We start from the raw sequence: 115,343 nt of genomic DNA on the forward strand, positions 1-115,343 counted from the left end.
TAGTACTTCTCGATGCCGCCCACCATGAGCAGCTGCTTGAACAGCTGCGGCGACTGCGGCAGCGCGTACCAGCTGCCGGGGTGCAGACGGGCCGGAACCAGGAAGTCGCGGGCGCCCTCCGGGGTGGAACGGGTCAGCGTCGGGGTCTCGACCTCGAGGAAGTCGCGCTCGTGCAGCACGTCGCGGACCGCCTTGTACACCTGCGAGCGCAGACGCATCGCGGCGGCCGGCTCGGGACGGCGCAGGTCGAGGTAGCGATGCTTGAGGCGCACCTCCTCGCCGACGGGGTCGCCGCCCTCGAGGCCGGTCGAGACCTGGAACGGCAGCGGAGCCGACTCGTTCAGCACCTTGACATCGGTGGCCACGACCTCGATCTCGCCCGAGGGCAGGTTCGGGTTCGCGTTGCCCTCCGGGCGCTGCGACACCTGACCGGTGACCTTCAGCACGAACTCGCTGCGCAGCGGGTGCGCGATCTCCTCGTCGCGGATGACGACCTGCGCGATGCCCGAGGCATCCCGCAGATCGATGAATGCGACTCCTCCGTGATCACGACGACGATCGACCCAACCCGTGAGGGTGACGGTCTGACCGATGTGCTCGGCTCGCAGTGAGCCTGCCGTGTGTGTGCGAAGCACGGAGAATTCCTCCTGATAGGGGACGGGATATCAGCCCAGTTTACGTGGCCGGTCTGGATAGACTCGCCCCATGATCCACGCAGCCGATGTGACCGACGCCGTCGACAGCCTTTGGGGCAGCCTGTTCGGCGGAGCCACCGGGTTCGTCATGCTCGCCGTCTACGTGCTCGTCGTCGTCGGGCTGTGGAAGGTCTTCACGAAGGCCGGGTACCCGGGCATCCTCGCGATCATCCCGATCGTGAACACGATCTTCATCGTGAAGATCGCCGGATTCTCGGGGTGGATGACGCTGCTCTACCTGATCCCGATCGTCAACATCGTCTTCGCGATCATCGTGGCGATCAAGCTCGGCGCCAACTTCGGCAAGGGCGGCGCCTTCTCGTTCTTCCTGCTCTGGCTGTTCCCCTTCATCGGGTACCTCATCCTCGGTTTCGGCGGGGCGAAGTACAGCAGGGCCTGAGCAGTGCCGGCATCCCGACTGCACCTCGTCCGTCACGGCGAGGTGTACAACCCCGACCATGTGCTCTACGGCAGGCTGCCGGACTACCACCTCAGCGAGGCGGGGCGCGGGATGGCGCAGGCCGCCGCCGACCATGTCGCAGCCCTCGGCCGCCCGGTGACCGCCTTGCGCTGCTCGCCGCTGGAGCGCACACAGGAATCGGCCGCGCCGTTCGCGGCGGCCTTCGGACTGACCCCCGTGCTCGAAGAGCGCATCATCGAGCCCTGGAACTTCTTCGAGGGCAGGCGGATGCGCAAGGCGCTGCGCAACCCGCTGAACTGGTGGCAGCTGCGCAACCCGAACACGCCCAGCTGGGGCGAGCCCTACGAGTCGATCGCCGATCGCATGGTCGCCGCGATGGACGACGCGTGGGATGCCGCGGACGAGGGCGATGTCGTCTTCGTGTCGCACCAGGCGCCGATCTGGATCACGCACCGACGCGTCGCCGGGCTGAAGCTGCGTCACGACCCGCGCACCCGGCGCTGCGCGCTGTCCAGCGTGACGAGCTTCGAGCGCCACGGCGACGTGTGGCGCGAAGTGGACTACGCCGAGCCCGCGGCCGCGGGGATCGACCTCGGGGCGGTCTGAGAGCCCGAGGCGAGCGCTCGGTGCGTCATCCGGCCAACAGGGACTGCACGACTCCGACCGCGGCGAACTGACCGGCCGCAGCCGGGGCGACGGCGCGGCTCCGTCAAACGTCTAGCGAGCTCTCGCGAGACTCAAGGCCCTGAGCACGTAGGTCCACCGGTGTGTGGCTGGCATGGATATGACTACGCGAGATGACATGGCCAGCCATACGCCGAACGGTGTCCTTTAAACGTGTAGGACCGGGGATTCACGGCCCCGTTGCGGGAAGCTCGGGGCTCTTCGACGCGAGAATCGCGATCTGAGTTCGGTCCCGGAGTCCAAGCTTGCGCAGCACGCTCGAAACTTGATTCTTGATCGTTCCTTCTGAGGTGAAGAGAAATAGCCCGATCTCTCGGTTCGAGTGACCCAGCGCGATGAGGCGCACGACCTGGCGCTCCCGGTCGGTGAGGCGATCCCATTCAACGGCGGGACCAGGTGTCTGGCCAAGAGGGTTTCCGGCGAGGTAGCGCTCGATGAGTCTCTCGATCGGTACGCTCCCCAACACTTTCTTCCCTGCGTGGACTCTGATTATGGCGTCGACGACTTCTCCCGGGTCGGCATCCTTGAGCAGATAGCCGTCAACGCCGGCGCGGATTGCTCCGAAAAGGTACTCGTCCGCATCAAATGTGGTCAGCACAATCGTCCTCAAATGTTGGTGTGCGGCTCTAAGCTGGGTCACCAACTCAATGCCATCCATTCGTGGCATCTTTGCGTCAATCAGGACGACATCAGGGTTTGTTCGCCCGATCGTCTCGAGTCCATCCACTCCGTCTTGGGCTTCACCGACAACCTCGATGTCGTTCTCGATCGCCAGCATCGTACGGAGCCCATGTCGGAAGAGGTGTTGGTCGTCGATGATTACCACTCGAATCGGCTGCGTGATACCGCTCATGGCATCGGGACCGGCAGTCGGAGCAGCACGATGTAGCCAGTCTTGTCGCCATTGACGTCGATCTCCGGCCTCGCAAGGAATTCGCCGCCAGCACTATCTGCGCGTTGTTCGAGCGATTTCAGACCAAACCCGGAGGCAGCTTCCAAAAGCCCAGTTCGACCATCATCGTGGGCCACAAGTTCCACCGCATCATCCAGAAAGGTGAGCACGAAATTGATGTGCTTCGCACCGGAGTGCTTGAGGGTGTTGGTGAGCGACTCCTGGATCGTTCGATATAGAACGAGTTGTGCCCCAGTGTCCAACTCGCGCTCCTCGCCGACGACTTCGAAAGACACCTCAATGCCAAGGCCGGCTATCGATCTGGCGAAGTTCTCGAGCAACTCGCTAGTGAGTCCTCCAGTCGGGACCATCGGATGGAGCACTCGGACCCACCTCCGGACATCGGCGAGGGCCTCCGCAGCGATTCCCTTCGCGTTCTTCACCTCGTCCCAGGCTAGCTGTTCGGAGCGATCGCGGAGTCGCTCGGCGTTCTCAAGGTCGATCTTGATGATCGTGAGAAGGTGTCCAAGGGAGTCGTGCATGTCGCGAGCAATCCTCGCCCGCTCTTCAGCGGCGGCAAGAGACTTCACTTTGGTGCTGAGGTGGAGGGCTTCGGCTCGTCTGACCCGAGCTTCGTTGACCGCGTACGCCATCGCTGTCACGAAGAGTCCCACGCCAACGATGTTGAAGCCGACTCGGATACCTGACTCGATCGACCCCCCGAACACGACAACGGAACTGGTCGCGACAAGCACTGTGGTGACCAGGACGGCTGCCAAGGCGCTGCGTACGCCGAAGACGAACGCAATGTTGGCGAATGCGAGCCAAGGCAATAGAAAGTGCTCCCCATTCGAACCCGTGAGCCCCAGAGCAAATGCAGATACGAGGAAGATTGGTGAGAGAAGTTTCCTGGGCGTAGGCGCGGATCTGTCCCAGGGGAGCAGGAACCAGAGCACGACAACAACTACGATGTTGGCGCCGTAGCTAGCGACTGCTGTGACTGAACCAGCTTGTATTGCCTCCAAGGTCAGGAAGCCAAGAACCTGAACTAAGGCGACCCAGAAGGCGGCGGACAGCAACGTTGGCCGTCGAGTGTCCTGACCCGCCATCTTCAAGCCCCTCACGCTCACCGTGCCCTGGACAGTGTAGACCGGCCCTGTTCGCGGACGCGCGCCCAGTTGCGCAAGACGTCGATTCAGTGCCTTTGGTCATCGACGGAATGACTTTAGTGTGATGCGCCTCCTTGCGCGGAACGGAATGGTGATGTGAGGTCGCCGCGATCGCAACCGTCGGGGGCGAACTCAGAACGTTGAGACCAGCGGGGAGCACAAGAGTGGACAAGTGGGAGTACACGGCATTCTGTTCTACGGCGTCTGCGTTTTACACTGACCGCTCCTCAACAACGAAGCGAAAGCGTTTCAGCGAGATCGTGGCTCCATCGGATTGGCAGGTTATCTCTACGGATGCCTGGGAGACTTGGATCGCGCCGGGGGCTCCCGTGAGGACTCATGGGTGGAAGATTCATGTTGGAACGACTACCGGAAACATGTCCAGAACGCTGGATGCTGTGGTCGCGGCATGTGTCGATGAACACACGACGTTCAAGTTCGTTCCGACGATCCACGAGTACGTCAATCGGAACTCCAAGGGCGCTGATCGGAGTGGCAGCGGGAAGTTCGCCACCATCTACCCGACTGATGACCGTCAACTGACCCGACTTGCGCGGCGCCTTGCACGGGTGCTTGACGGGCTCCCGAGCCCGTACATCCTTAGCGACGTCAGGTTCCGACGCGGGCCGGTCTACTTCCGTTACGGGGGTTTCATCAAGATCACTGTGCGAGACGAATCCGGCGGGGACATCGCGTCAATACCCGACCGACTTGGTGTGCTGAAGCCGGACGAGCGCAGCCCGCAGTTTGTCCTCCCGGTGGATGGCCGACGTGCTCCCCGTGTCGTTCGCGACGCGATCGCGCAGTACGAACTCACGGAGGAAACGCCCCTCGATGAGTATGACGGTTTGACCCCGTTACACTTCTCCAACAGTGGCGGCGTCTATGAAGCGCATCGCGACGGGATAGCTGCTTCCACGACAACCCTGTTGAAGGAGGCACGGCCTCACGCGGGACTCGATCGCCGAGGGCGTGACGCCGTGGAACGTCTCAAGATCGAGGCTGACGCCCTCCGCCTCCTCGAGGGAACTGGGTTGACGCCCCGTGTGCTCAACCAGTTCAAGGCCTGGGAGCACGAATTCTTGGAGACGGAGTTTCTGCCCGGGATTTCCTCAAGAGAGTGGGCGACCACGAACTACCCCTTTGCTGTCGGTGGCGAACGCCCAATCACTCATCAGCGATACCTCGACGCCGCGATCCACGTGATTCGAAACATGGTCAACGCGATGGAAGTCATTCACCAGCGCGGGATCGCGATCGGTGACGTGCACCCGGGCAACATCCTCGTCGACGATGACCTCAATGTGCGCTTCATCGACCTCGAGGACAGCCGAGGGCTCGACGACGACGTAGCGGCTTCGATGTACGCGATTGGATATGCGCCACCTGTGGGGTTCACGCCAAGGCAATCCGACTGGTTCGCGCTTTCTCGCACTGCGGCATCGTTGTTCGACATCTCAGGTGCCTTGGAGATCCTGGCCCCGGCACACTGGGAAACCATGATGACCCGGATTCGCGGGAATTTCGGAGCCGAAGCTGTTGAGCTGATACAGGCCATCACCTCCAGGTTTCCGAGGATGAATCCGGAGACTCAGCTCGACTTCCGTCCCAACGTGTCGGTTGTACCGTTCTCGAGCGAATCATCTCCCGGACAACCCCTCGGCGCCTCGCTCCTCGCCGGCATCAGGAAGGCAAGACGATCGGTTCTCGGGGTCGTGTACCCAGGCGACCCTACGATTTTCAGTGGATCTGGTCGATGGAACACGCTGACGGGTATCGCCGGTGTTCGTCTGGCCCGACGCTATGGGGATCTAGCGGCGGAACCTTCAGACACTGCTTTCTTGCGTGCACTTGTGGAAAGTGGAGCGACGAGCCCCCACCTTGGGCTCTTCAGTGGTGAGGCGGGTCTCCTGACGCACTTTGAGAGCTCTGAGGACACCCACGACCTCGCGGATCGAGTTCGGCAGCATCTAACCCAGAGCTTTCGACAAGAGCGCAGAAGCGATCTGTGTGACGGGCTCGCCGGAATCGGGCTGGGGTTACTGGGGCATGGCTTGACCAGCCGCCGCGATGACGCGGTAGAAGTGGCGCACGAGATCGGTGAGCTACTGGCCGCTCGTTTGGTGCGCAGCCGAGCCCAGTGGGCTATCGATGTCCTCACCGAACGGCCTGGTCTGTTCCACGGGCACTCCGGCGTTGCCATCCTGTTCATAGCCCTCGCGCGGAGCGGGATCGGGACACCTGACTCCTACTTGGTTGCGGCATACGAGTGCATCTCAAGGGACCTCGAGCACGTTTCTCCCTACATGGACGGGATGCTCGGTGTGAAGGACGGTAATCGGCTGCTCCCGTATCTCGCATGGGGGAGTTCAGGCATCCTCGTCGCGATCGAGCTCCTCCGCCGCTCGCCCGAATACCAGGACGCATTCGAGGACTACAGGCCGGGCCTCGTCCGAGCATGCTCCAGCGACACTTACGCGTACTCTGGCTTGCTTTTCGGTCGCGCTGGGCAGATAGCTGCTCTTTCGGTCTCGCTCGACCCGGCTAATGCCGCCGAAGCCAGCCGCCAAATCGCGTTGCTCCCCGATGAGCTGCTCACCTGGGAGCATGAGGTTTTCGCAGCGGGTGAGAACTATCTGCGCCTTTCCACAGATTATCGCTCAGGCAACGCCGGAGTTGTCTTGGCTCTAGTCGCGGCAGCTGGGGCTCCATTTGCCTGGATGCCTCTTTCCGACCCGGATGAGATGTTCCAAATCGTGGCGCACTCCGGGGGTCGCGCCACCCTTGTCGGAGGGAGGTGAAATGATGCGTACTGTTCTCAACCTGCAGAGCCGTGCCGGTGTGCAGACGAGCTCCACTCGCGGAAGCAACTGGAGCTGGGCCGGCTGCTCCGCGGAGAGCACCATCAGCGCCTGGGACTGCCACTGATATCCATCGGTTGCCGCCGGGACGAGCGTTACCCGGCGGCAACCACCCCAGTTCAACGGAGGGAGCCAGACTTGGTTGAATACGTCGTGACCAGCAAAGGCCTAGAGGTGAGCTTCCCGCTGCCGGGGGCAAGTGAGGACGTCCCCGTGCTGCGCGGGGTGTCTCTCTCCGTCTCAGCAGGCGAGATGGTGGCCATCGTCGGCCCGTCTGGGGCGGGTAAATCGACACTGCTTTACGCGTTGGCGAGCCTCCTCACTTCGACTCGAGGTTCGGTGTCGTTCCAGGGTCAAGAGCTCGGTGCCCTATCGGCGGGGCAACTCGCACGTCTCCGCCGAGACAAGATGGGTTTCATATTCCAGTCGTACAACCTGCTCCCATACCTCACTGCCTTGGAAAACGTGGCTGTGCCGCTGAATCTGCGGCATAGGCGGGGGGCAGCTTCGACCGCGGCGGAGGTATTGTCGGACATTGGACTTGCTGATCATCTCCATCACCTGCCCACTCAGCTCTCGGGCGGTCAACAGCAGCGCGTTGCGATCGCGCGCGTCCTGGCATGCGGACCGGAGGTTGTCTTCGCTGACGAACCGACGGGCGCGCTCGACACTGGCGCCGGCGACACGGTAATGACGCTCCTTCGCCGACAAACCGATCTGGGCGGCGGGTGCGTTCTCGTCACGCACGATCCGGACCGCGCAAGTGCGGCCGACCGAGTAGTAGTCCTTCGTGACGGGGTCGTTCTTCAAGAGCTGGAGCAGCCTGATCGTGGCGCCATCGCTGATGCCATGTCGGGCCGCCCGGGGGGAACGAAGCTGACGGGAAATCATTCGAACGACTCGGAAGCGTGACGATGCTCCGGGCCGCACTCAAAGACCTCCTCTTCCACCGTTCGGTGTGGATCGGCCTCGCGGTGGCGGCGCTGATCTCGGCAGCCGCCGTCTCCTTGTCGCTCTACCTTGGTGACTCATTGAACGCCACACCTGGTGCGGAGTCGCTTACATCATTCGTCGGGCTGCCGCTGGTCATGTCGATGATCGCGGTCGCGCTCGTGGTTCGCTCCATTGCCGGTCTTTCTGCCAAGGCTCTCCAGAAGAACTTGGCACTGTGGCGGATCATCGGGCTGGCAGTTTCGCCGCTGAGGATTCTGCTCCTGGCGCAGATCATCATCGTCACTGTGCTCTTCGCTGCGATCGGCTCCGTGGTCGGCGTCGCACTGTGCCCCCCGTATGTACGAGTCGTCTGGCTTCAATCGGGTGCGAGCGGCGAACCTGTTGTCGTTGCACAGCTGGGAAGCGCAGTCCTCGCCGTTGTGCTCGTGACCTGCGCCGCGATCATTGGGGCTGCGTCGGCCGTAGTCCGGTCAACCCAAGGCTCCTTGGTGGCACGTCTGCGTGACCTTGACGAGCCGTCTCCATCGCGAGGCACGCTCATACGTTGGCTTCTGCTGGGGGCAGGAGCCATCGTGGTGTCACTGATCGTGAACGGAATGATGAGCGTGCAGAGCCTGTCCATCCTCCCGATCCTCGGAATGTTCGTCGGCTTCCCTCTCATCATCGCCTTCGCGGTCACCGCCTCAACAGTGTTCCCGCAGCTCATTCGATTGATAACTGCGGCGGTACCCATCCGTGAGAGCGCGGTGTGGCTGCTCGCTCGCCGCTCAGCGATCTCGCGGACCACGACCGATACGTCGGCCGTCCTGTCCGTGTTTGTCGCGGCCGCAATCGTTGGGACTCTCTTTGGAGGACTGCTCAGCTACGATGCCGCGCTGACCCATGCGACAAAGATCGAGAGCGGCGGTATCAACAATCTTTCGATACTGTCGGTGGTCGGTCCGCCGCTCATCGTGGCTGTGGCAGGATCCTCCGTTGCGATTTTCATGTCCGATGTGGATCGCCACAAGGATGTCGTGTCGGCCCGTTTGATCGGCACGTCACGGGCTCAGCTTCTGGCGGTCAGCTTCTGGGAAGCGCTGATCTATGTCGTCGTGGCGATCGGAACAGGTGTGACGGTGTCGCTCATAGTCGGGCTTGCGACCGCACTCGCCGCTCAGCGACAAGGGGTGCAGATCCCGCTCCAGATCGGATGGGCGCAGCTTGCCCTGGTCGCCGGCATCTCGATGGTCGTGGTGTTCGCGTCAACGGCGATACCTACTGCAGTGTCTGCACGGGGGAAGTCGCTCATCACGATGAATCGAGAAGGGTAGCCGCCTGATGTGGGCCGACGCCTTTCGACTACTCTTCCGCAAACGCGGGCTGGTCGTTGTCGTGCTTTCGCTGAGCATTGCGAAAACAGCGGTCGCCCTGACTCAGCCATTCCTCGCACAGGGCATCGTTTCCAAGATCCAAGCGGAACATTCATTGGAGCTACTCCCGTTTCTGCTTGTGGCGGCGTTGCTGCTCACAACGGTTCTCGGGGCGGCGGAGTCGTATGTCCTTCAGCGCGCCGGCGAGGACATCGTGTGCCAGATACGCGATCAGATTTCCATGGCGACGCTGAATCTCCCCTTCGCGGTCTTGGACAGGCGACGCAGAGGTGATCTTGTCTCGCTCGTTGGTACCGACCTCACTCAGCTCCGAAACATGGTGGTCGATGGTCCGCTTCGAGCGGTCGGCGACTCCCTGATGCTTATCGGCGTCGTGGTCTGCATGGCGGTCGTCGATTGGAGACTCTTCGGGGTCTCGCTGATCGCCATACTGTGCAGCCTCGCCGCTATTGCGCTCCTTTCTCGCACCATTCGATCTGCGAGTCTTCGCTATCAGGCCGCGATCGGAGGGCTGACATCCGATTTCCTCCGAGTCCTCGGAGGGCTCCGGACGATTCGTGCCGCCGGCGCCACAAAACGTGAGCTCACCCGCATCGGAGATCGGTCGAACGATGTCCGGCAGGCTGGGTATGCGATGGCTCGCGTGCAAGCCATCGTAACTCCGCTGAGCGGGCTCGTGATACAGGTGGCGCTGCTCGTCGTGCTAGCGATCGGGGGCATTGGAGTGGCGACCAACAGCATGACGATCTCGGCGCTTGTGGCCTTCTTGATGCTTCTCATGATGACGTTCTCACCAGTTGGTCAGTTGATGACGTCGATCGCGAACCTCAGCAAGTCCGTAGGAATCCTCGACAGGATCGGCCAGCTCTTGGGGAAGAACGCCCACACGATCCTTCCCGGTAGTCCGCTACATGACGGAGCGTCCGCCCCAGACCCCGGAGCCAAGCGAACTGCACTCGATCCGGCATCGGACCCCGCTGTAGAGTTCCGCAGGGTCTCCTTCAGCCATCTCGTTGAGGACGGACTTGGAGGGGAGGCTCGTAGCTCGACAGGTTTGCATGACGTGTCGTTCTCTGTGCCGCGCGGTAGTTTCACGGGGGTCGTCGGGCCATCGGGGGCTGGCAAGTCCACGATTCTTGACCTCATCGAGGGCTTCTACGAAGTTGAGGCAGGCACGATTACGGTGCTTGGCTCAGCGCGGTTGGACCGTAATGCGGACGAACTCCGCCGCCACATTGCGTACGTGGAACAGAGCGCGCCGATCTTTCACGGCAGCGTTCGCGACAATCTTCGCATCGCCAACCCGCAGGTCACTGATGCAGAATGCCTGACTGCGCTAGATCTCGTGCGGCTGACCGGAGCGCTATCAGGCGCAGCCTCTCCACTCGATGTCGAGGTCGGTGAGGAAGGCCTGATGCTAAGCGGCGGGGAGCAGCAACGGCTCGCGTTTGCGAGAGTCCTCGTTTCAGATGCGTCCCTTGTTCTCCTGGACGAGGCCACTTCCAACCTGGATGCGATCAATGAGGCCAACCTTCACGGCATACTTCGCACTCGTCTTGCGACGAAGACACTGATGGTAGTCGCTCATCGCATCGCGTCGATCATGGACGCGGATCAGGTCATCGTCGTCGACGAGGGCATGGTTACTGACATCGGTGATCACTCGAGCTTGATCCGTTCGAGTGCTCGATACCAAGCTCTGTGCATGGAACAAGGTCTTCTCCGCGATCATCAACGCGCAACCTAAGGGAGTATTTCGACCCCCAAGACCACGTAGAACCAATTGATGAAGAGGCTCTCACTAGGAGGAGGCGCCCCGCGAGCGAACCGACGGCTCGACGCTGCTAGAGGGAAGCACGGTCTAGGCCCAATAGGCAGGTCTTCGGCGATTGCTCATCTGCGTCATCGGCGCCGAGTCTGTCTCGCCTGTGAGCAGCAGCCTCACCGGGCGTGACGCCTGTGAACTGCAGCCTGATGGGGCGGGCCGAGCCGCCTCAGAGTGAGACGTCGAGCTCTGCTTGAACCACGACCGGGACGTGATGTCGCAGCCGTGGGTCGAGGTTGTTGTCGAGTATCGACGTTCTTTGCTTCTCCACGCGACACGTGTCCAATTGCAGGGTGGCGGACACGACAATTAGATGCGGGCGAACGTCGTCGGGGCATGTGCCTAGAGGGGCCAGCCAGTGTTGCGTCGTCTCGAACATTCGCTGTGCGGTTGACCCGGCCAGTTCCGGGCTCACCCATACGTCGAGTACTCGACGGGGACCTGGACTACCGATGCGCAGACGCCACGAGACTGGTCGGTGCCCCAACAGATGTTCCAAAGCCGTCGTTGTCAACACTGCCGGTGGATCGAATCGTGAGACATCTGGTTCGTCGACGTCGCGGTCGATCTCGATGCGATCGTAGTTTCGAGGTTGTCGACGGTGCGGACCCATCAGGAGGCGCCGGTGCAGCCATCGTTCGTAGTCGAGGAGCACACGCTCCGCCTGAGCTACCGTGTCGAACATCAGCTTTCCCCATCCGCCCTCACGGACGCGCAAGGGCATCTCGTCCCTCGCCGATCGTCGACGCGCGTCATCGAGATCGAGAGCGACGTGCCACAGGGAACGAGCCTGAAACTCATCGCTACGCGACGCGACAAGAGCTTGACGGTAGACCGCTTTCAACGTTGCGGACAGTCGCTTCGTGCGGAGATACTCGAGAGCGCCTGACTCATAGGGTCGCCTCACGTACCGTTCCAATTCGCTCAGCGCGTCGCGGAGAAAGGTCGTGTAAATCATCGAACGGATAGCGCGACGATCGACGAGACGTCGCTGGACGTATCCGCCGAAGAACGCAATCGTCCCACCGAGCAGTGCCCCGAAAACCACCGGGGTAATCGCTTCAATCGTCATGCGGACGACCGTACTCGCGGGATCCGACGTCACGGGCTTGTGGTCTGCCGAGCGGGTGACGGGCGGCGGACTTAGCTCAGTCGTCTGGATTGCACGATCTCGACGAAGAGAGACGCGGCACCTCGCCCGACCTCTGTGTAGGCACTCGTGAGTTGAATGCCCAATGGAACCGGGTGCTCACGCAGGCCATACGTCCGTACGCCCCCGGCCACTTCTCAGCCCAAAAGAGAGCATGGTGGGCGCCGACAATCGCATCACGCTGCGGCGCTCCGCTCGAACTCACGCGATGGTGCTCATCGGCCTCGTGGGGGTCGTTCCGCGACGGCTATCTTTGTACTGGCATGACCCAGCATGTGCGCGTCATCGCTCTCGGAGATCTGGCGCCTTCTTCTTTCCGGAGAGACTGTGCTCCCCAGTTGACGCCTCATAGACACGAGCGCAGATCTGCAATTATCGAAAGGTCCGGGGGGATCATGTGGAACTGGTGGACGGCGAAGAAGGCGTCAAGAATTGTGCAGGGCGTGGGTTCAGATTCTGCGAGCGAGCGCGTAAGCGCTGGAGAAGTGGAAACGGAGTACTCCGCATACGTGTCGCGGATTCGCAAGGCCATCATGCGCAGCGTGTGGATTGCTGTCACCGGGATCGCGATGATCTACCTCGTCGCATGGTTGTCGCAGCTCAGCGCAGAGGCGCGGTCTTTGAATGGCGATCCGGCGGGAGGATCGTTCTTCCTCGCACCGTTGCCGGCCACGATGATGCTGGCGGGATTCAGCTTGCTGGCAGCGGTCGCAATCGGGCTCCAACTCGCGGTACGCACTCCGTCGACAGCGGAGTCAGTGCCAGCGACAGCTATTGCTCGGCGACGTTTCCTGTGTGAGTTCGCGCGGATCATCGTTGTGGCATCCTTCGCCTTGGCCGCCTACACCGCTGTTCCGGCAGTCGTGGCGGCACTAGATGTCTTCGATCTGCTGCGACTTTTCGGCCCGACGATCTGCGCTACTTTGGTGGCGCTGATCGCGGCAGATGCGGGCGTGGCCGCCGACCCGGACTTTGCGCCGGTGGAGATCAGCCGAGTGTCGCGAGCTCGATACGCTGCGCTTCTGCTGGCGGGCATGCGAACGGTTGGCCGCGTAGGAACGGATCTTCCGCGCAAGTCGATTGCCTTACAGGCGGTTGTCCTGTTCGCGGTACCGACCGCGCTCGGCCTCGCGTCATCAATTGCAATCGACAACGCAACGCCATGGCAGCGCGCGCTACTGGTAGTGCTCGCGGTCGTCACTGCTGTGGTGGTGTATGCGGTCTCTGTTCGGCTGTATCTCGGCGTCGTGACTCGGGACTGGACAGGCGTCGCGTTCATCATTTGCGCGACAGCGGTGTTCGGTGTGCTCGGGTGGTCGATGATCGCCAGCGCCATGCTGAATCGCAGTTCGGACGCTCGCACGTTGGCGCCGGTCGCCGAGACGCTGCTGTGGGCTGTGGTGTACCTCGCCGTGCCGGCTTTCCTCGCAGCGTGGGCGCTCGCATCCGATCGTGATGAGCGACCTCGGCTTCTCGGTATCCTGGTCGGCTGGACGCTGACGAGGCGCTTCCGGAAGCGCCATGAGGGCATCGAGCAGTCGAATCGTCCCGAGCTGAATCGTCTGGCCGCGATAGCGCCATGGATCAGCCCGCTTGTTCCCTTTGGCCTGTTGCTTGCAATCATTGCGAAACAACAGATTCGGCGCGCTGAGAGGCCGCCGGCACGCGCACCCCAACGGGGGAGAAGCCAGGCGAACGCTGCGATCATCCTCACGGTGCTGTTCGTCGTAGTTTTCATCGCCGGGTTGATCGTCATCGCCGCGATGGACCTCCCGGAGTGGAACACTTTCGTTTGGGGAAACTGAGCCGACATGACACGGAGAGGAGGCGAGTGACGGATAAGGCATTGAACGGGCGCTACGGGGCGGAGAACAGCGGTCAATTGGGGACGGATATCCTGCTGGTCTCGCCGGAATGAGTTTGAGGTTCCCCAATGTCTTCTCCCGCTTGCAGGTTCCCCGATTCGTTCCCGTGATTACCGACCTTCTACATTCACGGGTATTAGCCGGCGAACGATGACGTTCGAATGAATGCGGTGAGGAGGAAGGTTGCTCAAGATGGAGCAAGGACGCAGGAAGGCGTTAGCGGTTAGCCGTCACCGTCACGGACTTCTGCAAGTGCGGTACATGTTGCCACGGAGGTGTTGCGGTGGACCGAATACTGGAGTCGCTCGGTCTAATCCAAGTTGAGGATCTCCAGGCGAAGCCATTGGCTTCCAGCGCTTGTCGCGATCCCGCTCACGTGGTCGGTCATCTCCTCCTCATCGACTCCGATTCATGCGTCGAGTCTCCGCCGATGCACGGGGCGGACGGCTTTGGCGACACCAAGTCTGTCTCTGCGGCAAAGGCGAGGTTGTCTCCTCGGTCGAGTTTGATGCGTGCGGGATGGAGACGATTGCGACTACTGCCAGCCGGGGAAATCCCATGGCCAAGGCACGCCGAAGACCACCACTGCAAGACCCGAGCCGAGCGCGAAGAGCGCTGCGACGGCGAGGAGCATCGAAACGCTCAGGCACCACGAAGCGGAACGTGCTGCCGATGATTCCCAGGATCTCAAGCCGCCTGTTGTCCCGATCTTCGCCGCGGTCGGCCAGCCGAAGGAAGCGAACATCGCGAGGGCGAGAGAGACAACTGTGAGGAGCGCGCCGATGCCCAGGAGCCAGGCCACATTGAACTTCTCTTGGGCGCTGAGGACCTGGATTGTCTCTGGCCCGATAGCTACGGGGACGACGAGCGCGAGAAAACTGCCAAGACCCACGCCATTGCGCCAGTTCGTTGCGGCTTGCCTAATGATCGGGAGTTGCTTACGTGCAATGACAGCAAGGTCTTCTGCTTCATTGATCTCGACTTGGGTCGCTGGCCTACCTCCGCCTGCTTTCCACTTGGTCATTTTACTCCAGTGGCAACCCAAGAGCGCCCGCAGCCGACCTCGCCGGCCGGGCGTCCGTCATGACGCTCAGTGCAGCTGCACCTCACGGTCACGTCTATCGATCTGCGGGAAATACCCTGCCCAGTAGGCGCATCAGGGCTTGCGGGGAGAAGGCGAAGGGGCTTCTCGATCAGGACCTTGCCTCGGCAGTAAGGACAATGACCTGCTATCCGCGCTGTTTTTGTGAGTTTTCCGATGATCGCGAACGCATTGCTGTCAAGAATGTCCTGATCGCACGAATCCGCGGTTGCTTCACCGTCTGCCCAGCCTAGATCTCGATGCTTCTTGGTCATCGGTCGGAACTTCCACGGGTTCGGGCGCGGTCGCGCAGGCGTGCCTGAGCTTCGGCGTACAGGTCGATGTCGAGACGGTCATGATCCCGAATCTCGACAGCAACCGCGAACGCCTGTTCTTTATACTGGTTCTTCTGAGGTCTCGTCCAGCGACTGTGCTCGTGTGTAATCACCACGAAGTAGTCGTCGTCGTTCGGATCCCACCCACCGTTAGCGCTGTAGAAGCTACGTCGCATCAGCGTGTCGCTCAGAAAGGTTGTCTTGGGTGGCACCAAGGCACGTCCACCAATCGGATCAAAGAAGACCTGGCTCGGATCCTCGTCGCGCTCTTTCCTTGTGGGTTGCTTGGCGAATGCGGCCTGGATTGCGGGCAGATCCTCTCGTTGGACGAAGGTGAACTCCATGTTCCCCGCGATATAGTCCTTGCGGCTCCGGCGGACGGGCGGATCGAATGCGAGTGCAATGGAAATCTCCCGGGCAGAGTGGCCGCGAGCGAACAGTTCTGGAATCGGGATTTCGAGAACAGCGTGGCTGTTGGTCGCCATTGTTCCCTCGAACGTGAAGATAACTCGTGTCCCGGAGCTTTCGAGCACGTCAGCGCCTGATGGCACACCGTAGGTTGATGAGAGGAAAGAGGGCTTCGGGTCGTTCTTTCGATGTTTGCGCGCGCCGCTGAGGGCAAGGAGGGCGCGGAGGAGGTTGGCGCTTGCGTCGGGGTAGCGGGAGGCGATCTTCGCGAGCTCATGGGCAACCCGTGGGGCTGCGAGGCTCGTCCCGGTCGCGGACCCGAATAGTCGCCCGTTCACTGGAGGGATCAACGTCGTCACGGCAAGTTCGGCCGCGTCAGTGACGAGATTCTCTGTTGCTGTGTCGATTGCCCAGTTCCCGCCGTTCGCCGCGAACTCCGGCTTCTGGCGACCTGCGGCCCTGGATCCTCGAACGGGGCCGGAACGGGCGTACGGAGCGTGTGAGCCTGCCTTCGCGACTGCTATCGCATGAGGATTGCGTGCTCGATCCACGGCATCGTCTTCGGCGATTGCCGTGGTTGTGACCGACAACGCTGCTGTGCCGGGAGCTGCAACCCGTGAGGTGTCGTCGACGAGGAAGTCGGGGTACCTCCTCAGGTCACTTACATGAGTGTGCTCGATGTTGCCGGCGCTCGTAACGATCACCATTCCGTATTCTCGAGCCTTTGCATCAATGAGCGCTGAGAGGTCTGAGGTGAGCGGGCCGGAGTCGGCATACGACTCGCCCAAGGCGAGCACGACGATGCGTACCTGGTGCTCGGCCAGCCAGTCCAGCGCTGCCGCGAACTGTGCGGAAGGATCACCGTGCACTTGGGTCTCGAGACGCTCATTCGCCTGAGCAACTCGTGCGACATACAGCGGGAAGGGCTGACCATCGAACTCCGAGTCGAGCAGGTCACGGACATCGCCCCAGGCCGCAACGCTGGCGACTTCGGTGCCGTGGCGCGTGTGATCACCCAACGTCACATCGTCTGGAAAAGACCGCTGCTCGATGATGACGTTGTGAAGCCACGGGTTCGCATCAACGACCAGATCGTCAATAATGCCAATTGCCTCGCCTTCGGGCAAAAGCACATCCGATGGCATCACAAGCTTTTGTAGTGTCTCTTGCGTGACCCGAACTGCGAGAGGGCCACGAAGCTTTTCGACGAGCTGGTGCTCAGCGAGATCCTCGATCGCAATAGAGTCGACGACTGCGTGGACTTTAAGCCTGTCCGGGTCCCTACTGTCGTGCGCGAGCGTGCGAACGAGCGGGTTTCGCTCTGAATGCATGTCGAGTAGATCGACAATCCTGGCGACGCGCGCTGTGCCCCGCGATACGTCGGAACTCCGTTCCAAGGAGGTAGGCCACACGGAGATGTCTATCTCCACAAGCTCATCGCCCTCGGGGAAACGCAGGCCAGGGGCAAGTCGATCATCTCTGCCGTAGAGGTCGATCCCGTCAACCTTCGCTAGCTCGTCCTTCAGCGTCTTCGTAATGTCATCGAGTGAATCGTCGGGCTTCGAATACCGGCCGATGAGCTTGACGAGGGCGGACCTCGCATCTTGATCCGTCAACGCGAAATAGCGCTTGTCGTCTGTGACCGCAAGCGGAACCAGTCCAAGACCTTTGAACGCGGTATTGTCGAACGGCTGCGTTCCGGTGAACTTCAACACGATCTCACCGACGCTCGACTCGGACTCTTCTGCGTCTACAAGATCCCCGTTCGCATCCAGCGCGGGGAAGACCCTGGAGGATTCTAGACCTTCAAGGATCCCGCGAAGGGTAGTGGCCCTTAGTCCGCGATTCGGGCGGGGTGCGTCGGGATCATAGTTGCTGTTGACACGCTTGCTGTTCATCGCGTCGAGATGCGTGAGCTTGAGGTGATCGGCCACGGACCAACCATATCGATCGCCTTGACCCAACCAGCGGAATTCGGGCTATGTGTCGGTTAGCCCCAAGGGCGGCTTGTGACCTCATTGGCCGCGAACTCTAGGTCAGCCGCAACGATCTGAGATCTGTCATCAAGGAGCGCGTGTCTCTTTGCGGAATCCGCAAAGAATTCCGTCGCTGCATGGGGGAGACCGGCAAGCCGCGCTACGTACGGTGCTGCATGCTCCCAGCCGTTCCCGAGCAGACGGCGGGTGAGCAGCTCAGACACCTGACGTTCTGTGGGTAGGCCAAGTTCGACGATCGAATCGAACCGGCGCCACATCGCTGGATCGAGGATTTGCGAATGATTGGTCGCCGCGACGATCAAGGACGGACCGGAATACGCATCGATCTGCTGCAGTACAGCGTTGACGACTCGCCGGAGCTCCCCATGATCAGCGGCATCTTCGCGCATCTTGCCGAGGCTGTCGAACTCGTCGAGGAACAGGACGTACGCGCCGGTGGACACGAAGGTGAACAGGTTCGACAGATTCGTGGCCGTCTCGCCGAGGTAGCTGGAGATGAGACCTTCGACCCGTGCCGTCACGAGTGGACGATTGAGTTCGTGCGCGATTGCGGCAGCCGCAGAGGTCTTGCCGCATCCTGGAGGCCCCGAAAGGAGGATCCGATTGCGCCTGGGGAGACCCGCCCGATCCAGTTCTGGCCAGTGGCGAACTTCCTTGACGATCCGGTCCAGGCTGTCGCGCACGTTTTCGGCGAGGACGAGATCCGACAAATAGCGGTCCGACTGCGACACGCGTGCGAGTGGGAGTGAGCTGTCCCGATCGATGGGCGGTTCCGGCATCGGGGTAACGTCGTGCGATCCAACCCCAGCATTGGCGGCAAGTACGGTGCGAAGCTCGCGTGCAAGTACCGTGTGCCGCTTGGCCTCTTCCTCTTGGATGATCGCCTGGGCTGCGCGGCGGAACTTCAAGTCGTCACGCTCGCCGTATGCGGCGATCATGTCGCGAAGGTGCCTGCCAGCCATGGCGCAAGCGTAGCACACTCGATATTCCGGGTTCGTCAAAAATTTGATAGCTTCATGCGTATGGCCGGTCGCGCTCCCAGATCGCAGTTTCCTCTGCAAGAACGCTCAAGATTGATGAGCGAGGCCCTTCGACATCATCGCAGGGATGTGCTAAAAATTTCACGTTCTGAGCTGGCGCGGAGGTCGGGTATTTCGGCCTCGAGCATTCAAGCGATCGAGGATGGGCGTACGGTCGACCCTGGGTTGTTCACCGTCGCGCGTCTCGCTGTCACGATGCACCTCGATCTGAGTGCCGTGATGCGAACGTTGGAAGGGCCCTTGAAGGTGGCCCCGCTCCATCGGCTGGACGAAGCGTGAGGAGAGCGCTTTGCTTCTGCATGAGTTCGGAGTGTTGTACGTGACTTAGACGTCAACGTTGCGACCAGCCCATGATCGAGTGGCCGCGCTGGAATGGCCGACTGGGAGACTAGCGGTGTGAACCTCGAAGACTTGCTCCGCGTGATGGACCGTGCTGCGGCGAATCTGGCCAAGCTTCAAGCGATCTGGGATCGCGCTGAGCCGATGATTCCTACGGGGCCGCAAAGGGGGACAACTCGAGAGTACGAGGACCTACGTCGCGTGTGGGGAACGCTCGTGGCGGGGCTGCCTCCTATCGATGGATACACCGTGACCGAGCAACTTCCCGACATTGATGTAGCTGGGCAGACCTTCATGCAGTACTGGGAACTGAGTGAACCGGCATTCGGATTGCGGAACGAGCTCGAGAAGCCGGGGCGCGAGATCGACGAGTACCGCTTCAGGCTAGGGCGGGCGCGCCGCATGGCGATTCATGATCGACTGGATTTTCTGATCTCAACGGTCAGCACGACTCTTGCCCAGATCGTGGAGACGACTGGCGAGGATTCGGGAGAACGCATCGACAATGCCGGAACGCGCGTAGTCGAAGCATCAATCGCAGAGGTAGAGCGACTTCTCGGTGACACGATCGATCGGAAGGGCAGGTGGAGCGACCTACATCGACACCTTCGCTTCAGCCAGCCGCACGATTGGCGAGACGTCGCCGAGCTGGACTGGCCATCTGTTCGATCGGACATCGAAGCGGCAAGCCTTTCGGAATCTGACCCGCTGCCAGTGCCGAACATTGATCTTGGCGTTGCCGCATCCGCGAAGCCCGCTGGCGGCGCGAGCGTTGGGATCGAATGGAGTCTTCTGGATGACGATGGCTTTGAGCGGCTTCTTTTCGATCTCTTCGGTGGATTCTCTAGCTACCAGAACGTTGACTGGCTAATGAAGACCCGTGCCCCTGATCGGGGGCGGGATCTGGCGGCCGAACGGGTCTTGAGGGACGAGGGCGGAACGACTCGAACGGAGCGCGTGATCGTTCAGGCGAAGCATTGGACAGCACGCTCGGTGGCACCAACCGACATCTTGACTTCGCTGGCAACACTTCCTATATGGGAGCCGCCCGTGATACGGGTCCTGATCATCGCTACGAGCGGAAGGTTTACAGCTGATGCTGTCACCATCGTGGAGCGGCACAACGATGCAGGGAAGCTGCCGTTCATCGAACTCTGGGCAGAAAGTAGACTCGAGACGCTGCTCTCGCAGCGACCGGATCTGATCGCGAGCTATCGGCTCCGCGAGTGAGCTCAATGCTCGGCGTCCTGAGCACGCAGACTGCCGAACGACGATGCGTCACTACGCTGGCGCGCCGTTCGGGACACCGACGGCGGTGACCATACTTGACGACGTTCTCGGGGGGAGGACGCGCACGCCTCTGACTTCTCGGCTGAGCTCAGCTCAGCCGAGAGGCAGAGAGTTGACGACGGTGATCCAAAGACGGCGTCATCCACTTGGCGCGATATCGGCTCAATCCCGTTTCGGGAGGTTTACCTCCGTCGGCGACTCGCCGTGTTCGAATTGCGCGGCACGCGCAGATGCAATGGCGTTGAGCACGCCTAGACCGAATGACTTTCTCGCGGCGCGCTCTGTTCTCATGTGGACGCCGAAGTGCTGGGCTCCCGTGTCTTCGCAGAGTTCCGTCTGTTGGAACCAGTACTCGTCTGCGATCTGATAACGCTTGGGCGTGTAGTCGTCGAAGAACACAGCCCGGAAGGATCCTTCGTCCAGTCCGGGGGCGACACAGTTGAAGAGCCTGAGAGCGGGGATTCCGGAGAGCAGGATTACCGGACTGCCCGTCTGATCGGCGAGTCCGCGGGCCAGGCGAACGTGTTCGCCTTCGAACATATCCACGTCGTCGCCTTTGACCTCGACGAAAGTGCTCTCATCGTTTGGATGGAGCAGTTTGAAATCGGGCAAGTAGGGCGTACCGTGAATGACGTACCCCTCAGGTTCATAGTCCCAACGAAGCTTGAGTACATCGAAGAACACTGCCCAACGTGCTTCCAGTCGTGACCGAAAACGGTAGCCCTTATAGTGGGTTTGGATTGATCGTGAGCCGTTCATGCGGGTCCGCCTTCCTTGAATCCTCGCCTGGTGATGACTCGGCGCTCAGGGCCAGGGTAAAGCATTCCCGAGGGGGTCCTCGCGAATCGGCACTAGCCGACAACACGCGAGTCGCCGGGACTTAGGGGTGGCCACACATCAGGGCGTGTGTTTCCATATGACCTTCGTCCGATCGATGCTTCGAGCAGATCGGAGTGCTGCTCGATGACGGAAGCGCAGGGCGGCATCAGGTGCTCCAGGCGCACCTCGACGATCTCGACCGCCGGATGGATGAGATGCGGCGCTCGCGCGAGATGACCGAGCACGCGATGAGATGCCGCTCTCACGACGTCGCCACCTGCCCGCGTTTCCGGGCAGGTGTGGCGGACGTGCTGGCCCAGTTCGAGGCGCCGTACCTTACAGAGCGTGCATAGGGTTCACGCGTACGATTCCCAGCGTGTCCCGCCGTGTACGTTCCCTGATCGCTGCCGCGCTCGCCGCGGTATTCGCCATCGGATTGAGTGCCTGCACGGCCAATGACCCCGCCGCCGACGAGTTCGGCAAGGGCGACACCGTCTACAGCTCGAATGACGTGCGCGTCGCCGAGATCAAGCCCGCCGACCGCGGTGCCGCGATCGAGTTCGCAGGCACCACCGAGGGCGGCAAGAAGTTCGACAGCGCCGACACACTCGGCGACGTGACAGTGGTGAACTTCTGGTATTCGTCCTGCGGTCCGTGCCGCCTCGAGGCGAAGGACCTCGAGAAGGTCTGGCAGAAGCATCAGGACGACGGCGTCGCGTTCGTGGGTATCAACATCTACGACCAGGCCGACACCGCGAAGGCCTTCGCCGACAAGTTCGGCATCACCTACCCGAGCATCATGGATGCCGACAGCGGCAAGGCCAAGCTCGCCTTCGCCAAGGTGACGCCGATCCAGGCGCCGCCGGTGACCCTCGTCCTGGACCGACAGGGTCGTGTCGCGGCACGCATCATCGGGCCGATCGACGGCCCCTCGGTGCTCTCTACCCTGATCCAGGACGCGCTCGCGGAGAAGGCGTGAATCCCGTAGACGTCATCGGATCCGGCGCGCTCTGGCTCGCCGTCCCGCTCGCGATGCTGGCGGGACTGGTGTCGTTCCTCTCGCCGTGCGTGCTGCCGCTGGTGCCCGGGTACCTGGGGTTCATCGGGGGAGCGGTGGGCACGAACTCCCCGGGTCCTGAGCGAGCGAAGCGAGACGAAGGGCGCTCAGGAACCGGAAGTGCGAAGGGCCGGCTGCTGCTCGGCGTGCTGCTGTTCATCGCCGGCTTCACCGTCGTCTTCGTGTGCATGACCGTGCTGTTCGGCACGGCAGGCATGTTCCTGCTCGAGTGGATGCCGCTGATCACCCGCATCCTCGGCGTGGTGATCATCGCGATGGGCCTGGTCTTCCTCGGGTTCTTCGGCTTCGCGCAGCGCGAGATGCGGATGCACGTGAGCTCGGCGACGGGCCTGATCGGCGCGCCGCTGCTGGGCGTCGCGCTCGGCCTCGGCTGGGCGCCCTGCCTCGGCCCGACGCTCGCCGCGATCTCGGCACTGTCTGTGAACGTCGGAACGCCGGGGCGCGCGGCATTGCTCGGCGTGGCCTACTCGCTGGGCCTCGGCATCCCGTTCCTGCTCATCGCGCTCGGCTTCGGCTGGGCGACCAGGACCGTCGGCTTCCTGCGTCGTCACGTGCGCACCATCAACATCGTCGGAGGCGTGCTGCTCATCGTGCTCGGAGTTCTCATGGTGACCGGGGTCTGGACCCAGATCATGTCTCGCGTGACGGTGGTGATGGGCAGTGTCGTCCTCCCGATCTGACGTGAAGGACGAGAAGGACGGCACCTCGGCCGCGACCGACCCGCTGCGCCCTTCCGACCACATCGACTCCGCCGGCGACGCCGGCGACGGAGACATCAACCAGCCCAAGCTCGGCTTCACCGGCTGGATGCGGTGGGGCTGGCGCCAGGTGACGTCCATGCGCGTCGCGATCATCCTGCTGCTCGTCCTCGCCATCGCGGCGATCCCGGGTTCGATCTTCCCGCAGCGCTCCGCCGACCCGAACGGCGTGATCAAGTGGAAGGCCGACAACCCCGACCTGTTCCCCGTGCTGGACAAGCTCAGCCTGTTCGACGTGTACTCCTCGCCGTGGTTCTCGGCGATCTACCTGCTGCTGTTCCTGTCGCTCATCGGCTGCATCATCCCGCGCATCAAACATCACCTGAAGGCGCTGCGCGCGCTGCCGCCGCGCACGCCGGCGCGGCTGTCGCGACTGGACGACCATCTCGAGACTGTCCGCGAGAGCGCGGACGCCGATGCGGATGCCGGTCGTGCGATCGACGTCGCTGAGAAGCAGCTGAAGGCGCTCGGCTATCGGGTGTCGCGCTACGATCGCGGTCCGGTGCGCTCGGTCTCGGCCGAGCGCGGCTACCTGCGCGAGACCGGCAACCTGCTGTTCCACATCTCGCTGGTGGGCGTCCTGGTCGCGGTGGGCGTGGGTGGCGGACTCGCCTACACCGGCCAGAAGGTCGTGATCGAGGGTCGCAACTTCGTCAACATCCTCACCGACTACGACTCGATCAACCGCGGTCGCTTCGTCAGCGACGACGCGCTCGCGCCGTACCGGATGAAGCTGGACTCCTTCGACATCAAGTACCAGCCCCCCGGCGCCGCCGGCGCGGGGCAGGCGGGCGACTTCGCCGCGAACGTCACGGTCACCGAGGCCGACGACTCCCAGCACAAGGGCGTCGTCAAGGTGAACCATCCGCTCGCCATCGGAGCGGACAAGGTGTACCTGCTCGGAAACGGCTACGCCCCGAGCATCACGGTGCGCAACGCGAAGGGCGACGTCGTCACCAGCGGTCCCGTCGCGTTCCTGCCGCAGGACAACAACATGACTTCGCTCGGCGTGCTGAAGGTGCCGGACGGGATGCCGGAGCAGATGGCGCTGACCGGATTCTTCTACCCGACGGCGGGCAAACTCTCCACCGGCGCGTTCACCTCGGCCTACCCCGACCTGTACGGCCCGATGCTGACCCTCGACGTCTACGTCGGTGACCTCGGCATCGACGACGGCACCCCGCAGTCGGTGTACGTGCTCGACACCAACCCGATGACCAAGCTCACCGGTCGCGGAACCGACGTGAAGTCGATCCAGCTCGAGCCTGGCAAGACCGCGGAGCTGCCGAACGGCATGGGCTCCGTCACCTTCGAGGACGAGTCGCCGAAGGGAGCGAAGGACTTCACCCAGTCGCTGAAGCGCTACGTCTCGCTGCAGATCCACCACGACGAGTCGGCGGTGTGGGTGCTGGTCTTCGCCGTGCTGGCGCTGGTGAGCCTCGCACTCGCACTGTTCGTTCCGCGCCGTCGGATGTGGGTGAAGGCGACCCCCGGTGACGGCACCGTGACGCTGGAGTACGCTGGCCTCGCCCGAGGCGAGGACCCCACTCTGGCCGCGGCAGTCGACGATCTCGCCCGTGGACATGAGCGGCTGCTCGACGGCTCCGCACCCCGGAAATCCCCCACCGCTCCTAAGGAGAGCTGACATGGCCGATCTGGAATCCCTCTCCGTCGTGCTGATGTGGACGGCGATCGCGATCTACGCGCTCGCGTTCCTCGCCTACGCGTTCGACCTCGCCAGCCGTTCCGCGAAGACGGCTGATGCGAAGCTCGAGACCGCGAAGGCGAAGCAGCTCGTCACGGCCGGCGGCGGAACCGTGGCGGTTGCCGGAGGCGCCGAGTCCGCGGCATCCGGAACCGGCGAGGCGAAGCCGCGCTATGTGATGGCGCGGATCGGCACGTCGCTGACCGTGCTCGCCTGGCTGTTCCATCTGGGCGCGACCGTGACCCGCGGCATCGCCGACGGGCACGTGCCGTGGTCGAACCTCTACGAGTTCGCGATGGTCGGCACGTTGCTGATCGTCGGGGTCTACCTGATCGTGCTCACGCGACTCGACGTGCGGTACCTCGGATCGTTCATCATCGGTCTCGTGGTGGTGCTGCTCGGACTCACCTCGACGAGCTTCTACGTCGCGATCACGCCGCTGGCCGAGCCCCTCAAGAGCGCCTGGCTCGTCATCCACGTGTTCGTCGCGTCGCTGTCGACGGCGCTGTTCGCCCTGGCGTTCGCCCTGTCGGTGATGCAGCTGCTGCAGATGCGACGCGAGCGGCTGATCGTGGAGGGCGCTGAGAAGACCGGTCCCGGCTTCCTGCGCACGATCCCCGACTCGACTCGCCTGGAGAGTCTGGCATACCGCTTCACCGTGGTCGGCTTCATCGCCTGGACGTTCACGCTGATGGCCGGCGCGATCTGGGCTCAGGACGCCTGGGGCCGGTTCTGGGGCTTCGACGTCAAGGAGACCTGGACGTTCATCATCTGGGTGCTCTACGCCGGCTACATTCACGCCCGTGCCACTCGCGGATGGCGCGGATCGCGGTCGGCCTGGCTGTCGATCGTCGGCTTCGCGGCGGTGCTCTTCAACTTCACGATCGTGAACGTGTTCTTCAAGGGGCTGCACTCCTACTCCGGACTGAGCTGAGCTCCTGCATCCGACGTCATGGCGCCACTATGCTGGCGCCATGATCCGGTTCCTCATCAACGTCCTCATCTCGCTGGTCACGGCGGCTCTCGGTCTGCTGGTCTGCATGTGGACGCTGCCCGGCTTCTCGATCGACTGGCCGGGCTTCCTCATAGCCGTGCTCGTCTTCACGATTGCGCAGGCGATCCTCGGACCGTTCATCTTCAACGTCGCCCGTCAGCACGCCAGCGCACTGCTGGGAGGCATCGGGCTCGTCTCGACGTTCGTCGCGCTGCTGATCGCGTCCTTCTTCCCGAGCGGCATCGTCCTCAGCGGTATCGGCACCTGGGTGCTCGCGACTCTGATCGTGTGGATCATCACCGCGCTGGGCACGTGGCTGCTGCCGCTGCTGTTCTTCAAGAAGAAGGTCGAGCAGGGCCGGAGCTGATCCCCGGCGCACACTGCGCGACGCGCGGGGGTCGTGATTGATTGCCAGGAGCACCGCGGCCCGTCAATATGGGGGAAGACCATAGCGGAACGTCGGAGACCGCGGGTCCGGACGAAGGAGCCCCGGGTGAGTGCAGCATCGGATCTGGCGCCGCAGGCGCCCCAGAAGGGTTTCCTCAACTGGATCGAGAAGGTCGGCAACAAGGTGCCGGACCCGACGATCATGTTCCTGTACCTGATCGGGTTCATCGCGGTGCTGTCCGCGATCCTGAGCTGGGTGGGCGTATCGGTGACCGACGAGGTGGCCACGCCCGTCGCCACCGATCAGATCGGGCAGCTGAATGACCAGTTCGGCTCGCACTGGGTGATCTGGGACACCGCGACGGGTGAGCCCGCCGACGTACCCGAGTACGTCGTCGAGACGCGCACCTTCGCGGTGCAGAACCTGCTGTCCATCGAGGGCATCCGGTTCTTCTTCACCTCCTTCGTAGACAACTTCGCCGGGTTCAGCGTCGTCGCGACGGTGCTGATCGCGATGGCCGGTGTCGGCGTGGCCGAGCACGCGGGCCTGATGGGCGCGCTGATCCGCCGGGTCGTGAAGGTCGCTCCGCGCCGCTGGCTGGCGGCGATCCTGCTGTTCGTCGGCGTGCTGTCCTCGGTGGCCACGGATGCGGGCTACCTCATCCTGGTGCCGCTCGCGGCAGCCGCGTTCCTCACTGTCGGGCGGCATCCGCTCGCGGGCTTGGCCGGGGCGTTCGCCGCGGTGGGGGCGGCGTTCGGCGCGAACCTCATCATCACGCCGAGCGACAGCATGCTCACCGAGATCACCAACGGCGTGCTCACCGCCGCAGGGATGGCGCCGATCCAGGTCACGCACAACCTGTACTTCGGCATCGTCTCGACGTTCCTGCTCACCTTCGTCGCGCTGTTCGTGACGATGTTCGTCACCGAGAAGCGACTGGGTGCCTACGATCGTGCCGAGATGACCATCGTCGACGACTCGGCGGATGTCGACCACGACGCCGAGGCGCGCGGACTGAAGTTCTCCGGCTGGGCGCTGCTGGGCTTCGTGCTCGTGATCCTCGCGCTGACCCTGCCGCCCGGGGCGCCGCTGCGGGCGCCGTCCGACGGTGACATCACCGGCACGTCGCCGTTCATGGCGAGCCTGGTGTTCATCATCTCGCTGGCATTCCTGGTGTGCGGCGTCGCCTACGGCGCCGGCGCGAAGACGCTGAAGGGCGGCTCGGCGACCGTCGCCGCGATCGCGAAGACGTTCGCCAGCCTGGGCGGCTTGCTGGTGATGTTCCTGATGATCGCCCAGTTCATCGCCCTGTTCAACTGGACCAACCTGCCCACCGTCGCCGCGATCTCCGCCGCCGAGGCGCTGCAGCACGCCAGCGTGCCCGCGATCGTGCTGCTGATCGCCTTCATCCTGGTGATCCTGATCCTGGACTTCATCCTGCCGGGGCTGGTGCCGAAGTGGGTGATCTTCGCGCCGGTGTTCATCCCGATCTTCGCCTCGCTCGACGTCGCCCCGCAGACGCTGCTGGCGGCGTACCGCGTGGGCGATTCGCCAGTCAACGTGCTGACGCCCCTGATGGTGTACCTGCCGTTCATGGTCACCGTCGCGCAGCGGTACAAGAAGGATGCCGGCATCGGCACGATCATCGCGCTGATGATCCCGTACGCGCTGTGGATGCTGCTGGCCTGGGCTGCGCTGTACGTGGTCTGGTTCCTCACCGGTATCCCGTGGGGTCCGGGCTCGCCGGTGCAGATCGGATGACCGGCGCCGTTTTCCCGTCGTTCTCGACAACCAAGGAGAAGTCATGACTCGCAGTCCGAACAAGCTCATCCCCGCCGACTTCGCGACGGTGCCGGGATTGGACGCCCTGGATGCCGCCGAAGTGCGGGTGGGACCGGCAGACGGCGACGTGGGAGCGGTCGGCTTCGGCGTGTACACCGACGGCGAGGTGCCGGCCGGGCTCGGTTTCAGCCGCGAAGCGCTCGAGGCGGCCGGGTTCGACGCGAAGGCCGGCGCGACTCTCGTGCTGCCGCAGCCGGACAGGCCCGACCTGGTCGCCGTCGGACTCGGCGCGGCATCCGATTCCTCTCCCGCCGTGCTGCGCGATGCCGCGGCGGCGTTCCTGCGTGCCGCGGCACGGCACGGCCGACTGGCGCTGCAGCTCGACCTTGGCGCCGCGGACCGGGCCTCCGCTCTGACGGCGCTCGCCGAGGGCGCGCTGCTCGCGCGGTACCGGTACACGGTGCTGATCGGCGATTCGAAGCACGTGCCGCTGGAGTCGCTGACGCTGGATGCCGGTGCGGGCGACGGCGCCACGGATGCTGCCGCGGTCGCCGCGGCGCGCGTCACCGCGCGTGCGGCGATCGTCGCGCGCGATCTGGCGAACACGCCTCCCGGGCATCTGACCGCGACCGACATGGCCGAGATCGCGGCAGTGCTGGGGGAGCGGTTCGGGTTCGAGGTGACCTCCTACGACAAGGCCGGGCTGATCGAGCTCGGCTGCGGCGGCCTGCTCGGTGTGAACCAGGGCTCGGTCGAGGAGCCGCGGATGGTCGTGCTGCACTACAGGCCGGAAGGTGAGGCGAGCGGGAAACTCGGCCTGATCGGCAAGGGCATCATGTACGACTCGGGCGGCATCAGCCTGAAGCCGAGCGACCCGATGCACCTGCTGATGAAGATGGACATGGGCGGCGCAGCCGCGGTGCTCGGCGCGTTCACCGGTCTGCGCGACGCCCGCGCGACGTCCGAGGTGTTCGGCTGGCTGATGTGCACCGACAACATGCCCTCGGCCACCGCGTACAAGCTCGGCGACGTGCTCACCGCGCGCGGCGGGACGACGATCGAGGTGAAGAACACCGACGCCGAGGGGCGCATCGCGATGAGCGACGCCTTCGCCCTCGCGAACGAGCAGGACGTCGACGCGATCATCGACATCGCGACGTTGACCGGCGCGGCTCTGGTCTCGCTCGGCGGGCACGTCGCGGCGCTGCTCGGCAATGACGACCGGGTGGTCGAGCTGCTCCGCGGGTCGTCTGAGACCACCGATGAGAAGATCTGGCAGATGCCGCTGGAGCGCAAGTACCGGGCTCAGCTCGACAGCAACATCGCCGACATCTCGAACCTGGGCGGCCCCTACGGCGGCGCGATCACCGCCGCGCTGTTCCTGGACCACTTCACCGGCGGCACCCCGTGGGGGCACCTCGACATCGCCGGCACGATGCAGGTCGAGAAGGACGACTCCTGGCGCACGCAGGGCGCGACCGGCTTCGGCGCCCGCCTGCTGCTCGACCTGGCGAAGGACTTCACCGCGCCCGCCTGATCTGACCTCCTCCTTGCTCCGGTCTCACCGGTTGCGGGTGCTTCTCCGAGACACCCACAACCAGTGAGACCGGAACTGCTTTGGGGCTGGTCCTCCCTCAGTTCCGGTCTCAACGGATGTGGGTGCCTGGCAGATGGGACTCGCAACGGTTGAGACCGAAGCGGTTCAGGGAGTGCCGAGGGGAAAGACTTCGCGGTGCTCGGTGGCGTCGAAGTACGTCACGAACTCGACCTCCGCCATGGTTTCGGAGGCAGGGGAGTCGTACTCGCGGCGCATGTCGTCCGCAAGAGCGCTCCATGCCTCGGGCGTGAGCGTCTTCGCGTAGACGGTCGACAGGTGGAACGTCCAGTCGTCGAGACCGAGCTCGCCGATCCGGCGCAGATCGGTGCGGTCGAGTGCCTCGGTGAGCGACGCGTAGGCGTGCAGCAGGCCGGGCGTGCGCGCGAGTCGTGCGATCACGATCTGCCAGGGGGCGGGGAACGAGTCGACGGCGTCGAAGACCAGCTCGATCGGTTGCTGCTGCGCGGCCCATTCGCGCACCACGTCGCGCACAGCATCGATGCGCTCCGGTTCGTACAGTCCGCGCAGTGTGACGTGCGCCGCGCCGGGAAAGCGCACGGTGTCGCCGAGGCGCCGCCGTGCGCCATCCTGCACCCTGTCGAACTCGTGCATCACTGCGCCGGCGGGGCGCAGCACGATGTACTGCTGCCCGTCCAGGTCGCGGAGCTGCTCGGGGTCGGTCATGAAGTCGCGCGCCATCCGACGACGCTACCGCTGTTGCCGGGCCGCCCCGCGTCCCATGGCACCTGGATCGACTCCGCTCCGGTCTCAACGCTTGTGGGGGCTTGGCAGATGGCACCCACAAGGGGTGAGACCGGAGCTGAGGAGGGGTTAGGCCGAGGCGGTGGCGAGCACGGCCTTCGTGGAGGTCGTGCGGCGCAGCGTGACCGAGAGCGTCGTCGCGAGGAGGGAGAGCACGCCCCAGACGATCAGTCCTGCGACCGCCGTGCCGCTCGCGTCGATCAGGCCGCTCAGCGCGGGTGCGGTCGGCATGGCCGCACCGACGGATGCCAGCCAGCCGGGCACGGTGGACACAAGGCCGGTCGCCACGGCGAGAACGCCCACCAGCACGCCGATCCAGCGTCCGATCCCGCCGAACAGGGCGATCAGCGCCTGGTTCACCGCCGCGAACGAGATGCCCGCGAGCACGGCGATGCCAGCGAACGACCACCAGCGCGCGGCATCGTAGTCCGCCACGAACTGCACGATCAGCGAGACCAGCAGACCCTGCGCGGCGCCGACCAGCGCGGCGGGCCAGAAACCGCGCAGCGCCAGCATGATCGACGAGCGTCGTGAGGTGAGCACGCGCTCGGGCATCGCCCGCATCACGACGAACGAGGCCAGGGAACCGAACCACAGCACAAGGGCGACCAGCAGCGGGATGGCAGTCGCGCCGAACAGGCTCGAGGTCGCGACATTCGCCTTGACCGGGTTCGCGACGACGGAGGCGAGCGAGGTCGACTCCTTCTTGCTGAACGACGGCAGCGAGGACGCCGCGGTGTGCAGTCCGTCCGCGAGGTCGCTCGTGCCGCCGGCGAGCTGATCAAGGCCCGTGCCGAGCTTGGTGGTGCCGTCGGCGAGCTGCGTCGCACCGTCGCCGAGAGCGGTGGCGCCGGTCGCGAGGCCATCGTTGCCGGTGGCGATCTTGGACGCACCGGAGGAGAGGTCGCGAGCGCCGCCGGCTGACTGGTCGATGCCGCCGGCGATCTTGCCGAGGCCGGACGCGAGAGTGGTCGCACCGGATCCGGCGTCCTTGAGCTGCTTCGCGAGCGCGGTCTGTGTCTTGGTGAGCCCCTTCACGACACCCTTCGCGTAACCCGCGGCGGTGCCTGCGTCGACAGCCGCCGTCTTCGCCGAACCTGCCGCCGTTCCGGCATCGGTTGCTGCCTTGGCGAGGTCCTTGCAGAACGTGGAATCGGCAGGAGTGCACTGCCCGGCGAGCCCGCCGAGGGTCTGCGCGAGACCGCCGACCTGCTGAGCCGTCGTCGCGCTTGACTCCGCGGCCGTCCCGGCTTTCGCGACGACGGCGTCGGCCGCTCCGACGAGTGCGCTCACGTCGCCCTTCGGATCGGAGATCGCGGCGGCTCCGCTGGTCAGCCCGGCGCCCAGTTGGCTGACGCCTGCCTCGATCTTTCGCGTGCTGTCCGCAATCGTGTCCAGCCCGCTTCCGAGCTGGCTGGCGCCTGCCGCGACCTGCCCTGCTCCGTCGCCGAGTTGGGATGCGCCGGAGCTCAGCTGGTTCGCACCGTCGGCGAGCTTCGTGGCTCCGTCCGGCAGCTTGGCGGCGCCGTTCGCGGCATCCTGCACGCCGGAGGCCAGCTTGTCGGCGCCGTCGGCCGCCTCGCCGATCTTCGAGCCGAGGGTGTCGAAGCTGATCAGCACGTTGCTCAGCGTCGCCTCGGAGAGCATCGAGCTCATCGACGACGCCGCGACCGAGGAGATCTGGCTGGTGATGAGGTCGTCCGCGACGCGGGCGTCCTGCGGAGTGGTCACCTGGATCTGCGCCTGCTGCGCAGAGCCGCCGCCGTCGGCGATCGCCTGCCCTCCGGAGGTGGCGTTCTTCGAGAAGTCCTTCGGGATGGTCACGACCGCCTGGTAGGTGCCATCGCTGAGCCCGTCGGCGGCGTCGTCTTTGTTCGAGATGACCCAGGTGAGGTTGGAGTCCACCTCGTCGGATCCCTCGACCAGGCCGGATGCCAGTTCCCGACCGAGCGGCGTGTACTGGTCGCCCACCGTGACCGGCTCGTCGAGGTTGACGATCGCCGCAGTCATCCGGTCGAGGTTCTGCGTCGGGTTCTGCAGTGCGGCGACGAGCAGACCGCCGATGACGACGGGCAGCAGCAGCACGCCGACGATGGTCAGCCAGGTGATCGGCCGACGGGAGCGGGCGCGTTCGATGAGGGTCATGCGGTCACCTCGGTGGTCTCAGATGCGGATGCGTCTTTCCGAGCCTCCGGGCTGTCGACGACACCCCGGTCTGCGGAAGTCAGCACGGCGGGGTCTCGGCGCGAAGGCGGGGTCTCGACGGGCGTTGCGGGCTCGCGCAGGTCGACGACCGATGCGCCGTCGCGGCCGGCATCGGTCAGCAGCGCCTTTGCGACGTAGGAGTCGGCGGCCGTCGCGAACACGGCGGCGTCGGCATCGCGAAGGGCGGCCGCCACCTGATCGCGGTCGGCGCCGGAGAGTCGGTCGATCCCGTCGATGACGACGAGTTCGCTTCCGCCGCGCAGGGCGGCGGCCAGCTCGCGAGGGGCGGATGCCGCGGCGTCGACGATCACGCAGCCGACGCTCCTGCGCACCCAGGCGGCGCGCCCGGGAAGCAGGTGCCCGGCGACGCGCAGGCGTCCGGCATCCGGCTTGACGCGTCCGGCGACCGCGAGTGCGAGGGCGCGCAACTCACGGGCGTCCGCGCCTGTGGCCACCAGAGCGCCGCCGGGCGCGAGGCGCAGCGTGACGCCCTCGACGGCGGGGGTGCCGACGCCGAGTCCGTCTGCGGCCACGACGCTGTCGTCACCGGGCCAGGCGGCCAGATCGCGCTCGCGCTCGACGGCCTCACCCTCGATGTCGACGTGCGGCAGCACACGCTCCATCCAGCGCGGGATGCGCCAGGCGCGGTCGCCCAGGATCGCCATCAGCGCGGGGATCAGGGTCATGCGCACCAGGAAGGCGTCGATGGCGATACCGGCGGCGAGGCCCAGGGCGATCGGCTTGAGCGAGGAGTCGCCCTCGGGCACGAACGCGACGAACACGGCGAACATGATCAGTGCGGCGGCGGTCACCACCTTGGCCGAGCCGGTGAATCCGGTGCGGACGGCGCGGATCGCGGCATCCCGTGCGGTGGTGGCGTCCTTGGGGCCGTTCGGACGGCGGATGGCCGGGTCGTGCACGTAGTCCTCACGCATGCGCGAGACGAGGAACACCTGGTAGTCCATGGCGAGGCCGAACAACACGCCCATCAGCACGATCGGCATGAACGAGATGATCGGGCCGGTGCGTGCGACGTGCAGCAGATCGGCGAACCAGCCCCACTCGAACACCGCCGCGACGACGCCGAAGGCGGCGACGATCGACAGCAGGTATCCCAGCGCGGCGGTGATCGGCACCCAGATCGAGCGGAACACGATGGCCAGCAGGATGAGCGACAGGCCGATCACGAAGATGCCGAACGGCAGCAGCGCGGCGCCGAGCTGGTCGGAGATGTCGATCGCGACCGCGGTGAATCCGGTGACCCTCAGGTCGATGCCGTACTTGTCCAGCCATTCGTCGTGGTGCGAGCGCAGTTCACGCACGAGGTCGGCGGTCTTCGGGTCATCCGGCGCCGTGGTCGGCACGATCTGCACGATGCCGGTGTCGGCGGTCTCGTTCGGGGTGGCCAGCGGCACCGTGGCGACGCCGGGGAGTCCTGCGACCTCGTCGCCGAGGTCCTGCATGAGGTTCAGCGGATCCTTCGACGTGACGATGGTTCCGGTGAGGATCAGCGGGCCGTTGAAGCCGGGCCCGAAGTGCTCGGCGGTGAGGTCGTAGTTCACACGCGCCTCTGAGCCCTGCGGCAGCTGGCCGGCGTTCGGCAGCGCGAGGTTCAGACTCAGCGCGGGCACCGCGACGATGCCCAGTCCCAGCACGACGGCGATCGACACGACCACCGGATGCTTGGTCACGCCGCCCACCCAGCGCTGGCTGAAGGAGCGCCGTCCTTCGTCTCGCTTCGCTCGCTCAGGATCCGGTACTTCGGTCCCTGAGCGAGCGGAGCGAGACGAAGGGGCCTTCTTCGGCCGCCCGGCGACCCGCCCCTTCATGAAGCCGAGGAGGGCGGGCGTGAGTGTCACGGCGATCGCGACGGCGATCGCGACGGCCACGGACGCCGCGATGCCCATGGTCGTCAGGAACGGGATGCCGGCGAAGCCGAGCCCGATCAGGGCGATGAGCACGGTGACGCCGGCGAACACGACGGCGGAGCCGGCGGTGCCCACGGAGCGGGCGGCGGACTCCTCCGGATCGACGCCCGCTCTGACCTGATCCTGGTGTCGCGCGACGATGAACAGGGAGTAGTCGATGCCGACCGCAAGTCCCAGCATGAGCGCCAGCAGCGGCGTGGTCGACGAGACGGTCGCGAAGGCGGTGGCGGCGAAGATGCCGGCCATCGAGATTCCCACCCCGAGGAGCGCGGTGACCAGCGGGAGGCCGGCGACCACGAACGACCGGAACGTGACGATCAGCACGAGCAGCGCGATGATCAGGCCGACCGCCTCGGTGAGCGTGACGGTGGGGATGGACATGGCGAACAGGTCGCCGCCGAGTGCGGTCTCGGAGCCCTTCGGCAGCTCGTCGCCGAGGTCGCTCACGACCCCCTCCAGCTCGGCCTTGGCCTCGGGCGTGACGTCGGTGGACTGGCCTTCGAACTGCAGTCGGACGATGGCGGCGCTGTCGTCGTCACTGATCATGCCGTCGATGTTCTCGTCGTAGGGCGAGGTGACGGCGAGGACGCCGTCGACCTTCTCGAGCTCGGAGACCGTGTTCTCGATGTCGGCCTTGTACGGGGCGTCCGTGACCTTGTCGCCGTCCGCTGCGACCACGATGAACTGCGCGTTCGTGCCGCTGACCTGGGGGAAGGTGCGGGAGAGCTGCTCGAGGCCCGCCTGTGACTCGGTGCCGGGGATCGAGAACGTGTTGTCGGTGCCTGCGCCGAGCACGAGGGCGCCGCCGCCGGCGATGCCGAGCACCAGCAGCCATGACACGAGCACGCGCCAGGGGTGGCGGAACGACCAGCGTCCGAGCGAGGACAGCAGAGTGGACACGGGGCCTCCCCAGGCGGTTGGATGCATTCGTGCACTCGATACAGACGTGTATTGAGTACGTCAATGCATCGTATTCCCAGATGTTCGTGAGAGCCTGTGTGTCAGGTGTGAAAGGAAGGTGCAGTCCGTGACGACGATCGCGACCCGCAGCCGCGAGAACACGCGCGCCCGTCTTCTCGAGGCGGCGGCGCAGGTGTTCGCCGAGGTCGGCCTCGAAGGGGCGACGGTCGAAGTGGTGTGCGACCGCGCCGGGTTCACCCGTGGCGCGTTCTACTCGAACTTCGCCTCGAAGGACGAACTGTTCCTCACGCTGGCAGCCTCTGTCGGCGAGGCCCGCGTGAACGCCGTGCGCGAGCGCGTGCAGCAGATGACCGATTCTGGGGCGCTGGCGCTCGACGACCCGGTGTCACTGGTGCAGCAGGTGATGGACTCGGCCGGTGACGACCGGCTCGGGGTCATGCTCATGAGCGAGATCCGGATCCGCGCGCTCCGCGACGCGGAGTTCGGTGCGGCCTACCTGGCGGGGGAGCGCGAGATGGTCGCGGGCATCGCCCGCATCATCACCGACATCGTCGACCAGGAGTGCCTGAACCTGCGCACGGATGCCGAGGAGACTGCGCGTCTGCTCATGATCGTGTGGGAGGGCATGACCGTTCGCGGCGCGATGGGCGGTGCCGACGACGAGCAGCTCCGTCAGACCGGCAGCGCCGAGCTCGGCCGCCTGGTGTCGCTGCTGTTGGCGCAGCCCTGACATGCGGATGCGGGTGAGGCGGCACGCCCCACCCGCATCCGACCCTGCGGTCAGCGCTTGCCGGCGCTCACCGTTCCACCGACGTTGCCGTGCACGTCCGTCGAGCGTGCCTCGACGAAGTGCGGTCCGGGTCGGGTCGACACGGTCACGCTCTCGCCCGCCGCGACGGTCGCCCAGGCGCCGCCGTCGACGCGCATCTCGACGGTGCCGATTGCACTGAACCCGTCCTTCGCCGTGATGACGGCGGTCAGCGGGTTCTTACCCGTGGCCACGCCGTTCGACCGCGACAGGTCGATCCGCGTCACCGGGCCGACCGTGTCGACGCCGAGCTCCGCGTAGCCGGAGACCTGCGTCTTGCCGACCGCGGCGCGGTATTCGAGCAGACGCCGACCCTCGCCACTCACCTCGACATCGCCGGATGCCGGTACGGCGAACCAGTCTCCGCCGTCGAGGCGGTACTCGAGGCCGGATGCCGGGCCGTCACTGCCCAGCGCGGCGATGTGCACCGGCACCGCTGCGCCGAAGACACCGTCCGCGTCGGACGTCGCCGTGGTGGTGGCGAGGATCTCGGCCGTGGCGCCGGCCGGGCGCGGGATCGTCACGTCGATGATGGACAGATACGGGCTCATGTTCTTGCCCGTGACCAGCACCCGCACGTATCGGGCACTGACCGCGTCGAAGCTCACCGAGTCCGCACGGCTCTTGCCGGTCGCGGCGGGCATGCCCGAGCGCTCGGCGACGGTGCGCCAGGTCGTGCCGTCGTCGCCCACCTGCACGGAGTACGCGCTGGCGGCGGCTGCCTCCCAGAGGATGTCGATCCGGTCGAGGTTCTGCTTCGCGCCCAGGTCGATCGCCAGCCACGGCTGCGCGACGTACGACGCCGACCACCGGGTGGCGGGGTTGCCGTCGATCGCGTCCGCGGCGGGGGTGCCTGCGGCCTCATCGCCGGATGAGGTCGCCGTGGCACCGGCGGTGAGCGGCGTCGGACCGTAGACGCGAAGCGCCCAGGCGGAGATGGCGTCGCCGCCGCTCTCGATGCCGGTCAGGGCGACGTAGCGGGCCTTCGTGCCGCGCAGGTCGACGGCGCCGGCACCGCCGGTCGCCTCGTCGGCGACCTGCCAGAACCGCCCGTCGACCGAGGTCGCCACGCGGAAGGATGCCGGCGCCGTTCCTGCCCAGTCGACCTCGAGGCGTCCCACAGACTGCGCCTCGCCCAGGTCGACGCGCAGGTCGGCGGTCTTGGCGGAGGTCGTCCAGCGCGTGAGGCTTCGGCCGTCCGTGAGGAAGGCGGGATCGCTGCCTTCGTCCGTCGAGCTCGCGTTGGCCTTCACCCCGAAGGACAGCTCGCCCGGCGCAGCGGCGCCGGTCTGCTCGATCACGCCCAGGTCGGGCCCGCGCCCGATGCGCGACACGTCGGAGGTGAAGTCCGCGTAGGAGCGGGACGGGTTCTTCGCCGTCCAGGTCTTCTGCGCGATCACCGGGAACGAGTCGCGGATGAGCCCGTGCACGTCGAGCTCGGTGTAGTCGCGGTCGACGAGGTCGTTCCACACCGCGAACATGGCGCCCTCAGGGCCGCCGGCGGGGACGGTGTCCTGCGAGGAGAGCCGGTTGGGCTGCCAAGAGGCGTAGAGGCTCGCGTTGTTCAGGCCGCTGCCGTGGTAGTAGTCGGCGAACGGCACGACGTACAGCGTGCCGTCGTTGGTGTTGATGTAGCGGTAGCCGTCGGCCTCGGCCGCCTTCATCCCGTACCAGCCGTCGTTCCAGGTGTTGATGATGACGTCACGGTCATAGCCGTCCGCGTTGCCGTTCATCACGGTCATGCTGCCCCAGGCGCGGGGCTGCTTTCCGAGGCCGCGGACGTGCTCGGCCATCGCGTTGAAGAAGTCTCGGTACTGGGTCGCGTACTGGCGCGGGTACTCGTCGGCGCCGTAGTGCAGGTCGGGGCCCTCGAACCACGGGGCGAACTCGTCGAAGACGCTCTTGATCACCTCGGTGGTCGCGGGCTTCGTGAGGTCGAGGTGATCGGAGTCGCCGCCGTTGAGCCCGAGCTCGGGCTTCCACTTGATGAACGCGAGGGAGTGCGCGGGGACGTCGATCTCGGGGATGATCTGCACCTGATGCGCGGCCGCGGTGTCCTCGAAGGATTTCCAGTCCGTGCGGGTGTACGCGCCGTCGTCCGAGGCGAGTCCCGCGAAAGCGGGGTTGTCGGATTTCAGCCGGAAGCCCGCGTAGCCGTCCTGCCAGCCGGTCGACGGCCGTGCGATCTGGTTGTCGTTGAGGTGGATCTGGAAGTTGTTGAGCTTGTACCAGCTCATCATCGAGATGTAGTCGCGCACGAAGTCCGCTGTGAAGAAGCGCCGGCCGACGTCGAGAGTGAAGCCGCGCACCGCGTAGTCCGGCCAGTCCGCCGACTCGCCGCGCGGCAGAGTGCTCCGGCTGTCGGTTCCGGCGAGGATCTGCAGGACGGAGCGGGTGCCGTAGAAGACGCCGGTCGTGCTGGGCGCCGTGATCTCCACTCGATCCGCGATCGCGAGGTCGTAGCCCTCCTTCGTGAAGCGCTCGCCGCCATCCGCGTTCGTCACGGCTGCGTCCAGGTCGAGCACGATGTCGCCGGCGCGGGCCCCGGAGGTCACGACATCGGGGGCCATCCCGGTGACGTCGTCGAGGTCTCCGGCGAACTGCGCGGCGACGTCGGCGAGCTCGGGGCCGGCCACGATGCGTGTGGTGGAGCTGAGCTTGAGCGCTCCGGACCCGCCGGTCCAGGTCTTCAGCGCCGGCACCACAGCGGGTGCCGGATTGGCGTCGGCCGCGACGGTGGCGGTCGCCGCGGAGGCTGTAGTCGGGGCGATCAGGGCTGTAGCTGCGAGGGAGACGGCGAGTGCGAGCCCAGCGGGGCCCGTGACCGTCCTACGTCGTTGTAGGGGCATGATCTTCCTGTTCATTGTTTGTTAGCTATACAAACGAAACTGGTTCGATCGATACCGTACGGGAGCGCAAGTGGCCCGTCAATGATTCTTGATGATTGTTTTACTGATCGGCAAGCAGAGAGTGGCATCGCTGCAGTCGCGCTAGCCACCAATCCCGGCGCTCCGCAGGCGCCGCCAGACGCTCCAGCGCAGCGGCGTCCGGCACGACGCGCGCGGCGCTGACCGAGCCGGCAACAGGGCGGGCATCCGCGACGTCGTCGGCGAACAGCGACGCGGTGCCGAGTCCGCAGTCGTAGTCCAGCGTCGGCAGCGCGGCCGCCAGCGCAGCACCCTGCGCGAGCCCGACGGCGGTGTCGAGCGCGCTCGACACGACGGCCGGCAGCCCGGCATCCGCCACGATCTGCAGCGCGCGCCGGATGCCGCCCAGCGGCTGCGCCTTGATGATGATCAGGTCTGCTGCCTTCGCCTGAGCGACCGCGAGCGGATCGCTCGCCTTGCGGACGCTCTCGTCGGCGGCGATCGGGATGCCCATGTACTTCACGCGCCGTCGCAGCTCGGCCAGCTCGTCGACGGTGGCGCAGGGCTGCTCGGCGTACTCCAGGTCGTAGGCGGCCAGGGCATGCAGGGCGTGCTCGGCCTCGTCGACGTTCCAGCCGGCGTTCGCGTCGATGCGGATGCGGCCCTCCGGCCCCATCGCCTCGCGCACCGCGCGCACGCGGGCGACGTCGTCCGCGAGGCTCTGGCCGCGCTCGGCGACCTTGACCTTGGCCGTGCGGCATCCGTCGAAGCGGGCCAGCACTTCGGCGACGCGGGTCGCCTCGATCGCGGGGATCGTCGCGTTCACGGGGATGCGGTCGCGCAGCGGCGCGGGCTGCTCGTTCCAGGCGAAGTCGATCGAGGCGGCGAGCCAGGTCGCTGCCTCGGCGTCGTCGTACTCGACGAAGGGGGAGAACTCCGCCCAGCCCTGCGGGCCCTCGAAGAGCAGGGCCTCGCGCACATCCACCCCGCGGAACCGGGTGTGCATCGGCAGGGCGACAACGCGGGCGGTGGAGAGGATGTCGGCGAGCGGCGGCTGCATGCGTCCATCATGCCGCGCCGGACGTCCTTCGTCTCGCTGCGCTCGCTCAGGAGCCGGGGGCTCGCTGCGCTCGCGCATGAGCCGGGGGTCTCGCTGCGCTCGCTCAGGAGCCGGGGTCTCGCTGCGAGCGCTCAGCCGCCTGGTGTCAGATCCGCTTCTGAAGCTCGGCCATGCGGGCGGTGGGCACGAAGCCCAGCCGGGTGTTCACGGCGAGCATGTGCGTGTTCGACTCCGCGTTGAACGTGTAGATGCGTGGGGTGTGCGGTGAGTCGCGCTGCAGCATCCGCAGGTTCGCGAGCTTCACCCGCATCCCCAGTCGGTGCCCGCGGTCCTCGCGGCGCACCAGCGTGCCCCACTGATACGCGTTGCCGTCGTCGCCGGAGACGACGATCTGGGTGTAGGCGGCGACTCCGCCGTCCGGGGCGAGCGCGACCGTGCCGAACGAGGTGCGATTCTGCCTCGCGATCAGCCTCTCATCGGCGCGGAAGTCGGCGACGTCCGCGGATGCCGCCTCGATGTCGAGGTCGCCCATGGGGGCCTCGGTGTCGAGCAGGGCGTCGAGCGCGGACCACTCCGCGACGAACTCCTCGGGGACCGGGCCGTGCCACGAACGCAGCTCATAGCCGTCGGATGCCGGAGTCTCGGCGAGCAGCTCGTCGATCAGGGCCTCCGGCACCGGAAGCTCCAGTCGGTTCTGCAGGTCGCCGATCGCAATCTCGAAGCCGTGCCGCCGCGCGAACTCGCGGTTCGGCTGCCCGGCGCCGTCGGCGGGAGCGGATGCGGGCCACAGGATGTCCGCCCGCATCGTCGTGCGTCCGGCCTCGATCGCGTCTGCCTCGACGCGCGCGAGCAGCGCGGTGCCGATGCCCTGCCGCCGGTGCTGCGGTGGGATGTTCACTCCGATGCCGGCGGAGTGCAGGTTGTCCTTGAGCGAGCGGGTGAGCGAGCCCGATCCGACGACGGCACCGTCCTGGGCGGCGATGTAGGCGCGCGTCTCGGAGGTGCCCGTGCGCTCCTGCAGCTCAGCGCGCCGCTCCTCCCTCGACCACACCAGCGCATGCTCGCCCATGTCGGCGCGGCGGGCCTCCGCGTACGCGTCCCACCAGGCGTCCACGGCGTCGTCGTCGAACGGGTCGACGGTCACGATCTCCAGCATCCCCCCATCCTGCCCGCGCTGATGCGCACGATATCGGGGTCTTGACAATAGTGTGCGTCGCACAATATAGTGATCGACATGAACGACAGCGAGTTCGACACCCATCTGCAGGAACTGCGGCGCGGCACGATCGTGCTCGCCAGCCTGCAGCTGCTGCGCGAGCCGGGGTACGGCTACGGTCTGCTCGAGCAGCTCGCTGAGGCCGGGTTCCCGACCGACGCGAACACGCTCTACCCCCTGCTGCGCCGTCTCGAGAAGCAGGGCTATCTCGACAGCGAGTGGAACACCGAAGAGGCGCGTCCGCGCAAGTTCTACCGCACCTCGGCGTCGGGCATCCGCCTCGCCGACACCCTCACTCAGGAGGTCGCGGTCATCGCTGCGGCCACGGCCGCCCTCATCGAAGGGGAGGACTGATCATGACCACCACCGCTTCCTACGCCGAGCGCTACGTCAGCGCCGTCGCCCGCGCCCTGCCCACAGCGGCGCGCCCCGAGATCCTCGCGGAGGTCGAGGCCTCGATCGCCGAGCAGGTCGAGCCCCGTGTCGAGCAGGGCGAAGCGCGCGACGAGGCTGAGCGGGCAGTCGTCGCCGAGCTCGGCGAGCCGATCGCCTACGCGGCATCCCTCATCGACCGTCCGATGTGGCTGATCGGGCCCCGCTACTACGCGGCGTGGCTGCGACTGCTCCGCCTGCTGCTGTGGACGGTGCCGGCCGTCGCGACCGCCGGGGTCGTGATCGGACAGGTCGTCGCCGAGGCGTCGATCGGCGAGATCTTCGGCCAGGGCATCGCGACCCTGCTCAGCGTGATCGTGCACGTGAGCTTCTGGACCACCCTGGTCTTCTTCGTGCTCGAGCGCACTGGATCCACCGGAGACACCATCCTGGAGTGGAACCCCGACCAGCTGCCGCAGCCGAGCAGTGATACGGCGGCTCGCGGCGACCTGATCGGGTCGCTCGTCATGCTCGGCATCTTCGCCGGTGCGCTGCTCTGGGACCACTTCCGCGGCTTCGTGCCCGGCGACGAGGTGCTCCCGATCATCAACCCCGACCTCTGGCCGTGGTGGATGGGGCTGGTGTTCCTGCTGATCATCGCCGAGGCCGTGTTCGCGATCGTCGTCTACGCGCGCGGTCGCTGGACGATGGCACTGGCCTGGGTCAACTTCGCCATCGCGATCAGCGTGATGAGCCTGGGACTCACCGCTCTGGGGCGCGGAGTGCTCTACAACCCGGAGTTCGTCAACGACGTCTTCACGGTGAACGGCGTGACCGGCGAGGCGACGGCGGTGCTCGCCGCGCTGACCGGCATCGTCATCGCGGGCATCGGCATCTGGGACATCGTCGACGGCTTCGTCAAGGCGCGCAGGGCACGGCTGAGCTGGCAACGCTGAGCTGACAGAAGAACGGCACGGATGCCGGGAACTCATGTTCCCGGCATCCGTGCCGTTCTCGTTCGGTCAGTTCTGCGTGACCGAAAGCAGGGTCACCGGGGTCTTGGGTGCGCCGTCGGGGCCGCCGTCCTTGGTGCCTGCGGCGCCGATGCCGGCGACGATCTTGGTGCTGGCGTCGTCGAGGTGACCGAAGACGGTGTAGTTCGGCGGCAGCTGGCTGTCGGCGTAGACGACGAAGAACTGCGAGCCGTTGGTGTTCGGGCCGGCGTTGGCCATCGCGAGCGTGCCCGCGCCGTAGGTCTCGGAGCCGTCCAACTCGTCGGCGAAGGAGTACCCGGGGCCGCCGGAGCCGGTGCCTGTCGGGTCGCCGCACTGCAGCACGAAGATGCCCTGCGTGGTGAGGCGATGGCACTGCGTGCCGTCGAAGTAGCCCTGCTTGCCGAGTGAGAGGAAGCTGTTCACCGTGCACGGCGTCTTGTCGGCGTCGAGCGTGACGGCGAGGTCGCCGGCGCTGGTCTTGATGGTCGCCGACACTTCACCGGTCGCGGTCGGTTCGGCGTCGGGCGCCTTGGCGTCCTTAGCGGCCTGGCCGTCGGCCGGGTACTGGCAGGTGCCGGATGCGGCGTCGGCGGAGGACGACGGCGCAGGGGCGGATGCCGGATCGGACGCCGGGTTCGAGGCGCAGCCGGCCAGCGCCAGTGCTGCGGCCGCGGTGAGGGCGAGAAGGGAACGACGGAGAAGAGTAGGAGTCAGACGCACGCCCACGATCGTACGTGACGTGGCTTTGATCCCCGCGGAACAGACAGGCAGTCGCAGCGGCGGAATAGGCTGGATGCCGTGACCGACGACTTCGTCTCCGATATCTTCGACCCCTCTGAGTGGGTCCTCGCCCCCGGCGCCGAGGGGTACACCGACATCACCGCGCATGTGTCGCGCGACGGGCGCATCGCGCGGATCGCGTTCGATCGCCCCGAGGTGCGCAACGCGTTCCGCCCGCACACGGTCGACGAGCTGTACCGCGCACTCGACATCGCCCGGCAGGACCCGCGCATCGGCGTGGTGCTGCTGACCGGCAACGGCCCGAGCCCGAAGGACGGCGGCTGGGCGTTCTGCTCCGGCGGCGACCAGCGCATCCGCGGCCGGGACGGGTACAAGTACAGCGACTCCGAAGAGTCGGTCGTTGAGCGCCCTTCGTCTCGCTCCGCTCGCTCAGGAACCGCGGTTGAGCGAGACGAAACGTCGGCGCGCGCCGGCCGGCTGCACATCCTCGAGGTGCAGCGGCTGATCCGCTTCATGCCGAAGGTGGTCATCGCGGTCGTGCCGGGCTGGGCGGCCGGTGGCGGGCACTCGCTGCACATCGTGTGCGACCTGACCATCGCGTCCCGCGAGCACGGCCGGTTCAAGCAGACCGATGCCGACGTGGGCAGCTTCGACGCCGGCTACGGCTCGGCGTACATGGCGCGTCAGGTCGGTCAGAAGTTCGCCCGCGAGGTGTTCTTCCTCGCCGAGGAGTACTCCGCCGATCGGGCGTACGAGATGGGCGCGGTCAACCGCGTGGTCCCGCACGCCGACCTCGAGAGGGAGGCTGTCTCGATGGCGCGCACGATCCTCACGAAGAGCCCCACGGCCATCCGCATGCTGAAGTTCGCGTTCAACGCGGTCGACGACGGCATGGTCGGCCAGCAGGTGTTCGCAGGCGAGGCCACGAGGCTGGCGTACGGCACCGACGAGGCCGTCGAGGGCCGCGACTCCTTCCTCGAGAAGCGCGACCCCGACTGGTCGGCTTTCCCGTACCACTACTGAGCAGCCATGTTCCTCGAGGAGCGCACATGAGGCTGCATCCGATCGACGGCGCCGACGCGCACGGCGTGCAGGAGGCGCTGCCCGCGGCGCTGGACGGCTCGCGGCCGCTCGCGCTCGGGTTCGTTCCGGATGCCGGTGACACGGTGCCCGACGGCACGGCGGTCGTGATCGCGACATCCGGCTCCTCTGGCATCCCGAAGCGGGTCGTGCTGAGCGCTGACGCGCTGGGCGCGAGCGCGGCGGCGACCGCCGCGCGCATCGGCCAGGGGCAGTGGATGCTGGCGCTGCCCGCCGGCTATGTCGCGGGCTTGCAAGTGCTGGCCCGTTCGCTCGCCGCGGGGGAGCCGCCCGTGCTGCTCGACGGGCGGTTCACCGTGGAGGCCTTCGTCGAGGCGACATCTGAGCTGACCGCCGAGCGGAGGTACACCTCGCTCGTTCCTGCACAGCTCGCCACCCTGTTGGATGCCGCGGATGACCTGCCCGCGGTGCGCGTCGCGCTGGCCGCCTATGACGCGATCCTCGTCGGCGGGCAGTCGCTGCCCTCGCCGCTGCGCGGGCGCGCGCTCGACGCAGGTGCCCGCATCGTGCGCACCTACGGCTCGAGCGAGACGGCCGGCGGATGCGTGTACGACGACATCCCCCTCGACGGGGTGCGGGTCGAGACGCTCGACGGCGAACTGAATATCGCCGGTCCCACCCTCGCCGACGGCTATCTCGGCGACCCGGAGCTCACCGACCGCACGTTCGTGCACGCCGACGGTGCACTGTGGTACCGCACCGGCGACGCCGGCGAGGTGTCGGATGCCGGAGCCGTGGCCGTTCACGGCCGCATCGACAACGTCATCGTCTCGGGTGGGATCAACGTCTCGCTCGACCGCGTCGAGCGCGTCGTCCGTGGGATCCCTGGACTGGAGCACGCCGCGGTCATCGGCGTCGCGGACGAGCGCTGGGGCGAGGCATCCGTCGTCGTGGCGCCGAGGTCCGCGATGCCGGATGCCGCGGACGGGATGCTCGGGCGCGTGCGCGACGCCGTCGCCGCCGCTCTCGGCGCGCCGGCGCGACCCTCCCGGCTGGTGCTGCTCGACGACTTCCCGATGCTCGCGTCGGGCAAGCCCGACCGCCGGCGGATGCGCCGGATGCTCGACGTCGCCGGGAGTTGAGCATCCGGGTCGCCCCGCGAGGAGCGCCAGCGACGAGACGAAGCTTCGTCAGCCAGCTCCTTCCGCGCTCGCTCGACGTCAGGGACCGCGCGTAACGACCGGCACCCGCCCTGACAGACTGTCCCCATGGCGACCTACACCCACGGGCATCACGAATCCGTCCTCCGTTCGCACAGCAGCCGCACGATCGCCAACTCGGCCGCGTACCTCGCGGAGCACCTCACCCCGGACGCCACGCTTCTCGACGTCGGCGCGGGCCCCGGCACGATCACGATGGAGTTCGCCGAGCGGGTCGCTCGCGTGACTGCGACCGAGATCGACGAGGACGCACTGGCCCTGTCGAAGAGGCTCGCCGCGGAGCGCGGCATCCGCAACATCGACTTCTCGGTGGAGGACGTGCACGCGCTGTCCTTCGGCGACGACTCCTTTGACGTCGTGCACGCGCACCAGGTGCTGCAGCACGTTGCCGACCCGGTGCAGGCGCTGCGCGAGATGCGACGCGTCACCAAGCCGGGCGGCGTCGTCGCGGCGCGCGACTCGGACTACTCCGGCTTCATCTGGTTCCCGGTGCTCCCCGAGCTCGACGAGTGGCTGCGGCTGTACAAGGTCGCGGCCCGCGCGAACGGCGGCGAGCCGGATGCCGGGCGCCGGCTGCTGTCCTGGGCCCACGCTGCGGGCTTCACGGAGGTCACGGCCACGGCATCCACCTGGTGCTATGCCGAGCCCGAGCAGCGCGAGTGGTGGGGCGGCATGTGGGCGGACCGCATCCTGGAGTCGGCGCTGACCCGTCAGCTGCTAGACGGCGGCTACGCCACGCAGGACGACCTGCAGCGCATCAGCGACGCGTGGCGGGCGTGGGCGGCGTCCGACGACGGCTGGTACCTCGTCCCGCATGGCGAGATCCTCTGCCGGGTGTAGCGGGGATACATCCCGCGACGGATGCCGGGCGCACAGCCCCTCGCGTAGCGTGGTGATGTGATCAGATCCGTTCCGCGCCGCTGGCTGGTGCTCGACATCGTCGGCTCCGCGTTCGGCTTCCTGGTCACCGCGCCGCTCGCGTTCATCATGGGCGCGGGGTCGCTGAGCGCCTGGCTGACGCCGGACTGGCTGGCGATCACGGTCTCCATCGTCATCAGCGCCGCGTTGTGGGCCGCGGCCGCGATCAGCAGGCTGTCGCCTCCGATCGCGCTCGCCATCGCGTGGGGTGCCTGCCTGCTGCAGATGCTGGCGGGATTGCCGCCCATGGCGAGCAACGTCGCGGTCTTCGCGGTGCTGTTCGCGACGGCGGCCTGGGGCTCGCACAAGGTGCTCTGGGCCGGCGGGATCTCAGCCGTCGGGGGAGGAGTGCTCGCTGGGCTGTACATCGGCGTGCAGCAGTTCGGACTCTCCGAGGGCCTGGTCTCCGCAGGGGTGCGCGTGCTGCTCGTCGCGGCGCTCATGGGCTCAGTCGTCGGCCTCTCTCTCGCCCTGTCCTGGGGCGCGGGTCTGCTCTGGCGTCAGGTCGTGCGGGTGCGCGAGACCCGTGACGCCCAGCTGCGCGCCGAGGCCACCGCCGCCGAGGAGGCGGAGCGCGTGCGCATCGCCCGCGACATGCACGACGTCGTCGCACACTCGCTCGCCGTCGTGATCGCCCAGGCCGACGGGGCGCGCTATGCAGCGGCATCCGATCCGCAGATCGCGCAGGAGGCGCTCGGCACGATCGCGCAGACCGCGCGCGGCGCGCTGTCGGACGTGCGGATGCTGCTGACCCAACTGCGCCATCGGCAGGGCGACGGCCCGCAGCCGACGCTCGCCGACCTGGAGACCCTGTTCGCCCAGGTGCGTCAGGCCGGCGTCGAGCCCCGGGTCACGGTCGACCCGATGCCGCCCGGTGAGCCGCCGGCGGCGATCCAGCTCGCCGTCTACCGCATCCTGCAGGAGGCGCTCACGAACGCGCTGCGGCACGGCACCGGCGGGGTGGACGTGCGCCTGAGCTGGTGGGCCGACGCCGTCGACGTGACGGTCTCGAATGAGGTGTCCGGCGATGACCGGCCGTCGATCGGCGGGCACGGCGTGATCGGCATGCGCGAGCGCGCGCAGCTCGTGGGCGGTACGCTTCAGGCCGAGCGCCACGGCGAACGATTCGTCGTCGGCGCCCGTCTGCCGATCGGCCCTTCGTCACACTCAGGAACCGGACCCTCTTCATGATCAACGTCGTACTCGTCGACGACCAGGCGCTGTTCCGCGCCGGCATCCGCATGCTGGTGTCGTCGCAGGCCGACATGACGGTCGTGGGTGAGGCGGGCGACGGTCAAGAGGCGCTCGCCGTCGTCGCGCAGACTCGCCCCGACGTGGTGCTGATGGACATCCGGATGCCGGTGATGGACGGCCTCACCGCGACTGCCGAGATCCTCGCTCGGCCGGACGCGCCGCGCATCGTCATGCTCACCACCTTCGACCTCGACGAGGCCGCGGCGCGCGCCATCCGGCAGGGCGCGAGCGGCTTCCTGCTCAAGGACGCCGACCCGGAGTTCCTTCTCGCAGCCATCCGCACTGTCGAGTCCGGGTCGAGTGTGATCGCGGCATCCGCGACGCGCGACCTGTTCGCGCACTTCACCCCCGAGACCAAGCCGGTGCCGGCATCGTACGGCGACCTGACCGAGCGCGAGCGCGAGATCTTCGCGCTCGCGGCGCGCGGCCTGTCGAACTCCGAGATCGCGGCGCGCGAGTTCCTCAGCGAGGCCACCGTGAAGACGCACATCAGCCGCATCCTCACCAAGCTCGCGCTGCGCGACCGCGTGCAGCTGGTCGTCTTCGCCTTCGAGCACGGGCTGGCCTGAGTCGACGGCTCGGTTCCGGGGGTGTGTCCGGTTCCACTTGCAGGGCGAAGTTCCGGATGCCGGGCGGGTCGGCGGTGTGTCGCCCTGCGGGTGTGTCGCCCTGCATGTGTCGCGGGGTCAGGACCGTGACCGGGGTCCGCGCCTCTGCGCGAGGTAGTCCGCAGGCATGCCGGGGCCGATCGCGATCGTGACCTCTTCGGGAGGCACGATGCCGCACTCCTCGCACGCCGTGACCGCGTGCACCGCGCCGTCTCCGCACACCGTATGACGGTAGAGGATCGGCGGCTCGATCGGGGATGCCCAGGCGTCGCCCCATTCGGTGAGCGCGATGAGGGCGGTCGCGAGATCACGCCCCTTGCCGGTGAGCAGGTAGTCGACCGCGCCGTTGCGCTGCATGATCCCCGACTCGACGAACGACTCCAGCCGGGTGGTGAGCACGTTCGTGGCGATGCCGAGGTTCGCCTGGAAGTCGCTGAAGCGCGTGACGCGCGCCATCAGCGCGTCGCGCAGGATCAGCAGGCTCCAGCGCTCGCCGACCTGCTCGAGAGACCTGGCGATCGAGCAGATCTGCGTGTCGTACGTCCGGCCGAGCATGGCTCTGAGATTACCACTTGCGTGATGCAAGTGACCGCGCGTAGCATCCGATCACCAAGTTGCATCACGCAAGCAAGGAGTTCTCATGTCCGCGAACTACACCACATCCTTCACCGTCGGCAAGACGCCGGAACAGGCCTACGACGCGATCAACGACGTCGCCGGCTGGTGGGGGCGGATCACCGGGACGACCACCGCTGTCGGTGACGAGTTCGTCTACGTCGTGCCCGGACTGCACTACTCCGGCTTCCGGGTCACCGAGCTCGACCCCGGTCGCCTCGTCACCTGGCTCGTCACCGGCAGCTACCTCGACTTCATCGACGACAAGCAGGAGTGGAACGGCAGCACGGTGCGCTTCGAGATCGCCGAGACGGATGCCGGCACGACCGTGACGTTCACCCACGAGGGACTCACCGGCGATGTCGAGTGCTACGAGGTGTGCGCGAACGCCTGGAGCGCGTTCGCGGGTGGCAGCCTCAAAGCGTTCATCGAGACCGGCACCGGCGCGCCGTACACGTTCGGCGGCGACGAGCCGCTGACCGAGGAGGATCACGACGAGCTGCACCGGCAGGTGCGGGAGGCCGTGTCGGCCGGGTAGCGCGCGCCGTCCGACATCCGGTCCCGGGGGTCGTCCTCGCGGATGGCGGGCCGGCGAGCGGCGGAGGATTCCGCGGCGTGTCCGCCGCCACCGGCCGGATGCTCCGCCAGGTGCGAGCCCGCGGATCATCCTGCAGATGTACGAGGGATGCATCCGCAGGGCGATGACCGAGGGCGCGCCCCGGAAATAGCGTCGTAGGCATGGAGATCACGACTTCGGACCTCGGCCTCGCCGCACGCGTCCAGCACCTCACCAAGACCTACGGCGCGGGCGCCGCCGGCGTTCGGGCGCTCGACGACGTCAGCGTCGGCATCCGCCGTGGCCAGTTCACCGCGATCATGGGGCCGTCCGGTTCGGGCAAGTCCACACTGATGCACATCATGGCGGGCCTGGACGCGCCGACCGAGGGTCGCGTGTGGATCGGCGACTCCGAGATCACGAAGCTCGGCGACCTCGAGATGACGGTCCTGCGCCGGCGACGGGTGGGCTTCATCTTCCAGGCGTTCAACCTGATCCCGACGCTCGACGCGCTCGGCAACATCCTGCTGCCGTTCGAGCTGGACGGTCGCCGTCCGTCCGCGATCGAGCGGGCCCGCATCGACGGGCTCGTCGAGACCCTCGGACTCGGCGCCAGGCTGAAGCACCGCCCGCACGAGCTGTCCGGCGGGCAGCAGCAGCGCGTGGCCATCGCCCGCGCGCTGGCCACTGCCCCCGACCTGGTCTTCGCCGACGAGCCGACCGGCAACCTCGACTCGGCCACCGGCCGCGAGGTGCTGCAGCTGCTCGCCACGGCGAGCCGCGAGCACGGCCAGTCGATCGCGATGGTCACGCACGACGCGATCGCCGCGAGCCACGCCGACCGGGTGCTGTTCCTCGGCGACGGCCGCATCGTCGCAGACCACCCGCAGATGTCGGCCGAGCAGATCGCCGCGCACATGCTGGCGGCCGAGACCGCCGGCACCGCGCCGGCGAGCGGGGTCGCAGCATGACCGCCGTCACAGCGACCGCCGACCTGCGCGCGGCGCGCCCCACGCGTCTGGCCTGGCTGAGTGAACGGGGCATGGGAGCCAGCATCCTCGTCGCGGCGCTCGCCGCCGGGTTCGGCGTGCTGCTCGTCGAGGTCACCGCCTACATCGGGCAGGTGCTGCAGGCCGACCCGTACATCGGCGACAGCGAGACGCTCGCGCTCGTCGTGATGATCCTGTCGGTGCTGCTCACAGCCGTGGCGATGTATGTCGCCGCGATCGTGACCGCGAACACCTTCACGACGATCATCGCCGGGCGCACGCGCCGCATCGCGCTGATGCGCCTGATCGGGGCATCAGCTCGCTCGCAGCGCGAAGAGGTCGCGAGGCAGGGGCTGGCCGTCGGCGTGCTGGGCGCGCTGTTCGGCCTGGCCGCGGGGCTGACCCTCGCGAACGTCGGAGCGATCCTCGGCGCGCAGCTGCTGCCGAATCCGCCGGCGACGTTCAGCACGCTGCAGCCGATGATCGTGCTGCCCGCGGTCGGCGTGGCGCTGACCACGTGGATCGCCGCCTGGGCGGGGTCGAGGAGGGTGCTGGACGTGACCCCGCTCCAGGCGATCGGCGGCGCTGTCGAGCGCAGCGGCGACGAGGTCGCAGCCCGGCCGGCGCGGCACGTCGGCGCGCTGGTGATGCTGATCGTGGGGGCGGCGCTGCTCGCGGCCGGCGTGGTGGTCGGCCTGGTGTCGCCGCTCGGCGTCGTCATCGCGTTCTTCGGCGGGGTGCTGTCCTTCACCGGCCTGGCGATCGGTGCCGTGCTCGTGATGCCGCCGGTGCTGCGACTGGTGGGGCGGCTGTTCGGCAGCGGAGCCACGGCGAGGCTCGCGGCCGAGAACGCGCTGCGGTACCCGGAGCGCTCCAGCCGGATGGCGATCGGCGTCGTGATGGGGGTCACGCTCGTCACCATGTTCGCCGTCGCGCTGGAGTCGTCGAAGGTGCTGATGATGCGTCAGAGCGAGGGGGAGTTCGTCGAGGGGTTCTTCGCCCCGATGGACGCGTTCGCGAACATCATGATGCTGCTGGTCGCCGTCTCGGCCGTGATCGCCGCGGTCGGGCTGGTGAACCTGCTCACGATCGGCGTCGTGCAGCGCCGCCGTGAGCTCGGCCTGCTGCGGGCGATCGGTCTCACCGGTCGGCAGGTGCGCCGGATGGTGCTGCTCGAGGCCGCGCACATCACGATCGCCGCGACTCTGCTGGGTCTGGTGCTCGGGGTGATCTACGGCTGGATCGCCGCGCAGTCGCTGCTCGGCTCGGTGCCGGTGCTGCCCGACTTCAACCCTGCAGGGTTCGTCTGGCCGGCGGTGCCGTGGGCGCCGATCGCGATCATCGCGGCGTCGACCGCCGTGCTGACGCTGGTCGCCGCGGTCACGCCGACCCGCCTCGCCACGAAGGTGCAGCCGGTGGAGGCCCTCGCCGCGGAATAAAGGCTCGGGTCCTGAGCGACCGCGACGAGACGAACGGCGAAGGCATCCCTCTACGCTGGAGGGATGCCTTCGCCGTTCGACCAGTCCCCCTATCAGGTGCGTCTCGAGTGGGGAGCGGAGGGGCTGGCCCGGCTCGCACCGGCGGATGTCGTCATCGCGGTCGACGTGCTGCGCTTCTCGACCACGGTCACCGAGCTCGTCGAGGCGGGCTCCGAGGTCGCGCTGGACGGCGCACGGGCGTGGTCGAGCAACGGCGCGGATGTCGCGGAGGCGGCCGCCGCGACCGGTGCCGAGGTGCTGCTCGGCGGCATCCGGAACGCCTCGGCCGTGGCATCCGCCGTCATGGCTCTGCAGGAGCGGCGGGGCGACCGCACCTCGGTCACGGTGCTCGCGGCGGGGGAGCGCGCGGTCGACGGCTCGCTGCGCTTCGCGGTCGAGGACCTGCTCGGCGCGGGCGCCCTGGTCTGCGCGCTGATCGACCTGGGCATCGACCACACCTCACCCGAGGCCGTCGCTGCCGCGGAGTCTTTCCGCGCACTGCGCCGCGGCCTGCGGCATCTGCTCTCCGCGAGCGGCTCGGGCCGCGAGCTCGCGATCGGAGTCGCCTCGACTGCACGGATGGCGGATGCCGGCATCCGCCCCGCTACGCCGGAGGAGGCGTCCGAGCACGACGCGAGCAGCGCCGTGCCGCACCTGCGCGGCGGAGTGTTCGCAGCCTTCGCCTGACGCTTCCGCTCGCGAGTGCCGCCCGCGTAGGGTCTAGGCATGAGGTTCCTCCCCGCGCTCATCCTCGATGCTCTGCTCGTGCTCGTCTTCGCGGCGATCGGCCGCGCCTCGCACTCCGAGGACCCGACGGGGTTCCTCATCACGGCATGGCCGTTCCTCGTCGCTCTCGTGGTCGGCTACCTGCTCGCCTTCCTGCTCCCAGGGCGTCCGCGTCGGCCCTGGGGAATCCTCTGGGGCGTCGTGGTCTGGGTGGTCACGGTCGCCGGCGGGATGCTGGTGCGCGTGCTCACGGGTGACACCGCGGCGGTGCCGTTCATCATCGTCGCGACCGTCACGCTCGGCGTCTTCCTGCTGGGCTGGCGCGGCATCGCCGCGCTCGTGCGTCGTCGCCGCCCGCACGGCCCTCAGCTCGAGTAGCGCTCAGCGGGGCGTCTGCGCTGCGAGCCTGGCGGCCGGAGTGATCTCCCGGTGCGTCCATGCGAACGCGAACCGTGGATCATAGGTGCGCGAGCACTTCGCGCAGGAGATCGCCCGACCGGGCCTGCGGTGCCGGTAGACGAGATGCCCCGACGGGCAGCGCCCGACCCATGGCGCGAGCTCTGTCGCCGTCTCGCCGTGATGCGTCGTGCCGCCGACGTAGCCGAGATCGTCGGCGATGCGCTTCCAGTCACGGCCGTGCGCTGCCGCCGGGCCGGCCAGGGCATGCGCGACCTCGTGCAGCAGCACCTGGTGGATCTCATCGTCTTCGAAGCGGGCGGCGAGGTACCGCGAGACCGTGATCGTGCTGGACGTGTAGTGGCAGGCACCTGCACGGCGCTTGGCGTGGTCGAACTCGAACGACCACGACGGATCGAGATGCAGATCGATGAGGGCCTCGGCCCAGACGCGAACCCGCTTCAGATCTGCCATGGGCCCACATTAGGCCGGTGCGCCGACATCGCCGCGCAGGACGTGCTCAGATGGCGACGGGTTCGACGCTGCTGCGGCGCTCGGCCGCCTCGATCGCGAGCAGCGCGGTCTCGAGGTCGCGGTCCTCGGCGCCGCCTTCGCGGCGCAGGAACAGCGAGCGCTTGAAGCTCTCACGCGCCTGCTCGTAGTCACCGGCGTCGTACGCGTTCTTGCCGTGGTGCTGGTGGGCGAAGGCCGCGACCTGCGCCCAGCCCTGGCCCTCGGCCTCGGATGCCACGTGCCGCAGCTCCTGCTCGGCAGCGGTGTGCTTGCCGAGGTACTGCATGATGGTCGCGTGCAGCACCCGGGCTCGCAGCAGGTCCTTGCGGGTGCCGGCCATGCGGGCCTGACGGACGGCCTCCTCCGAAAGCGGCAGAGCGTCGTCGAGGCGGTCGAGAACCTTCAGAAGCCAGACGCGCTCCATCAGCGCGGGCAGGCTGCGCTGCACCTCGATCTCCTCGAGTCGCACCTCGCATTCGCGCTGGTTGACCTGTTCGCGAAGGGTGTCCGGGTCATAACCCTGGATCAGACTCATTGCTCGACTCTCCTCTCCGCGACGGCTTCTGACAGTCTGCCTCCTCTCGCCGGGAACCTCCTGAGGCGCGCCCTGCCTCGGCCTACCTGAGCCCCTCTCCACGGGCTGCGGGATGTACGTGCTATCCACATTCCTGCGGCATACCCCTGGCCGGATGCCGGGGGATGCGGCATCCTGGCCCGGAGCGCGCAACCCGACGTGCCCGAACGAAGGAGTTCCCATGCACCCCGCATCCGACGCCTCCGCACGTCGCAGGCGGCTCGCGCCCGTCGTGGTCCTCGGCTCGCTGGCTCTCGCCGCGAGCGTCCTGCCCGTCGCCGCCGCGGCGGCCGGCGACACCCCGCAGGTGTCCATCGCGAGCGACACCGTCCCCGGCACCACGACCATCAACGGGTACCGCAACGTCGGCTATTACGGGCAGTGGATGGCGAACGACCCGGCCACCTCGCTGAAGACGCTCTTCACCGAGGGAGCGCACAGCGGTGCGCTGACGCATCTGAACTACTCCTTCGGCAACGTCGCCGGCAGCCAGGAGTCGCTCGACGCGGCCCGCGCCGCCGGTGTGAAGGGCCTCGACGGCGTGAAGCCGTACACCTGCTTCATCTCCGACGGGGTCGCCCCTGCGGCAGGCGAGACCGAGACCGCCGGTGAGGCGCAGACCGACTTCGTGCGCGCGTACACCGCCGACGAGTCGGTGCTCGGCATCGCCGACACCAGGAAGCAGAAGCTCGCCGGTGCGATGAACCAGGTCGTCCAGTTGAAGAAGATCAACCCCGACCTGCGGGTGCTCGTCTCACTGGGCGGCTGGTCCTGGTCGAAGTCGTTCTCGAAGGCGGTCGCGACACCCGAGAACCGCACAGCACTGGTGCAGTCCTGCATCGACATCTATCTCGACGGCAACCTGCCCGTCATCGACGGCCGTGGTGGCACCGGTGCGGCGGCGGGCCTGTTCGACGGCTTCGACCTGGACTGGGAGTGGCCCGGTGCGCCGGACTGGGCTCAGGAGGTCGGCAACTCGGTCGACCCGGTGAACGACCGCGCGAACTTCCTCGCGTTCGTGCAGGAGCTGCGTGCCGCGCTGGACGCGCGTGAGGCGAAGACCGGCCGGGAGTTCGAGATCTCGGCGTTCCTCCCGGCCAGCCCGGGAGTCATCACCGCCGGCGGCTGGAACGACCCCGAGCTCTGGGAGAACCTCGACTTCGGCAATCTGCAGGGCTACGACCTGTGGGGCACCTGGGACCCGCGCACCGGTCACCAGGGCAACGTCTACGGCGACCCCGACCACAACTGGGGCCTTGGCCTGGACACCATCGTCGCCGGTTACAAGAATGCCGGCGTCCCCGCGGCGAAGCTCAACCTGGGCCTCGCCGCCTACGGTCAGGGGTGGAAGGACGCCGACCCGCAGCCGTGGCAGCAATCCGGCGGCGGCATCGCCGGGGGAACCCGAACCTGGGACCAGCTGAAGACCGCGGGACTGGCGTACACCCATGAACTGAATGCCGACGGCGCCTTCAACGCCACATACGGCTACAACGCCTCCACTCGCGAGTGGTTCTCGCTCGACGACCCGACGGCCGTCGCCGAGAAGACGAAGTGGGCCGTCGCGCAGGGGCTCGGCGGCGTGGACTACTGGCAGATCGCCGGAGACGCGAAGGGCGATCTTTCCAAGACCGGGGCCGACGCGCTTCGCGCCGCGGTCCCCGGCCCGATCGCCGGCGATGAGAAGACCGTGTGCGCGGCGACGCCGATCTGGAACGCCGGGCGCACCTACGTCGCCGGCGACAGGGTCACGCTGGACGGCAAGGTGTTCGAGGCGCTCTGGTACGCGAAGGGCACCATGCCGGGGACCACGAAGAACAGCCCCTGGCAGACGGATGCCGACTGCGCGGCGGACCCTGCCGCCGGGCAGCCCTGGTTCGCCGACCACGTGTACGAAGCAGGAGACGTCGTCGTCCAAGACGGCATCCGGTACACGGCGCGCTGGTGGACCCGCGGTGACGCACCTGGCGGCAGGAACTCGCCCTGGCGCGCCGGTTGATCGCGAGAGCGCTCAGCGCAGGAAGAGGCTCGCGTCGGGACGGGGGGATGCCACGGCATCCGCATCCGTCACGACGCGGGCCTTCTGCGCGAACGCCGCGACCTCGGCGCCCTGCGCGATCTTCGCCGGATGCGGGCCTGCGGCCAGCATCCGCGGCAGCCAGTCGGTCGGCAGGGGAGAGGCGGATGCCGCGATGACGAGGTTGCCGAATCGGCGGCCCTTCAGAACCTGCGTGTCGGCCAGCACCGCGACATCCGCGAACACGGCCTGCACGCTGGCGACCTGCCGGCGAGCGAAGGCGAGCCCGGGACCGTCTGCGACGTTGACCAGCAGCACGCCGGTCGGCGCGAGCAGCGCGGACAGCTCTCGATAGAACTCGACCGAGGTGAGGTGCGCGGGGGTCTGGGAGCCTGCGAACACGTCCGAGACGACCAGGTCGCAGGCGCCGTGCAGTGCGGCAGGCAGCCGGCCGACGCCCTCGCGCGCATCGCCGATCCGCACGCGGATCGATGCGCCCTTCGGCAGCGGCAGATGTTCCCGCACCAGCTGCACGAGGGGGGCCTCGAGCTCGATGACCTGCTGCCGTGAGCCAGGGCGAGTGGCTTCGACATACCGGGGGATGGTCAGCGCACCGGCACCAAGGTGCACGGCGGTGAGCGGTCCTGCGGGCAGCTGGTCGATCACCGCGCCCATCCGCACGATGTACTCGAAGTGCAGGTGCGTCGGGTCGTCGAGGTCGACGTGCGACTGGGGAGTGCCGTCGACGATCAGCTCGTAGCCGCTGGTGAACTCGGACGCCGTGACCTCGGCGATTCCCCCGTGATCCAGCCGTGCCCGAGGGTTCTCCTCGTCCTTGGCGCGCGTTCGTCCCATGGTTCGAGGGTACTAATACCCCACTCCCAGCAAATCGTCAAGAACCGCGCTTGCCATGTCGCCGAATCGCGCATATAGTAGGTAGTTGCGCTCGCTTCTCCCTGCCCTCATATGGTGGTCGGCATGTTGAGACTCGCGCGCGCACTCCACCGACGACGAGGAATCAACGAGCCCCGCACAGGCTCACGGAGGTTATTCCCTTGGCTGCTGCTCGCAACGCATCCACTTCCACCACCACACCAAAGAACGGACGCGGAGCATCCCGCCTCTCGTTCGCCAAGATCTCCGACACGCTGACGGTCCCCGACCTTCTCGCCCTCCAGACCGAGTCCTTCGGCTGGCTGGTCGGCAACGACGCCTGGAAGGCGCGCGTCGCCGAGGCGAAGAAGGCCGGCCGCACCGACGTGTCCGAGATCTCGGGTCTGGGTGAGATCTTCGAGGAGATCTCCCCGATCGAGGACCTCGGCGAGACGATGCAGCTGAGCTTCACGAACCCGTACCTGGAGCCGGAGAAGTACTCCATCGACGAGTGCAAGGAGCGCGGCAAGACCTACGCCGCCCCGCTGTACGTCGAGGCCGAGTTCATGAACCACCAGACCGGTGAGATCAAGACCCAGACGGTCTTCATGGGCGACTTCCCGCTGCAGACCGACAAGGGCACGTTCATCATCAACGGCTCCGAGCGCGTCGTCGTCTCGCAGCTGGTGCGCTCGCCCGGTGTCTACTTCGACAAGACTCCCGACAAGACGTCCGACAAGGACATCGTGTCGGCTCGCGTCATCCCCTCGCGCGGTGCCTGGCTCGAGTTCGAGATCGACAAGCGCGACCAGGTCGGCGTCCGCATCGACCGCAAGCGCAAGCAGTCCGTCACCGTCTTCCTGAAGGCGCTGGGCATGACCAGCGAGGAGATCCTCGCCGAGTTCGCCGGCTTCACCTCCATCGAGGAGACCCTGGCGAAGGACACCATCCTCACCAAGGAGGATGCGCTCCGCGACATCTACCGCAAGCTGCGTCCGGGCGAGCAGGTTGCCGCTGAGGCCGCTCGCGCGCTGCTGGACAATTTCTACTTCAACCCGAAGCGCTACGACCTGGCCAAGGTCGGTCGTTACAAGATCAACCAGAAGCTCGGCCTGGCGAACCCGCTGACCGACTCGGTGCTGACCGTCGAGGACATCGTCGCGACGATCAAGTACATGGTGCGTCTGCACCGCGGCGACGAGACCTTCGAGGGCATCCGCGGCGGCAAGAAGACCGAGATCCGGATGGCTGTCGATGACATCGACAACTTCGGCAACCGCCGCATCCGCGCCGTCGGCGAGCTGATCCAGAACCAGGTCCGCACCGGTCTGTCCCGCATGGAGCGCGTCGTCCGCGAGCGCATGACCACGCAGGACATCGAGGCGATCACCCCGCAGACCCTGATCAACGTGCGCCCCGTCGTGGCCGCGATCAAGGAGTTCTTCGGCACCTCGCAGCTGTCGCAGTTCATGGACCAGAACAACCCGCTCGCGGGTCTGACCAACAAGCGCCGCCTCTCGGCCCTCGGCCCCGGTGGTCTGAGCCGCGACCGCGCCGGCGTCGAGGTCCGTGACGTGCACCCCTCGCACTACGGCCGCATGTGCCCGATCGAGACGCCTGAAGGCCCGAACATCGGTCTGATCGGTGCTCTCGCGACCTTCGCCCGCATCAACTCCTTCGGCTTCATCGAGACGCCGTACCGCAAGGTCGAGAACGGCACGGTCACCGAGCACATCGACTACCTGACCGCCGCCGAGGAGACCGACTTCAACATCGCGCAGGCCAACGCGCCGCTCGATGCCAAGGGTCGCTTCACCGAGAGCCACGTCCTCGCACGCCCGAAGGGCGGCTCGGGTGAGGTGGACCTCTTCCTGCCCGAGGAGATCGGCTACATCGACGTCTCGCCGCGCCAGATGGTGTCGGTCGCGACCTCGCTCGTGCCGTTCCTCGAGCACGACGACGCGCAGCGCGCCCTCATGGGTGCGAACATGCAGCGTCAGGCCGTGCCGCTGCTCCGCTCCGACTCGCCGCTGGTCGGCACCGGTATGGAGGGCTACACCGCGATCGACGCCGGTGACGTGGTCACCGCGCTGAAGGCCGGTGTCGTCTCCGAGGTCTCCGCCGACAAGGTCACCGTGCAGCTCGACGAGGGCGGCATCCAGGAGTACCACCTGCGCAAGTTCGACCGCTCCAACCAGGGCACGTCGTACAACCAGCGTGTGATCGTTTCCGCCGGTGAGCGCGTCGAGGTCGGCGAGGTCATCGCCGACGGCCCCGCCACCGAGAACGGCGAGCTGGCGCTCGGAAAGAACCTGCTCGTGGCGTTCATGCCGTGGGAGGGTCACAACTTCGAGGACGCCATCATCCTGAGCCAGGAGCTGGTGAAGGACGACACCCTCTCGTCGATCCACATCGAGGAGTACGAGGTCGACGCCCGCGACACCAAGCTGGGCAAGGAGGAGATCACCCGTGACCTCCCCAACGTCAGCCCCGAGCTGCTGAAGGACCTCGACGAGCGCGGCATCATCCGCATCGGTGCCGAGGTCCGCCCCGGCGACATCCTGGTCGGAAAGGTCACGCCGAAGGGCGAGACCGAGCTCTCGGCCGAGGAGCGCCTGCTCCGCGCGATCTTCAACGAGAAGAGCCGCGAGGTCCGTGACACCTCTCTGAAGGTGCCCCACGGTGAGCAGGGCACGATCATCGCCGTCAAGGAGTTCAACGCCGAGGAAGGTGACGACGAGCTGGGCTCGGGCGTCAACCGCCGCGTCGTGGTCTACATCGCCCAGAAGCGCAAGATCACCGAGGGCGACAAGCTCGCCGGCCGCCACGGCAACAAGGGTGTCATCGCGAAGATCCTCCCGGTCGAGGACATGCCGTTCCTCTCGGACGGCACCCCGGTCGACGTGGTCCTGAACCCGCTCGGCATCCCGGGCCGCATGAACTTCGGCCAGGTTCTGGAGACCCACCTCGGGTGGATCGCCAAGACCGGCTGGAAGGTCGAGGGCAACCCGGAGTGGGCCGTCAAGCTGGCGGACAACGCCCGCGACGTCGCCCCCGACACCAAGGTCGCGACCCCGGTGTTCGACGGTGCCAGCGAGGAGGAGATCTCGGGTCTGCTCGACTCGACGCTCCCCACCCGCGACGGCGTCCGCCTGATCGACGCGTCCGGCAAGACCCAGCTGTTCGACGGCCGCTCCGGCGAGCCGTTCCCGGCACCGGTCTCGGTGGGCTACATGTACATCCTGAAGCTGCACCACCTCGTCGACGACAAGATCCACGCACGCTCGACGGGCCCCTACTCGATGATCACCCAGCAGCCGCTCGGCGGTAAGGCCCAGTTCGGTGGCCAGCGCTTCGGTGAGATGGAGGTCTGGGCGCTCGAGGCCTACGGCGCCGCTTACGCGCTGCAGGAGCTGCTGACGATCAAGTCCGACGACATCCTCGGCCGCGTCAAGGTGTACGAGGCGATCGTCAAGGGCGAGAACATCCAGGAGCCCGGCATCCCGGAGTCCTTCAAGGTGCTCATGAAGGAGATGCAGTCCCTCTGCCTGAACGTCGAGGTCCTCTCGGCTGACGGCACGGCTGTGAACCTGCGCGACACGGATGACGAGGCCTTCCGCGCTGCGGAGGAGCTCGGCATCAACATCTCCAGCCGCTTCGAGGCCGCGTCGATCGACGAGATCTGACGCCGGCTTCCGGCATCCAACTTTTCTTCAGAAGAATTTCGACACAGGAGAACTAGTGCTCGACGCAACAACTTTCGATGAGCTTCGGATCGGACTGGCGACCGCTGACGACATCCGCGGATGGTCGTACGGCGAGGTCAAGAAGCCCGAGACGATCAACTACCGCACGCTCAAGCCCGAGAAGGACGGCCTCTTCGGCGAGCAGATCTTCGGACCCAGCCGCGACTGGGAGTGCGCCTGCGGCAAGTACAAGCGCGTCCGCTTCAAGGGCATCGTCTGCGAGCGCTGCGGCGTGGAGGTCACCAAGAGCTCCGTCCGTCGTGAGCGCATGGGCCACATCGAGCTCGCCGCGCCCGTGACGCACATCTGGTACTTCAAGGGCGTGCCCTCGCGCCTCGGGTACCTGCTCGACATGGCGCCGAAGGACCTCGAGAAGGTCATCTACTTCGCCGCCTACATGGTGATCTCGGTCGACGAGGATGCTCGTCACCGCGACCTCGCCACGCAGGAGAACAACATCCGCCTCGAGCTGAAGACGCTCGGCGACCGCCGCGACGCCAAGATCGCGGAGCGCCTGGCCAAGCTGGAGGAGGAGCTCGCCGCTCTCGAGGCGGAGGGTGCCAAGGCCGACCAGAAGAAGAAGGTCAAGGACGCCGCCGAGAAGGAGATGACCCTCACCCGCAAGGGTGCTGACGAGGCCATCGCCAAGCTCGAGCGCGTGTGGGAGGACTTCCGCACCCTCGAGGTGGGCGCCCTGCGTCCCGAGGACGACGTCTTCCACGAGCTGCAGGACCGCTTCGGTCAGTACTTCGAGGCCTACATGGGCGCGGAGTCGATCCAGCGTCGCCTGGCCGCATTCGACCTGGCCGCCGAGGCCGAGTCGCTGCGCCTGCAGATCTCCGAGGGCAAGGGTCAGCGCAAGATCCGCGCGATCAAGCGCCTGAAGGTCGTCAGCTCGTTCCTCGAGACCGGCATGAGCCCGGCCGCGATGGTCCTCGACGTCGTCCCGGTGATCCCGCCGGAGCTGCGTCCGATGGTTCAGCTGGACGGTGGCCGCTTCGCGACCTCCGACCTGAACGACCTGTACCGCCGCGTGATCAACCGCAACAACCGTCTTCGTCGTCTGATCGACCTCGGCGCCCCCGAGATCATCGTCAACAACGAGAAGCGGATGCTGCAGGAGGCCGTCGACGCACTGTTCGACAACGGCCGCCGTGGTCGCCCTGTGACCGGCACCGGCAACCGCGCCCTGAAGTCCCTCAGCGACATGCTGAAGGGTAAGCAGGGTCGCTTCCGCCAGAACCTGCTCGGCAAGCGCGTCGACTACTCGGGCCGTTCGGTCATCGTCGTCGGCCCGCAGCTGAAGCTGCACCAGTGCGGTCTGCCCAAGCAGATGGCCCTGGAGCTGTTCAAGCCCTTCGTCATCAAGCGCCTGATCGACCTGGGTCACTCGCAGAACATCAAGGCCGCCAAGCGCGCCGTCGAGCGCACCCGTCCCGAGGTCTGGGACGTGCTCGAGGAGATCATCCGCGAGCGCCCCGTGCTGCTGAACCGCGCCCCCACCCTGCACCGCCTGGGTATCCAGGCCTTCGAGCCGCAGCTCGTCGAGGGCAAGGCCATCCAGCTGCACCCGCTCGTCTGCGCCGCCTTCAACGCGGACTTCGACGGTGACCAGATGGCCGTGCACCTGCCGCTGTCGGTCGAGGCTCAGGCCGAGGCCCGCGTGCTGATGCTCGCGTCGAACAACATCCTGAAGCCGTCGGACGGCCGTCCGGTGACCCTGCCCTCGCAGGACATGATCATCGGTCTGCACCACCTCACCACCGTCACCCCCGGTGCCGCCGGTGAGGGACGTGCGTTCGGCTCGGTCGGCGAGGCCATGCTGGCTCGCGACGAGGGCACCCTCGACCTGCAGGCGAAGATCCGCATCCGCATCCCGGGGCTGACCTTCCTCGAGGGCGAGGCTCCCGACGGCTACGAGCGCCACGGCCTCGTGGATGCCTCGCTGGGCCAGGCGATCTTCAACGACGCGATGCCGAAGGGCTACCCGTTCGTGCGCGAGGTCGCCGACAAGGGCAAGCTGTCGCAGATCGTCAACAAGCTGGCCGAGGAGTACCCCAAGGTCGAGACGGCGGCGACGCTGGACCGCATCAAGGACGCCGGTTTCTACTGGGCCACCCGTTCGGGTGTCACGGTGGCGCTGAGCGACATCCTCACCCCGCCGAACAAGGCGGAGATCGTGGCCGGCTACGAGAAGCAGGCCGCGAAGGTCCAGTCGCAGTACGAGAAGGGTCTGACCACCGACGCCGAGCGTCGTCAGGAGCTCATCAAGATCTGGACCGAGGCGACCGACGAGGTCCAGGCCGCGATGAAGGCGAACTTCCCGATCGACAACACCATCAACCGCATGGTGTCGTCGGGTGCTCGTGGTAACTGGCTGCAGATCCGCAACATCGCGGGTATGCGTGGTCTGGTGAACAACCCCAAGGGTGAGATCATCCCCCGTCCGATCATCTCCTCGTACCGCGAGGGTCTGTCGGTGGCGGAGTACTTCATCGCGACGCACGGTACCCGTAAGGGTCTGGCCGACACCGCTCTGCGCACCGCCGACTCGGGTTACCTGACCCGTCGTCTGGTGGACGTCTCGCAGGATGTCATCATCCGCGAGCAGGACTGTGGCACGACCAAGGGTCTCGAGCTGCCGATCGCCGCGCCGAACTCGCAGGGCGAGCTCGTCCGCGACGCGAACGTCGAGAACTCCGTGTTCGCCCGCACCCTGGCATCCGATGTCGTGAACGAGTCGGGCGAGGTCCTCGCCTCGGCCGGTGACGACGTGGGTGACGTGCTGATCGACAAGCTGGTCGAGGCCGGTGTCGAGACGATCAAGGTCCGCTCCGTGCTGACCTGCGACTCGGCTGTCGGTGTCTGCGCGCAGTGCTACGGCCGTTCGCTCGCGACCGGCAAGACCGTCGACATCGGCGAGGCCGTGGGCATCATCGCCGCCCAGTCGATCGGTGAGCCCGGTACCCAGCTGACGATGCGTACCTTCCACACCGGTGGTTCGGCCTCGGCCGATGACATCACCCAGGGTCTGCCCCGTGTGCAGGAGCTCTTCGAGGCTCGTACGCCGAAGGGCGCATCCCCGATCGCCGAGGCCGACGGCCGCATCACGATCGAGGAGAACGACAAGGGCAAGAAGGTCATCCTGACGCCCGACTCCGGTGACGAAGAGGTGGTCTACCCGGTGCTGAAGCGTGCGACGCTTCTCGTCGAGGACGGCCAGCACGTCTCGGTCGGTCAGCCTCTCCAGGTCGGCACGCTCGACCCCAAGGAGGTCATGCGTGTGCAGGGCGCTCGCGAGGTGCAGCGTTACCTCGTGAACGGCGTGCAGGGCGTGTACCGCTCGCAGGGTGTGCCGATCCACGACAAGCACATCGAGGTCATCGTGCGCCAGATGCTGCGCAAGGTCACCGTCGTCGACCACGGCGACACGACCCTGCTGCCCGGCGAGATGGTCGACCTCAAGCGCTACCAGTCGATCAACCGCGAGTCGGTGTCCGAGGGCAAGCGCCCGGCGTCGGGCCGTCCGGAGCTGATGGGTATCACCAAGGCTTCGCTGGCGACCGAGTCCTGGCTGTCGGCCGCGTCCTTCCAGGAGACGACCCGCGTGCTCACGCAGGCCGCCATGGAGGGCAAGCGCGACCCGCTGGTCGGCCTCAAGGAGAACGTCATCATCGGTAAGCTCATCCCGGCCGGAACCGGTCTCGCCAAGTACCGTGACATCACGGTCGAGGCGACCGAGGAGGCCAAGAGCGAGCGCTACCCGAACCGGATCTTCGCATCCGACGGCGCGTACGCCGAGGGCGACTTCGGCTACGTCGACTTCGACGCGTTCTCGACCGACGACATCACGCCCGGCACCTATAACTGAGTGCTGATGTGAATGAAGGCCCCGGCCCCTCTTCGGAGGGTCCGGGGCCTTCGTCGTACCCGGGGACCTGGTTGCGTATGCAGGCAGTTCGGACGGATGCAGGCAGACACGCCGAGCATCCGGCCGGCGGCCGGTCGCCGTGCCTGCATGTGTGACAGGCCGGGACCGGTGATCAGCCCCAGATGCTGGCGATGATCGCGTCGGTGTATCCCTTGGGCGCGAGGTTCGAGTACTGCGTGTCGATGAGCACGCCCTGCCGGTAGAACAGGGTGCGACCGTCGGTGACCGGGTAGGTCTTGTTCTTCCAGATCTTCTCGCAGCGGGTGCCCTGGTCTGGCGCGTAGCAGGTGAAACCCTCGGCGACCAGGCCGTTCAGCTTCTCGAGGGCCGGCCCGCTGCGCTCATGCGTGATGGTGGTCACGAGCCCTGTCGTGTCGGCCTGCGGGTCGCCCCACACGCACTTCAGCGATCCGTCCTTCAGAGTGCCCGAGGGGCCGAAGGCCTTGTCGTTCAGCGGCACGTCCTTGAGCTGTGCGAGCACCTCGGATGTCAGGATCTTGTGGCAGTCCTTCGGGATGGCCGCCGGTTTCACGGTGGCCGTCGCCGACGGCGACCGCGAAGACGATGAGGTCTTGTCCGGTGCATCCGTCGCCTTGCTCGTCGACGACGTCGTCTTGCCGCCGGTCTCGGGATCGGATGCCGCAGGCGCGCAGCCGGCGAGGAGGACGGATGCCGCGACGGCGACGGCGATGACGAAGACACGCGCGGCTCTCATGGCCACAGGGTAGTCCCGACGGTGTGCGCCACCGTGCACGAAACGCGTCGCCACTCGTCCCGCGTGCGGGTTCAGAGAACGTCGAGTCCATGGCCCGGACAGCGCTCTTTGTCACCCCTCATCGGAACGGGCAGTGACCGTCCCCATGAGGGGCCGGAAGAGGCGGGGTGCGAGGGCAGGGAAGGCGCAGTCCCCGACTCCTCGTGACCGTGGCGGCGCCGCTAGTCTGACGGGATGGAGCAGCAGCAGGTGCCGGCACGTGGCGCGGTCGTGATCGGGGATGCCCTGATCGACGAGATCCGGGATGGCGGGGGCGTGCGCGAGCTGGTCGGCGGTGCCGCGCTGAATGTCGCTGTCGGGCTGCGACGACTCGGTGTTCCGGTCACGTTGATCGCGATGGTCGGCGCGGACGAGGCGGGCGACCACATCCGCGAGTACCTGGCCGATCACGGCGTCACTCTGATCGACAGCCCCGCGCCGCTCGGCTCCTCGCGCGCCGTCGTGCAGAAAGGGCGCACCGGCGAGCCGGAGTACGTGTTCAACGAGGCCGCGCAGCGGCGCAGCATCCGCTATGGAGACGATGCCCACGCGGCGATTGCGGCCGCCGGGATCGTGGCGGTCAGCTGCTTCCCGTTCGACGTTCCTGCCGAGACGGATGCGCTGTCCGAGGCGCTCGGTGACGCGACGCTCGCGATCGATCCGAACCCACGAGCCGGGATGCTCGCGGACCGTGCCGAATTCGTGCGCGGGTTCGAGCGGTTGGCGGCGCGCGCCGCTCTGGTGAAGGTCGGTGCGGACGACGCTGCGCTGCTCTACGATGGCGACCTCGACGCCCTGCGTGCACGACTGCGCGCGGCAGGTGTCGCCGCCGTGCTGGCGACGGCCGGCGCCGATGGTGCGGTGCTCGACACCGATGCCGGGATCGTCACGGCTCCGATCGCGGATCTGCCAGGTCGGATCGTCGACACGGTCGGTGCGGGAGATGCGACCCTCGCCGCCGTGACGGCGGGGCTGAGTGACGGGCGCCCAGCGGATGAGGCGGGCTGGCAGGCCCTGCTCGACCGCGCGATGCTGATCGCCGCGGCGACCTGCCGCGCGGAGGGCGGCCTGCTGCGCACGCCGGAGTCGCTCGCAGAGTCGGAGCGCGGAGTCCAGGGCAGCTGACGGTTCAACGAAGAAGGACCCCCGCATGCGGAGGTCCTTCTTCGTTTGGGTGGCGAGTGAGGGATTCGAACCCCCGAAGCATTCCGCGGCTGATTTACAGTCAGCTCCCTTTGGCCGCTCGGGCAACTCGCCATGCACACCCGTCCGACTTGAACAGCCAACCGGGGGCGCGAGAAATCATATTACCCGCCGTTGCGCCGCTCAGGAAATCGAGCCCGGTGACGCGCTCAGAGACGCCTCCGGCAGACGCCGAGGGTGGTGCGCGCGGGGTGCTCGACGACGCGGGCTGAGTCCCGGCGTCGGCGGGACGCGTGCATAGACTGAAGCGATGCATCCGCTGACCGAGGCCGACGTCCGGGCATCCTTCGTCAACGCCGCAGACGAGGAGCTGCGGCTGATCGAGCTGCCGCACGACTTCCTGCTCACGGACTGGGACTATCTCGACTTCTTCGCCTGGCGCGACCCCGCGTCGGCCAAGCGTGGGTACGTGCTGCTCGAGCACGAGGGCCGCACCGTCGGCATCGTGCTGCAGACGGCCGGCGCGGGGCGCACGCGATCGGGCATGTGCAACATCTGCCACACCATGCAGCCGGGCAACCAGGTGGCGCTGTGGGCGGCGCGGCGAGTGGGGGATCGTGGCCGCCGTGGCGACTCGGTCGGCACGTACGTGTGCGCGGACCTTTCCTGCCACGAGAACGTGCGGCTCGCGCATCCGCTCGCTCCGAACGAGGTGCTCGCGGCCGGCCAGGTCGACATGCGGCTGGACGGCACCCGCCGCCGGATGCACGATCTGGTGCTGCGCGTACTCGAAGACTGAGTGTCATGGATGCGGCGACTCAGTCCCGCGGATACGCTGGAGGCACCCGTACGCACCGAAGGAGACGCCAATGGGCGAGCCCATCCTGTTCACCGTCGACGAGGGCCTCGCGCGGCTCACGCTGAACCGCCCCGCCCGGCTGAACGCCTTCAACGGCGACCTGGCCTACGCCTGGCGGGATGTCACTGCCGAAGTCGTCGCCCGCGATGATGTGCGCGCGATCCTGATCGACGCCGCCGGTCCGTCGTTCTGCGCCGGCGGCGATGTGCTCGACATGGCGACGGAGATGGGTGGCGGTGAGGACATCACCGCGTTCGCACGGGTGATCAACGAGGGAATCCGCTCGCTCACGGACGCGGCGAAGCCGGTCGTCGCGGCCGCGCACGGCACGACCGCCGGCGGCGGACTCGGCATCCTGATGTGCAGCGACTACGCGGTCGTCGGCGCGCACTCGAAGATCGGCAGCCTGTACGCGAACATCGGCCTCACACCCGACCTGTCGGTCTCGGCGCAGCTCGCGGATGCCGTCGGCCAGCGGCGTGCGCTGCAGTTGGTGCTGCAGGACCGCATGCTCAGCGCGGCCGAGGCCGTGGAGTGGGGTCTGGTCGCCGAGGCGGTCGCCGCCGTGGAAGGAGCGGATGCCGCAGCCGAGGCCGATGCGGTCAGGGCGCGCGCCGAGGAGATCGCCCGGTTCTGGCTGGCCGGTGCCGCTGGGGCTTACGGTCACGCGAAGCGCCTGGTCCGCTCCCAGCCCGAGCGCACCTTCCACGAGCAGCTCGAGGAGGAGGCGCTGTCGATCGGGGCATCCTTCGAGACGCCCGACGCGAAGGCCCGCGTCGCAGCCTTCGCCGCGCGTTCGTCGCGCTGACGGGTCTGCGGCCGCTGTCGGCCCCCGATGTGTGTCGAATGCTCGAAGACGGGTTGCGTGCCGCAGCATCCGATCTGGGCAAGACTGGGGGCACGGCCCACCAGGAGGAGTCTCATGACCGACATCGAACTCGGAGCGCTCGCCGCGGAGATCGCTCTCGAAGCGGGAGAGCTGGCTGCTCGCCGGCGCCGTGAGGGCGTGCACCTCGCCGCCACGAAGTCGACGCTCGCCGACATCGTGACCGACGCCGACCGCGAGGTCGAGGCGCTCATCCGCGACCGGCTGGCGGCGGAGCGTCCCGACGACGGATTCCTCGGCGAGGAGTCCGGTGCAGCCGGGGGCACGAGCGGGCTCACCTGGGTCGTCGATCCGATCGACGGCACGGTCAATTACAGTTACGGCATTCCCGCGTATTCGGTGAGCATCGCCGTCGTCGATGGCTCGCCCGAGCCCGAGGGGTGGACTGGCGTCGCGGCCGCAGTGTGCGCCCCCGCGCTCGGCGAGCTGTTCACGGCCGTTCGCGGGGAAGGTGCGTGGCACGACGGCGCCCCGCTCGCGGTGACGACTGAGACGCCGGCGGGAGCCCTGCTGGCGACCGGCTTCGGCTACGACCCCTCGACGCACGACGGCGATCTCGCGACGGTGCGCCGCGTGATGACGATGGCGCGCGATCTGCGCCGGATGGGATCAGCGGCGATCGACCTCTCGTATGTCGCGGCCGGACGCCTGGACGGCTTCTTCGAGCGCGGACTGAAGCCATGGGACTTCGCTGCCGGTGCGATCCTCGTTGCCGAGGCCGGGGGAGCGGTGTCCCGCATCGACACGGATGCTCCCCGCCCGCTGCTGTTCGCGGGTGGAGCGGATGTGCACTCGCGCCTGTTCGAGATGCTCGCCGAGGCCTGATTCGTAAAGGCGATCGACTTTCTGGTCGCCGTTCATGGCGCTCCCAGCCGAGAGCGGGTATCGTTTACGCGATCGTTACTTTCGTTTACCCGAGCGAGAGTGCCCCCCTTCTTGACGCGCGACCGAGAGATTTCCTTTGCCCTTCGATGCCCCCGAGACCGGCTCTGCCCCCGAGCGTCGGTCGAACCGACGCCGCGCAGTGCCCGCTCAGGCCGCAGCTGAAGTCTCGTCGCCCGTCGTTCCCGCTTCTCGCCGCGAGGTTCGTGCGCGCCAGACCGCTGAGATCCCCGTCGTGTCGGAGTCGGCTGTTGAGCAGCCGTTCGTCGGTCGCCGTGCGCGTCGCGCCGGCGTCGCGCCGGCAGCCGTATCGGATGCTGCGCCCTGGCGCTCCGCGATCGCGGATGCCGGTGCGCACCGTGCCTCGGGCGCCGTCGAACCGCTCGCAGCTGAATCCGTCGCCGCTGGGCCCGTCGTCGAGGCGGAGCCGATCGTGCAGGCCGGTGCTGCTGAGCTGAAGTCTGAGCGTCTGATCTTCGACGAGCCCTCCGAGACCGACCAGGCACGCGCTGAGCAGGTGCGCGCCGAACGCGTTGCAGCGGAGGCGGCTGCCGCCGAGCAAGCTCGCATCGAACAGATCGCTGCTGAGCAGGCTGCCGCGGAGCGGGCTCACGCCGAGCAGGTCGCGGCCCGTGCACAAGCAGAGCATGTCGCGGCCGAGCAGGCTGCCGCTGAGCGGGCTCAAGCAAAGCGCATCGCCGCAGCGCAGGCTGCCGAGCGAGTCGCGGCGGAGCGGAACGCCGCGGAGCGCGCAGCCGCTGAGCGTGCTCACGCAGAGCAGCTCGCCGCTGACGCTCACGCGGAGCAGCTCGCCGCCCAGCAGGCCGCCGCCCAGGCCCGGGCCGAGGAGGAGGCTCGCCTCGCTCAGGTCCGCGCTGAGCGGGCCGCCCAGGCTCGCGCCGAGCAGGCCGCAGCCCAGCACCGGGCCGCTCAGGCATCCGCTTCTCACGCATCCGAGTCCGTGTCCGTGACGGGACCCGCCGTTGAGAACGATGCGCGTGCGACGGATCCGTCCGTCGACGCGTTCTCGGCCGCTGCCGAAGCCTTCGGGTTCAGCGCAGATGATCTCGACGAGACCGTCGAGCCGCTTCCCGAGGCATACGCACCGGAGGAGGCGAAGCAGGACGACCGGGCCGACTCCGAGCATGTCGCGCCGCGCCGAGGCCGTCGCTTCGGCCGCAAGATCGTCGCCGCCGGGGCCTCGCTCGGTGTGATGGCAGTCGCGGGACTCATGCTCGTGTCGACGACGCTGCCGTCCGAGGCTGTCGCCGCCGGCCAGGGTCAGGGCGCGCAGTCGGTGACCTCGCTCACCGCCGCCGAGGACACGACGCAGCGCAAGGCGGTCGAGAAGGACATCCAGGCGTTCGTGGCTCCCTCCGATCTGGAGGACGAGGAGATCGCACGCTCCGGCGAGTACTCGTCGATGTCGATGGCCGACCTCGCTGCCGAGGAGGGCATCCACTACTCGACCAGCGTGTACACGAACGACACCACGGCGGCGATCCAGTGGCCGTTCGCCGTGGGCACCGGAATGTCGTGGCCGTACGGCATGCGCCGTGGACGGATGCATCAGGGCATCGACCTGATCCCCGGAAACGGTGCGCCGATCCAGGCGATCGCCGACGGCGTCGTGCGCAAGGCGACCGAGAACGGCGGCGGCTACGGCGTGACCGTGTACATCGACCACATGGTCGACGGCCAGGTCGTCACGAGCCACTATTCGCACATGCAGCACGGCTCGATCCGGGTGAAGACCGGTCAGCACGTGAAGGTCGGCGACATCGTCGGACTCGTCGGAAACACCGGTCACTCCTACGGAGCGCACCTGCACTTCGAGCTGCTCCGCAACGGGCAGACGTTCGATCCGCTGCCGTGGATGAAGAAGAACGCCGGACGTCACGATGGGGTCGGCCCGATTTCCTGATCGGCCCTCAGGGATGTTAGGCTTTTCTGGTTGCCCGGTGACGGGGAACATGCCCCGATAGCTCAGTGGCAGAGCACTTCCATGGTAAGGAAGGGGTCGTCAGTTCAATCCTGACTCGGGGCTCGTAGCGTTCATTCTTTCCGATGAACGACTCGTGGCAGGGTAGCTCAGCTGGTCAGAGCGCACGACTCATAATCGTGAGGTCGCGGGTTCAAGCCCCGCTCCTGCTACGAAAGCCCCCGGCTCCACCCGGGGGCTTTTTTCATGCTCGGATGCCGGGCCGCTGGACGGCGCGTATGCCCCAGCTCAGGTGGACGCTCTCCCCCGGCCCGATCACGGGCAGGTCCAGTCCGGAGTTCAGCGCATCAGGCGGAGAGGTCTGCGGCTCGACGGCCACGGCGCTGCGAAACTCGTCTCCGATGGATTCGTCCGACGTGTAGAGCTGCACCCAGCCCGCGCCGTCGCCCAGCACGAGCTCTGCACCCTGGCCCGTGGCGTCCACGACCCGCACGATCGGCCGCCCAGCGTCGACGCCCTCGAGGCCGGTGAACGCGTTGTTCAGGGTGCGCCCGCGCAGTGGCAGTTCAGAGCCGTCGATGCCAGCCGAGGCGGGACGCACGGGCAGGCAGCGGTCCTCGGAGACGGTGAGCATTCGTGTCGCGGTCAGAGCAAGCCGCCATTCGTCGATCGCCGCTTTGCGCGCAGCGCCGGCGAGCAGGTACGGGTGAGCCCCGAGCGCGACCGGAGCCCGCTCCGCGCCGAGGTTCGTCGCGGTGACACTCTGCCGCAGCCCGGCTTCCGTCAACGTGAACTCCGCATCGATCCGCACGCGCCAGGGGTACCCCTCCTGGGGCTCGATCGTCGTGCTCAACAGCACCGCGTCGTCCTCGACCCGCTCCGGCTCGAAACCTGTCCACGCCACGAGGCCGTGTGCAGCGGTGCGGCGATCGATCTCGTTGATCGCCAGCTGGTGCACGGCACCGTCGAACTCGTAGCGGCCATCAGAGGTGCGGTTCGGCCAGGGGGCCAGCACGGCGCCGCTCATGCCCGGCCGCAGCACGTCGGCGTCGAAGCTGCGCACCAGGTCGCGACCGTCGTATCGCAGCATCCGCAGCGTCGCGCCCACGGAAGCGACCGTCACCCGGTAGCGGCCGGAGCGGAGATCGTACTGCCGGCCGGACCGGGGGATCATGCCCGAGGTCCGTCCGGTTCCTGCCAGAACAGCAGCATCTCGGGCAGGCTCGTGGCGAAGTAGTCCGTCGAGCCGTCATCGTGCCTGGCGACGGGAGCGGTGTAGGGCGTGCGTGCCTCGCCGAGCGAAGCGGGCGGATCGGCGATCGGCCTTCTGAGCGCAGCGTGCACCGCATCCCAGAGGGCGATCGCCTGACCCTCTCCGCCCTCCCAGGGGTGGAAGAGGCGAGTGGTGAGGATGTCGTAGGCACGTTCCGCGCGACCCTCGGCGAGGAGCAGCCGCAAATACTCGATGGTGAGATCATCGCGCGTGAGTACGAGGGGCTCGTCGTCGATCAGTCGTGCGAGACGCTGCGCGGTTGAATGCCCGAGGCGAGCGGCCAGTTGATCCTGCTCGTAGCGCAGGCGTGCGTCGTGGGGGGCGAGGGCGACGGCGGTCTCGTACCGGGCCCAGGCTTGGTCGTCGTCATGTGCGATGTTGTACGCTGCGAGCCCCGCGTTGCGGTGCAGTACCGCATCGTCGAGACCGAGCGCTACCGCCTGCTCCCAGTGCGTGGCCGCCTCGCCGCCTCGGCCGACGGAGAACAGCAGCATGCCGATCAGGGAGTGCGCGACAGCGTCGCCGGGATCGGCCGCCAGCGCGGCGGTGAGTGCATCGAGGGCGTCGAGCCCGTGCGGGAAGCAGAAGGTGCGATCGGCCGCACGTGCGGCGGCCCGGACCCGCGCGGCCTCCTGCGTCTGACCGATCCGGTCGTGCAGCGCTGCCGCGAGATAACAGGCGACGGGGGCGAGGCCGCCCGACACCGTCGGCGTCTGCGCTCCGATCTGTACGAGCAGGTCGAGTGCGGCATCCGCTTCTCCTGCGTCGCGCAGCTCGATCGCGACGTCCAGCAGCATCCCCGCGTCGCCGGTCGGCTCGCCGGCCAGCACGCGCAGCGTCGCGTCGAGCGGATCGGTCTGGAGCGCCCCGTCGAGAAGCGCGGATGCCACGGCGTCGTCACCGAGCCGGCGCAGCAGAACCACGCGCAGCGCGGAGCGCCGCGCGTCGTGACCGACAGTTTCATCGAGCGAGTCGAGCACGCGCAGTGCGGCGCGGTTCTGTTGCCGCCCGGCCAGCGATCGCGCCAGGGCGAGCCCGGCCCCGGCTGCCCACGTGCCGTCCCATCCGGCCTTGCCGAAGGCGCGTTCCGCCTCGACGGTGCGTCCGAGTCGGCGCAGCACGAGGCCGAGGAGATGGAAGGCTTCCGCATCCAACGGATTCGCGTTGCGTCGGGTGAGCCGGTCCAGTGCACCCTCGATGTGGGTGAGCGCGACGGCATACTCACCCGCACGGTAGCGGTTGTCCGCGAGGGCGAGGTTCGTGCGCACATCGCCCGGATCGCGTTCCAACGCGGCTTCCCAGTAGAGCAGCGGGGAACGCGTCGGATGCCGGTACTGCGCGAGGTGCAGTCCGGTGAGATACAACTCGTCGACGGAGTCGATGTCCTCCACGGCCGGGGGTTCATGGGCGACCCACGGTTCCTCGTCTGCCGGGCCCACAGGGATCCAGCGCACCAGGTTCCGTCCGTGGGCGTCGTTCAGTTCGACGACCAGTCCTGCGAGGCCGGCAGCATCCGCGACGCGCAGCTCCGCCGTACGCCCGGGTTCGAGGTCACAGGTGTGCGATGCCAGGACCTCACCACCGGCGAGGATGCGCATGACGGCGGCGTTCTGGCGCGCGGTCACGGCGAAGCGTGCTGAGACATCGCCGTCGCGTGAGACGTGCACTGCGGCATCCGGAGTCGCCTGGCTCGCCGGCCCCGTGGCCGGCAGCGGATACCAGTACTGAGTGAAGGTCTTGGTCTCACCCGGAAGGATCCAGGTGAAGTCCGGCTGGTTGTCGGTGTAGACACCGGCCATCAGTTCGACGTACGGGCCATCACCGTCACTGAGCTGGTCGTCCCAGGCGTGCCCGAACGGGGCGTCGCCCCAGGTCCACAGCTTCTTTCCCGGGGAGACGCGCCGCTCAGCCCAATGCACGAAGCCGGCCCCGGCGGCGTGGTCGTACCCGCCGAAGAAGTCCTGTTCGGAGTCCACGATCATGTACGAGGTCGGCACCGGGATGTTGCGGTACCAGTCGATCCGGTTCGCCTGCGGGTCGCGCTCCGCCAGTCCCGGGTAGTCGACCCCGTAGTACGGACGATCCGCGGCGGGGAACGCCGTGAGCGCACGGCGGGCGTGATCGGCGACGTAACGCACGTCTTCCGGGAAGAAGGACTGGTAGTCGTCACCGACCCGGGCGGCGACGTTCGCCCACCACAGGAAGGTCTGCCGTTCGTCGGTGCGGTTGTGCATCCGCACCACCAGTTCGATGACCGAGCTGCCGGCGCGCAGGCGGATGCCGTGCTGTGCGGACATTCGGGCGAAGGGGTCGTGGCCGTGGCACCAGACGGTCGCCGTGCCGTCGGCATCCGTCTCGATCCGCACGTCGACCGGGAGGTAAGTCGCGGGCCGGTGGTGCTGCGGCCAATTGAACTCGACGCCGCCGCTGATCCAGGGCCCCGCGAGGCCGACGAGCGCGGGCTTGATGACGTTGTTGCGGTAGAAGAAGTCGTAGCCCGTCGTCTTGTCATAACCGATGTGGATGCGGCCGCCGAGTTCGGGCAGCACGACGAGGCGCACGTATTCGTTCTCGAGGTGTACGGCCTGCCATTCGCGGGCGACACCCTCATCCGACACGCTGTCGATGAACGGGATCGGATACACCCGGCCGCTCGACCCCTGGTACACCCGCCGGTCGAGGTACATCGGGTAGGAGCTGGGTGCTCCTGCCTCGTAGGTGTGTATCGTCAACGGTTCGCTCCATGCGATCGCGTCGCCCCGGCCGAGGGCCGGCTGGAACTCGTCGGGCGCATCGGGCAGCACGATCGTCGCGGGGGCGCCGGCGTTCGCTTCTGTCATCTCGTCTCCAGGAGGGTGGTGAACCCGGCGCATGGCCGGACGACACAGACGCTATTGGGACGACGAGCCCGTCAGCAATGGGGTTTACGGGGATTCATATGGACGAAACGACGGTGGCAGGCGCAGGGGCGTCAGCCCTTGCGAAGCGAACGATACTCGGACGGGCTCATCTCGTGGTGGCGTCGGAAATGGCGCGAGAAGTACAGCGGGTCGGTGTACCCGACCGCCAGCGCGACCTCCCGGATGGACAGGGCTGTCGTGTCGAGCAGTGCCCGTGCACGGGTCATCCGCAACGAGGAGTGGAACGCAGCGGGGCCGCCGCCGGTGGCCTCGCGGAACAGCGCGCTGAGGTGCGATTGAGAGATCCCCACCAGTGCGGCGAGCTCGCCGACCTGGATGCTGCCGTCGACGCGGGCTTCCAGGTAGCGCATCGCGCGCTCCAGCGCGGAGCCTTCCACAGGCAGGGTGTTGTCGGAGGCGATCCGGGCGAGGAGGTTCCAGGCGATCCCTGATGCCAGGAGCAGCTGTGCGGGGGAGAGGCGCTTCTCCAAGGTGGTGACGAGTTCGTCGAAGAGGGCGGCCACTCTGTCGAGGGAGCGCAGGCGTGTGATGGGCGAGTCCGAGGTCATCGCACCGTTGGCGAGCTCGACGGCATCCGAGCCCCGGATGTGCAACCACCAGATGGTCCAGGGATCCTCGCTCGACGACTCGTAGCTGTGCGCCTGCCCCGCCGGGATCGCAATCGCCGACGACCTCGTCAACTGGTGGGTCGCGCCGCCGATCTCCACAACCCCGCGCCCGCCCACGCACAGCAGCACTATCGTCTCGGTGGCGCCGTTCGCACGCACGCGCCGATGCCCACGAGCGGAGGGGAAGTACCCGGCATCCGTGACGAGAAGCCGGCGCGTGCCAGGCCGGTTCAGGGCGACCTCGACCTGGGGGCGGGGGATAACGCACAGCCGCTGGTGCGCGAAGCCGTCGATTCGATACGGCTGGTCGCGCCGAGCACAGGCGTGTCGTCCATAGGGTCTCCTCCGTGGATGCACTCGATGAGCAATCGACAAGGCCTCCGCCATGCTCTCACGTCATTCGATGCTGCCGGCGTCGTGCTTCGGCTCCAGATGATCATCCATATGGGTGTTCGCAAGCGGGATGACCGTTCTCAGTTATCCGCGTCGCTGCTGCCGGATAGCGACCTGGCTCCGCCGACAAAGACTGAGGGTCCGGCGGGCATTGGCCCGCCGGACCCTCCGGTCCGCTGCTACTGGATCAGCACTGCTGGCGCGGCTTGTCGCGCGTCACCAGCGACACGTCGCCGTAGGAGCCGTCGAGCCACACCGCGCGGGTGTCCTCGTCGGCTGCGACCTTGAACTGCATGCCGCTCGAGCAGGCGCTGATCGTGCACGACGGCCTGCTGATGAACGCCCTGCTGCCCTTCTTCGAGATGATGTGGGACAGCGCGGTGCCGTTGAGTGCGGAGACAGCGGATGCCGGTGACGCCCCGCCTACCGCCGACGAGCGGGTGCTGATCGCATTGCTGGCCAGCGGGCTGAAGGATGAGGCGATCGCACGGCAGTTGGACGTGCATGTGCACACCGCCCGCCGCCGCATCAGCGCGGTGATCGAGCGACTCGATGCCACGACCCGGTTCCAGGCCGGGCTGCAGGCTGCCCGGCGGGGCTGGCTGGACTGAGAAGGGCCCCGCGGGGCCCTTCTTCAGGCGGTCAGGCGGTCAGGCGTTCCAGGGGAACGGGCGCTCCTTGTCGAGCTCGGCGTCCCTGCCGACCTCGGCCAGCGGCACTCCTGCACCGCGCACGCAGAGCCACTTCAGAGGCACCTCGCTGTCGGGCAGGCAGCGGAATGCGTGCCAGACGTCCTGGCCGGCGCGGACGACGGATCCGGGACCGACCGGAAGAACTTCGTCACCGAGCGCGAACTCGCCGCTGCCCTCGAGGAAGATGTACAGCTCCTCGAGCTTCGCGTGCCGGTGCCAGAACGGTGCTTCGCCGCCGGGCTCGGTGGAGTTGACGGACATGCCGAGGGCGTTCGTGCCGAGGTCCTTCTCGACGAAGGTCTTGCCCTCCCAGGTGTCGGTGGCGCCGATGTCGATGGTGTTCTGATCAGTCATAGGGCCACGGTATCCGACTCGCGGATGTATCAGCCCGGCAGCAGTCTGCTCCTGTTCTGTGGTCGCGGACTTCCGCTCCGCGCACGCACCTCGGGAGGTCGCGATGCCGATGTTCAACCCCAACGCGCTGTTCTCCGCTCGCGCGAAAGGGGGCGAGGGGCAGGACATCCCGGTCTCGATCGCCCCCGACTCGCCGCTCTGGCAGAACGAATCGGAGATGGTCGAGAAGCTGGCCGAGGAGTACGTCGACCGGCAGACGTCGAGCGACCGCAGGATGTTCGACGCGCTCGACCGCCTGGTCTGGACGATGCAGGGCCTCGTGCCCAAGGACAACCAGGCACCGCCGCAAGTGGTGGGAACGCTGCTGCAGCCGGATGGATCGGCCGCCGGCCATGTGCAGGTCGGCCTCGAGCTGACCGGCGCGTCGACCGCGCAGGCGATGCTCGGAACCACGGTGACGCTCGACGACGGCAGCTTCGTGCTGCCGATCCCCGCCGGCGCCCGTGCGACCGCGTTCGCCGCCGACCTCGTGGTGACCTCCGCCGTCGGCGTGCAGCGCATCCTCGCCGCGCTGAAGAGGCTGCAGCCCAGCGGGATGCTGCCGGTCGTGACGCTTCCGGAACCCGCGCCGCCGCTGTCGATGGCCACCATCGCGGCGCTGCAGAAGGTCGTCGCCGATGCCGCGGGGCTCGAGGCCCCGGCGGAGGACCACGTCGCCCCCGCGCTCGCCGTGGGGGAGGACGAGTGCCAGGTGGTGTTCCGTCGCGACGCGTCCAGCGACCGCTTCCCGTACGGCGTGTTCTTCCGGCTCACCGATCCGAGCCTGAGCCAGCCCAGCCTGCGGATGCGGATCGGCAACGCCCGCCGCAGAGGGCTGCCCGTCACGTTCTACGGCGGATACTCCGCAGCCGCGCGTCTGGCCGGAGGGCTGGAGAACCTGGAGTTCCACCTCGCCGAGCGCGTGCCGGTGGACCGCCCGATCAGCATCGACGCGTTCCGCGACGGGCTGGCCACCGAGACCCCGTACGGTTCCGTGCCGCTGGCCGGTTCACTGTCGATCGGCTACGTGGTCACGCTCGCGCAGCGCTGGACACCGCTGGGCCTCGCCCTCGGCGACCTGGTCTACTCGCTTCCGCTCGCCCCCGGTGAGCAGCAGCGCATGGCGATCATGGAGCGCACCGCCTCGACCTCCGTCGTCGAGAGCGAACGACTGGAGTCCTCCGAGGCGATGTCGTTCGCCGAGCGGGACGACACGTCCGCGACCGCCACGTTCTCGAGTGCGTTCCGCGAGGCGGCATCCGGCGGGTCGCAGTACGACACGCACGCCGACTCGTTCTCGATCGCCGCCGCGGCCGGTGGCGGCGGGGTGTTCCCGTTCGGATGCGCCGCAGGAGGCGTGGCGACCAGCTTCGGCTCGTCGAACACCAGCGGCAGCACCAGCACCTGGATGAGCGGGGCGCGGGACAGCACCTCGGGAGCCGCGCAGTCGACGCACTCGGCGGTGCAGCGCCAGGCGGCCGCGCGCCGCTCCGCGTCACGCACCTCGATGCGCCTGGCGACCGCGACGGAGTCGACCGAGATCACCACCAAGGTGATCACGAACCACAACAAGACCCGCGCGCTGACCATGCAGTACTGGGAGGTGCAGCGGCTGTTCGACGTGACCACCGCCTGCGAGGGCGTGACCCTCACCTGTCAGGTGCCGCTGGACGTCATCCGGTTCCTGCCCGCGTACCAGCCGGCCAAGCTCACCGATGCGCCATCCACCCGCGACGACGTGCTGACCCGCTACGAGCGCCTGCTCGGCCACGCCGACATCCTCGGCAGAGTCGTGCCTGCACGGTACCGGCGCGGTCTGTCGCTGATCACCGACTTCGCGTCGGATCCGACGACGGCCGTGGCGGATGCCGGGGCGCCCGCGACGGACGTGCTCGACATCACACTGATCGGCACCTTCCTCGACTTCGACGACCTGTTCGTCACCGTGGTCGGCAAGCGCGGGATGCGTGTCGGCCCCTATCCGCTCAGCGGCAACGCAGTGTCCGACACTCTGCCGACGGGGAAGGACGCCCTCGCGACGGAGGACGACCTGTTCGGGCGGCTGCGCGCCGCGCGCTCCAACCACGTGCTCGGGCGGACCCGCGTGGCCACCGTCTCGCTGCCGCCGTCGTTCGCGAGGCAGGACATCACCGGGTTCGAGATCACCCGCCGCACCCGCCGGCTGGACTACCACTTCGCGCCGCCCGCGATCGCCGATCTCGGCTTCGCGCAGGTCACGCTCGGCGGTCTCGGCTCGGCGTTGGAGGGGGCGCTGAAGGACGCCGCCGCGAAGCAGTCGAAGACCGGGTCCTACGACTCCGACCGGTTGGAGCGCGAGCTGGGCGGTCCGCAGGTCACGAGTTTCGTGGCCGCGATCTCGGGCACGACCCCGCAGGTGGTGCTCGTGGACAGCCGATTCGGCGGCCCCATGGCGCTGCCCGCGATGACCTATCCGATCGCCGCGCGCACGGTGCCGCCGGTGCTGTCCTACGCGTCGGTGCTCGAGATCGAGAAGACGCTGCAGTGGGTCATGCGCAACACCATGACCTGCAGTGTCGCCGTCTTCGCCTCGCTGACGCCGGAGGAGCGGGCGGTCATGCTGGAGCGCTACGAGATCACCCTTCCTCCGGCCGACGACGGCACGGAGCGCCCGGCGGTGCCGCTGCTCAGCTGCATCACCAACAATGTGCTGGGCTACTTCGGAAACTCGATGGTGCTGCCGTTCATGATCCCCGCCGCGATCACCGACGCGACGGCGGAGTACGGCGAACCCGACGAGCACGGCATCCGGCCCGTGAAGAAGGCGGGTCTGACCACAGGTCAGATCCAGGACGCCCTCACCCGGTTCCACACCGACGGATTCTCGGCACCGCGGGCGACGATCGCACTGCCGACCAAGGGCGTGCTGGGCGAGGCAGTGCTCGGGCACTGCCCCTCGGCTGAACGGGTCGACCTCACCCGGTTCTGGAACTGGCAGGACTCGCCGGGAGACGAGGCCACCCAGATCTCGCCGGTGGGGATGCCGCAGAACGCGCTCGCCGCAGGGCTGACCGGTCCGAGCGCACTGACGAGCCTGAACCCGATGATCCAGAACTTCTCCATGGCACCGGTCGCCGCCGACACCACTCTCGCGAGTGCGCTGATCAAGTCGGCCGAGGCGCAGAAGAGCTTCGACATCGGTGTGCTCAACAACGCCGCAGGTCTGACGACGCTCACCGGCAAGACTCTCGAGACCGCCGAGTCCGCCCGCAAGGACGCCCTCGGCGCGGCCAAGGACCTCGCCATCAAGGCGATGGAGACGTCGGCCTCGATCTACGGCGCCGACAAGAAGAAGGATGCCGGTGAGAAGGGCGCATCCGGAGGGAAGGACAAGGGCTCCGGAAGCGGGGGCGGCTCGGACGGCCCCGGCGGCTCCGGTGATGGCGACGGCGGCTCCGACGGAGGCGGCACCGGCGGCGGCGACGAACCCGCCCCTGAGCCCGCGCCGGCCAAGCCGACCCAGCGGAGCATCTACTTCCCGAAGGCGCAGCGCGTGCTGAAGTCCGACCAGAAGGCCGGGCTGGACGCCATCCTCGCCGAGGTGAAGGCGGGCGGCGCCACCGGCGCCGTGGTCCGCGGCTACGCATCGCCCGAGGGCACAGCGGGCTTCGACAACGTCGCCCTGGCCCGAGATCGGGCGACCAACACTGCCGCGTACCTGACCGCGCACGGCGTGCCGGCCACGACGGCCGAGGGCGGCGTGCTCCCAGGTGGCACGGGCGACTACCCGAAGCTCCGCCGCGCGGACATGACCTTCCAGTACTGAGAGCATTCGAGAGAAAGGCACGACGATGTCCACTCCATCCGTCTCGGACGCGGCGGGCGACGCACTCGTCCTCGCCCTGACCGACGTCATCAAGGGAGCGTCAAGCCCCGAGATCCAGCAGGCGCAGGCGATGCTGCTGCGCCGCCTCGCGACGCAGGGCGACGTGATCCCGTCCCGCATCCCTGCTCCGCTCAACATCACCGAGATCGGCGGCTACTTCAACCTGCTCACCGATCTGCGCGAGAGCACGATGCGCAAAGACATGCTGGGCGCGGCGCTCGGGCTCGCCTCGTTCGAACCGGTGGATGCTGGAACGGGCGGTACTGTGCCGCCGCTGCGCCTGGTACAGATCGTGAACGACAGACTGCCCTCGCCCGCGGGCGACGGCGTGCCGCTCGCGGTCGGGGTGCGCCAGGATCTGGCAGCGGGGCTGCAGGCGGCGGTCGCCGACGTGCGCACCGCGGGTGGGCATCTGCCGCTGTGGGGGCCGCCTGCGGCGCTGCCCGCCCCGACGGGGGGCACCGGGCCGACGCCGGACCCGTTGCCGTATCTCGGCCGGGAGGTGTGGGTCGCGCCCACCGCCGCCTTGACCGATCCGGCGACGGATCCGATCGTGCTCGGACGGGCGAGCACGGATGCCGGCACCGGCTACCGCGTCGGCATCCGTGTCGCCGACGGCACTGCGGGTGCCGCATCCGCGGACTGGGTGGGACTGAAGTGGGATGCGGTTGGCCGGGCCTTCCTCGAGGCCGGCGTGGGCACGGTCACCATGCTGCCGCTGGAGGCGGCCATCGCGGCGACGCCGTTCGTCAGCCGGCCGATCTCCGCCGTGCCCCCTGCCAGAGGTGACTACGCCTGGGCGCGCCTGGTCGCCGTGGCGGGGCTGCTGCCGGGCGTGAGCCGGCTCGGCGACGAGCTGGCGCTGCTGTGGACGGCGGATCAGATCGCGGAGAGCGCCTACGCCGCTCATCTCGACGCCGTGTGGGACGGCGCGGCCTTCGTCTGAGCTCCGCCTGCGCCTCAGGCGGAGTCGTGGCTGTGGTCCGCGACATCCGGTTCGGCGCGGTTCAGATCCGCGGCCTCCTCTTCGGGACGCGGTGCGACGTTCTCGTCGTCCTCGAGCTCGGGCACGCTCGGCTCACCGGGCGCGGGGATGTGGTGGGCCGGCGCGACCGGGCGGCCGTAGGCCTCGAGGAAGCGCAGCCAGACCTCGCTGATCGTGGGGTAGGCGGGCACCGCATGCCAGAGCCGGTCGATCGGCACCTCGCCCACGATCGCGATCGTCGCCGCCTGTACCAGGTCTGCGACGTCCTGCCCGGCGAAGGTCGCCCCGACGATCACCCTGCGGTCCTCGTCGACGATCATCCGGGCCTGTCCGCGGTAGTCGTCGGCGTGCACGGAGCTGCCGGCCAGCCAGGACAGGTCGTAGTCGACGACCCGGGTGCGCAGCCTCGCTTCATCCGCCTCGGCCGCCGTCAGGCCGACCGCGGCGACCTCGGGATCGGTGAACACCACCTGGGGCACGGCGTGGTGGTCGGCGGTCGCGACGTGCGCGCCCCAGGGGGCGTCGTCGACAGGCGTGCCGTTCGCGCGCGCGGCGATCACGTCGCCGGCCGCGCGGGCCTGGTACTTGCCCTGGTGGGTGAACAGGGCACGCTTCGTGACGTCGCCGACCGCGTACAGCCAGTCGAAGTCGAACACCAGCATGGTGTCGGAGGTTTCGAGCCAGCCGCCGGGCTTCAGGCCGATGGTCTCGAGGCCGAGGTCGTCGGTGCGCGGCGAGCGTCCGGTGGCGACCAGCACCTCCTCCGCATGGATGGTCTCGCCGCCCTCGAGCGCGATGTGCACGCCGTCGGGGTCGCGATCGACGGATGCCGGAGATGCGTCGGTCAGGATGCGCACGCCCTGCTCACGGAGTCCGTCCGAGACGAGTTCGGCGGCGAACGGCTCGAGCTTGCCCAGTACGCCGCTGCGCACGATCATCGTGACCTCGGTGCCGAACGAGGCGAAGGCGGCGGCCATCTCCGCGGCCACCACGCCGCCGCCGATCACCGCCAGGCTCTCGGGGGCGCGCTTTGCGCTGGTCGCCTCACGACTGGTCCACGGCTTCGCGTCCCGCAGGCCCGAGATGTCGGGGATCGTCGCAGTCGAACCGGTGACGACGGCGACGGCGTGCCGGGCGGTGAGCACGACGCCGGCCGCGGCGACCTCGACCTGCTTGGGGCCGACGAACCGGCCGTGGCCGCGGATCAGGTCGATGCCCGCGCTCTCGAGCCAGCGCACCTGACCGTCGTCGTTCCAGTCCTTGACGATCCTGTCGCGCTGCGCGAAGACGGCCGCGACGTCGAGGTTACCGGTGATCGCGGCGGACGCTCCGGGCACACGTCGGGCGGCGCGCAGCGCGCTGCCGGGGCGGAGGAGAGCTTTCGAGGGCATGCACGCCCAGTAGGAGCATTCGCCCCCGACGAGTTCATCCTCGACGATCACGACGGACAGGCCGCCCTGCACCGCCCGGTCTGCGACGTTCTCGCCGACGGCTCCGCCGCCCAGCACGATCAGGTCGTATTCGGTCTGCATCGGAGCCCCTTCCGCGCGGTGGTCGCCATGGTACTCCGCGCGGTGCGGAGGCGGCCGATCCGCTCCGGGATGGGTTTCGTGGGTTCCGGCGCGTTTGACCGCCGAAACCCATCCTTGGACGGGGCACGGCCGCACGGCCGCGCGGCGGGCACCGGGCGGGGTCAGGCTCGGGCGGCGATCGCGGCGGCGTCGACGCCGGAGGGAAGCGCGCCGAACAGGGCGCCGGTCGCGAAACCCGATGACGGGCCAAGGCGCGATGCCACGAAGCCGTCGGCCACGGTCGCCGGCCCGTGCTGCACGAGCAGCGAGCCCTGCAGCGACAGGGCCAGCGCCGCGACCAGCTCGCGCGCGCGCAGCTCGGGCGACGGATCGGATGCCACGGCGCGGACCAGCGCGCGAGTGCGGTCGAGGTGCGAGTCGAGCCGGGTATCCGCTCCGCGCGCCAGCGAGACCTCGGCGTCGAACGCCTCGAATGCTCCCGGCTCGCGGCCGAGGGCGCGCAGCACGTCGAGCGCGATCACGTTTCCCGACCCCTCCCACACCGCCATCACCGGCTGCTCGCGGTACCGCATGGCGAGCGGGAAGTCCTCGGTGTAGCCGTTGCCGCCCAGGCACTCCAGCGCCTCTGCCGCGTGTGCCGGACCGCGCTTGCACGCCCAGTACTTCATCACGGCCGTGCCCAGCCGGGTGAACGCGACATCCTGCTCCGAGGCATCCGTGTCGTAGGCGCGGGCCAGCCGCAGCGCGGCGGCCGTGACCCCCTCGACCTCGAGCTGCAGGTCCGCGATGACGCCTGTCATCGCGGGCTGATCGAAGAGCATCCGCCCGAACGCGGCGCGGTGCCGGGCGTGCCACGAGGCCTCGGCGACAGCCTGGCGCATGCCGGCGAGCGACCCGAGGATGCAGTCCAGCCGGGTGTTCGTGACCATCTCGATGATGGTGCGCACCCCGCGTCCCTCCTCTCCGAGCAGATGCGCGACGGCACCCTCGTACTCGACCTCGCTGGACGCGTTCGACGCGTTGCCGAGCTTGTCCTTCAGACGCATGATGCGCATCTCGTTGCGGCTGCCGTCCTCGCGCAGCCGCGGAAGCAGGAAGCAGGACAGCCCGCCGGGCGCCTGCGCCAGCACGAGGAAGCCGTCCGACATGGGCGCCGAGCAGAACCACTTGTGTCCGGTGAGTTCGTACCGTCCCTCGCCGATCGGCACGGCGACGGTCGTGTTCGCGCGCACGTCAGAACCGCCCTGCTTCTCGGTCATCGCCATGCCGAACAGTGCGCCCTGTTTGCCGGGCACGAGGTCGGGCGAGTACGACCGTGACAGCAGGCGCGGCATCCACTCGGCGGCCAACGACGGATGCTGGGCGATCACCGGCGCGGCCGAGTGGGTCATCGACACCGGGCAGGCATGCCCCGGTTCGATCTGCGCGTAGAGCATGAACGATGCGGCGCGGGCGACGTTCGCCCCGGCGCGCGGATCGGCGAAGGCGCTGGTGTGCGCGCCGTCGGCGACGGCGGCGGAGATCACCCGGTGGTACGACGGGTCGTACTCGACCTCGTCGATGCGGTTGCCCCAGCGGTCATGCGTGTGCAGCTGCGGTTTGTTGCGGTTCGCGCGACGCGCGCCGGCCTGGAACTCGGCCGTCCCGACCCGGATGCCGGTGGCGTGCAGTCCCTCGTCGGCCCAGGCCGCGTCGTAGCGTGCGACGCCCTCGACGAGGGCGACGTTGGTCGCGTACTCGTCGACGTCTACCCGGGCGGGGGACTGGTTCAGGACCTCGTGCGTGCTCATGATTCCCTCTCGGTGCGGCTCTCGGGGGCGGCACCGACGGCGCGCAGGCAGAGTTCGGAGATCGCCGCGACCACGCCCTCCGGGTCGTCCTCCTCCGTCGTGACGGGCGTGAGCGGACCGGTCAGCGCCTCGCCGATCGCGCCGACGAGTCCGGCGGCGGTGATGCCCGGGTGCTGCGGGGCGAAAGAGCCGTCGCGCACGCCCTGCGTGACGATCTCGGTGAGGATGTCGGCGTAGCCGCGGCGGTAGGCGAGACGCTCCTCGTCGATGGCGCGGCCGACGGGCTCGGCCAGCAGCGCCCAGGCGAGACGGCCACCGCGCAGCGCGCGGGTGGCGAAGGTCTCGATGAGCACGAGCAGGCGGCCCGCGGCATCCGTCCGCTCCGAGGCGACGACCGCGTGGTCGACGGCGGCGAGCTCGGTGCCCGCGCAGCGCCGGAACACCTCGGCGAGCACGTCGTCGACGCCCTCGGCATAGCTGTAGAGCAGGCCGGCGCTCATGCCGGCGCGGGCGGTGACGGCCTTGACCGATGCCGCTCCGAATCCGGAGTCCCGCACGATCGCGGTGGCGGCCTCGATGAGATCCTCCCGGCGTCCTGCCTCGCGACGCTGTGCCATTCCGTGCTCCTTCGCTCGGTTCACATCCTGATTGAATCGTGATTCAATGATCGTATTGAATCACGATTCAACACCAGAGGCAATGCCGCCGAACACCCCGACACGACGACGTGAGGACCCGATGAACCTGACCTGGATGCTGGAGCGCTCCGCTCGCGCCTTCCCCGACAAGCCCGCGATCGTGTCCGACCTCGGCAGCCTCGACTACCGGCAGCTGCTGGCCGCCTCTCGCCGGGCCGCCGCAGTGTTCCGCGACGCCGGTGTGCGACCCGGCGATCGGGTCGGCGTGATGGCGTACAACACCCCGGCATTCGCCGTCGCGGCCTTCGGCCTCTGGCGCGCGGGCGCCGCGCTGGTGCCGGTGAACCACAAGTTCACCGCCCGCGAGGTCGCCTACGTCGCCGCGCACTCCGGTCTGAAGGTCGTCGTCGCCGACGTCGATCTGGCGGACCGAGTTCGCGAGGGCGCTCCGGATGCCCGAGTGCTGGCCATCGCCGATGACGGATCGGGTTCGTTCGATGTCGACGTTGCCGCGGCCCACGAGTGGGACGGCGTCGAGGTCGCCGGCGACCAGATCGCACAGGTGCTGTACACGTCGGGCACGACGAGCAGCCCTAAGGGATGCCTGCACACCCATGAGGGCCTGGCGAACGTGCCCGCGTACACGACCGCGGCGGTCGGTCTGCAGCGAGATGACCGGTTCCTGATCGCGATGCCGATCTGGCACGCCTCGCCCCTGAACAACTGGTTCCTGTCGATGATGTACCTCGGCGGCACAGCCGTGCTGCTGAAGGAGTACCACCCGGTGCAATTCCTGCAGACCGTGCAGCAGCACCGCGTCACGGCGTTCTTCGGTGCACCGATCGCCTACCTGGCGCCGCTCAAGGTGCTGCCCACGATCGGGAGGACCCTGGCCGACTTCGACCTCTCATCGATGCGACTGTGGGCCTACGGCGGCGCTCCGATGGGCGCCGACACCGTCCGTATGCTGCAGAAGGCATACGACACCGACGCGTTCTACCAGGTGTACGGCATGAGCGAGATGGGCCCTGTGGGCTCTGCGCTGTACCCCGCCGAGCAGATCGAGAAGGCCGGCTCGATCGGTGCCGGCGGCATGCCAGGCGTCGACATCCGCGTCGTGAACGCGGAAGGCGTCGATGCCACGGCCGACGAGGTCGGTGAGCTGTGGATGCGCTCCGCGACGCGGATGGCCGGCTATCAGGACGACGACGCCGCGACCGATGCCGTGTTCGAAGGTGACTGGTACCGAACGGGCGACCTCGCCAGGGCCGACGCCGACGGCTACCTGTTCATCGTGGACAGGCTGAAGGACGTCGTGATCACCGGCGGCGAGAACGTCTACTCGCCGGAGGTGGAAGAGGCCCTGCGGCGGCATCCGTCCGTCGTGGACGCCGCGATCGTCGGCCGACCGCACGGAGATTGGGGCGAGACAGTGGTGGCCGTCGTCGAAGCATCCGGCGACCTTTCGCTCGACGAGGTTCGCGGCTTCCTGAGCGAGCATCTGGCGAAGTACAAGATCCCGCGCGAGCTGATCGTGCGCGAGGCGCTGCCGCGCAATCCGTCCGGCAAGGTGATGAAGCACGTGCTGCGGGCGGAGCTCACCGCATAGAGGGGTGAGTGGCGGTCCGCGCGCCGTACCCTTGAACCGTGCGCATCCGTCTCGACATCGCCTATGACGGCACCCATTTCCGGGGCTGGGCGAAGCAGCCCGGCCTGCGCACCGTGCAGGGCACGCTGGAGGACGCGCTGACGCGCATCGTCGGCTCCGACGCGCAGCTCGTGGTCGCCGGTCGCACGGATGCCGGTGTGCATGCATCCGGTCAGGTCGCGCACGTCGACCTCGACGAATCGCAGTACGCCAGGCTGCAGTCGCGGCACGGCCGCGCAGCCGACGATCCCGCCGGCTCGCTCGCGCACCGGATGCGGGGCGCCCTCGGCGCCTATCCTGATGCCACGGTCACCCGCACCGCTCTCGCTCCCGAGGGCTTCGACGCACGGTTCTCGGCAGTGTGGCGCCGGTACCGGTACCGGCTCGCCGACGCGACCGGCGGCTACGACCCGATGCGACGGCACGACACGACAGCGGTCAAGGGCACGCTGGACGCGCAGCGGATGGATGCCGCGGCGCAGACTCTGATCGGGCTGCACGACTTCGCGGCCTACTGCAAACCCAGAGAAGAGGCCACGACCATCCGCACCCTGCTCGACTACCGCTGGGCGCGCGACGACCACGGCGTGCTGATCGCCGAGGTAAAAGCCGACGCGTTCTGCCACAGCATGGTGCGCGCCCTGGTCGGCGCGTGCGCGGCGGTGGGCGAGGGGCGGCTCGACGTCGGCGACGTGGTGCGGCTGCGCGAGGAGCTCACCCGCACGAGCGCGTTCAAAGTGCTCGCCGCTCGCGGGCTGAGTCTCACCGAGGTCGGCTACCCCGCGGACGAGCTGCTGGCGTCCCGTGCCGAGCAGACGCGCGGGCGTCGGAGCCTGCCCGCAGACAGGCTCAGTGACGCGGAGGAAAGGGGTCACGGATGATGACGATCATCTCCTACAACCTGCGCAAGCACGCGGCCGCGCACGAGCTCGAGGCGCTCGTCGCCGAGCACACGCCCGATCTGCTGTGCCTGCAGGAGGCCGATGTCGAGGCACTGCCCGAGAATCTCGGCGGCATGACCCTCGCGCACGCGACCGCGGGCAACCGGCTCGGCATCGCGGTGTTCTACCGGCCCGACATGTACCGGGCGACCGATGTCCGCACGATCACTCTGAAGAAGTCCCTGCACGACCGCATCGCGCGGCCGGCGCACGAGCGGGTGGTCGCGGTGCGGCTGCATGACATCGACGACGGGTACGAGTTCATCGCGGCGTCGTTCCACGCCGCACCCCTGACCGCACTGAACTCGCTGCGCCGGCATCAGATCCGAGCCGCTCTGGCCGAGCTCGATCAGATGGGCCGCGGGCTGCCGGTGCTGATGGTGGGGGACTACAACTACCCCGTGTTCAAGGAGAACCTGGGCGCGACGATCCGCGAGCACGGCTACATGCTGACGCTCAGCGACGAGCACACCTACACGCGGTACCGGGTGTTCCGCGGGCACTACGACTTCGCGACATCCGTGGGGTTCCGAGTCGACAAGGTGCACACGCTGCCGCAGGGCGTGAGCGATCACCGCCCGATCCTGATCACCGCGACCCGCGCGACGGCGTCGCGCGCGCACTGACCGTTTTGCATACAGGGGTTCGGATGCCGTAGGCTGACCCTTTGGTGCCTGTCATCGGTGTGTCCGTTGGCAGGTACGACGAACGTGAGCCCTCCACTGGCGTGTTCCCCTCCTTGAGGGAAACCACCCCGGAGCGGGATTCACGAACCTCTCCGTTCGAATCTAAGAAAGCAGCACTATCGTGACGCGCACTTACACCCCCAAGGCTGGCGAAGCCCAGCGCGATTGGGTCGTCATCGACGCCACTGACGTCGTTCTCGGCCGCCTGGCCTCGCACGCCGCCGCACTCCTGCGTGGCAAGCACAAGCCGACCTTCGCGAACCACATCGACTCGGGTGACTTCGTCATCATCGTGAACGCCGAGAAGGTGGCGCTCACCGGTCAGAAGCTCCAGAAGAAGATCGCCTACCGTCACTCGGGCTACCCGGGCGGCCTCAAGGCGACCACCTACTCCGAGCTTCTCGAGAAGAACCCGGTCCGCGCCGTGGAGAAGGCCGTCCGCGGCATGCTCCCGAAGAACAAGCTGGGCGCTCAGCAGCTGCTGAAGCTGAAGGTCTACGCCGGTGCCGAGCACCCGCACTCCGCGCAGCAGCCCACGCCGTACACCCTCGACCAGGTCGCCCAGTAAGCGCCGTTTCTCACTAAGGACATACTCGTGGCTGACATCCAGGACTCCACCGAATTCCCGCAGAACTTCACCACCTCGACTCCTGAGTCCGAGGTCGTCGAGACCGCCGCTCCGCGCGTTCTCAGCGTCCCCGGCGCAGCAGTGGGCCGTCGCAAGCAGGCCATCGCCCGCGTGCGCCTCGTCCCCGGCTCCGGCGTGATCACGGTCAACGGCCGTACTCTCGAGGACTACTTCCCGAACAAGCTGCACCAGCAGCTGATCACCGACCCGTTCACGGTTCTGAACCTCACCGGCGCCTACGACGTCATCGCCCGCATCTCGGGTGGCGGCGACTCCGGCCAGGCCGGCGCTCTGCGTCTGGGCATCGCCCGTGCGCTGAACGAGATCGACGCCGAGAACAACCGCCCGACCCTGAAGAAGGCCGGCTTCCTCTCGCGCGACGCCCGCGTCATCGAGCGCAAGAAGGCCGGTCTCAAGAAGGCCCGCAAGGCTCCTCAGTACTCGAAGCGCTGATCCGCGCAGTTCCCTCTATGGCACTGTTCGGTACAGACGGCGTGCGGGGTCTCGCCAATGGCGAGACCCTCACCGCCGGACTTGCGCTCACCCTGGCCCAGGCGACTGCTGTCGTCCTGGGCCAGGGCCGTATTGCCGAGGCTCGCAAGGCCGCCGGCAAACGCCTCACCGCCGTGGTCGCACGCGACCCGCGCATCTCGGGGCACTTCCTCAGCGCCGCAGTCGAGGCGGGGCTGGCCTCGTCGGGCGTCGACGTGCTGGATGCCGGTACGCTGCCGACGCCGGCCGCCGCGTTCCTGATCTCCGACATCGACGCCGACTTCGGCGTGATGATCTCGGCATCGCACAACCCTGCGCCCGACAACGGCATCAAGATCTTCGCCCGTGGCGGAGTGAAGCTGCCCGACGTCGTCGAGCAGCGCATCGAAGAGGCGATGGCCGGACCCAAGCTCGAGCCGACGGGCTCCGAGGTGGGTCGCGTGAGCCGCTTCTCGGATGCCGAGGACCGTTACGTCCTGCACCTGCTGGGCTCGCTGCCGCATCGTCTGGACGGCCTGCACGTCGTGCTGGACTGCGCCAACGGCGCGGCATCCGGTGCCTCGCCCGAGGCGTTCCGCACCGCGGGCGCGAAGGTGACTGTGATCGGCGCCGACCCGGACGGCATCAACATCAACGACGGCGTGGGCTCGACCCACCTCGACAAGCTGGCCGCCGAGGTCGTGCGCGTCGGGGCCGACGTCGGCATCGCGCACGACGGCGACGCCGACCGCTGCCTGGCCGTGGACGCCGACGGCAACATCGTCGACGGCGACCAGATCATGGCGATCCTCGCGGTGTCGATGAAGCAGCGCGGCAAGCTCAAGGACGACACGCTCGTCGCCACTGTGATGAGCAACCTGGGCCTGCACGTCGCGATGCGCGAGCACGGCATCACGGTGCGGCAGACCGCCGTCGGCGACCGCTACGTGCTCGAGGACATGAACGCCAACGGCTTCTCGCTGGGCGGCGAACAGTCCGGTCACGTGATCATGAGCGACTTCGCCACCACCGGCGACGGCGTGCTCACCGGCCTGCACATCGTGGCCGAGATGGCGCGCACCGGGAAGACGCTCGCCGAGCTGGCATCCGTCATGACCGTGTACCCGCAGGTGCTCGTGAACGTGAAGGGCGTCGACAAGAACCGCGTCGACGACGAGAGCGTGATCGCCGCCGTGCGCGACTGCGAGGAGGTGCTCGGCGACACCGGCCGCGTGCTGTTGCGCGCGTCGGGCACCGAGCCGCTCGTGCGCGTGATGGTCGAGGCAGCGGATGCCGAGACGGCACGCCTGCACGCCGACAAGCTGGCTGTCGTGGTCAAGGAGCGCCTCGCGCTCTGACCGGCACAGCGAAAGGGTGGCCCCTCCGTGTGGAGGGGCCACCCTTTCGGTCGTTGAGCGGGACGAAACGCCTACTGGTCAGTGAGCACTCACTTGTGGGTTGAGGCGTACGCCGGCACCGTGTCGTTCTTCAGCGCATCCGACAGCGCGCGCAGACCGTCCCAGTCGGGAACGACGATCGACTGGTCGCCGACCGTGCCGGTGCCCTTGGTCGGCGAGGTGAGGAACAGGATGTCGTCCGCGCGGACGTCCTTCAGCTCGAGGCCGAGCTGCGCGGCGACCTGTGCGGTCAGGCCGGCGTCGACGGCCAGGAACTTCGAGATGGCGCCGACGGAGTCAGCGATGCGCGCCGGGTTGGTCAGCGTGTCCTTGCTGATCAGCTTGGCGACGAGGCCCTTTACGAAAGCCTGCTGGTTGCGCACACGCTGGTAGTCGCCGTCCGTGAACGGGTAGCGGGCGCGGACGTAGTCGAGCGCCGCGTCCCCCTCGACGGTGATCTGCCCCTGAGCGAAGTGCTCCCCGCGGGAGCTGAAAGCGATCTGGTTGTTCAGGGTCACTCCGCCGACCGCTTCGGAGAGGCCCTTGAAGCCCTCGAAGTCGACGATGGCGACGTGATCGATCGGCACGTCGAGGATTCCCTCGACCGTCTGCACCAGAAGCGGCACGCCGCCGAACGACAGTGCGGCGTTGATCTTGTTCTCACCGTGACCGGGGATAGGCACCCAGTTGTCGCGCATGATCGAGGTCACCTGCACGCCGGAACGATCCGACGGGATGTGCACGAGCATGATCGTGTCGGAGCGCTGGCCGCGGAGGTCCTTGACGTTCTTGCCCATCGTGCCGCGGGTGTCGGATCCGAGCAGCAGGATGTTGGTGGCATCCGGGTGGGCGGCGGGGGCGGTCGGCCGCGTCGACGGAGCGGGGAACACCTGCGCGTCTGGCAGCTTCTCGGCCTGGTCGTACAGCGACGACAGATGGCCCAGATAGACGGCGCCTGCCACGGCAGCAGCGACGAAGACCCCCAGCACCGTGAACACGATGACCCACGGCCAGCGACGGCGGTGGGTGCGCTCAGGCACCTCTTCGGGCGCAAAGATATCGGTCACCCTGTCATTGTGGCGGACTCCGCTGTAAGGATGCCCGGCGTCGGTTCCCCGGCGAACGAAGGACAGGAGTCGAGGCAAAGGATTTCGCTTCACCTGTACCGGGTGAATTTGCGTAACACCGCTGCCGAATTCGTCGCCGCCTGTGGGAAAATCATCGGGGTGCGTAACGCCCGGTTGGGAGGCCGGCGAGTCGGGGCGCGCCTTGAGAGGGTGAAAATGGCGTGGGATGATCATCTCCGGGGGGAAAACGAGACGGATGGCGTGAAGGTATCTGTGCAACAGCGCAGGCGTCGCTCTTTGGTTGCGGCGGCTGACGGCCTCATCTGGATCGTCGGGATGGTCTTCGCGGTGGCTCTGCGCCTCGAGTTCACCATGCCCGTGATCGGCTGGGCGGCCACGATCGGGCTGGGCATCGTCGCGGCGGTCATGCAGCTGGTGATCGGCTACTCGCTGGCGCTCTACCGCGGTCGCTACCCGTACGGATCGTTCGACGAGGTCAAGGTCCTCGGGTGGACCGTCGCGGGCATCGCGGTCTTCCTCTCGCTGTTCGTCATCCCGTTCGGCAACATGTTCCACGTTCCTCGCGGTACCGTCCTGCTCGCTGCTCCGTTCGTGCTGGTCGTGATGTTCGGCATCCGCTATGTGGCTCGCGCGACGGTCGATCGCTCGCGCAAGCCGGCCGACGACGCCGAGCCCACGCTGATCGCAGGGGCCGGCTATCTGGGCGACCGTCTGCTGCACTCGATCATCACGGACCCGTTGTCGCCCATCCGGCCGGTGGGACTGCTCGACGACGACCCCGCGAAGAAGCACCTGGTGCTGCGCGGGGTTCCGGTGCTCGGTCGCACGGCCCAGTTGGCCGCAGTGGCGCAGGAGACCGGCGCTAGGCGCGTGATCATCGCTATGGGCAGTGCCGACAGCGTGCAGCTGCGCGAGTGGAGCGATCAGGCGGATGCCGCTGGGCTCAAGGTCTCGGTCACGCCCAGCCTGACCGACATGATGCTCGACCCGACGGGCATCGACGTGCGAGACATCGAGATCGAGGATCTCATCGGGCGGCACCCGGTCGACACGAATGTCGAGCTGATCGCGGGGTACGTCGCTGGCAAGCGTGTGCTGGTGACCGGCGCGGGCGGGTCGATCGGCTCGGAGCTGTGCCGGCAGTTGTCCAAGTTCGGACCGTCCGAGCTGATCATGCTCGACCGCGATGAGACCGGATTGCAGATGGCACAACTGGGCACGGCCGGGCACGGGCTGCTCGACACGAAGGACGTGGTGCTGGCCAACATTCGCGATGTCGATGTGCTGAACGAGATATTCGAGGACCGTCGGCCCGAGGTCGTGTTCCACGCTGCGGCGCTGAAGCACCTGCCCATGCTCGAGCAGTATCCGGATGAGGCGTGGAAGACCAACGTGATCGGTTCGCTGAACGTGATTCGCGCGGCGATGAGCGTGGGCGTGACCCACTTCGTGAACGTGTCGACCGACAAGGCGGCGAACCCGACAAGTGTGCTGGGGCATTCGAAGAGAGTGGCGGAGAAGCTCACCGCGTGGGCGGGCCGGCAGACCGGCATGCACTACGTGTCGGTTCGGTTCGGCAATGTGATTGGAAGTCGCGGTTCGATGCTGCCGACTTTCCAGACGCTGATCGCGGCGGGCGGACCGATCACCGTGACCCATCCGGATGCCACGCGATATTTCATGACGATCCCTGAGGCGTGCCAACTGGTGATCCAGGCGGGTGGCATCGGCCGTTCCGGCGAGGTGCTCATCCTTGACATGGGCGAGCCGGTGTCGATCCTCGAAGTGGCGAAGCGCATGATCAGGATGTCGGGGAAGAGGATCGAGATCGTGTTCACCGGTCTGCGGCAGGGCGAGAAACTGCATGAGGACCTGGTGGGGGATCGTGAGACGTTGGAGCGACCGTTCCACCCGAAGATCTCCCATACGCATGCTGAGGTGATCAGTCCGGATCGTCTGAACAAGGCCGGATGGAAGGCGCGCATGGCCGACGAGCCCGACACCCATGCGACGGTAGTCGGCCGGAGCCGGATCTCTGTCACTGCGGTCGGGTCAAGCGACGAGGCCTCTCGGTGACGGCGAGCCTTGCTGAGATCACCGCCGCAGTGTTCGGCGTCAGCATCCTGGCGCCGTTTGTGTTCCGCCCCATTCTGCGCCGTTGGGGAGTCGTCGATCAGCCGAACCAGCGCTCGTCGCATACGACGGACACTCTGCGCGCCGGAGGCCTTGCCCCGCTAACCGGTTGGATTGTAGGTGGCACCATTACGGCCAGCGTGCTCCCTGAGGATGCCGCCTTCGTGACCATCGCGGTGGCGACCGCCGTCGCACTCGCGCTCCTGGGCCTCATCGACGATCTCAAGACGCTTCCAGCCGCCCCTCGCCTCGGCGCCCAGGTGGTGATCGGCGTCGGCGCCGCCATTGCCGGGGCCACCGTAGTCGGGGTATCCCCATGGTGGGCTGTTCCACTGGGATCACTGTTGATCGTCGGATACGTCAACTCAGCGAATTTCATGGATGGGATCAACGCGCTCTCCAGCCTGCACGGCATGGTCGTGGGGTGCGCCTTCGTCGCGGCGGGTACGCTCACGGGGACTACCTGGCTGAGCGCCCTTGGGGCGGTGATCGCCGCGGCCTTCTTCGCGTTCCTCCCCTGGAATCTGCGGACGCCAGGCTTGTTCCTGGGGGATGTGGGCAGTTATCTGCTCGGCGGATCAGTCGCTGTGGTTGCGATGCTGGCTTTGTACGTCGGCGTGCCCGCGCTCCTGATCCTGCCGCCGTTGGCAGTTCATATCTCCGACACCGCTACGACCGTTCTGCGGCGCACAATGCGGGGCGAGAGAGTAACGGCTCCTCACCGCACGCATGCTTACCAGCGGCTGCTAGACACAGGCCTCTCCCACATCAGCGCTGCAATCCTCGTCACTCTGTTCGCCATCGTGAATACGGGCGTCGGCGTCGCCGTCTGGTCCGCCGGATGGCCACCGTGGATCGGATGGGCGACGGTTCTGGTCGTTTGCGTGATCTATCTGTGGATCCCTCGCTGGAGGGGATCTCGCCTGTCTGAGACGACGCTCATCGTCCCTCTCGCTCCCGAAGTTCGAGATGCGTCGGCCTCGCCGAGCTTAGGCGCGGAGCGCTGGGCAGTCGTGGGTGCGAGCGGTTTCGTGGGGTCTGCGGTCGTGGTGCATCTCCGCGCCATTGGGGTCGAGGTCGTGGAGATTCCCGCACCCCGGCTGGCCGTGGACTTCGCGGTCGCTGCTGACCCCGAGGCAATTGTCGATGTGGCGCGTCGGCATGTGGAGACGCCTCTGCTGGCGAATTCCCTGGCTGGAGCAGATGTGGTCGTGAATGCGGCCGGGATGGCTGCTCCGGACTCGGCGGCGAGCAGAGAGCTCTACGGGGCGAATACCCTTCTACCGGCCGTCGTGGCAAGTGCTGCATGCGAAGTCGGAGTCAGTCGGCTCATCCACTTGAGTTCGGCCGCTGTGCAGGGACGCCGGGACAGGATAGATGCCGGCGTGGAGGTGGCGCCGTTTTCGGCCTATTCGCACTCCAAGGCGCTGGGGGAGCGCGCTCTGCTCAGGCACGCCGCACAACTGGAGACGAACACCGTTGTCATCCTTCGAGCGACCTCCGTGCAGGGACCTGGACGTGCGACAACCGAACGCCTGATCCGATTGGCGCGGTCGCCGCTGGCGAGCGTCGCTGCTCCCGGAACCGCACCGTCGATCACGAGCAGCATTACCGGTCTGGTCGTGACCATCGCTGACCTGGGCGACCTGACGAGCGCTGTCCCGGGCCTCGTGCTGCAACCTTGGGAGGGTCTCACGACATCGCGCGTCCTTGAGGCGGCAGCCCCGGAGCACAAGGCTGCCATACTGCCCAGATGGCTTTGCAGGTTTTCCGTCATTACGGGCTTCGCGGTCAGCAAGGTTGTCCCGCGTTTCACCGGGTTGACGCGGCGCGTCGAAGTGATGTGGTTCGGACAGTCCCAGCAACCGGGATGGCAGCAACCGGAAGTGGTTGAGGAGTCCGCAGAATTGTTGAGAATTCTGGGAGGCGGAAGGTGAGCCCGAGCGAGGGCGCACGCCGCTCTGTAGTGTTCGGGGTCACCATCGACTACCAACTTCGATATCACGATGGTCTTTATCAGCGCCTCGCGGACGATGGCTGGGAAGTTCATCTCATCGCTGGTCCCGGGCCCATCGGAGACCGCCTTAGCACCTACCGGGGGATCTTCGTGCATCGAATGCAGATGGCGCGCAATCCCGACCCCGTGGTTGATCTGCGATCGCTCGTGCATTGGGTAAGACTCTTACGCTCCATTCGCCCGCAGGCGGCCGTGGCCGGCACGCCGAAAGCCGGCCTACTGGGAACGATCGCCGCGCGACTCACGGGCGTGCGGTCGCGAATCTACGAACTGCATGGTCTGCGACTTGAAAGTTCCTCCGGCGGGCTGCGCCGAATGCTCCTAGCCATGGAGAAGTTCGCCTGCTGGGCCGCGAGCGACGTACTAGCGGTCAGCCCATCGCTTCGTGCTCGCGCTATCGCCGAGCGGGTAGTCCCATCGAACAAGGTCCGAGTTCTCGGCGACGGAAGCCCGAACGGCGTGGATGTGCGACGATTCGCGGGCGCGAGCGCGGATTCGGAAGCTCGTGCGGCGACCCGTGCTGTCCTGGGACTCCCGATCAACGCTCCCGTCGTGACTTTCGTAGGACGGCTCACCGCAGACAAGGGACTGGACGCCCTCACCGTTGCGATGGCGGGGCTGGAGGAAGATTTGCCCGCTGCACATCTGCTCATCGTGGGCGCCGCGGATGATGAATCGGGTGCACTTGGTCTGGATAGGTTGCGCTCTACTCTGACGAGAGTGACGTTCGCCGGGGAAGTAGAGGACGTCGCCCCATACTTGGCGATCACGGATGTGCTCTGCCTGCCCAGCCGTAGGGAGGGACTGCCCACGGTCGTTCTCGAAGCGTTCGCAGCCGGGGTGCCGGTCGTCGCGACTGAAGCGACGGGGATCATCGACCTGGTTAGAGACGGTGAAACTGGATTCCTCGTGCCGATCGATGACGGCAGAGCGCTCGGCCGCGCACTGGCGCGCGCGCTCAAAGAGCGGGCGACCACGCGCGCGATCGTTCGACGGGCGCGCGACGAGGTCGGGAGGCGCTACGCCGAGGAGACCGTGCAGCGTCGATGGAAGCACGAGCTGGAAGCGGCGATCAGCCGATGACGCAGAGCAACGCGGCCTTCAAACCCTCCCTCATCGCGTTCCTTCTCGCAGTCATGGCTGCGGCGCTCAACCAATCGGGCGTCATCGCGGGCGTCAATCTGTCGATCGCCGACCCGCTCGTGCTCATCTGTCTGCTTCTGCTCATCATCGAGCAGAAGGTTCGAATCCCTCCGCGTGCTCTATTGTTCTTCAGTGTGGTTCTCGCGACCACCACCCTGACAGCGGTTTGCCTCACCCCGAGTCGATTCGGCACGATCGTCGATGACTCGGCGATCGCCTCGGACGCGTTGAAGCTCGCTACGTCCTTCCTCTATCTCATTGTTGGATATAGTGCGGCCGCGCACGGTCTGGCCCGAACCATCGTCCGTTGGTTCGCGTTCGGGGCGACGACGGTCGCACTCGTCGGTATCGTCACGTCAGTGGCGGGGATCCATCAGTTCGACCAGGCCCTGTATTACGGAGGAATTCGCTACCGCGGGTTGATGAACGACCCAAACTATTTCTCTGTCCTCGCCTGCGCAGCCATCGCATATTTCGTTCGTGACAAGCGGGTCAATCGTGTGTCACGAACACTGTGCGTATTGGTCTTAGTATGTTCGATCCTGCTATCCGGCTCGAAGACCGGGTTTATCGCGCTGTTGCTTCTGACAGCCGTTCTCCTCTTCGAGTACATCTGGATCCAGCGGCGATCGGGCTTCCTCGCCACGATGCTCGTGCTCGCCTGCATCGTGGTCGCCCTGTTTTGGAACGACATCGCGGCAGCCGTGTTCCGTCTGAGCGCGTCACACGGGGCGCAGCTTCCGCAGCTGTCGCGAGTAGCCGAGCTCTTCGACGATTCTCTTGCGGCGACAGCACAAGGCGGCTCCAACCGCGATGCGGTATGGAGCAACGCCCTCAGCGTGATGGAGTCCAGTCCGCTGCTCGGCGTCGGAATCGGGTCCTACACGGCCGTCACCGCGCAAGTCTTCGGGCAGGCGGCGCTGGCTCACAACACGTACTTGCAGCTCGCCTCAGAGTGGGGGATGCCGTTGGCGGTCCTGTTCTTCGGATGGCTGATCGTCCAGATCGTGCGAGGTACCGTGGTCGGTTACCGGGCGCAGTCAACCGACATGCTGATGCTGCGGGACATGCTCCTCGTGTTCGCGATCGGATCATTCGGCCTGTCGCTCAATAATGCACGGATGTTCTGGCTGTTCCTCGGCGCCATGATGCTTCTCCTCCAACAGCAGACGCTGGTCGCCCGATGGGATGCAGGCGAAACTGGGGGTTCGGTCGGACGCGCTGGAAGCAGATTGTCGGTGGCGCCGCCCCACAAGGACACCACCTGATGTCAGTTCGGAGCGCGGTGTGAGAAGCCCATCGAATTACCTCATTCTCTCTAGCGTCATCAGATATATCTCGCAATTTTCGCTCACGTTCATCTTTGCCCACCTGTTCGGAGTGGATGCGGTGGGGGAATACGCTCTTGCGCTGGCGGTCGTTTCTCCGTTCTATGTCCTCGCGGGGTGGGGTCTTCGTAACCTGGTTCTGACCTTCTCGAAGGACGTTTCTCTCCGCACGTATGAGTTCGTTCGGAACCTGTTGACGACGGTCGCGTTCATCCTCGTGGCCGCGGCCGCAGCCTTCTTCGTGCGGGAGCACTTTCTCGTCGTCGTTCTCGTCGCAATCATGAAGGTCCCCGACGCCTACGCGGACTTCGCCAGTGGCTATCTGCAACGGGCAGCGGAGTATTCCCGCATTGCCGTGATCGCCGTCGCTAACGCAGCGATGACGGTGGTCCCCGCCTTTGTGATCGGCTTCTACTCTCGGGACCTGGTCGTCACGCTCTTGGTAACCGCCGCAGTTTTGATTACGACGACGGCGATCATGATCCCATGGGCACTACGGCTCGCAGTGTCTGCGGAAGCGCGTTCGGTGCCTGTGGACGGTACGGACATCAGACTTGTTCTTCGCGCTGGATTTCCTCTGGCATTTGCGGCTGCGGCATCCATGTTGCTGCAGACCGTCCCGCAGTACACGCTGGCGGTGAGCGATGGAGCAGCGGAGGTTGGCTTGTTCGCCGTCGTGATGTATCTGACATTCTTTTCGGAGATTGTCCTGAACGGTCATGCCCAAGCATGGATACCCACCGCCCGGCGCCTTCGAGCAGAAGGCCGAGAACAGCTCACCGTGGGAGCAGCAGTTCGCGCCGGGAGGGCTACCGCCCTCGTCGTCGCGCTCATCTCTGGCGCTGCCATCGTCGGTGCCTACTTCCTCTATCCAGTGTTCCTCGGCCCGTTCTTCTCGATCCAGCCGGGGTTCGTGCTCCCCCTCCTCGTTATCGCCTGTTGTCAGCCCTCGCTCTTCTTCATCAGCACTGCGCTTTCCGTCCACAACAACTACGGCAGGCAGTTGACCGGATCCGCGATTGCTCTGGCGGTCGCGATTCTCTCTGGCCTTATCTTGATCCCTCAGCTTGCGACGACCGGGGCGCTATGGGCATATGCAATCGGAGTGCTGGTGAGGACTGGGATTTCGGCATGGCAGTTGCGTGCGAGTTCTCGTGTGAGTGCCCGCCCATAGGGTCTCCCGCGAAGGGCGAGGTCGGGGCGTGCGGCTACGTTAGGACGTATCCTGGGTCATCGGTAGGAGAAGCCATGAAAGGGGACTTGTGGAAGCCCAGCTCGTGACGGTGCTCATGGCGGAGTACAACACGCCACCTGTGCTGCTGCGGACTGCAATCGAATCGGTGCTCGCCCAGTCGGAGCGACGATTCGAGCTTCTGATCGTAGACGATGGGTCCTCGACAGATGTGCGGTCCGTTGTCGATGAGCTCGACGACGACAGGATTCGAGTTGTCGGTTATGAAGAGAACCGCGGCCTTGTCGAGGCGCTGAACTACGGCCTTTCCTTTGCACGCGGCGAGTTCATCGCGCGCATGGACACGGATGATCGCGCTGAGCCGGACTATCTGGAGTCTGTGCTTGCCGAGTTTGCTCATTTTCCGGATTTCGCCGTCGTCTCGGGGCAAGCTCGAGAGGTATCGGATACGGGTGCGACCGCAATCCTCGGTCAGCCAGGTGAAATCACGCCGAAATTGTTGATGCGCGGGAGGGCACCGATTCATCCGGCGACGATCATTCGGCGTCGTGCTATCGAAGCCGTCGGAGGGTACAAGAATTACTACCGGGCCGAGGACTTGGCGCTCTGGTGTGAGCTTCTCCTCGCGGGTTATCGTCTACGAATTCTTGAGAATATCGTCTGCAATTATCGCGTAACAATAGACGATTATCGCAAGCGACGCCTTTGGAAGCGTCGCGATGAGATTCGAGTACGCCTGCGTTACTATCCACAACTGGGCGCCGGGCCGGTCGAATATCTGCGCGTTGTGAAGTCTGTGGTTAGCGGACTCTTGCCCGTCGGCATGGTGCGCCTAATTCGCTCAAGAATATACCGGGCCTCGATCAAGGAAGATGCAGCGTGATCACATGATTGCCGGGAAACGCGTGCCCGATCAGCGCGATGAGCCACGCGAGGTAAGAAGCCCATGACGAGGCATCTGAGCGTGCCCGAGGCCACTGCTCTCGCTCACTCGATGGTCGCTACTCTGGCGAGCGCCAGTGGAATCCGCACGCTTTCCATCAAAGGCCCTGTTGCTGACCACTACCGATTTCGGGCTCCCCGAATAGCCGCTGACGCTGACATCCTGGTAGAACCGAGGGGATTCGGTCTGCTGTGCTCGCTCCTCGAAGCGCGTGGGTGGCATCAGCGGGTTGGCCGTGCTACTCCGTCACTACTCCCGCAGCATTCTCTTACATATGTGCATGCGGAATGGCCATGTGACCTCGATCTGCATTGTGCTTTCCCCGGGTTCTTCGGAAGACCAGATGCGACGTTTGAAGCCTTGTGGTCGGGGCGGAGTACGCTCAGCATCGGTAACAGGGATGTGTCCGTCCCGTCCAGGACCTCAGCTGCGCTGATTGGCGTACTGCATGCGCTGCGAACCGCCGGTTCCCGTCGTCATGAGACCGAGATGGCGGCCATAGCTCAGATCGCCCTGACGCAGTTCTCCGATGCGGAACGCGGAGAGCTCTGGCGTCTGGCGAAGGCGGGTGGGGCGACCTGGACGGCGGAGGACCTTCTCTTGCAGTTGGGATTCAGCGCGTCGGCATCCGATGCCACGGAGCATGACAAGCGAATGTGGACGCTGCACCGTACCTACATCGGCGACGGATCCACTGTGAGCTGGTGGGAGGAGCTGAGGAGTGCTCCGTGGAATGTGAAGCCGGCCCTGCTCGTCAGGGCTCTATGGGTCCCGCGAGCCGATATCCCGCGTAATGACCCCAAGCGGATTCCGAGTCGCGCGGAGGCTCGCTCGTACCGGATCAGACGATGGATTCGCGGGGGGCGAGCGATGATGGTCTATGCGTCGCGACGCGGAGAACGACGGGGGTGAAGCAGGCTAACTATGACGTGCGAGGAAGTCGATCAAGGGCCGCTTGATCGACATCAGGACATCGTCTTCGATCTTCTTAGGAATCTGGTCGACAAGCCTGCGGAGGATTTCCTCGCCCGAGATCGAGGTGTCGGTGATCCTGGAGACGTTCTGGCGCACGTCGAACGCGTCGGAGATCCCTGATAGCTTCTGGTCATAGTACGCGTCGGATGAAAGGCCCCAGACGGGGGTGCCCTCTGACAACGCGAAAACAAGTGGGTGATAGCGGGTCGCGATCGTTCCACGTGACAAGCCCAGCAGAGCTCGCGTGGTTCCCGGCGTTAAGCGCTGCCGTACGACTTTCAGGTCTGTTGCATGCTGCATTCTCGAGCCGATCTTGTCTGCCGTCACCCGATCGTCTGAGTAGCGTCCAGCGGTCATGTTGGAGACGAAGACGACCTCGGCGTTTCTTGCCTGCGCAGCGCGTACGATCTCGTCGGCGACGTGTGCGAGCCGTTGGAGCGAGCCACGGGCGAACTCTGATCGGCGGTGGAACGAAACCGCGTAGAAGGGCCGGCCGTTTGTCAGATCGCGGACTATGCGCTCGGCATGCGAACGATCCTCAGCGGTCGGTTCTATTGCGAGTGCCCAGTCATAGGTGACAAGCGGATCCGGTGCGTCGGGTGCCAGGCCACGAACGGCGGCGGCCGAGCGTTGTTCTCGGACAGTGACGAGTTCGGCAGCCTCAAGCATTGTCCGAACGTAGGGCTCGTGCTTTTTCCGAAGGTCGGGTCCGATTCCCTGACCGATGAAGGCAACAGGGGTACTCGCCTGGCGGGCGAGTGCGGTCAGCGTCGCCCATCCGTAGATGCCGTGCACCGAGTAGTCCTGAGTTATGGCGCCGGCGCCGGAGAAGATCAGACCGTTCGCCTGTCGGATCTGTTCGGTCCAGAATTCCACGAGATGTGCCCGCGATCGTCCCTCTCGAATGCGCAGTGCTTGCTTGCTGGCACGCCGCTCCTTCGCGGGAAAGGACACAGCCGAATCCAACAACGGATAGCGTTGACGGATCAGAGGATCGATTATGGCTCCGCGGCGAAGAGCTCCGTGGAAGAACGGGTGTGCGGATACCCCGTGAAGGGGACTCCTCCATGTCCGGGAAGCGTCTGTAATGATCTCCGCGACAGGAGAGAACTCCCGTACCGTCTGAGCCGCGGCGACCCACATCGCTTCGTCTCCGAGGTTCGTGGAACCGTTGCCGCTGCTGAGTACGAGCCATCGACTGGTTTCACTCATCCGGGCCCTTCCTGACTACACCTGCGGCGTCCACCGACCACGAGCCTAGTGGCTGTTCTGGGTATCGGCCGGGGCGGCTTCGGGCAGAGCCGCACTGCGACGGCGCACAGCTCAGAGGATGTTCAACCCCACCGGCACCTGCAGCGGTGTGGCCACCGCATCGCCGATCTGGACGCCGTTCTTGTCGAATAGCGTCAGAGTCGCGGTGAAGTTCACGAGCACTGAGACCCCCAAACCGCCGCCGTTCGTGAGGCCCCAGGTGATGGGCACGTCCACAGAGCTGCTGCCCGCGATGTTCCTCGAGATCGTGATGTTCTGCTCGGTCTCATAGGTGCCAACGAGTCCGAGCAGCGTTCTGCGCGTCTCGGTGCGGCCTGCAACGGCCGCCGCCGAGCCATCCACTGCGTAGACCCCATAGCCCTTGACGTTGGCCAGCGGCACCCCGCTGGTCCACTTCACCGAGACGTGCCCTGTGAGCGGTCCTTCGACCGCACCCGCCGTCGGATTGCTGATGCGGAAGAAGTTCGCTCCGCTCGGCAGCGCGTTCACCGTGACGAGCCCGCCGCCCGTCGCGCCGCCGTTCAGTAGGCCGACCGAGAGCAGTGGCCCGTTGCTCGGGCCCCAGGCCAGCGTCGATTCGGCGACCGACGCGGCCGCCAGCGGCAGCGCGACCGCGGCAGCCACCACAGGAACCGACCAAGCCGCACCCTTGACGACCGCTCGCCGGCTGACGCCGGCCCTCCCGTCACGCTGGTCGGCATCGGTGCTCTCACTCAACAATCCGCACCTCCTTCACCTTGTCGTTCCCCTTCGTGTCGACGAATACCTTGTAGTCGCCCACCTCATACGTTCCCGAGGAGTTGTTCTTGATCGTGAACGTCTCCGACACCCTCGACGTGCTGCCATCGACGTGCGTCTCCGCCACCGTGACCGTCAGCTCGTTCGTACTGCCCTTCTGCTTCTTCACCGAGGCCTGAGGCTCGGCGTCGATCACCGCGTTGTCGACCGTCACGTAAACCGCATCGGGGGACGAGAACTCGGCGTTCTTCTGCCCGTCACCGAACACGAAGAAGCCGCGCTTCACCGCCGCGCCGCGCGCCGGGAACGGGTCGGCATTCGACTTCAGGAACTCCGGGTTCACCGTGTACAGGTCGCTCTTCGAATCGGCCAGCACCGTCTTCACACCCGCGTACGGAGCATCCGTGACCGCCAGATTCACCGACAGGTACAGCGCATCGGCGTTCGTGGCCGACACGCGTGACGAGAAGAACTCGTCGGCGTCCTGACCCTTCGGCGCGGACAGCGGCACGACGGTGCCGCCGACGAGGATGTTGAAGTCGAAGTCGCCGTAGCCGCCGTCCTTGAACGTCGCCCACTCGGCATCCGACATGTGCTCGGGACGATCGACCTTGAACTCCAGCCGCATCGGTGCCACGTACGTGCTGTCCAGGTACTCGGGGTCGGTCAGCGGCAGATATACACCGCCTGGTTCGTGCCCGAGCTCGAACGCCGCCGCAGTGGGCGTCGAATTGCCCCGCCCGTTCCACATCGGGATGGTGAACGACGTCGCACCCAGCAGCGCCTGGTCGCCCAACGCCTTCGCGCCCACCTTCGACGAAGCGTCCTGATAGGTGCCGATCGTCACATCGAGCAGATCGAGGTCGGCCCGGTTCGCGTTCAGCCCGGGGAGGTCGGCCCATAGGAACTGAGCCCCCGCCGGTCCGGAGTAGCGCGCCATCTCGAGCATCCCGTCAGCCATCATCTTGGTCATCTGCACGGCGGAGCCCAGCTTCATCCGCTCGTTCGCGGTGTGCCACCAGCGCTCGTTGCCCGGGATGACGGCGCCGAATGCGGTCATCTTGTTGCGGAAGCTGCTGGCCAGCGTGCCGCCCGTCGTGCCCTGCGGGTACACGACGTCGCGCAGCGCGTACGGGTCGGCGAAGTTCTCAGGGTCCTGGTCGACGGATGCCCGATAGCTGGCGTACTGCAGCGCTGTCAGCGGGTTGTCGTGCGTGACGTACAGGCCGGCGCCGAGCGGAGCACCCAGCGAGCCGATCGTGAAGCCCTTGCTCTGGAACGCGGACGTGACCGCGGCGGTCGCCCGACTGGAGTCGTCCGCGGTGACATGCATGCTGCGCACGTACATCGGGATGCTCAGCGCGCCGCCCGAGAAGAAGCTCGTCGGCTCCTCGGACTTGATCCCGCCCATCAGGGCGAACGTCAGATTCGGCGTGCCGTTGGCAGGGTTGCGCAGCAGGTCCTTCGGGATACCCATGTACTTGCCGATGTACGCCTCGCCCTCGACTCCGCCCCGGAAGAACAGACCGCTGATGCCGTCGGCGGCCTTCTTCAGCTGCAGGTCGCCGGCGCCGACGCCGATCGCGTCGAAGCCGGCGGCGAGCAGCGACATCCCCCACACCACCGCGTTCTTGCCGTACTGCGGCGTCGGCATCTCCATCGCCACGTCGGTGTTGACCTCGAGCGTCAGCACGCCGTCGGCGACGCTCGTCTGCACCTTGGGCGTCGTGCCCGCAGCAGCGGGCAGCCATCCGCGCTCCTTAGCCGCATCCTTGATCGCGGCGACGAACCGGTCGCGATCGGCCGCGGCCGCATCCGACACATCAAGGGTGAAGGTCGCGCGCGACGCGATCTGCGTCGTGCTGCCGTACGCGATGTCCTTCAGAGTCGGATCGCCATCGCGCAGGGTGACGCCGGCCGTGGCGCCGGTCAGCCGGAACGCCTTCGCGTCGTCCGCCGAAAGATCCATCGACACCGTCGGCGTGACCGAGCCGGAGTTGCCGACGATCACGGGGAACCGCGAGTCCGACGTGTAGCCCGCGATCGGCATCTCCTCGCGGTTGAGGTTCTTATAGGCCCAGTTGTCGTAGAAACCCGGATTCGAGTTGTACGGGATCGACTGGAATGCGCCGGTGTTCCCCGTGGACGGCGTGCCGGGACCGCCATCCTCGTAAATGCCCATCACGATGCGGATGCGGCGGTCGAGCGGCAGGCCGGACTCGAGCAGTGCCTTCGCCGCGAGCAGGGTCGCCAGCGTCGGGCCGCTGTCATCCTGGATGCCGGTGCCGTAGATCCAGCCGTCCTGGATGTAGGGGGAGTGGTAGGCATCCGGATCCCCCAGATTGCCATCCGCATCGCGCCAGCGCGCGATCTGCTCGGGGGTGACCGCCGCCTTCGGCGAATCGAGGTGGCTCAGCGCCATCACCATCTCCGGGGCTTCCGGGTCGCCGATCTCGACGTAGACGTACTTGTCGGCCTGACGCTGCACGACGACGGGAAAACCGAGACTCTTGGCAAGCTTCACCACCCAGGCGAGCTTGGCCACCTTGCGGTCGTACTCGTTCTGGTTCGCCTCGTTGTTCGTGACCGGGAACGGATATGCGGTGGCCGCCGTGCCACCCCGCGAGATGGAGTCGTAGCTCGAGCCGTCGAGCATCGCCCCCACCAGGGTGAGCGGGTCGTAGCTGCCGTCGCCGGCACGGGCGCTCTCGACCACACCGGCGAGCGCCTCGACCTCATCGTGGATCTTCGCCCGCTCGCCATCCGTGACCGACAAGTCGTAGGTGACCTCGGGTTCGAACCGTTCCTCTGCGGAACTCGAAGTGGGTGCGCCGCTCGCGACGCCCAGAGACAGGAGCATCGACGCGCTGACGGCGAGGGCGAGGGGCTTCTTGCGCATGAACCGGTTCTCCCTGAATCCTCAGACCCCAGTTCGCTGCGTGCCCTTCCCCAGAGGGCGCCGGACGTCGTCGTCGCGGTTGCGAGTGAGCCTTTCAGAGAACTCACAGGGTGTCAACGGGCGACGCAGAAGAGGCACCGTCGATTGGATACGCTGGCGGTATGCGGGAGCGGATCGTCGTCGCAGCCGTCGGCGCGAGCGTCGAGATCGACATGGCTGAGATCGGCGACGCCGACCGCGAGGCCGTCGTCGATGCCTGGCGCGACGCGCTCCTGCCGGACGGCCGGCACGCCGACGCGACGGTCACTGTCGCGGCATCCGAGGACACCGAACGGATGCTGTCGAACCTCTCCACACGGATCACTCACACCGCCCTCGAGCACCGTCGGGGCGACCTGTGGATGCTGCACGCCGCGGGCCTCGCCGACGAACGCGGCCACGTCGTGGTGCTCACCGCTCCCTCCGGCACAGGCAAGACCACAGCCGCGCGGCACCTCGCGGCCCGGTACGCCTACGTCAGCGACGAGACAGTCGGCGTCGACGCCCAGGGAGGCATCGTCGCCTACCGCAAGCCGCTCTCGTTGATCGAGCCCGACCGCGTGCACAAGCAGCAGATCCCACCGTCGCAGTTCGAAGGCGGCGGCTGGCCCGCCCGGCCGCTGCGGCTCTCGGCGGTCGCGGTGCTCACCCGCGACGAGGATGCACCGGAGGCGCCCCAGGTCACGCCCCTGACGACCGCGGAAGCGTTCGAAGCGCTCGCACCACAGTCCAGCTACCTCTGCGACCTGCGCGACGGGCTGCACCTGCTCGAAGGTCTGCTGCGCGCCACCGGCGGCGCCGTGCGCATCCGGTACCGCGAGGCGGCATCACTGGATCACGTCGTCGCGACCCTCCTCGACCGAGAGCCGCCGTTCGACCCCATCGTGCCGGCTTTCGAGGCACCGGCGCCGGAGCGGGTGACGGACGCCGGGGAGCGGTACTACCGAGGAGCCATGGTCGACGCGATGGAACTGCACGACGACGGACGGATCGCCGTGCTCCAGCGCTCGGTGTCGGGCGGACGTCTGAGCGTGCTCGACGGCATCGCCCCCGACATCTGGCGATCCGCGAACGGGGTCACTCTCCACGAGCTGGTCACCGCCGTCACTGCCGAGCTCGGCGCGCCTCCGGACGGTGCGGACGCCGCGGAGCTGGTGCGCCTCGCCGTGAAAGAGCTCGGCGACGGCGGGCTGCTGACGGATGAGCCGGGGTGGCGGCTGGACCCCCGCGTGGCCTGGACCGGCGGGAGCGACCGGACCGTGGTGCTGGGGCTCGCGGATGCTCTGGCGCAGCCGCTGGCGCTGGAAGGTTCGGCGCACGCGGTGTGGGAGGTGCTGTCCGTGCACAGGGCGATCGGGCAGTCCGAGCTGCTGCGCAAGGTCGCGGAGGGGTACGACGTGGCGCCGCGAGACATCGAGAGCGACGTGGTCGCGCTGCTTGAAGGGTTGCGCCAGAAGCGGGTCGTGGAGTACTGCTGAGCCGAACGCTTCTCGCCTCACTGGCTCACTGGCCGGTGGGCTCCGGCATCGTGCCGCGCTCGCCAGTGGGCGCGGCGTGCGAATACCGCTCGTACGCCCCGTAGTACTCCTTGCCGTAATATGCCGCGCCGGGCCCCTTCCGCGGCACCCGGTTCAGCACGATGCCGAGTACGCGTCCCTTAGTGCGCTGGACGTTCTCAATTGCACGGTTGAGCATGTCGAAGGTCGTCTTGCCAGACGAAGCCACCACGACCACGCCGTCCGCCGAGGCAGCCAGCACCGCGGCATCCGTCACCGGCAGGACTGGAGGCGAGTCGAGAATGACGATCGCGGACTCGCTGAGCGTCTGCAGGAACTCGCGCATGCGCTTCGAGCCCAGCAGCTCGCTCGGGTTCGGAGGGATGCGGCCTGCGGGAACGACCGCCAGCGGCATGTCGGCGCGCGGGCGGTGCGCGACATCCTGCAGCTCGGCGCGGCCGGCAAGGATGTCGGTCAGACCGACATCGCCCGGCACTCCGAAGATGTCGGCGATCACCGGGCGGCGCAGGTCGCAGTCGATGAGGATCGCCCACTGGCCGGCCGCAGCCAGGCTGGACGCCAGGTTCACCGCGACCGTCGACTTGCCGTCGCCGGGCGTCGAGCTGGTCACCACGACGATCTGCGGTGGGTTGTCGACGTCGATGAACTGCAGGTTCGTACGCAGCTCGCGCATCGCCTCGATCGTGTGATGTGAGATGCCCAGCGAGGTGTCGGATGCGAAGTCGATCACCTGGCGCTGCCCGTCGAGGGACTTCTCCAACGGGAGCGTGCCGATGACCGAGACACCGATCTCACGCTCAATGTCACGCGGGTGCCGCACCCGGCGGTCGAGCGTGTTGCGGATGAACGCGTAACCGATGCCAAGTGCCAGGCCGATCAGGCCGCCGATCAGCGTGTTCAGCCTGGTGTTCGGAGAGGACGGATCAGTGGGGAGCCGGGCGGAATCGCCGACCACCAGACCGACACCGGGTTGAGGGGCGGTCTCGCCGCTCTTCGCCGCCTCACCGGTCTCGAGACTCGTGATGGCATTCGCCATGCCCTTCAGCCACGCCTGGGCGAGCTGCTGCGCTTCGCGCGGGCTCGGGCCCTGGGCCGTGACCTTCAGCTGCACGGTGTCGATCACGTTCGTGACGGTGACGCGTTTGACGAGAACCTCGGGCGGGGTGTCGATTCCGAGCTCTTTCGCGGCATCCTCAGCGACGCTGGTCCACGAACCCATGGCCACGTAGGACTTCACCTTGCTCTGGGCCAGCTGGTTGTTGATCATCGCGCTGCCGGCGCTGTCGTCGGCGCTCTTGGCGGCCACGATGCCCACGGCCTCGGCCGTGTAGACCTTCGGCTGCATCAGGCTGTATCCGAACCCGATCGTCGCGCCGAGCACGGTCGCTGCGACGATGACGATCCAGTGCGCACGCATGATGCGCAGATAATCGCGAAGCTCCACACTCTCCCCTTAAGACGCCGTCTCCTCCGGGTTCGAGCATACGGCGTCGGCCCCGAGCACACCCCTGAGCGTCACTGCGCGTTTGCGTGGACCGCGATACCGGCGAGGCGCTCGACCTGAGCGAGGGCGGGGATCAGCTGCGATGCCGACAGCTCGTACGCCTCGCGTCCGCGGCCGTACGGATCGACGACGTCATCATCCTCGTCCGCGGCGGGTGCCCCGCCGCGCAGCCCGCCGACGGCGCGCGCCAGAGCGGACAGCCGTGCCGAGGCATCCGTCCCCGCAGCATCCGCCACTCCGCTCGCCTCTTCATCGCTGAGACGGGCGGCCAACCGGGCGAACTCCCGCAGCGTGAAGGTCCGACGGATCACCGATGGCATCATCTGGACCACGTGGCTGCGATGCTCGCGCGTCATCGTCAGCACCAGGTCCGACTCGGCCAGGGTCGGTTCGACCAGGTATCGCGCCCTGTGCGCATCGGCGGCATCCGGCGCGGCCCCGAATTCGACCGCAAGATCGTGGGCGTCCGGCGTCATGCCGTGCCCTACCATCGCCTGCGTGCCTGCGCTGTGCACCTTCACCGTCTGCGGCAGACGTGCGCGCAGCAGCACTTCCGCCATCGGCGATCGGCAGATGTTGCCCGTGCATACGGTGAGGATCGTCGGCCGACCCTGCCCGGCCTCGGCGGGCGGGGCGAACGTCGACGCGAACGAACGCGCGGCATCGCGCTTCTCGCGTTCGCGCTGCTCCCGCAGCTCGCGACGCGTGAGACCCGGATCAGACGCAGCGGGCTCGCTCATGCCCTCACCGTACGTCGCCGCCGCGCGCGCCGCCAAGCGACTGCGACCAGCGCACCCACGGCCATGCCCGTGGTGTTCGCGATCACATCGGAGACCGTCGAGTACCTGCTCGGCATCGTCAGCTGAACCAGCTCGATCACCGTGCTGAACACTGCACCGGCGCCGATGATCCAGCCCGCGTTCAGGCGGGGCCACGCCACCGCCGTGAGTGCGCCGAGCGGCATGAACATCGCCACATTCGCGAGGAACTCCAGGATCGGATAGCCGACCTCGAACGGGACCAGACCCTCGAGCCCGTGCGCGACCGTCGCCACGATGCCTGTCACCTTGCCGGCGTCCTCCGCGGGCAGCCACGTCAGCAGCAGCACCACGACGAGATACGGCGCCAGCAGGATGCGGGCGACACGGATCATTCTGCGGCGAAGCCGTTCGGGTTCTGCGACTGCCAGTTCCAGGTGTCGCGGCACGCGTCGGCCAGCGAACGCGTGGTGTGCCACTGCAGCTCGCGGTTGGCCTTCGTCGGGTCGGCGATCGTCGTGGGCAGATCGCCGGCGCGCGGCGCGACCACCACGTAGGGGATCTCGCGACCGGAAGCCTCGCTGAACGCCTTCACCACGTCGAGCACGCTCTGGCCCTCGCCCGAGCCGAGGTTGTAGGTCTCGACGCCGGCCGACAGGTGCTCGAGCGCGGCGACGTGGCCCTCGGCCAGGTCCATCACGTGGATGTAGTCGCGCACGCCGGTGCCGTCGTGGGTGGGGTACTGGTCGCCGAACACGCTGAGGTGATCGCGGCGGCCGACGGCCACCTGCGCGACGAAGGGCATCAGGTTGTTCGGGATGCCGGAGGGGTCCTCGCCGATGCGGCCGGAGGGGTGTGCACCGACTGGGTTGAAGTAGCGCAGCAGCACGGCCTCGAGCTCGGGCCAGGCGACCTGCACGTCGCGGATGATCTGCTCGTTGAACGCCTTCGTCCAGCCGTAGGGGTTGGTGATGCCGGTGCCCGACGGCTGCGACTCGTCGAGTCGCTCCACGCCCTCGACGGGAGTGCCGTACACGGTCGCGGACGAGCTGAAGACCAGCTTGCGCACGTCCTTCTCACGCATGATGTCGAGCAGGTTCAGCGTGGAGTTCAGATTGGTGCGGTAGTACTCTGACGGCTTCGCGACCGACTCGCCGACAGCCTTCAGCCCGGCGAAGTGGATGACCGCGTCGAAGTGCTCCTTCTTGAGCGCAGCCTCCGCCGCCGCGCGATCCGCGAGATCGCACTCGATCACGTCAAGGGTGCGGGATGCGAGGTCCTGCACCCGGGCGATCGACTCGCGGCTGCTGTTCGAGAAGTCGTCGAGCAGCAGCACATCGTGCCCCGCTTCCAGCAGGACGAGAGCGACATGGGATCCGATGTAGCCGGCGCCGCCGGTCAGAAGAATGCGCACGAGGACGAGACTACCCGTGCGGTGGCGCGAGCGAATGCCAAGATGAAGGTCTGGGGAAAGTCTCGTCGTGAGTGAACGGGGAACAAGAGGAGATGGCGAACAGGACAGGCATCATCGGCGGCGGGATCGTCGGCGTGGCGCTGGCGCGCGAGCTCTCGGCAGCCGGAGCAGAGGTGACGCTGCTCGAGAAGGAGAAGCGTCTCGCGCAGCATCAGACCGGTCGCAACTCGGGCGTCGTGCACGCCGGGCTGTACTACGCGCCCGGCTCGCTGAAGGCAGAGCTGTGCGCGCAGGGGCGCACGCTGATCCGCGACTACTGCGCCGAGAAGGGGCTGCCCTACGACGAGGTCGGCAAGCTCGTCGTCGCCGTCGACGATTCCGAGCTGCCGGCGCTCGCCGAGATCGAACGGCGATCGATCGCGAACGGCGTGCCCGACCTCGCGCGCATCGACGACCCGGTGCGGTTGCGCGAGATCGAGCCGCACGCGGCCGGTGCCGCCGCGGTGCACTCCCCGCACACCGCCGTCGTCGACTACGCGGCGATCACCGAGGCCATGGCGCAGGACGTGCGGGCGGCGGGCGGCAGCATCTTGCTGCAGAGCGAGGTCACCGCCATCCGACGCGAGCCGGGCGGAGTGCGCGTGACGACCTCCGTCTCGGAGCACGTCTTCGACCGGGTCATCGTCGCGGCGGGCCTGCAGTCGGATGTCGTCGCCGCGCTGGTCGGAGCCGACCCGTCACCGAAGATCCTGCCGTTCCGTGGCGAGTACTGGCAGTTGCGCCACGATCGCGCTCACCTGGTCAAGGGCATGATCTACCCGGTCCCCGACCCGCGCTTCCCGTTTCTCGGCGTGCATTTCACCCGCGGGGTCTACGGTGACGTGCACGTCGGACCGAACGCCGTGCCGGCGCTGGCGCGAGAGGGGTACGGGTGGCTGCAGATCTCGGCCAGGGACACCTGGGAGTCGCTGCGCTGGCCCGGCGCGTTGCCGCTCGCGAAGCAGCACTGGCGGATGGGTGTAGATGAGATCAGCGGCTCGCTGATCAAGCCGCTGTACTTCCGCAAGGCGCAGCGGTTCCTGCCGGAGCTGACCATGCGCGACCTCGAGCGCAAGACCGCCGCTGGCGTGCGCGCGCAGGCCTGGGGCAGAGGCGGAGAGCTGCTCGACGACTTCTCCGTCGACCGCATCGGGCCGGTGACCGTGCTGCGCAACGCGCCTTCGCCCGCGGCGACCAGTTCGATCGCGATCGCGCGGTACGTGATCGCACATCACGTCGCGGAGGAGGCAGCATGAGCAGGCATCCCGACCAGTTGCCCGCCGACGGCGCCGTCGTGTTCCGCGAGGGGGGCATCCCGGCTGCACCGGTCGCCGACCTGGCTGGGGCGACCGGTGCGGTGATCATCCCCGCTCACGACGAGGCGGCGGTGATCGCACGGACGCTGCGATCACTGGCTCCGCTGAGCGCCGCGCCCGGCGTCGAGGTGATCGTGGTCTGCAACGGCTGCACCGACGACACAGCGCAGATCGCCCGCGGGTTCGACGGCGTGCGGGTCGAGGAGATCACGCAGGCGTCGAAGATCGCGGCACTCAACCACGGGGATGAGGTAGCCGCGGCCTGGCCGCGGCTCTACCTCGACGCCGACATCGACATGGAACCGGCCAGCGTGCTCGCGGTGTTCGCGGCGATCGATGCCGGTGACGTGCTGGCGGCCCGCGCCTCCTTCGTCTACGACGCGATCGGCGCGAGCATCCCGGTGCGCTCCTATTACCGGGCGCGCAGCCGCATCCCTGCACCGCCGCGGCGGCTGTGGGGCGCCGGCGGTTATGCGACCGGCGAGGACGGGCACGCGCGGTTCGGGCGGTTCGCCGCCGTCACGGCCGACGACTCCTGGTTCGATGCCCAGTTCTCCGACGAGGAGAAGGAAGTCCTTCGCACTTCACCGATGCGGGTGCGCACACCGCGCGACACCGCCGGCCTGCTCGCCGTTCTCGCCCGGCAGCGCCGCGGCTACCTCGAGCTCGGCATCTCGTCGCACGCAGGGTCCAGGGGGAAGTCGCTGCTCGCGTCTATCCGCGGCCCCCGCAGCGCCCTCGATGTCGGCTGGTATACGCTTCTCACCGTCATGTCGCGCCGCCGAGCGGAACGGGCGATGCGCATGAGGGGAACGCGCGACTGGGAGCGCGACGGATCGAGCCGCGAGAGCGGCGAGGGGGTTCTGTGACT

The 115,343-nt window shown here is 67.1% G+C and carries 92 protein-coding genes and 3 tRNA genes (1 of these 95 running past the window's edge); 59 read left to right on the forward strand and 36 right to left on the reverse strand.

Features of this window, described 5'->3' with window-relative positions:
• Window positions 1–635: the 5' end (the start) of an aspartate--tRNA ligase gene (aspS, locus tag ACFVDO_RS12340; protein ID WP_378859290.1), read on the reverse strand. Its footprint begins 1,165 nt before the window's first position; only the first 635 of its 1,800 coding nucleotides appear in the window; it begins with the start codon at window positions 633–635; its stop codon lies off the left edge, out of view.
• Between the two features lie 70 nt (window positions 636–705).
• On the opposite strand from aspS, the gene ACFVDO_RS12345 reads away from it, so the two are divergent.
• Together ACFVDO_RS12345 and ACFVDO_RS12350 are read left to right on the forward strand one after the other, a co-directional pair.
• Entirely contained in the window at window positions 706–1,095 is a 390-nt protein-coding gene (locus ACFVDO_RS12345) for a DUF5684 domain-containing protein (RefSeq protein ID WP_378859291.1), read from the forward strand.
• Window positions 1,096–1,098: 3 nt separating this feature from the next.
• Window positions 1,099–1,722, forward strand: a complete 624-nt coding sequence (locus tag ACFVDO_RS12350; RefSeq protein ID WP_378859292.1) for a histidine phosphatase family protein — start codon at window positions 1,099–1,101, stop codon at window positions 1,720–1,722.
• 247 nt (window positions 1,723–1,969) lie between these two features.
• Here the strand turns inward: ACFVDO_RS12350 and ACFVDO_RS12355 are convergent, their stop codons facing one another.
• Both ACFVDO_RS12355 and ACFVDO_RS12360 read right to left on the reverse strand, forming a co-directional pair.
• Window positions 1,970–2,653: a response regulator gene (locus tag ACFVDO_RS12355; protein WP_378859293.1), complete on the reverse strand. Its 684-nt coding sequence runs from the start codon at window positions 2,651–2,653 to the stop codon at window positions 1,970–1,972.
• Entirely contained in the window at window positions 2,650–3,801 is a 1,152-nt protein-coding gene (locus ACFVDO_RS12360) for a sensor histidine kinase (RefSeq protein ID WP_378859294.1), read from the reverse strand. Before ACFVDO_RS12360 ends, ACFVDO_RS12355 begins: the two co-directional genes overlap by 4 nt.
• A 224-nt stretch (window positions 3,802–4,025) precedes the next feature.
• Here ACFVDO_RS12360 and lanKC point away from each other — a divergent pair, with 224 nt between their 5' ends.
• The 4 genes from lanKC to ACFVDO_RS12380 all read left to right on the forward strand — a co-directional run bounded on the left by lanKC (window position 4,026) and on the right by ACFVDO_RS12380 (window position 10,796).
• A complete protein-coding gene (lanKC, locus tag ACFVDO_RS12365; RefSeq protein WP_378859295.1) occupies window positions 4,026–6,662 on the forward strand; it encodes a class III lanthionine synthetase LanKC in 2,637 nt (878 codons plus the stop codon).
• Between the two features lie 198 nt (window positions 6,663–6,860).
• Entirely contained in the window at window positions 6,861–7,634 is a 774-nt protein-coding gene (locus ACFVDO_RS12370; protein WP_378859296.1) for an ABC transporter ATP-binding protein, read from the forward strand.
• A gap of 2 nt (window positions 7,635–7,636) precedes the next feature.
• On the forward strand, window positions 7,637–8,989 hold the full coding sequence (locus ACFVDO_RS12375; RefSeq protein WP_378859320.1) for an FtsX-like permease family protein: 1,353 nt from the start codon (window positions 7,637–7,639) through the stop codon (window positions 8,987–8,989).
• Between the two features lie 7 nt (window positions 8,990–8,996).
• Window positions 8,997–10,796, forward strand: a complete 1,800-nt coding sequence (locus ACFVDO_RS12380) for an ABC transporter ATP-binding protein (protein ID WP_378859297.1) — start codon at window positions 8,997–8,999, stop codon at window positions 10,794–10,796.
• A gap of 247 nt (window positions 10,797–11,043) precedes the next feature.
• On the opposite strand, the gene ACFVDO_RS12385 is transcribed toward ACFVDO_RS12380, so the two are convergent.
• Window positions 11,044–11,946: a hypothetical protein gene (locus ACFVDO_RS12385; protein ID WP_378859298.1), complete on the reverse strand. Its 903-nt coding sequence runs from the start codon at window positions 11,944–11,946 to the stop codon at window positions 11,044–11,046.
• Between the two features lie 473 nt (window positions 11,947–12,419).
• Between ACFVDO_RS12385 and ACFVDO_RS12390 the strand changes: the two genes are divergently transcribed.
• Window positions 12,420–13,829: a hypothetical protein gene (locus ACFVDO_RS12390; RefSeq protein ID WP_378859299.1), complete on the forward strand. Its 1,410-nt coding sequence runs from the start codon at window positions 12,420–12,422 to the stop codon at window positions 13,827–13,829.
• A 595-nt stretch (window positions 13,830–14,424) separates the two neighbouring features.
• On the opposite strand, the gene ACFVDO_RS12395 is transcribed toward ACFVDO_RS12390, so the two are convergent.
• The 3 genes from ACFVDO_RS12395 to ACFVDO_RS12405 form a co-directional block, all read right to left on the reverse strand.
• Window positions 14,425–14,913 carry a hypothetical protein gene (locus ACFVDO_RS12395; protein WP_378859300.1) on the reverse strand — a complete coding sequence of 163 codons (489 nt, stop codon included), beginning with the start codon at window positions 14,911–14,913 and terminating at the stop codon, window positions 14,425–14,427.
• 328 nt (window positions 14,914–15,241) lie between these two features.
• Window positions 15,242–17,647 carry a S8 family serine peptidase gene (locus ACFVDO_RS12400; protein ID WP_378859301.1) on the reverse strand — a complete coding sequence of 802 codons (2,406 nt, stop codon included), beginning with the start codon at window positions 17,645–17,647 and terminating at the stop codon, window positions 15,242–15,244.
• A 56-nt stretch (window positions 17,648–17,703) separates the two neighbouring features.
• Entirely contained in the window at window positions 17,704–18,648 is a 945-nt protein-coding gene (locus ACFVDO_RS12405) for an AAA family ATPase (protein WP_378859302.1), read from the reverse strand.
• A gap of 138 nt (window positions 18,649–18,786) precedes the next feature.
• On the opposite strand from ACFVDO_RS12405, the gene ACFVDO_RS12410 reads away from it, so the two are divergent.
• The gene (locus ACFVDO_RS12410) at window positions 18,787–19,029 is read left to right on the forward strand and encodes a helix-turn-helix domain-containing protein (RefSeq protein WP_378859303.1); all 243 of its coding nucleotides are present in this window, start codon (window positions 18,787–18,789) and stop codon (window positions 19,027–19,029) included.
• A 117-nt stretch (window positions 19,030–19,146) separates the two neighbouring features.
• Window positions 19,147–20,319, forward strand: a complete 1,173-nt coding sequence (locus ACFVDO_RS12415; RefSeq protein WP_378859304.1) for a restriction endonuclease — start codon at window positions 19,147–19,149, stop codon at window positions 20,317–20,319.
• Between the two features lie 222 nt (window positions 20,320–20,541).
• On the opposite strand, the gene ACFVDO_RS12420 is transcribed toward ACFVDO_RS12415, so the two are convergent.
• Window positions 20,542–21,063, reverse strand: coding sequence for a hypothetical protein (locus tag ACFVDO_RS12420; protein WP_378859305.1), 522 nt, complete (start codon window positions 21,061–21,063; stop codon window positions 20,542–20,544).
• A gap of 269 nt (window positions 21,064–21,332) precedes the next feature.
• Between ACFVDO_RS12420 and ACFVDO_RS12425 the strand changes: the two genes are divergently transcribed.
• The 8 genes from ACFVDO_RS12425 (at window position 21,333) to ACFVDO_RS12460 (ending at window position 29,440) form a co-directional block, all read left to right on the forward strand.
• A complete protein-coding gene (locus ACFVDO_RS12425) occupies window positions 21,333–21,551 on the forward strand; it encodes a hypothetical protein (RefSeq protein WP_378859322.1) in 219 nt (72 codons plus the stop codon).
• Between the two features lie 14 nt (window positions 21,552–21,565).
• The gene (locus tag ACFVDO_RS12430; protein WP_378859321.1) at window positions 21,566–22,177 is read left to right on the forward strand and encodes a TlpA family protein disulfide reductase; all 612 of its coding nucleotides are present in this window, start codon (window positions 21,566–21,568) and stop codon (window positions 22,175–22,177) included.
• Entirely contained in the window at window positions 22,174–22,956 is a 783-nt protein-coding gene (locus ACFVDO_RS12435; RefSeq protein ID WP_378859306.1) for a cytochrome c biogenesis CcdA family protein, read from the forward strand. The genes ACFVDO_RS12430 and ACFVDO_RS12435 overlap by 4 nt, the downstream gene beginning before the upstream one ends.
• Window positions 22,937–24,679, forward strand: coding sequence for a cytochrome c biogenesis protein ResB (locus tag ACFVDO_RS12440; RefSeq protein WP_378859307.1), 1,743 nt, complete (start codon window positions 22,937–22,939; stop codon window positions 24,677–24,679). Before ACFVDO_RS12435 ends, ACFVDO_RS12440 begins: the two co-directional genes overlap by 20 nt.
• Window position 24,680: 1 nt before the next feature.
• Window positions 24,681–25,673: a c-type cytochrome biogenesis protein CcsB gene (gene ccsB / locus ACFVDO_RS12445; protein ID WP_378859308.1), complete on the forward strand. Its 993-nt coding sequence runs from the start codon at window positions 24,681–24,683 to the stop codon at window positions 25,671–25,673.
• A gap of 40 nt (window positions 25,674–25,713) precedes the next feature.
• Window positions 25,714–26,100: a phage holin family protein gene (locus ACFVDO_RS12450; RefSeq protein ID WP_378859309.1), complete on the forward strand. Its 387-nt coding sequence runs from the start codon at window positions 25,714–25,716 to the stop codon at window positions 26,098–26,100.
• Between the two features lie 126 nt (window positions 26,101–26,226).
• Window positions 26,227–27,882 (forward strand): AbgT family transporter, encoded by a 1,656-nt coding sequence (locus ACFVDO_RS12455; protein WP_378859310.1) that lies wholly within the window; start codon window positions 26,227–26,229, stop codon window positions 27,880–27,882.
• 43 nt (window positions 27,883–27,925) lie between these two features.
• Entirely contained in the window at window positions 27,926–29,440 is a 1,515-nt protein-coding gene (locus ACFVDO_RS12460; RefSeq protein ID WP_378859311.1) for a leucyl aminopeptidase family protein, read from the forward strand.
• A gap of 165 nt (window positions 29,441–29,605) precedes the next feature.
• Here the strand turns inward: ACFVDO_RS12460 and ACFVDO_RS12465 are convergent, their stop codons facing one another.
• From ACFVDO_RS12465 to ACFVDO_RS12475, 3 genes are all read right to left on the reverse strand, one after another.
• Entirely contained in the window at window positions 29,606–30,199 is a 594-nt protein-coding gene (locus tag ACFVDO_RS12465; RefSeq protein WP_378859312.1) for a 2'-5' RNA ligase family protein, read from the reverse strand.
• A gap of 132 nt (window positions 30,200–30,331) precedes the next feature.
• Window positions 30,332–32,407: a YhgE/Pip family protein gene (locus ACFVDO_RS12470; protein WP_378859313.1), complete on the reverse strand. Its 2,076-nt coding sequence runs from the start codon at window positions 32,405–32,407 to the stop codon at window positions 30,332–30,334.
• Window positions 32,404–35,295 (reverse strand): efflux RND transporter permease subunit, encoded by a 2,892-nt coding sequence (locus ACFVDO_RS12475; RefSeq protein ID WP_378859314.1) that lies wholly within the window; start codon window positions 35,293–35,295, stop codon window positions 32,404–32,406. Before ACFVDO_RS12475 ends, ACFVDO_RS12470 begins: the two co-directional genes overlap by 4 nt.
• Window positions 35,296–35,422: 127 nt before the next feature.
• Here ACFVDO_RS12475 and ACFVDO_RS12480 point away from each other — a divergent pair, with 127 nt between their 5' ends.
• Window positions 35,423–36,046, forward strand: a complete 624-nt coding sequence (locus tag ACFVDO_RS12480) for a TetR/AcrR family transcriptional regulator (RefSeq protein ID WP_378859315.1) — start codon at window positions 35,423–35,425, stop codon at window positions 36,044–36,046.
• A gap of 50 nt (window positions 36,047–36,096) precedes the next feature.
• On the opposite strand, the gene ACFVDO_RS12485 is transcribed toward ACFVDO_RS12480, so the two are convergent.
• The 3 genes from ACFVDO_RS12485 to ACFVDO_RS12495 form a co-directional block, all read right to left on the reverse strand.
• Window positions 36,097–38,988, reverse strand: a complete 2,892-nt coding sequence (locus ACFVDO_RS12485) for a discoidin domain-containing protein (protein WP_378886862.1) — start codon at window positions 38,986–38,988, stop codon at window positions 36,097–36,099.
• A gap of 85 nt (window positions 38,989–39,073) precedes the next feature.
• Entirely contained in the window at window positions 39,074–40,051 is a 978-nt protein-coding gene (locus tag ACFVDO_RS12490; RefSeq protein WP_378886863.1) for an o-succinylbenzoate synthase, read from the reverse strand.
• A gap of 145 nt (window positions 40,052–40,196) precedes the next feature.
• On the reverse strand, window positions 40,197–41,207 hold the full coding sequence (locus ACFVDO_RS12495) for a GNAT family N-acetyltransferase (protein ID WP_378859318.1): 1,011 nt from the start codon (window positions 41,205–41,207) through the stop codon (window positions 40,197–40,199).
• A 78-nt stretch (window positions 41,208–41,285) separates the two neighbouring features.
• On the opposite strand from ACFVDO_RS12495, the gene ACFVDO_RS12500 reads away from it, so the two are divergent.
• Together ACFVDO_RS12500 and ACFVDO_RS12505 are read left to right on the forward strand one after the other, a co-directional pair.
• Window positions 41,286–41,621, forward strand: a complete 336-nt coding sequence (locus ACFVDO_RS12500; protein ID WP_157312382.1) for a PadR family transcriptional regulator — start codon at window positions 41,286–41,288, stop codon at window positions 41,619–41,621.
• Between the two features lie 2 nt (window positions 41,622–41,623).
• Window positions 41,624–42,595, forward strand: coding sequence for a permease prefix domain 1-containing protein (locus ACFVDO_RS12505; protein ID WP_378859319.1), 972 nt, complete (start codon window positions 41,624–41,626; stop codon window positions 42,593–42,595).
• 66 nt (window positions 42,596–42,661) lie between these two features.
• Here ACFVDO_RS12505 and ACFVDO_RS12510 read toward each other — a convergent pair whose 3' ends face one another.
• Window positions 42,662–43,354: a peptidylprolyl isomerase gene (locus ACFVDO_RS12510; RefSeq protein ID WP_378860054.1), complete on the reverse strand. Its 693-nt coding sequence runs from the start codon at window positions 43,352–43,354 to the stop codon at window positions 42,662–42,664.
• A gap of 78 nt (window positions 43,355–43,432) precedes the next feature.
• Here ACFVDO_RS12510 and ACFVDO_RS12515 point away from each other — a divergent pair, with 78 nt between their 5' ends.
• The 5 genes from ACFVDO_RS12515 (at window position 43,433) to ACFVDO_RS12535 (ending at window position 48,377) form a co-directional block, all read left to right on the forward strand.
• The gene (locus ACFVDO_RS12515) at window positions 43,433–44,398 is read left to right on the forward strand and encodes a 1,4-dihydroxy-2-naphthoyl-CoA synthase (RefSeq protein ID WP_378860055.1); all 966 of its coding nucleotides are present in this window, start codon (window positions 43,433–43,435) and stop codon (window positions 44,396–44,398) included.
• Window positions 44,399–44,424: 26 nt separating this feature from the next.
• Window positions 44,425–45,558 (forward strand): AMP-binding protein, encoded by a 1,134-nt coding sequence (locus tag ACFVDO_RS12520; RefSeq protein WP_378860056.1) that lies wholly within the window; start codon window positions 44,425–44,427, stop codon window positions 45,556–45,558.
• Between the two features lie 126 nt (window positions 45,559–45,684).
• The gene (locus ACFVDO_RS12525) at window positions 45,685–46,476 is read left to right on the forward strand and encodes a class I SAM-dependent methyltransferase (RefSeq protein ID WP_378860057.1); all 792 of its coding nucleotides are present in this window, start codon (window positions 45,685–45,687) and stop codon (window positions 46,474–46,476) included.
• Window positions 46,477–46,533: 57 nt separating this feature from the next.
• Window positions 46,534–47,745 (forward strand): sensor histidine kinase, encoded by a 1,212-nt coding sequence (locus ACFVDO_RS12530; protein WP_378860058.1) that lies wholly within the window; start codon window positions 46,534–46,536, stop codon window positions 47,743–47,745.
• Complete coding sequence (locus ACFVDO_RS12535) at window positions 47,742–48,377, forward strand: response regulator (RefSeq protein ID WP_378860059.1); 636 nt, start codon at window positions 47,742–47,744, stop codon at window positions 48,375–48,377. The genes ACFVDO_RS12530 and ACFVDO_RS12535 overlap by 4 nt, the downstream gene beginning before the upstream one ends.
• A 117-nt stretch (window positions 48,378–48,494) precedes the next feature.
• On the opposite strand, the gene ACFVDO_RS12540 is transcribed toward ACFVDO_RS12535, so the two are convergent.
• Window positions 48,495–48,971, reverse strand: coding sequence for a winged helix-turn-helix transcriptional regulator (locus ACFVDO_RS12540; RefSeq protein WP_378860060.1), 477 nt, complete (start codon window positions 48,969–48,971; stop codon window positions 48,495–48,497).
• 85 nt (window positions 48,972–49,056) lie between these two features.
• Here ACFVDO_RS12540 and ACFVDO_RS12545 point away from each other — a divergent pair, with 85 nt between their 5' ends.
• From ACFVDO_RS12545 to ACFVDO_RS12565, 5 genes are all read left to right on the forward strand, one after another.
• Complete coding sequence (locus tag ACFVDO_RS12545) at window positions 49,057–49,569, forward strand: SRPBCC domain-containing protein (RefSeq protein ID WP_378860061.1); 513 nt, start codon at window positions 49,057–49,059, stop codon at window positions 49,567–49,569.
• A 200-nt stretch (window positions 49,570–49,769) separates the two neighbouring features.
• The gene (locus ACFVDO_RS12550; RefSeq protein WP_378860062.1) at window positions 49,770–50,558 is read left to right on the forward strand and encodes an ABC transporter ATP-binding protein; all 789 of its coding nucleotides are present in this window, start codon (window positions 49,770–49,772) and stop codon (window positions 50,556–50,558) included.
• Entirely contained in the window at window positions 50,555–52,015 is a 1,461-nt protein-coding gene (locus ACFVDO_RS12555; protein ID WP_378860063.1) for an FtsX-like permease family protein, read from the forward strand. The genes ACFVDO_RS12550 and ACFVDO_RS12555 overlap by 4 nt, the downstream gene beginning before the upstream one ends.
• 63 nt (window positions 52,016–52,078) lie before the next feature.
• Window positions 52,079–52,741: a 2-phosphosulfolactate phosphatase gene (locus tag ACFVDO_RS12560; protein ID WP_378859700.1), complete on the forward strand. Its 663-nt coding sequence runs from the start codon at window positions 52,079–52,081 to the stop codon at window positions 52,739–52,741.
• A gap of 39 nt (window positions 52,742–52,780) precedes the next feature.
• Complete coding sequence (locus ACFVDO_RS12565; RefSeq protein ID WP_378859699.1) at window positions 52,781–53,158, forward strand: DUF3054 domain-containing protein; 378 nt, start codon at window positions 52,781–52,783, stop codon at window positions 53,156–53,158.
• A 3-nt stretch (window positions 53,159–53,161) separates the two neighbouring features.
• Here the strand turns inward: ACFVDO_RS12565 and ACFVDO_RS12570 are convergent, their stop codons facing one another.
• The gene (locus tag ACFVDO_RS12570) at window positions 53,162–53,650 is read right to left on the reverse strand and encodes a SprT-like domain-containing protein (RefSeq protein WP_378859698.1); all 489 of its coding nucleotides are present in this window, start codon (window positions 53,648–53,650) and stop codon (window positions 53,162–53,164) included.
• Window positions 53,651–53,696: 46 nt separating this feature from the next.
• Complete coding sequence (locus ACFVDO_RS12575) at window positions 53,697–54,224, reverse strand: hypothetical protein (protein ID WP_378859697.1); 528 nt, start codon at window positions 54,222–54,224, stop codon at window positions 53,697–53,699.
• 220 nt (window positions 54,225–54,444) lie between these two features.
• Here ACFVDO_RS12575 and ACFVDO_RS12580 point away from each other — a divergent pair, with 220 nt between their 5' ends.
• A complete protein-coding gene (locus ACFVDO_RS12580; RefSeq protein WP_378859696.1) occupies window positions 54,445–56,262 on the forward strand; it encodes a glycosyl hydrolase family 18 protein in 1,818 nt (605 codons plus the stop codon).
• Window positions 56,263–56,274: 12 nt separating this feature from the next.
• On the opposite strand, the gene ACFVDO_RS12585 is transcribed toward ACFVDO_RS12580, so the two are convergent.
• Complete coding sequence (locus ACFVDO_RS12585) at window positions 56,275–57,135, reverse strand: spermidine synthase (protein WP_378859695.1); 861 nt, start codon at window positions 57,133–57,135, stop codon at window positions 56,275–56,277.
• A 200-nt stretch (window positions 57,136–57,335) separates the two neighbouring features.
• On the opposite strand from ACFVDO_RS12585, the gene ACFVDO_RS12590 reads away from it, so the two are divergent.
• On the forward strand, window positions 57,336–60,839 hold the full coding sequence (locus tag ACFVDO_RS12590; protein ID WP_378859694.1) for a DNA-directed RNA polymerase subunit beta: 3,504 nt from the start codon (window positions 57,336–57,338) through the stop codon (window positions 60,837–60,839).
• A gap of 55 nt (window positions 60,840–60,894) precedes the next feature.
• The gene (gene rpoC / locus ACFVDO_RS12595; RefSeq protein WP_378859693.1) at window positions 60,895–64,770 is read left to right on the forward strand and encodes a DNA-directed RNA polymerase subunit beta'; all 3,876 of its coding nucleotides are present in this window, start codon (window positions 60,895–60,897) and stop codon (window positions 64,768–64,770) included.
• A gap of 172 nt (window positions 64,771–64,942) precedes the next feature.
• Here the strand turns inward: rpoC and ACFVDO_RS12600 are convergent, their stop codons facing one another.
• Window positions 64,943–65,545, reverse strand: a complete 603-nt coding sequence (locus ACFVDO_RS12600) for a hypothetical protein (protein WP_378859692.1) — start codon at window positions 65,543–65,545, stop codon at window positions 64,943–64,945.
• Between the two features lie 234 nt (window positions 65,546–65,779).
• Here ACFVDO_RS12600 and ACFVDO_RS12605 point away from each other — a divergent pair, with 234 nt between their 5' ends.
• Window positions 65,780–66,709 (forward strand): PfkB family carbohydrate kinase, encoded by a 930-nt coding sequence (locus ACFVDO_RS12605; RefSeq protein ID WP_378859691.1) that lies wholly within the window; start codon window positions 65,780–65,782, stop codon window positions 66,707–66,709.
• Between the two features lie 50 nt (window positions 66,710–66,759).
• On the opposite strand, the gene ACFVDO_RS12610 is transcribed toward ACFVDO_RS12605, so the two are convergent.
• Window positions 66,760–66,841 (reverse strand) — tRNA-Tyr (locus ACFVDO_RS12610).
• Window positions 66,842–67,037: 196 nt separating this feature from the next.
• Between ACFVDO_RS12610 and ACFVDO_RS12615 the strand changes: the two genes are divergently transcribed.
• The 6 genes from ACFVDO_RS12615 to ACFVDO_RS12640 all read left to right on the forward strand — a co-directional run bounded on the left by ACFVDO_RS12615 (window position 67,038) and on the right by ACFVDO_RS12640 (window position 71,508).
• Window positions 67,038–67,526, forward strand: coding sequence for an FBP domain-containing protein (locus ACFVDO_RS12615; protein WP_378859690.1), 489 nt, complete (start codon window positions 67,038–67,040; stop codon window positions 67,524–67,526).
• 70 nt (window positions 67,527–67,596) lie between these two features.
• Entirely contained in the window at window positions 67,597–68,394 is a 798-nt protein-coding gene (locus ACFVDO_RS12620) for an enoyl-CoA hydratase/isomerase family protein (RefSeq protein ID WP_378859689.1), read from the forward strand.
• A gap of 114 nt (window positions 68,395–68,508) precedes the next feature.
• Complete coding sequence (locus ACFVDO_RS12625; RefSeq protein WP_378859688.1) at window positions 68,509–69,297, forward strand: inositol monophosphatase family protein; 789 nt, start codon at window positions 68,509–68,511, stop codon at window positions 69,295–69,297.
• A 292-nt stretch (window positions 69,298–69,589) separates the two neighbouring features.
• Window positions 69,590–71,278, forward strand: coding sequence for a M23 family metallopeptidase (locus ACFVDO_RS12630; RefSeq protein WP_378859687.1), 1,689 nt, complete (start codon window positions 69,590–69,592; stop codon window positions 71,276–71,278).
• A 51-nt stretch (window positions 71,279–71,329) separates the two neighbouring features.
• Window positions 71,330–71,401, forward strand: a tRNA-Thr gene (locus tag ACFVDO_RS12635).
• A gap of 33 nt (window positions 71,402–71,434) precedes the next feature.
• Window positions 71,435–71,508, forward strand: a tRNA-Met gene (locus ACFVDO_RS12640).
• Between the two features lie 32 nt (window positions 71,509–71,540).
• Here the strand turns inward: ACFVDO_RS12640 and ACFVDO_RS12645 are convergent.
• The 3 genes from ACFVDO_RS12645 to ACFVDO_RS12655 form a co-directional block, all read right to left on the reverse strand.
• Window positions 71,541–72,470 carry an aldose 1-epimerase family protein gene (locus tag ACFVDO_RS12645; protein WP_378859686.1) on the reverse strand — a complete coding sequence of 310 codons (930 nt, stop codon included), beginning with the start codon at window positions 72,468–72,470 and terminating at the stop codon, window positions 71,541–71,543.
• Window positions 72,467–75,409, reverse strand: coding sequence for a DUF5107 domain-containing protein (locus tag ACFVDO_RS12650; protein WP_378859685.1), 2,943 nt, complete (start codon window positions 75,407–75,409; stop codon window positions 72,467–72,469). The genes ACFVDO_RS12645 and ACFVDO_RS12650 overlap by 4 nt, the downstream gene beginning before the upstream one ends.
• A gap of 131 nt (window positions 75,410–75,540) precedes the next feature.
• On the reverse strand, window positions 75,541–76,455 hold the full coding sequence (locus ACFVDO_RS12655; RefSeq protein WP_378886866.1) for a helix-turn-helix domain-containing protein: 915 nt from the start codon (window positions 76,453–76,455) through the stop codon (window positions 75,541–75,543).
• A 329-nt stretch (window positions 76,456–76,784) separates the two neighbouring features.
• Between ACFVDO_RS12655 and ACFVDO_RS12660 the strand changes: the two genes are divergently transcribed.
• Window positions 76,785–77,102 (forward strand): hypothetical protein, encoded by a 318-nt coding sequence (locus tag ACFVDO_RS12660; protein ID WP_378859926.1) that lies wholly within the window; start codon window positions 76,785–76,787, stop codon window positions 77,100–77,102.
• A 39-nt stretch (window positions 77,103–77,141) separates the two neighbouring features.
• Here the strand turns inward: ACFVDO_RS12660 and ACFVDO_RS12665 are convergent, their stop codons facing one another.
• Complete coding sequence (locus tag ACFVDO_RS12665; RefSeq protein ID WP_378859927.1) at window positions 77,142–77,537, reverse strand: cupin domain-containing protein; 396 nt, start codon at window positions 77,535–77,537, stop codon at window positions 77,142–77,144.
• 103 nt (window positions 77,538–77,640) lie between these two features.
• Between ACFVDO_RS12665 and ACFVDO_RS12670 the strand changes: the two genes are divergently transcribed.
• Together ACFVDO_RS12670 and ACFVDO_RS12675 are read left to right on the forward strand one after the other, a co-directional pair.
• Window positions 77,641–81,381 (forward strand): OmpA family protein, encoded by a 3,741-nt coding sequence (locus ACFVDO_RS12670; RefSeq protein ID WP_378859928.1) that lies wholly within the window; start codon window positions 77,641–77,643, stop codon window positions 81,379–81,381.
• Window positions 81,382–81,406: 25 nt separating this feature from the next.
• Window positions 81,407–82,387: a hypothetical protein gene (locus tag ACFVDO_RS12675; RefSeq protein WP_378859929.1), complete on the forward strand. Its 981-nt coding sequence runs from the start codon at window positions 81,407–81,409 to the stop codon at window positions 82,385–82,387.
• A 14-nt stretch (window positions 82,388–82,401) separates the two neighbouring features.
• Here the strand turns inward: ACFVDO_RS12675 and ACFVDO_RS12680 are convergent, their stop codons facing one another.
• The 3 genes from ACFVDO_RS12680 to ACFVDO_RS12690 all read right to left on the reverse strand — a co-directional run bounded on the left by ACFVDO_RS12680 (window position 82,402) and on the right by ACFVDO_RS12690 (window position 86,365).
• On the reverse strand, window positions 82,402–83,958 hold the full coding sequence (locus tag ACFVDO_RS12680; RefSeq protein WP_378859930.1) for a dihydrolipoyl dehydrogenase family protein: 1,557 nt from the start codon (window positions 83,956–83,958) through the stop codon (window positions 82,402–82,404).
• 161 nt (window positions 83,959–84,119) lie between these two features.
• On the reverse strand, window positions 84,120–85,748 hold the full coding sequence (locus ACFVDO_RS12685; RefSeq protein WP_378859931.1) for an acyl-CoA dehydrogenase family protein: 1,629 nt from the start codon (window positions 85,746–85,748) through the stop codon (window positions 84,120–84,122).
• Window positions 85,745–86,365 (reverse strand): TetR/AcrR family transcriptional regulator, encoded by a 621-nt coding sequence (locus ACFVDO_RS12690; protein ID WP_378859932.1) that lies wholly within the window; start codon window positions 86,363–86,365, stop codon window positions 85,745–85,747. Before ACFVDO_RS12690 ends, ACFVDO_RS12685 begins: the two co-directional genes overlap by 4 nt.
• A 121-nt stretch (window positions 86,366–86,486) precedes the next feature.
• Here ACFVDO_RS12690 and ACFVDO_RS12695 point away from each other — a divergent pair, with 121 nt between their 5' ends.
• The 6 genes from ACFVDO_RS12695 to glmM all read left to right on the forward strand — a co-directional run bounded on the left by ACFVDO_RS12695 (window position 86,487) and on the right by glmM (window position 92,118).
• Window positions 86,487–87,995, forward strand: a complete 1,509-nt coding sequence (locus tag ACFVDO_RS12695) for a class I adenylate-forming enzyme family protein (RefSeq protein WP_378859933.1) — start codon at window positions 86,487–86,489, stop codon at window positions 87,993–87,995.
• 38 nt (window positions 87,996–88,033) lie between these two features.
• Window positions 88,034–88,915 carry a tRNA pseudouridine(38-40) synthase TruA gene (gene truA / locus ACFVDO_RS12700; RefSeq protein ID WP_378859934.1) on the forward strand — a complete coding sequence of 294 codons (882 nt, stop codon included), beginning with the start codon at window positions 88,034–88,036 and terminating at the stop codon, window positions 88,913–88,915.
• Entirely contained in the window at window positions 88,915–89,601 is a 687-nt protein-coding gene (locus ACFVDO_RS12705) for an endonuclease/exonuclease/phosphatase family protein (RefSeq protein WP_378859935.1), read from the forward strand. The genes truA and ACFVDO_RS12705 overlap by 1 nt, the downstream gene beginning before the upstream one ends.
• Before the next feature lie 181 nt (window positions 89,602–89,782).
• Window positions 89,783–90,229, forward strand: a complete 447-nt coding sequence (gene rplM / locus ACFVDO_RS12710) for a 50S ribosomal protein L13 (RefSeq protein ID WP_378859936.1) — start codon at window positions 89,783–89,785, stop codon at window positions 90,227–90,229.
• Window positions 90,230–90,256: 27 nt separating this feature from the next.
• Entirely contained in the window at window positions 90,257–90,742 is a 486-nt protein-coding gene (rpsI, locus tag ACFVDO_RS12715) for a 30S ribosomal protein S9 (RefSeq protein ID WP_332837415.1), read from the forward strand.
• A gap of 17 nt (window positions 90,743–90,759) precedes the next feature.
• Window positions 90,760–92,118, forward strand: coding sequence for a phosphoglucosamine mutase (gene glmM, locus ACFVDO_RS12720; protein ID WP_378859937.1), 1,359 nt, complete (start codon window positions 90,760–90,762; stop codon window positions 92,116–92,118).
• An 89-nt stretch (window positions 92,119–92,207) separates the two neighbouring features.
• On the opposite strand, the gene ACFVDO_RS12725 is transcribed toward glmM, so the two are convergent.
• The gene (locus ACFVDO_RS12725) at window positions 92,208–93,224 is read right to left on the reverse strand and encodes an LCP family protein (protein ID WP_378857803.1); all 1,017 of its coding nucleotides are present in this window, start codon (window positions 93,222–93,224) and stop codon (window positions 92,208–92,210) included.
• 30 nt (window positions 93,225–93,254) lie between these two features.
• On the opposite strand from ACFVDO_RS12725, the gene ACFVDO_RS12730 reads away from it, so the two are divergent.
• From ACFVDO_RS12730 to ACFVDO_RS12760, 7 genes are all read left to right on the forward strand, one after another.
• Window positions 93,255–95,321, forward strand: coding sequence for a polysaccharide biosynthesis protein (locus ACFVDO_RS12730; RefSeq protein ID WP_378857802.1), 2,067 nt, complete (start codon window positions 93,255–93,257; stop codon window positions 95,319–95,321).
• Window positions 95,318–97,315, forward strand: coding sequence for an NAD-dependent epimerase/dehydratase family protein (locus tag ACFVDO_RS12735; protein WP_378857801.1), 1,998 nt, complete (start codon window positions 95,318–95,320; stop codon window positions 97,313–97,315). Before ACFVDO_RS12730 ends, ACFVDO_RS12735 begins: the two co-directional genes overlap by 4 nt.
• Entirely contained in the window at window positions 97,312–98,478 is a 1,167-nt protein-coding gene (locus tag ACFVDO_RS12740) for a glycosyltransferase family 4 protein (protein ID WP_378857800.1), read from the forward strand. Before ACFVDO_RS12735 ends, ACFVDO_RS12740 begins: the two co-directional genes overlap by 4 nt.
• The gene (locus ACFVDO_RS12745; RefSeq protein ID WP_378857799.1) at window positions 98,475–99,806 is read left to right on the forward strand and encodes an O-antigen ligase family protein; all 1,332 of its coding nucleotides are present in this window, start codon (window positions 98,475–98,477) and stop codon (window positions 99,804–99,806) included. Before ACFVDO_RS12740 ends, ACFVDO_RS12745 begins: the two co-directional genes overlap by 4 nt.
• A 19-nt stretch (window positions 99,807–99,825) precedes the next feature.
• Complete coding sequence (locus ACFVDO_RS12750; protein WP_378857798.1) at window positions 99,826–101,040, forward strand: lipopolysaccharide biosynthesis protein; 1,215 nt, start codon at window positions 99,826–99,828, stop codon at window positions 101,038–101,040.
• 88 nt (window positions 101,041–101,128) lie between these two features.
• Window positions 101,129–101,941, forward strand: a complete 813-nt coding sequence (locus tag ACFVDO_RS12755) for a glycosyltransferase (protein WP_378857797.1) — start codon at window positions 101,129–101,131, stop codon at window positions 101,939–101,941.
• A 111-nt stretch (window positions 101,942–102,052) separates the two neighbouring features.
• Window positions 102,053–102,913, forward strand: a complete 861-nt coding sequence (locus ACFVDO_RS12760) for a nucleotidyltransferase family protein (protein ID WP_378886867.1) — start codon at window positions 102,053–102,055, stop codon at window positions 102,911–102,913.
• Window positions 102,914–102,919: 6 nt separating this feature from the next.
• Here ACFVDO_RS12760 and ACFVDO_RS12765 read toward each other — a convergent pair whose 3' ends face one another.
• The 3 genes from ACFVDO_RS12765 to ACFVDO_RS12775 all read right to left on the reverse strand — a co-directional run bounded on the left by ACFVDO_RS12765 (window position 102,920) and on the right by ACFVDO_RS12775 (window position 107,885).
• Window positions 102,920–104,188: a polysaccharide pyruvyl transferase family protein gene (locus tag ACFVDO_RS12765; protein WP_378857795.1), complete on the reverse strand. Its 1,269-nt coding sequence runs from the start codon at window positions 104,186–104,188 to the stop codon at window positions 102,920–102,922.
• A 111-nt stretch (window positions 104,189–104,299) separates the two neighbouring features.
• The gene (locus ACFVDO_RS12770) at window positions 104,300–104,965 is read right to left on the reverse strand and encodes a hypothetical protein (RefSeq protein WP_378857794.1); all 666 of its coding nucleotides are present in this window, start codon (window positions 104,963–104,965) and stop codon (window positions 104,300–104,302) included.
• Window positions 104,958–107,885: a M20/M25/M40 family metallo-hydrolase gene (locus tag ACFVDO_RS12775; protein ID WP_378857793.1), complete on the reverse strand. Its 2,928-nt coding sequence runs from the start codon at window positions 107,883–107,885 to the stop codon at window positions 104,958–104,960. Before ACFVDO_RS12775 ends, ACFVDO_RS12770 begins: the two co-directional genes overlap by 8 nt.
• A 161-nt stretch (window positions 107,886–108,046) precedes the next feature.
• On the opposite strand from ACFVDO_RS12775, the gene ACFVDO_RS12780 reads away from it, so the two are divergent.
• Window positions 108,047–109,402, forward strand: a complete 1,356-nt coding sequence (locus ACFVDO_RS12780; protein WP_378857792.1) for a PqqD family peptide modification chaperone — start codon at window positions 108,047–108,049, stop codon at window positions 109,400–109,402.
• Window positions 109,403–109,427: 25 nt separating this feature from the next.
• Here the strand turns inward: ACFVDO_RS12780 and ACFVDO_RS12785 are convergent, their stop codons facing one another.
• From ACFVDO_RS12785 to galE, 4 genes are all read right to left on the reverse strand, one after another.
• Window positions 109,428–110,885 (reverse strand): polysaccharide biosynthesis tyrosine autokinase, encoded by a 1,458-nt coding sequence (locus ACFVDO_RS12785; RefSeq protein WP_378857791.1) that lies wholly within the window; start codon window positions 110,883–110,885, stop codon window positions 109,428–109,430.
• 71 nt (window positions 110,886–110,956) lie between these two features.
• Window positions 110,957–111,685: a low molecular weight phosphatase family protein gene (locus tag ACFVDO_RS12790; RefSeq protein WP_378857790.1), complete on the reverse strand. Its 729-nt coding sequence runs from the start codon at window positions 111,683–111,685 to the stop codon at window positions 110,957–110,959.
• Window positions 111,682–112,098, reverse strand: coding sequence for a VanZ family protein (locus tag ACFVDO_RS12795; protein ID WP_378857789.1), 417 nt, complete (start codon window positions 112,096–112,098; stop codon window positions 111,682–111,684). Before ACFVDO_RS12795 ends, ACFVDO_RS12790 begins: the two co-directional genes overlap by 4 nt.
• Window positions 112,095–113,117, reverse strand: a complete 1,023-nt coding sequence (galE, locus tag ACFVDO_RS12800) for a UDP-glucose 4-epimerase GalE (protein WP_378857788.1) — start codon at window positions 113,115–113,117, stop codon at window positions 112,095–112,097. The genes ACFVDO_RS12795 and galE overlap by 4 nt, the downstream gene beginning before the upstream one ends.
• A gap of 92 nt (window positions 113,118–113,209) precedes the next feature.
• Between galE and lhgO the strand changes: the two genes are divergently transcribed.
• Window positions 113,210–114,412, forward strand: a complete 1,203-nt coding sequence (lhgO, locus tag ACFVDO_RS12805; RefSeq protein ID WP_378857787.1) for an L-2-hydroxyglutarate oxidase — start codon at window positions 113,210–113,212, stop codon at window positions 114,410–114,412.
• Window positions 114,409–115,341, forward strand: coding sequence for a glycosyltransferase (locus tag ACFVDO_RS12810; protein WP_378857786.1), 933 nt, complete (start codon window positions 114,409–114,411; stop codon window positions 115,339–115,341). Before lhgO ends, ACFVDO_RS12810 begins: the two co-directional genes overlap by 4 nt.
• The last annotated feature ends 2 nt before the right edge of the window (window positions 115,342–115,343 follow it).

This window comes from Microbacterium sp. NPDC057741 (assembly GCF_042798735.1).
GTDB lineage: Bacteria > Actinomycetota > Actinomycetes > Actinomycetales > Microbacteriaceae > Microbacterium.

Bases quoted from the DNA above. Each gene is read 5' to 3' on its own strand.
- ACFVDO_RS12790 (WP_378857790.1), bottom strand. From the start codon at position 111,685: ATGAGCGAGCCCGCTGCGTCTGATCCGGGTCTCACGCGTCGCGAGCTG.
- ACFVDO_RS12395 (WP_378859300.1), bottom strand. From the start codon at position 14,913: ATGACCAAGTGGAAAGCAGGCGGAGGTAGGCCAGCGACCCAAGTCGAG.
- ACFVDO_RS12495 (WP_378859318.1), bottom strand. From the start codon at position 41,207: ATGCTGGAGATCGTGACCGTCGACCCGTTCGACGACGACGCCGTGGAC.
- ACFVDO_RS12460 (WP_378859311.1), top strand. From the start codon at position 27,926: ATGACTCGCAGTCCGAACAAGCTCATCCCCGCCGACTTCGCGACGGTG.
- ACFVDO_RS12665 (WP_378859927.1), bottom strand. From the start codon at position 77,537: ATGACTGATCAGAACACCATCGACATCGGCGCCACCGACACCTGGGAG.
- ACFVDO_RS12645 (WP_378859686.1), bottom strand. From the start codon at position 72,470: ATGATCCCCCGGTCCGGCCGGCAGTACGATCTCCGCTCCGGCCGCTAC.
- ACFVDO_RS12470 (WP_378859313.1), bottom strand. From the start codon at position 32,407: ATGACCCTCATCGAACGCGCCCGCTCCCGTCGGCCGATCACCTGGCTG.
- ACFVDO_RS12485 (WP_378886862.1), bottom strand. From the start codon at position 38,988: ATGAACAGGAAGATCATGCCCCTACAACGACGTAGGACGGTCACGGGC.
- lhgO (WP_378857787.1), top strand. From the start codon at position 113,210: ATGGCGAACAGGACAGGCATCATCGGCGGCGGGATCGTCGGCGTGGCG.
- ACFVDO_RS12450 (WP_378859309.1), top strand. From the start codon at position 25,714: ATGATCCGGTTCCTCATCAACGTCCTCATCTCGCTGGTCACGGCGGCT.
- ACFVDO_RS12525 (WP_378860057.1), top strand. From the start codon at position 45,685: ATGGCGACCTACACCCACGGGCATCACGAATCCGTCCTCCGTTCGCAC.
- ACFVDO_RS12695 (WP_378859933.1), top strand. From the start codon at position 86,487: ATGAACCTGACCTGGATGCTGGAGCGCTCCGCTCGCGCCTTCCCCGAC.
- ACFVDO_RS12620 (WP_378859689.1), top strand. From the start codon at position 67,597: ATGGGCGAGCCCATCCTGTTCACCGTCGACGAGGGCCTCGCGCGGCTC.
- ACFVDO_RS12540 (WP_378860060.1), bottom strand. From the start codon at position 48,971: ATGCTCGGCCGGACGTACGACACGCAGATCTGCTCGATCGCCAGGTCT.
- ACFVDO_RS12520 (WP_378860056.1), top strand. From the start codon at position 44,425: ATGAGGCTGCATCCGATCGACGGCGCCGACGCGCACGGCGTGCAGGAG.
- ACFVDO_RS12680 (WP_378859930.1), bottom strand. From the start codon at position 83,958: ATGCAGACCGAATACGACCTGATCGTGCTGGGCGGCGGAGCCGTCGGC.
- glmM (WP_378859937.1), top strand. From the start codon at position 90,760: ATGGCACTGTTCGGTACAGACGGCGTGCGGGGTCTCGCCAATGGCGAG.
- ACFVDO_RS12505 (WP_378859319.1), top strand. From the start codon at position 41,624: ATGACCACCACCGCTTCCTACGCCGAGCGCTACGTCAGCGCCGTCGCC.
- ACFVDO_RS12360 (WP_378859294.1), bottom strand. From the start codon at position 3,801: ATGGCGGGTCAGGACACTCGACGGCCAACGTTGCTGTCCGCCGCCTTC.
- ACFVDO_RS12385 (WP_378859298.1), bottom strand. From the start codon at position 11,946: ATGACGATTGAAGCGATTACCCCGGTGGTTTTCGGGGCACTGCTCGGT.
- ACFVDO_RS12500 (WP_157312382.1), top strand. From the start codon at position 41,286: ATGAACGACAGCGAGTTCGACACCCATCTGCAGGAACTGCGGCGCGGC.
- ACFVDO_RS12670 (WP_378859928.1), top strand. From the start codon at position 77,641: ATGCCGATGTTCAACCCCAACGCGCTGTTCTCCGCTCGCGCGAAAGGG.
- ACFVDO_RS12600 (WP_378859692.1), bottom strand. From the start codon at position 65,545: ATGAGAGCCGCGCGTGTCTTCGTCATCGCCGTCGCCGTCGCGGCATCC.
- ACFVDO_RS12705 (WP_378859935.1), top strand. From the start codon at position 88,915: ATGACGATCATCTCCTACAACCTGCGCAAGCACGCGGCCGCGCACGAG.
- ACFVDO_RS12545 (WP_378860061.1), top strand. From the start codon at position 49,057: ATGTCCGCGAACTACACCACATCCTTCACCGTCGGCAAGACGCCGGAA.
- ACFVDO_RS12410 (WP_378859303.1), top strand. From the start codon at position 18,787: ATGAGCGAGGCCCTTCGACATCATCGCAGGGATGTGCTAAAAATTTCA.
- ACFVDO_RS12345 (WP_378859291.1), top strand. From the start codon at position 706: ATGATCCACGCAGCCGATGTGACCGACGCCGTCGACAGCCTTTGGGGC.
- ACFVDO_RS12535 (WP_378860059.1), top strand. From the start codon at position 47,742: ATGATCAACGTCGTACTCGTCGACGACCAGGCGCTGTTCCGCGCCGGC.
- ACFVDO_RS12490 (WP_378886863.1), bottom strand. From the start codon at position 40,051: ATGCAGCCGCCGCTCGCCGACATCCTCTCCACCGCCCGCGTTGTCGCC.
- ACFVDO_RS12685 (WP_378859931.1), bottom strand. From the start codon at position 85,748: ATGAGCACGCACGAGGTCCTGAACCAGTCCCCCGCCCGGGTAGACGTC.
- ACFVDO_RS12760 (WP_378886867.1), top strand. From the start codon at position 102,053: ATGGTCGCTACTCTGGCGAGCGCCAGTGGAATCCGCACGCTTTCCATC.
- ACFVDO_RS12570 (WP_378859698.1), bottom strand. From the start codon at position 53,650: ATGGCAGATCTGAAGCGGGTTCGCGTCTGGGCCGAGGCCCTCATCGAT.
- ACFVDO_RS12585 (WP_378859695.1), bottom strand. From the start codon at position 57,135: ATGGGACGAACGCGCGCCAAGGACGAGGAGAACCCTCGGGCACGGCTG.
- ACFVDO_RS12795 (WP_378857789.1), bottom strand. From the start codon at position 112,098: ATGATCCGTGTCGCCCGCATCCTGCTGGCGCCGTATCTCGTCGTGGTG.
- ACFVDO_RS12465 (WP_378859312.1), bottom strand. From the start codon at position 30,199: ATGGCGCGCGACTTCATGACCGACCCCGAGCAGCTCCGCGACCTGGAC.
- ACFVDO_RS12765 (WP_378857795.1), bottom strand. From the start codon at position 104,188: ATGAGTGAAACCAGTCGATGGCTCGTACTCAGCAGCGGCAACGGTTCC.
- ACFVDO_RS12650 (WP_378859685.1), bottom strand. From the start codon at position 75,409: ATGACAGAAGCGAACGCCGGCGCCCCCGCGACGATCGTGCTGCCCGAT.
- ACFVDO_RS12730 (WP_378857802.1), top strand. From the start codon at position 93,255: ATGCCCGGCGTCGGTTCCCCGGCGAACGAAGGACAGGAGTCGAGGCAA.
- ACFVDO_RS12810 (WP_378857786.1), top strand. From the start codon at position 114,409: ATGAGCAGGCATCCCGACCAGTTGCCCGCCGACGGCGCCGTCGTGTTC.
- ACFVDO_RS12550 (WP_378860062.1), top strand. From the start codon at position 49,770: ATGGAGATCACGACTTCGGACCTCGGCCTCGCCGCACGCGTCCAGCAC.
- ccsB (WP_378859308.1), top strand. From the start codon at position 24,681: ATGGCCGATCTGGAATCCCTCTCCGTCGTGCTGATGTGGACGGCGATC.
- ACFVDO_RS12615 (WP_378859690.1), top strand. From the start codon at position 67,038: ATGCATCCGCTGACCGAGGCCGACGTCCGGGCATCCTTCGTCAACGCC.
- ACFVDO_RS12775 (WP_378857793.1), bottom strand. From the start codon at position 107,885: ATGCGCAAGAAGCCCCTCGCCCTCGCCGTCAGCGCGTCGATGCTCCTG.
- ACFVDO_RS12560 (WP_378859700.1), top strand. From the start codon at position 52,079: ATGCCTTCGCCGTTCGACCAGTCCCCCTATCAGGTGCGTCTCGAGTGG.
- ACFVDO_RS12780 (WP_378857792.1), top strand. From the start codon at position 108,047: ATGCGGGAGCGGATCGTCGTCGCAGCCGTCGGCGCGAGCGTCGAGATC.
- ACFVDO_RS12565 (WP_378859699.1), top strand. From the start codon at position 52,781: ATGAGGTTCCTCCCCGCGCTCATCCTCGATGCTCTGCTCGTGCTCGTC.
- ACFVDO_RS12355 (WP_378859293.1), bottom strand. From the start codon at position 2,653: ATGAGCGGTATCACGCAGCCGATTCGAGTGGTAATCATCGACGACCAA.
- ACFVDO_RS12675 (WP_378859929.1), top strand. From the start codon at position 81,407: ATGTCCACTCCATCCGTCTCGGACGCGGCGGGCGACGCACTCGTCCTC.
- ACFVDO_RS12580 (WP_378859696.1), top strand. From the start codon at position 54,445: ATGCACCCCGCATCCGACGCCTCCGCACGTCGCAGGCGGCTCGCGCCC.
- ACFVDO_RS12605 (WP_378859691.1), top strand. From the start codon at position 65,780: ATGGAGCAGCAGCAGGTGCCGGCACGTGGCGCGGTCGTGATCGGGGAT.
- ACFVDO_RS12390 (WP_378859299.1), top strand. From the start codon at position 12,420: ATGTGGAACTGGTGGACGGCGAAGAAGGCGTCAAGAATTGTGCAGGGC.
- ACFVDO_RS12690 (WP_378859932.1), bottom strand. From the start codon at position 86,365: ATGGCACAGCGTCGCGAGGCAGGACGCCGGGAGGATCTCATCGAGGCC.
- ACFVDO_RS12745 (WP_378857799.1), top strand. From the start codon at position 98,475: ATGACGCAGAGCAACGCGGCCTTCAAACCCTCCCTCATCGCGTTCCTT.
- ACFVDO_RS12660 (WP_378859926.1), top strand. From the start codon at position 76,785: ATGCCGCTCGAGCAGGCGCTGATCGTGCACGACGGCCTGCTGATGAAC.
- ACFVDO_RS12375 (WP_378859320.1), top strand. From the start codon at position 7,637: ATGCTCCGGGCCGCACTCAAAGACCTCCTCTTCCACCGTTCGGTGTGG.
- ACFVDO_RS12575 (WP_378859697.1), bottom strand. From the start codon at position 54,224: ATGAGTCTGATCCAGGGTTATGACCCGGACACCCTTCGCGAACAGGTC.
- ACFVDO_RS12380 (WP_378859297.1), top strand. From the start codon at position 8,997: ATGTGGGCCGACGCCTTTCGACTACTCTTCCGCAAACGCGGGCTGGTC.
- ACFVDO_RS12405 (WP_378859302.1), bottom strand. From the start codon at position 18,648: ATGATCGCCGCATACGGCGAGCGTGACGACTTGAAGTTCCGCCGCGCA.
- ACFVDO_RS12625 (WP_378859688.1), top strand. From the start codon at position 68,509: ATGACCGACATCGAACTCGGAGCGCTCGCCGCGGAGATCGCTCTCGAA.
- ACFVDO_RS12555 (WP_378860063.1), top strand. From the start codon at position 50,555: ATGACCGCCGTCACAGCGACCGCCGACCTGCGCGCGGCGCGCCCCACG.